The 115,343-nt window shown below is 31.5% G+C and carries 109 protein-coding genes, 2 tRNA genes and 1 other RNA gene (1 of these 112 only partly in view); 66 read left to right on the forward strand and 46 right to left on the reverse strand.

Annotated features, from left to right (window positions below):
• Nucleotides 1-212 precede the first annotated feature (212 nt).
• The 7 genes from IM532_RS09615 to IM532_RS09645 all read right to left on the reverse strand — a co-directional run bounded on the left by IM532_RS09615 (nucleotide 213) and on the right by IM532_RS09645 (nucleotide 6,603).
• Nucleotides 213-1,010 carry a glycosyltransferase gene (locus IM532_RS09615; protein WP_194183247.1) on the reverse strand — a complete coding sequence of 266 codons (798 nt, stop codon included), beginning with the start codon at nucleotides 1,008-1,010 and terminating at the stop codon, nucleotides 213-215.
• Nucleotides 976-2,400: an O-antigen ligase family protein gene (locus IM532_RS09620; RefSeq protein WP_194183248.1), complete on the reverse strand. Its 1,425-nt coding sequence runs from the start codon at nucleotides 2,398-2,400 to the stop codon at nucleotides 976-978. Before IM532_RS09620 ends, IM532_RS09615 begins: the two co-directional genes overlap by 35 nt.
• Nucleotides 2,390-3,490 carry a glycosyltransferase family 2 protein gene (locus tag IM532_RS09625; protein ID WP_194183249.1) on the reverse strand — a complete coding sequence of 367 codons (1,101 nt, stop codon included), beginning with the start codon at nucleotides 3,488-3,490 and terminating at the stop codon, nucleotides 2,390-2,392. The genes IM532_RS09620 and IM532_RS09625 overlap by 11 nt, the downstream gene beginning before the upstream one ends.
• Nucleotides 3,471-4,745, reverse strand: coding sequence for an oligosaccharide flippase family protein (locus tag IM532_RS09630; protein WP_228063703.1), 1,275 nt, complete (start codon nucleotides 4,743-4,745; stop codon nucleotides 3,471-3,473). The genes IM532_RS09625 and IM532_RS09630 overlap by 20 nt, the downstream gene beginning before the upstream one ends.
• A 54-nt stretch (nucleotides 4,746-4,799) precedes the next feature.
• Nucleotides 4,800-5,366 (reverse strand): hypothetical protein, encoded by a 567-nt coding sequence (locus tag IM532_RS09635; RefSeq protein WP_194183251.1) that lies wholly within the window; start codon nucleotides 5,364-5,366, stop codon nucleotides 4,800-4,802.
• A 9-nt stretch (nucleotides 5,367-5,375) separates the two neighbouring features.
• Nucleotides 5,376-6,263, reverse strand: a complete 888-nt coding sequence (locus tag IM532_RS09640; protein WP_194183252.1) for a hypothetical protein — start codon at nucleotides 6,261-6,263, stop codon at nucleotides 5,376-5,378.
• Between the two features lie 148 nt (nucleotides 6,264-6,411).
• Entirely contained in the window at nucleotides 6,412-6,603 is a 192-nt protein-coding gene (locus tag IM532_RS09645; RefSeq protein ID WP_194183253.1) for a hypothetical protein, read from the reverse strand.
• Nucleotides 6,604-6,642: 39 nt separating this feature from the next.
• Between IM532_RS09645 and IM532_RS09650 the strand changes: the two genes are divergently transcribed.
• Entirely contained in the window at nucleotides 6,643-7,587 is a 945-nt protein-coding gene (locus IM532_RS09650) for a DUF6427 family protein (protein ID WP_194183254.1), read from the forward strand.
• Here the strand turns inward: IM532_RS09650 and IM532_RS09655 are convergent.
• Nucleotides 7,522-8,349 carry a UDP-2,3-diacylglucosamine diphosphatase gene (locus IM532_RS09655; protein ID WP_194183255.1) on the reverse strand — a complete coding sequence of 276 codons (828 nt, stop codon included), beginning with the start codon at nucleotides 8,347-8,349 and terminating at the stop codon, nucleotides 7,522-7,524. The two genes, IM532_RS09650 and IM532_RS09655, sit on opposite strands and share 66 nt — an antisense overlap.
• Nucleotides 8,325-8,771 carry a 6-pyruvoyl trahydropterin synthase family protein gene (locus tag IM532_RS09660; protein ID WP_194183431.1) on the reverse strand — a complete coding sequence of 149 codons (447 nt, stop codon included), beginning with the start codon at nucleotides 8,769-8,771 and terminating at the stop codon, nucleotides 8,325-8,327. The genes IM532_RS09655 and IM532_RS09660 overlap by 25 nt, the downstream gene beginning before the upstream one ends.
• Before the next feature lie 41 nt (nucleotides 8,772-8,812).
• Between IM532_RS09660 and IM532_RS09665 the strand changes: the two genes are divergently transcribed.
• Together IM532_RS09665 and IM532_RS09670 are read left to right on the forward strand one after the other, a co-directional pair.
• Entirely contained in the window at nucleotides 8,813-9,478 is a 666-nt protein-coding gene (locus IM532_RS09665; RefSeq protein WP_194183256.1) for a ComF family protein, read from the forward strand.
• A 28-nt stretch (nucleotides 9,479-9,506) separates the two neighbouring features.
• Complete coding sequence (locus tag IM532_RS09670) at nucleotides 9,507-11,195, forward strand: Ig-like domain-containing protein (RefSeq protein WP_194183257.1); 1,689 nt, start codon at nucleotides 9,507-9,509, stop codon at nucleotides 11,193-11,195.
• 53 nt (nucleotides 11,196-11,248) lie between these two features.
• Here IM532_RS09670 and radA read toward each other — a convergent pair whose 3' ends face one another.
• Nucleotides 11,249-12,613: a DNA repair protein RadA gene (radA, locus tag IM532_RS09675; protein ID WP_194183258.1), complete on the reverse strand. Its 1,365-nt coding sequence runs from the start codon at nucleotides 12,611-12,613 to the stop codon at nucleotides 11,249-11,251.
• Nucleotides 12,614-12,832: 219 nt separating this feature from the next.
• Between radA and IM532_RS09680 the strand changes: the two genes are divergently transcribed.
• Together IM532_RS09680 and IM532_RS09685 are read left to right on the forward strand one after the other, a co-directional pair.
• Nucleotides 12,833-13,618, forward strand: coding sequence for a hypothetical protein (locus tag IM532_RS09680; protein ID WP_194183259.1), 786 nt, complete (start codon nucleotides 12,833-12,835; stop codon nucleotides 13,616-13,618).
• On the forward strand, nucleotides 13,615-14,391 hold the full coding sequence (locus IM532_RS09685) for a hypothetical protein (RefSeq protein WP_194183260.1): 777 nt from the start codon (nucleotides 13,615-13,617) through the stop codon (nucleotides 14,389-14,391). Before IM532_RS09680 ends, IM532_RS09685 begins: the two co-directional genes overlap by 4 nt.
• Here IM532_RS09685 and IM532_RS09690 read toward each other — a convergent pair.
• The 3 genes from IM532_RS09690 to panC form a co-directional block, all read right to left on the reverse strand.
• Nucleotides 14,388-15,410, reverse strand: a complete 1,023-nt coding sequence (locus IM532_RS09690) for a lysylphosphatidylglycerol synthase transmembrane domain-containing protein (RefSeq protein ID WP_194183261.1) — start codon at nucleotides 15,408-15,410, stop codon at nucleotides 14,388-14,390. The genes IM532_RS09685 and IM532_RS09690 overlap by 4 nt on opposite strands.
• An 18-nt stretch (nucleotides 15,411-15,428) precedes the next feature.
• Nucleotides 15,429-15,776 (reverse strand): aspartate 1-decarboxylase, encoded by a 348-nt coding sequence (gene panD, locus IM532_RS09695; RefSeq protein ID WP_194183262.1) that lies wholly within the window; start codon nucleotides 15,774-15,776, stop codon nucleotides 15,429-15,431.
• Between the two features lie 68 nt (nucleotides 15,777-15,844).
• Nucleotides 15,845-16,687: a pantoate--beta-alanine ligase gene (panC, locus tag IM532_RS09700; RefSeq protein ID WP_194183263.1), complete on the reverse strand. Its 843-nt coding sequence runs from the start codon at nucleotides 16,685-16,687 to the stop codon at nucleotides 15,845-15,847.
• A gap of 119 nt (nucleotides 16,688-16,806) precedes the next feature.
• Between panC and IM532_RS09705 the strand changes: the two genes are divergently transcribed.
• The 7 genes from IM532_RS09705 (at nucleotide 16,807) to IM532_RS09735 (ending at nucleotide 24,963) form a co-directional block, all read left to right on the forward strand.
• On the forward strand, nucleotides 16,807-17,622 hold the full coding sequence (locus IM532_RS09705) for a glycogen/starch synthase (RefSeq protein WP_194183264.1): 816 nt from the start codon (nucleotides 16,807-16,809) through the stop codon (nucleotides 17,620-17,622).
• Between the two features lie 20 nt (nucleotides 17,623-17,642).
• The gene (locus IM532_RS09710; RefSeq protein WP_194183265.1) at nucleotides 17,643-19,235 is read left to right on the forward strand and encodes a DUF4270 domain-containing protein; all 1,593 of its coding nucleotides are present in this window, start codon (nucleotides 17,643-17,645) and stop codon (nucleotides 19,233-19,235) included.
• A 13-nt stretch (nucleotides 19,236-19,248) separates the two neighbouring features.
• The gene (gene glmS / locus IM532_RS09715) at nucleotides 19,249-21,096 is read left to right on the forward strand and encodes a glutamine--fructose-6-phosphate transaminase (isomerizing) (RefSeq protein ID WP_194183266.1); all 1,848 of its coding nucleotides are present in this window, start codon (nucleotides 19,249-19,251) and stop codon (nucleotides 21,094-21,096) included.
• Nucleotides 21,097-21,200: 104 nt separating this feature from the next.
• Nucleotides 21,201-21,788 (forward strand): riboflavin synthase, encoded by a 588-nt coding sequence (locus tag IM532_RS09720; protein ID WP_194183267.1) that lies wholly within the window; start codon nucleotides 21,201-21,203, stop codon nucleotides 21,786-21,788.
• Between the two features lie 4 nt (nucleotides 21,789-21,792).
• Entirely contained in the window at nucleotides 21,793-23,265 is a 1,473-nt protein-coding gene (locus IM532_RS09725; RefSeq protein WP_228063705.1) for a sensor histidine kinase, read from the forward strand.
• Entirely contained in the window at nucleotides 23,246-23,953 is a 708-nt protein-coding gene (locus IM532_RS09730) for a tRNA1(Val) (adenine(37)-N6)-methyltransferase (protein WP_194183268.1), read from the forward strand. Before IM532_RS09725 ends, IM532_RS09730 begins: the two co-directional genes overlap by 20 nt.
• A gap of 2 nt (nucleotides 23,954-23,955) precedes the next feature.
• Nucleotides 23,956-24,963, forward strand: coding sequence for a class I SAM-dependent methyltransferase (locus IM532_RS09735; protein ID WP_194183269.1), 1,008 nt, complete (start codon nucleotides 23,956-23,958; stop codon nucleotides 24,961-24,963).
• A 59-nt stretch (nucleotides 24,964-25,022) separates the two neighbouring features.
• Here the strand turns inward: IM532_RS09735 and pckA are convergent, their stop codons facing one another.
• On the reverse strand, nucleotides 25,023-26,594 hold the full coding sequence (gene pckA / locus IM532_RS09740) for a phosphoenolpyruvate carboxykinase (ATP) (protein WP_194183270.1): 1,572 nt from the start codon (nucleotides 26,592-26,594) through the stop codon (nucleotides 25,023-25,025).
• A gap of 225 nt (nucleotides 26,595-26,819) precedes the next feature.
• Between pckA and IM532_RS09745 the strand changes: the two genes are divergently transcribed.
• From IM532_RS09745 to pheS, 6 genes are all read left to right on the forward strand, one after another.
• Nucleotides 26,820-27,056 carry an acyl carrier protein gene (locus IM532_RS09745; RefSeq protein ID WP_194183271.1) on the forward strand — a complete coding sequence of 79 codons (237 nt, stop codon included), beginning with the start codon at nucleotides 26,820-26,822 and terminating at the stop codon, nucleotides 27,054-27,056.
• Between the two features lie 16 nt (nucleotides 27,057-27,072).
• Entirely contained in the window at nucleotides 27,073-28,326 is a 1,254-nt protein-coding gene (gene fabF, locus IM532_RS09750; RefSeq protein WP_194183272.1) for a beta-ketoacyl-ACP synthase II, read from the forward strand.
• Entirely contained in the window at nucleotides 28,326-29,078 is a 753-nt protein-coding gene (gene rnc, locus IM532_RS09755) for a ribonuclease III (RefSeq protein WP_194183273.1), read from the forward strand. Before fabF ends, rnc begins: the two co-directional genes overlap by 1 nt.
• Before the next feature lie 4 nt (nucleotides 29,079-29,082).
• Entirely contained in the window at nucleotides 29,083-29,541 is a 459-nt protein-coding gene (locus tag IM532_RS09760; protein WP_194183274.1) for an IPExxxVDY family protein, read from the forward strand.
• Nucleotides 29,542-29,577: 36 nt separating this feature from the next.
• Nucleotides 29,578-31,020, forward strand: a complete 1,443-nt coding sequence (gene pyk, locus IM532_RS09765) for a pyruvate kinase (RefSeq protein ID WP_194183275.1) — start codon at nucleotides 29,578-29,580, stop codon at nucleotides 31,018-31,020.
• Nucleotides 31,021-31,157: 137 nt separating this feature from the next.
• On the forward strand, nucleotides 31,158-32,177 hold the full coding sequence (pheS, locus tag IM532_RS09770) for a phenylalanine--tRNA ligase subunit alpha (RefSeq protein ID WP_194183276.1): 1,020 nt from the start codon (nucleotides 31,158-31,160) through the stop codon (nucleotides 32,175-32,177).
• Nucleotides 32,178-32,225: 48 nt separating this feature from the next.
• Here pheS and IM532_RS09775 read toward each other — a convergent pair whose 3' ends face one another.
• Entirely contained in the window at nucleotides 32,226-33,284 is a 1,059-nt protein-coding gene (locus tag IM532_RS09775; protein ID WP_194183277.1) for an ABC transporter substrate-binding protein, read from the reverse strand.
• A gap of 192 nt (nucleotides 33,285-33,476) precedes the next feature.
• On the opposite strand from IM532_RS09775, the gene IM532_RS09780 reads away from it, so the two are divergent.
• Nucleotides 33,477-33,550 (forward strand) — tRNA-Arg (locus IM532_RS09780).
• A 55-nt stretch (nucleotides 33,551-33,605) separates the two neighbouring features.
• Here IM532_RS09780 and IM532_RS09785 read toward each other — a convergent pair.
• Entirely contained in the window at nucleotides 33,606-34,142 is a 537-nt protein-coding gene (locus tag IM532_RS09785) for a hypothetical protein (RefSeq protein ID WP_194183278.1), read from the reverse strand.
• 66 nt (nucleotides 34,143-34,208) lie between these two features.
• Nucleotides 34,209-35,516 (reverse strand): ribosome biogenesis GTPase Der, encoded by a 1,308-nt coding sequence (gene der / locus IM532_RS09790; RefSeq protein WP_194183279.1) that lies wholly within the window; start codon nucleotides 35,514-35,516, stop codon nucleotides 34,209-34,211.
• A gap of 128 nt (nucleotides 35,517-35,644) precedes the next feature.
• On the opposite strand from der, the gene IM532_RS09795 reads away from it, so the two are divergent.
• A complete protein-coding gene (locus IM532_RS09795) occupies nucleotides 35,645-36,562 on the forward strand; it encodes an AEC family transporter (RefSeq protein WP_194183280.1) in 918 nt (305 codons plus the stop codon).
• 57 nt (nucleotides 36,563-36,619) lie between these two features.
• Here IM532_RS09795 and IM532_RS09800 read toward each other — a convergent pair whose 3' ends face one another.
• The 3 genes from IM532_RS09800 to IM532_RS09810 form a co-directional block, all read right to left on the reverse strand.
• Nucleotides 36,620-37,054 (reverse strand): adenylyltransferase/cytidyltransferase family protein, encoded by a 435-nt coding sequence (locus tag IM532_RS09800; protein ID WP_194183281.1) that lies wholly within the window; start codon nucleotides 37,052-37,054, stop codon nucleotides 36,620-36,622.
• A gap of 41 nt (nucleotides 37,055-37,095) precedes the next feature.
• Nucleotides 37,096-37,443, reverse strand: coding sequence for a phosphomannose isomerase type II C-terminal cupin domain (locus IM532_RS09805; RefSeq protein ID WP_194183282.1), 348 nt, complete (start codon nucleotides 37,441-37,443; stop codon nucleotides 37,096-37,098).
• Nucleotides 37,444-37,580: 137 nt separating this feature from the next.
• Nucleotides 37,581-37,653: transfer RNA gene (locus IM532_RS09810), tRNA-Phe, on the reverse strand.
• Between the two features lie 289 nt (nucleotides 37,654-37,942).
• Between IM532_RS09810 and IM532_RS09815 the strand changes: the two genes are divergently transcribed.
• From IM532_RS09815 to IM532_RS09825, 3 genes are read left to right on the forward strand one after another with little or no spacing between them, the layout of a single operon-like run.
• Nucleotides 37,943-38,416, forward strand: coding sequence for a GNAT family N-acetyltransferase (locus IM532_RS09815; protein WP_194183283.1), 474 nt, complete (start codon nucleotides 37,943-37,945; stop codon nucleotides 38,414-38,416).
• The gene (locus IM532_RS09820) at nucleotides 38,413-38,583 is read left to right on the forward strand and encodes a hypothetical protein (RefSeq protein WP_194183284.1); all 171 of its coding nucleotides are present in this window, start codon (nucleotides 38,413-38,415) and stop codon (nucleotides 38,581-38,583) included. The genes IM532_RS09815 and IM532_RS09820 overlap by 4 nt, the downstream gene beginning before the upstream one ends.
• Nucleotides 38,580-38,723: a hypothetical protein gene (locus tag IM532_RS09825; RefSeq protein WP_194183285.1), complete on the forward strand. Its 144-nt coding sequence runs from the start codon at nucleotides 38,580-38,582 to the stop codon at nucleotides 38,721-38,723. The genes IM532_RS09820 and IM532_RS09825 overlap by 4 nt, the downstream gene beginning before the upstream one ends.
• A gap of 65 nt (nucleotides 38,724-38,788) precedes the next feature.
• Here the strand turns inward: IM532_RS09825 and metG are convergent, their stop codons facing one another.
• Nucleotides 38,789-40,825: a methionine--tRNA ligase gene (gene metG, locus IM532_RS09830; RefSeq protein ID WP_194183286.1), complete on the reverse strand. Its 2,037-nt coding sequence runs from the start codon at nucleotides 40,823-40,825 to the stop codon at nucleotides 38,789-38,791.
• An 88-nt stretch (nucleotides 40,826-40,913) separates the two neighbouring features.
• Between metG and IM532_RS09835 the strand changes: the two genes are divergently transcribed.
• The gene (locus tag IM532_RS09835; RefSeq protein ID WP_194183287.1) at nucleotides 40,914-41,189 is read left to right on the forward strand and encodes a hypothetical protein; all 276 of its coding nucleotides are present in this window, start codon (nucleotides 40,914-40,916) and stop codon (nucleotides 41,187-41,189) included.
• A 50-nt stretch (nucleotides 41,190-41,239) separates the two neighbouring features.
• Here the strand turns inward: IM532_RS09835 and IM532_RS09840 are convergent, their stop codons facing one another.
• From IM532_RS09840 to IM532_RS09855, 4 genes are all read right to left on the reverse strand, one after another.
• Nucleotides 41,240-43,564, reverse strand: a complete 2,325-nt coding sequence (locus IM532_RS09840; protein ID WP_194183288.1) for a transglycosylase domain-containing protein — start codon at nucleotides 43,562-43,564, stop codon at nucleotides 41,240-41,242.
• 7 nt (nucleotides 43,565-43,571) lie between these two features.
• Nucleotides 43,572-44,006 carry a gliding motility lipoprotein GldH gene (locus IM532_RS09845; RefSeq protein ID WP_228063706.1) on the reverse strand — a complete coding sequence of 145 codons (435 nt, stop codon included), beginning with the start codon at nucleotides 44,004-44,006 and terminating at the stop codon, nucleotides 43,572-43,574.
• A 13-nt stretch (nucleotides 44,007-44,019) separates the two neighbouring features.
• On the reverse strand, nucleotides 44,020-45,621 hold the full coding sequence (gene ricT, locus IM532_RS09850; RefSeq protein WP_228063707.1) for a regulatory iron-sulfur-containing complex subunit RicT: 1,602 nt from the start codon (nucleotides 45,619-45,621) through the stop codon (nucleotides 44,020-44,022).
• A gap of 91 nt (nucleotides 45,622-45,712) precedes the next feature.
• On the reverse strand, nucleotides 45,713-46,579 hold the full coding sequence (locus IM532_RS09855; RefSeq protein ID WP_194183290.1) for an MBL fold metallo-hydrolase: 867 nt from the start codon (nucleotides 46,577-46,579) through the stop codon (nucleotides 45,713-45,715).
• A 162-nt stretch (nucleotides 46,580-46,741) separates the two neighbouring features.
• Here IM532_RS09855 and gltX point away from each other — a divergent pair, with 162 nt between their 5' ends.
• Entirely contained in the window at nucleotides 46,742-48,253 is a 1,512-nt protein-coding gene (gene gltX / locus IM532_RS09860; RefSeq protein WP_194183291.1) for a glutamate--tRNA ligase, read from the forward strand.
• Between the two features lie 87 nt (nucleotides 48,254-48,340).
• Here the strand turns inward: gltX and IM532_RS09865 are convergent, their stop codons facing one another.
• Entirely contained in the window at nucleotides 48,341-48,715 is a 375-nt protein-coding gene (locus IM532_RS09865) for a DUF779 domain-containing protein (RefSeq protein ID WP_194183292.1), read from the reverse strand.
• 83 nt (nucleotides 48,716-48,798) lie between these two features.
• The gene (locus tag IM532_RS09870; RefSeq protein WP_194183293.1) at nucleotides 48,799-50,304 is read right to left on the reverse strand and encodes an aldehyde dehydrogenase family protein; all 1,506 of its coding nucleotides are present in this window, start codon (nucleotides 50,302-50,304) and stop codon (nucleotides 48,799-48,801) included.
• A 138-nt stretch (nucleotides 50,305-50,442) separates the two neighbouring features.
• On the opposite strand from IM532_RS09870, the gene ssrA reads away from it, so the two are divergent.
• The 4 genes from ssrA to IM532_RS09890 all read left to right on the forward strand — a co-directional run bounded on the left by ssrA (nucleotide 50,443) and on the right by IM532_RS09890 (nucleotide 53,925).
• Nucleotides 50,443-50,840: a transfer-messenger RNA gene (gene ssrA, locus IM532_RS09875) on the forward strand.
• A gap of 517 nt (nucleotides 50,841-51,357) precedes the next feature.
• Nucleotides 51,358-51,549 carry a cold-shock protein gene (locus tag IM532_RS09880; RefSeq protein ID WP_194183294.1) on the forward strand — a complete coding sequence of 64 codons (192 nt, stop codon included), beginning with the start codon at nucleotides 51,358-51,360 and terminating at the stop codon, nucleotides 51,547-51,549.
• A 283-nt stretch (nucleotides 51,550-51,832) separates the two neighbouring features.
• Nucleotides 51,833-52,708 (forward strand): helix-turn-helix domain-containing protein, encoded by an 876-nt coding sequence (locus tag IM532_RS09885; RefSeq protein ID WP_228063708.1) that lies wholly within the window; start codon nucleotides 51,833-51,835, stop codon nucleotides 52,706-52,708.
• A 65-nt stretch (nucleotides 52,709-52,773) separates the two neighbouring features.
• Nucleotides 52,774-53,925, forward strand: coding sequence for an iron-containing alcohol dehydrogenase (locus IM532_RS09890; protein ID WP_194183295.1), 1,152 nt, complete (start codon nucleotides 52,774-52,776; stop codon nucleotides 53,923-53,925).
• Nucleotides 53,926-54,014: 89 nt separating this feature from the next.
• Here the strand turns inward: IM532_RS09890 and IM532_RS09895 are convergent, their stop codons facing one another.
• Nucleotides 54,015-54,872, reverse strand: coding sequence for an HAEPLYID family protein (locus tag IM532_RS09895; RefSeq protein ID WP_194183296.1), 858 nt, complete (start codon nucleotides 54,870-54,872; stop codon nucleotides 54,015-54,017).
• A gap of 188 nt (nucleotides 54,873-55,060) precedes the next feature.
• Between IM532_RS09895 and IM532_RS09900 the strand changes: the two genes are divergently transcribed.
• Nucleotides 55,061-55,756 (forward strand): hypothetical protein, encoded by a 696-nt coding sequence (locus IM532_RS09900; RefSeq protein ID WP_194183297.1) that lies wholly within the window; start codon nucleotides 55,061-55,063, stop codon nucleotides 55,754-55,756.
• Between the two features lie 15 nt (nucleotides 55,757-55,771).
• Nucleotides 55,772-56,209, forward strand: coding sequence for a cytochrome c oxidase assembly factor Coa1 family protein (locus tag IM532_RS09905; RefSeq protein ID WP_194183298.1), 438 nt, complete (start codon nucleotides 55,772-55,774; stop codon nucleotides 56,207-56,209).
• 29 nt (nucleotides 56,210-56,238) lie between these two features.
• Here the strand turns inward: IM532_RS09905 and IM532_RS09910 are convergent, their stop codons facing one another.
• Nucleotides 56,239-57,189: a hypothetical protein gene (locus IM532_RS09910; RefSeq protein WP_194183299.1), complete on the reverse strand. Its 951-nt coding sequence runs from the start codon at nucleotides 57,187-57,189 to the stop codon at nucleotides 56,239-56,241.
• Between the two features lie 183 nt (nucleotides 57,190-57,372).
• On the opposite strand from IM532_RS09910, the gene IM532_RS09915 reads away from it, so the two are divergent.
• Nucleotides 57,373-58,449: a baeRF3 domain-containing protein gene (locus tag IM532_RS09915; protein ID WP_194183300.1), complete on the forward strand. Its 1,077-nt coding sequence runs from the start codon at nucleotides 57,373-57,375 to the stop codon at nucleotides 58,447-58,449.
• A gap of 70 nt (nucleotides 58,450-58,519) precedes the next feature.
• On the opposite strand, the gene IM532_RS09920 is transcribed toward IM532_RS09915, so the two are convergent.
• Together IM532_RS09920 and leuS are read right to left on the reverse strand one after the other, a co-directional pair.
• Nucleotides 58,520-59,053: a GNAT family N-acetyltransferase gene (locus IM532_RS09920; protein WP_194183301.1), complete on the reverse strand. Its 534-nt coding sequence runs from the start codon at nucleotides 59,051-59,053 to the stop codon at nucleotides 58,520-58,522.
• A gap of 418 nt (nucleotides 59,054-59,471) precedes the next feature.
• Nucleotides 59,472-62,327 carry a leucine--tRNA ligase gene (gene leuS, locus IM532_RS09925; RefSeq protein ID WP_194183302.1) on the reverse strand — a complete coding sequence of 952 codons (2,856 nt, stop codon included), beginning with the start codon at nucleotides 62,325-62,327 and terminating at the stop codon, nucleotides 59,472-59,474.
• A gap of 116 nt (nucleotides 62,328-62,443) precedes the next feature.
• Between leuS and IM532_RS09930 the strand changes: the two genes are divergently transcribed.
• A complete protein-coding gene (locus tag IM532_RS09930) occupies nucleotides 62,444-62,842 on the forward strand; it encodes a hypothetical protein (RefSeq protein WP_194183303.1) in 399 nt (132 codons plus the stop codon).
• On the opposite strand, the gene IM532_RS09935 is transcribed toward IM532_RS09930, so the two are convergent.
• The gene (locus IM532_RS09935; protein ID WP_194183304.1) at nucleotides 62,839-63,870 is read right to left on the reverse strand and encodes a sensor histidine kinase; all 1,032 of its coding nucleotides are present in this window, start codon (nucleotides 63,868-63,870) and stop codon (nucleotides 62,839-62,841) included. The two genes, IM532_RS09930 and IM532_RS09935, sit on opposite strands and share 4 nt — an antisense overlap.
• Nucleotides 63,871-63,878: 8 nt before the next feature.
• A complete protein-coding gene (locus IM532_RS09940; protein WP_194183305.1) occupies nucleotides 63,879-64,559 on the reverse strand; it encodes a response regulator transcription factor in 681 nt (226 codons plus the stop codon).
• A gap of 191 nt (nucleotides 64,560-64,750) precedes the next feature.
• On the opposite strand from IM532_RS09940, the gene IM532_RS09945 reads away from it, so the two are divergent.
• The 4 genes from IM532_RS09945 to IM532_RS09960 all read left to right on the forward strand — a co-directional run bounded on the left by IM532_RS09945 (nucleotide 64,751) and on the right by IM532_RS09960 (nucleotide 70,139).
• Nucleotides 64,751-67,489, forward strand: coding sequence for a TonB-dependent receptor domain-containing protein (locus IM532_RS09945; protein WP_194183306.1), 2,739 nt, complete (start codon nucleotides 64,751-64,753; stop codon nucleotides 67,487-67,489).
• Between the two features lie 25 nt (nucleotides 67,490-67,514).
• Nucleotides 67,515-68,678, forward strand: a complete 1,164-nt coding sequence (locus IM532_RS09950) for a hypothetical protein (protein WP_194183307.1) — start codon at nucleotides 67,515-67,517, stop codon at nucleotides 68,676-68,678.
• Between the two features lie 131 nt (nucleotides 68,679-68,809).
• Nucleotides 68,810-69,136, forward strand: coding sequence for an iron-sulfur cluster assembly protein (locus tag IM532_RS09955; RefSeq protein WP_194183308.1), 327 nt, complete (start codon nucleotides 68,810-68,812; stop codon nucleotides 69,134-69,136).
• Nucleotides 69,137-69,227: 91 nt separating this feature from the next.
• Nucleotides 69,228-70,139 carry an SPFH domain-containing protein gene (locus IM532_RS09960; RefSeq protein ID WP_194183434.1) on the forward strand — a complete coding sequence of 304 codons (912 nt, stop codon included), beginning with the start codon at nucleotides 69,228-69,230 and terminating at the stop codon, nucleotides 70,137-70,139.
• A 4-nt stretch (nucleotides 70,140-70,143) separates the two neighbouring features.
• Here the strand turns inward: IM532_RS09960 and IM532_RS09965 are convergent, their stop codons facing one another.
• A complete protein-coding gene (locus tag IM532_RS09965) occupies nucleotides 70,144-70,698 on the reverse strand; it encodes an HdeD family acid-resistance protein (RefSeq protein WP_194183309.1) in 555 nt (184 codons plus the stop codon).
• Nucleotides 70,699-70,845: 147 nt separating this feature from the next.
• Here IM532_RS09965 and IM532_RS09970 point away from each other — a divergent pair, with 147 nt between their 5' ends.
• The 3 genes from IM532_RS09970 to IM532_RS09980 all read left to right on the forward strand — a co-directional run bounded on the left by IM532_RS09970 (nucleotide 70,846) and on the right by IM532_RS09980 (nucleotide 75,406).
• Complete coding sequence (locus IM532_RS09970) at nucleotides 70,846-72,171, forward strand: hydroxymethylglutaryl-CoA synthase family protein (protein ID WP_194183310.1); 1,326 nt, start codon at nucleotides 70,846-70,848, stop codon at nucleotides 72,169-72,171.
• Between the two features lie 7 nt (nucleotides 72,172-72,178).
• Nucleotides 72,179-74,293: a prolyl oligopeptidase family serine peptidase gene (locus IM532_RS09975; RefSeq protein ID WP_194183311.1), complete on the forward strand. Its 2,115-nt coding sequence runs from the start codon at nucleotides 72,179-72,181 to the stop codon at nucleotides 74,291-74,293.
• A gap of 63 nt (nucleotides 74,294-74,356) precedes the next feature.
• The gene (locus tag IM532_RS09980) at nucleotides 74,357-75,406 is read left to right on the forward strand and encodes an NAD(P)-dependent alcohol dehydrogenase (protein ID WP_194183312.1); all 1,050 of its coding nucleotides are present in this window, start codon (nucleotides 74,357-74,359) and stop codon (nucleotides 75,404-75,406) included.
• A gap of 67 nt (nucleotides 75,407-75,473) precedes the next feature.
• Here the strand turns inward: IM532_RS09980 and IM532_RS09985 are convergent, their stop codons facing one another.
• Complete coding sequence (locus IM532_RS09985; RefSeq protein WP_194183313.1) at nucleotides 75,474-75,692, reverse strand: hypothetical protein; 219 nt, start codon at nucleotides 75,690-75,692, stop codon at nucleotides 75,474-75,476.
• Nucleotides 75,693-75,721: 29 nt separating this feature from the next.
• Entirely contained in the window at nucleotides 75,722-75,958 is a 237-nt protein-coding gene (locus IM532_RS09990; RefSeq protein ID WP_194183314.1) for a hypothetical protein, read from the reverse strand.
• A 285-nt stretch (nucleotides 75,959-76,243) separates the two neighbouring features.
• Here IM532_RS09990 and IM532_RS09995 point away from each other — a divergent pair, with 285 nt between their 5' ends.
• Together IM532_RS09995 and IM532_RS10000 are read left to right on the forward strand one after the other, a co-directional pair.
• Nucleotides 76,244-77,323 (forward strand): hypothetical protein, encoded by a 1,080-nt coding sequence (locus IM532_RS09995; RefSeq protein WP_194183315.1) that lies wholly within the window; start codon nucleotides 76,244-76,246, stop codon nucleotides 77,321-77,323.
• A complete protein-coding gene (locus IM532_RS10000; RefSeq protein WP_194183316.1) occupies nucleotides 77,307-77,915 on the forward strand; it encodes a hypothetical protein in 609 nt (202 codons plus the stop codon). Before IM532_RS09995 ends, IM532_RS10000 begins: the two co-directional genes overlap by 17 nt.
• On the opposite strand, the gene IM532_RS10005 is transcribed toward IM532_RS10000, so the two are convergent.
• The 3 genes from IM532_RS10005 to IM532_RS10015 form a co-directional block, all read right to left on the reverse strand.
• A complete protein-coding gene (locus IM532_RS10005; RefSeq protein WP_194183317.1) occupies nucleotides 77,879-78,436 on the reverse strand; it encodes a 5-formyltetrahydrofolate cyclo-ligase in 558 nt (185 codons plus the stop codon). The genes IM532_RS10000 and IM532_RS10005 overlap by 37 nt on opposite strands.
• 93 nt (nucleotides 78,437-78,529) lie before the next feature.
• Nucleotides 78,530-78,760, reverse strand: coding sequence for a ferredoxin (locus IM532_RS10010; protein ID WP_194183318.1), 231 nt, complete (start codon nucleotides 78,758-78,760; stop codon nucleotides 78,530-78,532).
• 12 nt (nucleotides 78,761-78,772) lie between these two features.
• Nucleotides 78,773-80,062 (reverse strand): peptidase U32 family protein, encoded by a 1,290-nt coding sequence (locus IM532_RS10015; protein ID WP_194183319.1) that lies wholly within the window; start codon nucleotides 80,060-80,062, stop codon nucleotides 78,773-78,775.
• A gap of 198 nt (nucleotides 80,063-80,260) precedes the next feature.
• On the opposite strand from IM532_RS10015, the gene IM532_RS10020 reads away from it, so the two are divergent.
• On the forward strand, nucleotides 80,261-81,034 hold the full coding sequence (locus tag IM532_RS10020; RefSeq protein WP_194183320.1) for a TrmH family RNA methyltransferase: 774 nt from the start codon (nucleotides 80,261-80,263) through the stop codon (nucleotides 81,032-81,034).
• A gap of 56 nt (nucleotides 81,035-81,090) precedes the next feature.
• Here the strand turns inward: IM532_RS10020 and IM532_RS10025 are convergent, their stop codons facing one another.
• The 3 genes from IM532_RS10025 to IM532_RS10035 are packed head-to-tail and all read right to left on the reverse strand — an operon-like array spanning nucleotide 81,091 to nucleotide 86,152.
• A complete protein-coding gene (locus IM532_RS10025) occupies nucleotides 81,091-83,487 on the reverse strand; it encodes a GumC family protein (RefSeq protein WP_194183321.1) in 2,397 nt (798 codons plus the stop codon).
• Between the two features lie 2 nt (nucleotides 83,488-83,489).
• The gene (locus IM532_RS10030) at nucleotides 83,490-84,239 is read right to left on the reverse strand and encodes a polysaccharide biosynthesis/export family protein (protein WP_194183322.1); all 750 of its coding nucleotides are present in this window, start codon (nucleotides 84,237-84,239) and stop codon (nucleotides 83,490-83,492) included.
• Nucleotides 84,236-86,152 carry a polysaccharide biosynthesis protein gene (locus tag IM532_RS10035; RefSeq protein ID WP_194183323.1) on the reverse strand — a complete coding sequence of 639 codons (1,917 nt, stop codon included), beginning with the start codon at nucleotides 86,150-86,152 and terminating at the stop codon, nucleotides 84,236-84,238. Before IM532_RS10035 ends, IM532_RS10030 begins: the two co-directional genes overlap by 4 nt.
• A 274-nt stretch (nucleotides 86,153-86,426) precedes the next feature.
• Between IM532_RS10035 and IM532_RS10040 the strand changes: the two genes are divergently transcribed.
• From IM532_RS10040 to IM532_RS10055, 4 genes are all read left to right on the forward strand, one after another.
• Nucleotides 86,427-87,362 carry a ribose-phosphate pyrophosphokinase gene (locus IM532_RS10040; RefSeq protein WP_194183324.1) on the forward strand — a complete coding sequence of 312 codons (936 nt, stop codon included), beginning with the start codon at nucleotides 86,427-86,429 and terminating at the stop codon, nucleotides 87,360-87,362.
• Between the two features lie 44 nt (nucleotides 87,363-87,406).
• Nucleotides 87,407-87,991 (forward strand): 50S ribosomal protein L25/general stress protein Ctc, encoded by a 585-nt coding sequence (locus IM532_RS10045; RefSeq protein WP_194183325.1) that lies wholly within the window; start codon nucleotides 87,407-87,409, stop codon nucleotides 87,989-87,991.
• A gap of 136 nt (nucleotides 87,992-88,127) precedes the next feature.
• Nucleotides 88,128-88,562: an RrF2 family transcriptional regulator gene (locus IM532_RS10050; protein ID WP_194183326.1), complete on the forward strand. Its 435-nt coding sequence runs from the start codon at nucleotides 88,128-88,130 to the stop codon at nucleotides 88,560-88,562.
• A gap of 62 nt (nucleotides 88,563-88,624) precedes the next feature.
• Nucleotides 88,625-89,122, forward strand: coding sequence for a hemerythrin domain-containing protein (locus tag IM532_RS10055; protein WP_194183327.1), 498 nt, complete (start codon nucleotides 88,625-88,627; stop codon nucleotides 89,120-89,122).
• Between the two features lie 119 nt (nucleotides 89,123-89,241).
• Here IM532_RS10055 and IM532_RS10060 read toward each other — a convergent pair whose 3' ends face one another.
• From IM532_RS10060 to IM532_RS10075, 4 genes are all read right to left on the reverse strand, one after another.
• Entirely contained in the window at nucleotides 89,242-90,264 is a 1,023-nt protein-coding gene (locus IM532_RS10060; protein ID WP_194183328.1) for a glutaminyl-peptide cyclotransferase, read from the reverse strand.
• A 55-nt stretch (nucleotides 90,265-90,319) separates the two neighbouring features.
• Entirely contained in the window at nucleotides 90,320-90,868 is a 549-nt protein-coding gene (gene ruvC, locus IM532_RS10065) for a crossover junction endodeoxyribonuclease RuvC (RefSeq protein ID WP_194183329.1), read from the reverse strand.
• Between the two features lie 22 nt (nucleotides 90,869-90,890).
• A complete protein-coding gene (locus tag IM532_RS10070; protein WP_228063709.1) occupies nucleotides 90,891-93,440 on the reverse strand; it encodes a phosphoenolpyruvate carboxylase in 2,550 nt (849 codons plus the stop codon).
• A gap of 86 nt (nucleotides 93,441-93,526) precedes the next feature.
• On the reverse strand, nucleotides 93,527-95,041 hold the full coding sequence (locus tag IM532_RS10075; RefSeq protein WP_228063710.1) for a GH3 auxin-responsive promoter family protein: 1,515 nt from the start codon (nucleotides 95,039-95,041) through the stop codon (nucleotides 93,527-93,529).
• Nucleotides 95,042-95,120: 79 nt separating this feature from the next.
• On the opposite strand from IM532_RS10075, the gene IM532_RS10080 reads away from it, so the two are divergent.
• From IM532_RS10080 to IM532_RS10170, 19 genes are all read left to right on the forward strand, one after another.
• Nucleotides 95,121-95,885, forward strand: a complete 765-nt coding sequence (locus IM532_RS10080) for a DUF2797 domain-containing protein (RefSeq protein ID WP_317173009.1) — start codon at nucleotides 95,121-95,123, stop codon at nucleotides 95,883-95,885.
• Between the two features lie 146 nt (nucleotides 95,886-96,031).
• Entirely contained in the window at nucleotides 96,032-96,457 is a 426-nt protein-coding gene (locus tag IM532_RS10085; RefSeq protein ID WP_194183331.1) for a hypothetical protein, read from the forward strand.
• Between the two features lie 104 nt (nucleotides 96,458-96,561).
• Nucleotides 96,562-99,927: a transcription-repair coupling factor gene (mfd, locus tag IM532_RS10090; protein ID WP_194183332.1), complete on the forward strand. Its 3,366-nt coding sequence runs from the start codon at nucleotides 96,562-96,564 to the stop codon at nucleotides 99,925-99,927.
• A gap of 222 nt (nucleotides 99,928-100,149) precedes the next feature.
• On the forward strand, nucleotides 100,150-100,515 hold the full coding sequence (locus IM532_RS10095) for an NADH-quinone oxidoreductase subunit A (protein WP_194183333.1): 366 nt from the start codon (nucleotides 100,150-100,152) through the stop codon (nucleotides 100,513-100,515).
• A 29-nt stretch (nucleotides 100,516-100,544) separates the two neighbouring features.
• Nucleotides 100,545-101,117 (forward strand): NADH-quinone oxidoreductase subunit B, encoded by a 573-nt coding sequence (locus IM532_RS10100; RefSeq protein ID WP_194183334.1) that lies wholly within the window; start codon nucleotides 100,545-100,547, stop codon nucleotides 101,115-101,117.
• A gap of 13 nt (nucleotides 101,118-101,130) precedes the next feature.
• Complete coding sequence (locus tag IM532_RS10105) at nucleotides 101,131-101,667, forward strand: NADH-quinone oxidoreductase subunit C (RefSeq protein ID WP_194183335.1); 537 nt, start codon at nucleotides 101,131-101,133, stop codon at nucleotides 101,665-101,667.
• Nucleotides 101,668-101,674: 7 nt separating this feature from the next.
• Nucleotides 101,675-102,922 carry an NADH-quinone oxidoreductase subunit D gene (locus IM532_RS10110; RefSeq protein WP_194183336.1) on the forward strand — a complete coding sequence of 416 codons (1,248 nt, stop codon included), beginning with the start codon at nucleotides 101,675-101,677 and terminating at the stop codon, nucleotides 102,920-102,922.
• 17 nt (nucleotides 102,923-102,939) lie between these two features.
• On the forward strand, nucleotides 102,940-103,431 hold the full coding sequence (locus IM532_RS10115) for an NADH-quinone oxidoreductase subunit NuoE family protein (RefSeq protein WP_194183337.1): 492 nt from the start codon (nucleotides 102,940-102,942) through the stop codon (nucleotides 103,429-103,431).
• Nucleotides 103,431-104,786 (forward strand): NADH-quinone oxidoreductase subunit NuoF, encoded by a 1,356-nt coding sequence (gene nuoF, locus IM532_RS10120; protein WP_194183338.1) that lies wholly within the window; start codon nucleotides 103,431-103,433, stop codon nucleotides 104,784-104,786. The genes IM532_RS10115 and nuoF overlap by 1 nt, the downstream gene beginning before the upstream one ends.
• Before the next feature lie 7 nt (nucleotides 104,787-104,793).
• The gene (locus IM532_RS10125) at nucleotides 104,794-105,876 is read left to right on the forward strand and encodes a 2Fe-2S iron-sulfur cluster-binding protein (protein WP_194183339.1); all 1,083 of its coding nucleotides are present in this window, start codon (nucleotides 104,794-104,796) and stop codon (nucleotides 105,874-105,876) included.
• A gap of 26 nt (nucleotides 105,877-105,902) precedes the next feature.
• Entirely contained in the window at nucleotides 105,903-106,952 is a 1,050-nt protein-coding gene (nuoH, locus tag IM532_RS10130) for an NADH-quinone oxidoreductase subunit NuoH (protein ID WP_194183340.1), read from the forward strand.
• 20 nt (nucleotides 106,953-106,972) lie between these two features.
• On the forward strand, nucleotides 106,973-107,476 hold the full coding sequence (nuoI, locus tag IM532_RS10135) for an NADH-quinone oxidoreductase subunit NuoI (RefSeq protein WP_194183341.1): 504 nt from the start codon (nucleotides 106,973-106,975) through the stop codon (nucleotides 107,474-107,476).
• The gene (locus tag IM532_RS10140) at nucleotides 107,476-107,994 is read left to right on the forward strand and encodes an NADH-quinone oxidoreductase subunit J family protein (RefSeq protein ID WP_194183342.1); all 519 of its coding nucleotides are present in this window, start codon (nucleotides 107,476-107,478) and stop codon (nucleotides 107,992-107,994) included. Before nuoI ends, IM532_RS10140 begins: the two co-directional genes overlap by 1 nt.
• Nucleotides 107,995-108,016: 22 nt before the next feature.
• Nucleotides 108,017-108,343, forward strand: a complete 327-nt coding sequence (nuoK, locus tag IM532_RS10145; RefSeq protein WP_194183343.1) for an NADH-quinone oxidoreductase subunit NuoK — start codon at nucleotides 108,017-108,019, stop codon at nucleotides 108,341-108,343.
• Nucleotides 108,344-108,347: 4 nt separating this feature from the next.
• A complete protein-coding gene (gene nuoL, locus IM532_RS10150; protein WP_194183344.1) occupies nucleotides 108,348-110,240 on the forward strand; it encodes an NADH-quinone oxidoreductase subunit L in 1,893 nt (630 codons plus the stop codon).
• 6 nt (nucleotides 110,241-110,246) lie between these two features.
• On the forward strand, nucleotides 110,247-111,659 hold the full coding sequence (locus tag IM532_RS10155) for a complex I subunit 4 family protein (protein WP_194183345.1): 1,413 nt from the start codon (nucleotides 110,247-110,249) through the stop codon (nucleotides 111,657-111,659).
• 20 nt (nucleotides 111,660-111,679) lie between these two features.
• Nucleotides 111,680-113,068, forward strand: a complete 1,389-nt coding sequence (locus IM532_RS10160; protein WP_194183346.1) for an NADH-quinone oxidoreductase subunit N — start codon at nucleotides 111,680-111,682, stop codon at nucleotides 113,066-113,068.
• 112 nt (nucleotides 113,069-113,180) lie between these two features.
• The gene (locus IM532_RS10165; RefSeq protein WP_194183347.1) at nucleotides 113,181-115,037 is read left to right on the forward strand and encodes a M1 family metallopeptidase; all 1,857 of its coding nucleotides are present in this window, start codon (nucleotides 113,181-113,183) and stop codon (nucleotides 115,035-115,037) included.
• A protein-coding gene (locus tag IM532_RS10170; RefSeq protein WP_194183348.1) for a type III pantothenate kinase crosses the window boundary here: on the forward strand, nucleotides 115,037-115,343 show its beginning. It continues 470 nt past the right edge of the window; the window shows 307 of its 777 coding nt (coding positions 1-307); the start codon lies at nucleotides 115,037-115,039; its stop codon lies beyond the right edge, outside the window. The genes IM532_RS10165 and IM532_RS10170 overlap by 1 nt, the downstream gene beginning before the upstream one ends.

Here is a 115,343-nt window from a genome sequence, read left to right on the forward strand (position 1 = left end):
CAACCCATTAACTAAGAGATAACCTATTAAAAGAAAGAATACATAAGAAACATATGTTGTCTTTATAGTATGAGATTGTTTTCTATTAATAATATATTCAGTAATTGACGAAACGCAAAATATAGCAAAAAAGATGTTAGATAATGCAGGTGAAAAAGGTAGTATTAGTGTAAAAAATATTAAAGAATAAGTATTAATATATTTCAAATTTATCATTTAAAAAAGATTTTCTTTAAAAAAATAACAAGGCTATTAGGTGTATATAAAAGTATGTAACTTTTTAATAATCCAATAATTGAATCTAATGAAAACGAAAAATTTTCTTTTAAAATTCTAATTTTACTATTTAATTGAGTCTTTCTATTCTGTATGGATATACCTTTCGTATTAATTTCTATAATTACTAATGGTTTCTCTATATTTCTACCTTTATATTTCTTTAGAATATTTACAAAAAAAGCAAAATCCTCAGCAGCTTTATAATTTGTTGGGTATTTTCCAACTACTGGAATAATATCACTTCTAAACATTACACTTGGATGAATGAACGCGCATCTTGATTTCATTACTTTTCTAATTTCTTCGTCTGTTAAAGGGTTATTAACATTGAAAAGAAACTTTTGGTTTTTATCTACAGCTTTTACTGCACTACCAACTAACGCATAATCACTGTTATTTTTAAGAAAATTCTCTTGAATTTCGAATCTGTTTGCTACACATAAATCTCCACAATCTAATCTTGAGATATATTTATATTTATTCTTTACAGCGTAATCTATACCATCATTAAGTACATATTCAATTCCACGGTTGATTTGGCAATATTTAAAAATAATCGATCCCTGGAAATGTTTGTTTTTCAAAACTAGTTCTTCATCAACTTTCTTTTCAGTGCTGCCATCGTCTACAATGATAATATCTAATTTCTCATTCTTACCAATAGAAGAAATAGATGCAGCTAAGCCTGTCGGATTGTTATAATGAGGAATTATTAATAAGTTGTTGTTCATTGTATTTATTTTTTTGTTGATAGTCTAATTTCATTAAAATGGCAAAAAAGATCCAAACCCCATACATTCTAAAAGTATCAGTTTGTAACCAATTTATATATAATCCGATAAGTGAGATTGAAATACTCACTAATAATACACGGGTAATTTCATCGTCTGAGTTTTTATAAATTTTATAAGCTAATCTTATGCTATATAATAAAATAGTAACCCATATTGTAAATCCAATTATTCCCAGTTCTGCTAATAATCTTGTGAAAATATTATAACCAGGAGGAAATGAAAGCTCTTTTTTATTTTTATAAAATTGATCAAATTCCCAGTTATTTACAGTAGCCCATCTAGGATAATGATGTTGGGAATGATAAGCTTGTTGACCGAAACCAACCCCAAATATGGCATTCTCTTTAAAAACTTGTAAAGAGGCATATTGCATTCCGAATCTTGTTTTATTAGAAACACTCGTTTTTAAATTTCCAGCAAAGTCTAAACTTTCAATTTTTTCTAAAACAGAATCTTTTAACTTTTCAGGGTTGGATAAGATTATTAATGATAATGCTAGTACAGAAAAAATTAACGTGTAATGAATTTGTTTACGGTAAAAATTCTGTTTGTACAAAAAGACCATAAATAAGAAAAAAATAAAAAATATAACTAATAAACCTGTTCTAGAACCTGAAAAAAATGTCCACATTAGGAGTACAATACTAGGTGTAAATTTATATATAATATTTTTTTCGGTAAGGATATAACTAAATATGAAACCTGATATAGTAATAAGATATATTGCAAAAAATGGAGGCTCATATGTTATCCCAGAAATTCTTCCGGTAGTGTACAAAATAGGATCCATAAAGGGAAATAATCCATAAATCTCTAAAATATATTTAGCAGGATAAAAACCAAAATAGGAAAATAATAATTCCCAAAAACAATAGAATGTAACGAATACTAGTGAGAGAGTAAATACTTTTCGAATAGTAAAAAATATCCTCCTATTATCCCAGTTTTGAATGGCTCTGAAAAAGAAAGGTAAGAATATAAAAATAGGAATAGTTAACGATATCATTTGTCTAATGAATCTCGAGATACCAGTCGTTCTTTTAAAATAATTTTCAATAATCGAAGGAATATTAACTATAGAACAACATATAGTAATTATATAAAATACTAATATTAATATGTATAGATTATTTTTATAAGGTAAGTTGATTCTTCCTGTTTTTAATACTTCTATCCCCATGAAAAAAAATCCGATAAAAAAGAAAATTGATCCAAATTCACGTACATATTCTCCCATGAAAGGCATGACTTCTACTTGATTAAATCCGAAGAAAAATAATCCTAGTAAAAATAGATAATTTATTGTTTTGTCTAAATTAATTTTCATTCTTAATCAATTCAACGTTTTTATTAGTACCATTTAAGCTTCTGAAAACTTCAGACAATTTTGGTGTATATACCATATGAATAATCCATATAATAGATTTTAATAACGTATAATTTTGCTGTTTAATTATGTATCTTAAAAGTGTATCGTATTTACCTTGTTTTAATAAGGGATTATTATAGGATGCATTAACGGCATCGATTAAAGTTTTATTTTTAATTATATTTATTATATAATTATACTTTAATGAAAATGTAGATTTATCATTAGAACATATAAATGTTAAATAAACAGCTCGATTTATTAAACGTATACTTTTATATTCTCTTTCTTCTTCTACAGTGAGTTGGAGTCCAAATTTATTTTTATAATCAAAATGAAATTTTTCTAACGCTTTAGAAAATAAATCTCTCTCAATAAACCTTCTCGATTCACTCGTTAGGACCTCTCTATAATTATATCCATAGTAATCTATAAACATTATTTTAGAAGCAATATTAAAGGCTTGCAAATTAAACATACAATCTTCTTCAATCTCTCTATTAGCTGGAAATCTAATTTGATGCTCCTCAATCATAGATCGTTTATACAACTTGTTCCACACGGCAAATAAAGATTCTTCCAACATAAGATTCTTAATGAAATTTTTTTTAGAAAACTCAGAATCATAAATTTTATTTGTTTTGAAGATTGGATTTTTGACTAATTTTTTTTCATCACGCTCTTCAATTGTTCGAGAAACTACAATATCAAGATTGTTTATTTTTACTGCATTGTATAGGTTTTCAAGAAAATCTAATTCATAATAATCATCATTATCCATAAAACCAATATAGTCACCACATGCACTTTGAAGCCCAGTATTACGGGCTATACTAATTCCCTGATTCTTTTGGGTTATGATCTTTATTCTTGCATATTTTGCTTGATATTCTTCTAATACATCAAGGACATTATCAGGAGATCCATCATTTACAAAAATGAATTCAGCTTCTTTAAAGGTTTGATTTATTAAAGAATTAATGCAATCGTGAATGTATTCTCCAGGTTTATATACTGGAATGATGATACTAATTTTTATTTTTTCCATAAACTACTTTTTGTGCAAAGTAAAACATATTAAACGCTAATATTCCTTGTCCGATTCCAATAGCAATTGCAGTTCCCTTGATGTCATATAAGTACGTTAGAATAAGACTTAATATTAGACAGATTATTGATGAAAAAAGGAATATTCTAAAAAATAATTTGTCTTTCTTTAGGTTTAAAAGTACTTGTTTGCCATACATATTATCAATAAAAGAGAATAAAGGAATCAATAATAATATTTTAAAGATCTCTACAGCTTCTATCATCTTATTACCAAATAATAAGACAATTAGATATTCAGCTAAATATCCTAATATAATTGATATTATACTTGTTATAATTACGCCTAATAATGTGATTTTATTAATTAATTTCAGGCCATCAATAGGATTTTGGTTGATTTTTTTCGTGAGAAAAGGGTATAATGCGTTAGATAAAGGTATCTGAATATTTCTTAAAGATCTACTTAACTTGTCTGCTGTTGTAAAATATGCAACATTTGTTAAAGTAGAAAATAAACCTAAAATTAAAACATTTGTATTCGTAAAGAGTGTAGCTTGCAATTCTGATAAGAAGAAATATTTTCCTTCATTTAGTTCACTTATTACTTTCTTCGGATTATTTAATTTAAATTGAAATTTATTGATACTAAACAATTGGTATGTTGTTATAAAAGCAATAAATATATAACTAATACTAAAAATCAAAGGAACTATCCAATATTCACTTTCATTAGAAATTATAAGAATGATTGCTATTAGGGCCAGGATTTTTGAAATTAAATTAATTAAAATATAATTTTTCATATTCTGCATACCTTGAAAAAACCAAGAAGGAGAAAAGGCATATCCAATTACTACTCCATAATAAAGTAAATAAATCAAAAAGTATTCTCTAAAACTTGGAATTAACAAAATTACTGCTAAATAAACAACAGTACTTAATCCGATTAAATATAGTTTAGCAGAAATTACTTTATTAACGATAATATTTAATCTCTTATTATGATGTTCATACAAAGAAATTTGTCTTGTAGCAGAGTTATTAAATCCATAATCAATAAGTATTTGAAAATAGATAATAAAAGCCATAACAAAATTTAATAACCCGAATTTTTCAATTCCAATAGTATCAATTAAAAATCTAAAAGTTATTAAAGGCACAAACATTTCTACGGCTTGGTTTATAGCTAGAAATATAAAATTCAGAATTAATTTTTTGTGCTCTTTATATTTTATTAAAATTTGCTGTATCAAAATTTGTTATAAATAAAACAAGGATATAAAAATATCCTTGTTTGTTATGTGTTACTAAAATTGAGTATTTAAAACTTTTTCTAACTCAAGAATAAAATCGTGAGTCGTATTCAGAAAAGGGTCGTAATCGTCGTTAACCTTTTTGAAAGTTAGTTTCCTACTTGATTTATCATAAGAAATAAAGTCATTCGGCTTAAAGTATTTGTCTATTTCATCACCGAACATATAAAACTCTCTAGGACCACTTTTTATTTTAATGAAATTAATCTTAATAGACTCTTGCTTATCATTACTACTAATATCAATTCTTAGGTCATTCGGAATAATTCCTTGAGGAAATTTAACTTCTACAGATTGATGTCCATCAATATCAGCTGCACCAGCGTAGATTACATTTTTATCATCAAACCAGCCAATAGATTTATCTTTCCAAAAAACAACAATTTCATCATTTGTATTGAAATCAGCATTAATTGTTAATTCTAAATCATTTGATAAATTCGCTGTATTATCATTTAAGGTTAATTGTCTTTTTTCTGTTTTTTCAACAGGTTTTTTGTCCTCACCACAACTTTGTAAAATAAAAATACTTACAAAAAGTAAAATAGATAGTTTTTTCATTTAATAATATTATTTTTTTAGAATCATTTTAATAATTAGGAAAATACTTAAGAATAAAAACGGGAAAACGATAACTAATAATTTAGTTTTACTCTCTTCTTGAATATTTAAGAAATGAGAAGTCTTTTTGATGATATTAGTAGAATTAATTTTTTCTAATATTAAAGACTCATTTTCTTTAATCAAATTGTTTTTAGTGTTAATTAAATCGTTTAATTGGTTATTATCATTAAAATAAACCAAATTAGGACTTTTATTATCGGTAACATCGGTATTAAATTTAGCTAAGACTGAATTAATTTGTTCAATTGTCTTACCATTAGAAATAATACGTGCTTCATTATTTTTAATTAAAACTTTTTTAACCTCATTGTAGTGTTTATTTTCATTTAAGAAGTGCATTAACTTATCAATATTACTTTCATTCAATGTTTGCTTTTTAGTTATAATATTGATTTGATGAACTCTATAGTTCTTACTAGTTTTTTCATCATCTGCAACCTTATTTATATCTCCATCTTCAGCAAATAACTTTATAAGGTCATAGTTTTTTTCACTCTCTTGTACAAATTGATAAACACTGTTGACTGGTTCTATACTAATTTTTGAAATTGGAGATGTTAAGCCAATTGAATTTAAGAAAACTGTGTCTTTATCTTTGATCTTTGAGTTTATTAAATCGATTTCATTGTATAGATAGTCTACAGTACCATAATTAGGAGAAACTAATATTCTACTTTCATATTTCTTTAGTACCGGAGAAACGAAATAACCTAAAATCGCACCAATGATTGTTAAAAAAAACATCATTAATAGATTGTCTTTAATAAATCGGAAGAATGAAGTAAATGTTTTATTAATTATTTTGAATAAATCAATTTCTTGATTAGAAGTCATATATTTTGTTTAGTAGTTAAATTAATTTTCCAAAGATACAAATCTTATGAAATGATCATTAGAAAGAAAACTTTAATTATTAATTATTTTTAAAAAACCTCAGAATTATAATCCTGAGGTTTTTATTTGATATTTTTTGAGTTGAATTTTACCAACCTGTATAATCTTTCTCGTTCTCGCTACCGAACTGCGTTAACCTATATAACCACCAGATGATTAAAGAAATTCCAACGATGGTAAAGAACCATCCAGCCCAATAACCAATTGGTAATAATAGAGTTTCAAACATCCATTTAAAAAGGCTACCAATTGCAAAAAATAAATCAGTTATTAATCCCATATCCTACTTTATTGCTTAATTTGCATCAAAGTTATAAAAATGTTAGTTAATCTACTTGCGAAAAGGAATTTTTTTATACAAATTTTTATCATCATTTTATTTTCTATACTCGGTGCTACGAATTTTAATAGCATTTATCTGAGTAATTTAGAAATTATAGGGCTATCATTATCTTTCCTAACGATAGGTTATGTAGTATATATAGATAGTGATAATGAATTAATTTCTAAGAGTTCCTATACTACATGGTTTTATATCCTTTGGATGATGCCATTTATGGTACAGCTATTGGATTATAAAATGGCGGGTAGTTTACTATTAGTTACATATATAACCAGTAAACTAATTTACTTTGAAACAGATCAATCCAAAACGTTTGAAGCTTTTGATATTGGAGTTTTTTTAGGCTTTACAATTCTATTAAATCCCCCTTTATTTATATTAGGTCTAGTAGTGTTTACTTATTTTTTAACCTTAAAAGGGATAGATTCATCTATTATAATATTAGCCATTTTAGGATTATTAGTTCCATTATTAGTCTTCGTACAAATAAGTTATTTATTAGATTTCAACTTCTTAATTGATTATTATCAAAAAGCTTTGAGTTTCAATTTTTTTGAATTTGATATTAAGCAAATCTTTCTTGTACCTATTGTTATTTTCGCAATAGTTGCATTTGCAAATTTTTTAATAAATGCGAATAAAGAATCTGTTCATGTAAAAAGAGTGTTTCTTTTGTTACACTTAATGTTGATTTCTTTAATATTAATTTGTGTATTATATGGAGGTGCTGAAATTAAATTTTTATGTTTTTTCGGAATTTTATTTATGATTATTTTTACAAAATACTTCGCAAATAAAAAACCCCATATGAATTGGTTAAAGGAAACCATCCTATGGAGCTATTTAGTTTGTATGCTATTTTACAATTTTTATGATCGAATTCCTCGTATCTATAGTTTGATCACCGAGGTAAGTTTTTAGTTCAAAATCATTACCATCGAAAACTCCGTATGTAAAATAATTGATCCAATCACCTAAATTAAAGTGTTTGGATTTTTTTATGGTAATTTCCATTGGTAAGTGGCGATGTCCATAGATTAAATAATCGTAATGTTTACGTTCCAATTGCCTTTCAGAATATTGGATTAACCATTCATTATCTACACCTAAAAAGTGAACATCTTCATCACCAGAAATCATTTTGTTTTTTCGTGATGCTGTAATTCCTAACCACATTGCAATATCTGGATGTAAAAGATAAAATAAGAATTGACAAATTTTATTCGTAAATACTTTCTTCATTCTTTTATAACCCATATCTCCTGGACCTTTACCATCACCATGTACGATAAAGAATTCTTTCCCATTGATAATAAAGTCTTGTTTGTCCCAGAATACAATCGCATTGATCTGTTCTTCCAAATAGTTTTTCATCCATAAATCATGGTTACCAACAAAAAAATAGATAGGGATACCACGATCTGCTATTTCGGCTAATTTTCCAAGTACTCTAATAAACCCTTTAGGAACTACATATTTATATTCGAACCAAAAATCAAATAAATCTCCAAGTAAAAACAGTGTTCCACAGTCATCTTTAATTTCATCTAACCATTTTACAAAATGTTTTTCACGTACAAGACTATCTTCTTCATTTGGTGCACCAAAATGATGATCTGAAGAAAAATAGACCTTTTTACCAGGAGCTAAATCTATATTTATTGGTTGTCTTCCGCTAACCATTCTCCGTAAGAATTTTCAGTTTCATGAAGTTTTAAGGCGACAAGTTCTATTCCTTCAGGCAGACGATTTTTTATTTTATCTACCATCCATAGCATCATATTTTCACAAGATGGTTGATAGTCCGTAAATATTACTTTATGTCCTTCTTTGATCAGATTTTCTCCCAATGATTTATGTGGAGAGTTTTGGTTTAATAAAATGACATGGTCAAATATATCAACAACTTCCTCGTTAACAATCTTTTTTAAATCTCCAAAATCCATCACCATTCCTAATTTCACGTCATTTACGTCTTCAGAAGGTTTACCTTTTATCGTTACGAATAATTTGTACGAGTGTCCGTGTATATTTTTACATTTTCCATCATAACCATGTAGAGCATGTGCTGTTTCAAAGTTAAATGTCTTTGTAAGTCTTACAATTTTCATTAAATTTATTATTAATGCTTTAATCTGCAAAGGTAATGGAAATCAAAACAATCCTAAATTCTTTGGTTGATTTATTTTTTCCCATGAGATGTATCCATTGTGATGATGTGATAATTACATCTCAAACGTTGTGTGCATATTGTGCAGGAAATTTATCTTACACACATTGGGAATTAGACCGTAAGAATAAAGCTTTTAAGCAATTGTATCAAAATTGTAGAGTAGAAGCAGCATATAGTCTTTTACATTTTGATAAAAGAAATGCTACACAATCAATTTTACATGAAATTAAATATAAAAATAGGCCAGAACTAGGAATTAGTTTGGCGGATAAAATTCAACTAGATTTAAGTAATTTTGATGGTATAATACCAATTCCACTTCATTCAAAAAGATTAAAATCTAGAGGATATAACCAAATAGAATTGTTTGCAAAACAACTGGCAATTAATAATCAGTTACCTTATCTTGATAAATTGTTAATCAGAAATAAATTTAATTCTTCCCAAGTTTTTAAATCAAAAAAAGAAAGAATTAATGATTTAAAAAATGCTTTTCTTCTTACAGATACAACAATTAAAGGTCATTATATTGTTGTGGATGATTTATTAACGACTGGAGCTACACTTAGCCAAGCTGTCTTACCTTTTAATGATTTAAACGATGTTAAAATAAGTGTAATTACAATAGCATGTGCTTAATACAATGCTTTTTTATTAACTTGCACGCATGAATAAAGCTGTTGTCCTAAGCCTATTTTTATTAGGTATTATTTCATTTAATTCTTGTGCGCGCCAAGGTACTCCAAGTGGTGGACCAAGGGACGAAACACCACCAAAATTAATTGGTTCTAATCCTGATACTTTGGCCGTTAATGTGGATCCAAATATCAAGGAAATAGAGATTAATTTTGATGAATATATTCAAATTAAAGAATATTCTAAAAATTCGGTTATTTCTCCACCCTTTGATCGTAATCCTATTGTTACGCCAATTAGTATGGCAGAGAAAAAAGTGAAGATTAAGTTACAAGAACCTTTACAACCCAATACTACGTACAGTTTTAATTTTGGAGATGCAATCCAAGATTACAACGAAAACAACAAATTGTCTAACTTTAATTACGTTTTTTCTACAGGTAGTTACATAGATTCCTTATCTATTAAAGGAAAAATATACTCTGGATATGATTTTGATTTACCTAAAAAAGTTTTAGTTGGATTATATAAGTACGACCAAAATTTTAATGACAGTATTATTATAAAACAAAAGCCATATTATATCGCAAGGGTAAATGAAAATGGAGAATTTAATTTAAAATACTTACGTGATGGTCAGTATAAAATTATTGCGTTTGAAGATGCCTTAGAGAATACAAAATTTGATTTTGGAAAGGAAAAAATAGCTTTTAATAATGAAGTAATAGAACTTAAGGAAAATCAAAATGTAGATTTAAAATTATTTCGTCAGAAACCATCATATCGCATTGTAAAATCTGAACAAAAAGGTTTTGGACAGTTGTTATTTAAAACTGAAGGAGCAGAGCAGCCAATAAAAATTACACCTATTGGACGTGATTTTAAAACCGCTAAAATTGATATTCATTTAGAAAAAGATTCGGTTAATTTTTGGTTTAATCCCGAAGTTGAAAAATTTGAGAATAAATCTGAAAGACTACGATTTGCTATTCAACATAAAGAGAAAATTGACACCGTTAGTTTATTATATACAACACCTATAAAAGAATATGAATTAACGTTTAAACCACTAAATGATTCAAAATTAGCTCCAAATCAGAATTTTAAAATTTTAGCTTCTGCGCCTATAAAATCTATTGATAAATCATTAATTAATGTTTTTAGAGATACTATTGAAATTCCATTTGATGTTAACATAGATTCTATTAATAAGCAAATTATACATTTTAATTTTAAAAAGGATTTAGCAGAAAAATTTGAAGTTAATGCTCTTCCTAAAGCATTTATTGATCATTTTGAAGCACCTAATGATACATTAGTTTATCAACCAAATACGGGAACTAGAGAAGACTTTGGAAGTTTAAAAGTTCGTGTTAATAACTTACAAGAAGGTTTTGTTATTCTTCAATTAATTAAGAAAAATCAAACTTACGATATCTATGAAGAAAGAAAAGGAGTAGGTAGAGAGTTTGATTTTATTAATCTTTTACCAGGAGAATATTATCTAAGATTATTGGTAGATAAAAATAACAATGGAATATGGGATACAGGAGATATTTTATCAGCCCGACAACCCGAGCCAGTATATATTTATCCTACGAAAATAAATGTAAGACCAATGTGGGATGCAGATGAAACATGGATAATTAATGAAGAAAGTGAAAAATTTGTTTTGCCAATTGAAAAAATTCCCGAAGAAGAAAAGAAAACTAATAAATAGATAAAATATAAAAGCGAGCTATTAGCTCGCTTTTATATTTTATCCATATTCAATTATTGGAATAATGTTCTATATATATCTTCAACCTTAGAAACCCGAACAATACGAATACCAAAATCTGTATCTTTAATTTTATTGTATTTAGAAATAAAAATCACATCAAACCCAAGTTTTTCCGCTTCCATAATACGTTGTTCTACACGATTTACCGCTCTAATTTCACCACTTAAACCTACTTCTCCCGCAAAGCAACAATTATCCGGAACCGCAGAATCTTCGTTCGAAGAAAGGATAGAGGCAATTATCGCTAAATCGATAGCAGGATCGTCTACTCGAATACCACCTGTAATGTTTAGAAAAACATCTTTCATATTCAATCGAAAACCGGCTCTTTTTTCTAACACAGCCAAAAGCATGTTTAATCGTTTTGCATCAAAACCAGTTGCAGTTCGCTGAGGTGTTCCATAAACTGCAGAAGAAACTAGAGCTTGTATTTCAATTAACATAGGTCGAACACCTTCTAAAGTGGCCGCAATTGCATTTCCGCTCAATAGTTCATCTTTTTTGGTAATCAAAACTTCCGACGGATTGGTTACCTCGCGTAATCCAGCGCCTTGCATTTCGTAAATCCCAATTTCGGCGGTAGATCCAAAACGATTTTTATTGGCACGAAGAATTCGGTAAATATGATTTCGATCCCCTTCAAATTGTAACACTACATCCACCATATGTTCCAAGATTTTAGGACCAGCGATTACACCTTCTTTAGTAATATGTCCAATCAAAATAATGGGCGTATTGGTTTCTTTGGCATACTGAATTAGCTCAAACGTTGTTTCACGAATTTGAGAAATACTTCCTGGAGAAGATTCCACATGTGGGGTTTGTAAAGTTTGTACCGAATCGACAACTATTAGTTGAGGTTGAATTTCTTTCGCATGTGTAAATATTTTTTGCGTATTAGTTTCTGGTAGAATAAAACATTGATCTGATTCAATTCCGATACGTTCAGCACGTAACTTAACTTGAGAAACCGATTCTTCACCAGAAACGTAAAGAATTTTTACAGTATCTAATTTCAAAGCTACTTGTAGCATTAATGTTGATTTTCCAACACCAGGTTCACCACCAACGAGAATAACAGATCCTGGAACGATTCCACCACCTAAAACACGATCTAATTCTTGATTTTTTGTAGAAATTCTAATTTCGCCTAAAGGATTAATTTCACGAATATTAAGGGCAAATGTTTTTTCTTGTTTCGAACCTTTTTCTTTCCAAGCTTTCTTGTCCTCGCCTTTATCTACAATTTCTTCTACAATGGTATTCCATTCGCCACAAGCTTTACATTGCCCCATCCACTGAGAGGTTTGTGTCCCGCAACTTTGGCAGAAGTATGTTGTTTTTGTTTTAGCCATTGTATTTTATTTTTTGATCAGTAACAAATTTAATCATTCACCGCGACAAATTGAGTCCTTTAAAAAATCATTTTTCTTAAAACTATTAACAACAATACAGGTTTTGGTTAAAAAAATATTATGTTTATTAACAATGTTTTATGTTTAGATAAAGTTGCGTTAAATGTTAAAAAATAGTCTGTAAGTAGATTATTTTTAACTCAAATTAAACACATTAATATGAGTAAAACTCTACATGCTATTATACTATTCTTATTGTCTTTTTTCGGTTACTCACAACAGGTGATGATAACAGGTAAAGTCGAAATTGATAATGTAGATGAACCAATGAATCTAAGTACAATTATCATTGAAAATCTATCTACATTTTCTAAAACAAAAGCGAATGATGGAGGCATCTTTTCGATAAAAGCGAGTGAAGGCGATATTCTACAATTTACCAGTGGGTTTACAACAGAAAGAAATATTAAAATCACATCACCTATCTTATCCAAAGGATTTATCCAAGTGCATCTCGATTTAGAAGTTATTGAGTTAGCAGAAGCTAATCTGAATACTTTAAAAAAGAATTTAAAAGATAATATTTCAAAAGAAGATACCAAGCAAACAAACTTTTATAAAAGCTTAGGTTTAGATCCAAATCTACAATATATAGAAGTTAATCCGAACGTAACTTCCTCTATCAATAACAATGGAATTGTAGATCCAACATTATGGATTTCTGCGCTGACAGGTCAACACAAAAAAGATATCCAAAAAGATGAATATTTTAAGAAGGAAAATCGTGTAAAAAAAGTAATTGAATTCTTTACTACCGATTATTTTATTGATCGATTAAAAATTCCAGCCCATAAAATCAATGAATTTATACACTTTTGTTATGCTCAAAAAAACATCAATTTAAAGCAGTTAATTGAAACGCATCGGATGGAAGAAGTGGAAGATCATTTACTCACACAAGCTGAGATTTATATAGAATTATTGAATAAAACAATCAATAAATGAGGACTTATTTTACTTTTTTGTTATTGTTAATAACGTGTTTAGTTAATGCACAAGTGGTTGATTTCGTTGGTAATGTAATTGTTGATAACGTGGAGAAAAATTATAATAAATCAGGAATTCATATTATCAATAAAAGAACAAAAGAACTTTATACAACGCAATCAGATGGAACTTTTAAAATGAAGGTTCAAGTGAATGATGAATTAGTATTTAAAAGTGATTTTACACAAACACGAATAATCAAAATTACTGAATCAATATTAAATAAAGGCTTCATCAATGTGCATTTGGATGTAGAAGTGATTGAATTAGCAGAAGCGAATCTGAATCCGTTGAAACCGAATTTAAAAGACAATATCAATACAGACCGAACGGCAGCTGAAAAATTACAAGATGAGGTGAATTATGTTTCGCCAGAATTTCGTCAAAAAATGCTTTTAGAACACGAAGATGCAGCTGCACGAAGAGCAATTGCACAAACTGGTGGTGTAAATTTGATGGGATTTGGAACAGCTATTTTCGGTGTAAAAAGTAAGACAAAGCCTAAAGTAAAATCCAATTTTGAAATCGCGGAAGCGATCAAGAAATATTTTACAATAGATTATTTTATCAACGATTTAAGAATTGAAGAGTATCAAATCAATCAATTCTTGAGTTTTTGCTTTAAAGAATCATCAGTTATTAAAACACTTTTTGAAAAAGGAAGGATTGAAGAAGTCATTCTCCTTTTTGAAGAATTAGCGCTAGAATTTAATCGAAAAATGAAAACTTAAGCTTTTATGTTCTTAGTACTAATTTGATTAATACGAACCATTGATATTAATCCAAAACTAATCATGGAGATGACTTGTGCAATGTAAAGTACTAAACCAAAATAATCGCCAATGGCTTTTCCTTCGTTTTGTTGCCCGCCAGTTGCCAAGTAAATTGCCGAAAAAGCGATCGACATAATATAAGGATAAGCTAATCCACCGGAAACGGGTAAAATCATTCCTAAAGAACCAGCAATCAATAAAAATAAGCCTTCAGGTATTCCGAAATGAGAAGTGTCTGGAAAAGCAAAGAAAACGACATACGTCATGAAGAAATAACAAATCCAGATGGCAAATGAATAAAAGACAAATAATCCTCTTTTTTGTAATTTTGAAATGGAAAGAATTCCTTCCCACAAACCTTTTAAAAATTCAATAACCTTTCGATATATCTTAGTCTGGATAATTTTATTCCAAAAAGAACATATTAAAATAGTACTTACACAAATAATTGCGGCAGCGATATAATATTTTAGATAAGATGTTTCTTGAGAAACAGAATTCGTATTTTCTTTATTACCTATCTCTATGAAATGAATAAATGTATCGTAATTAAAAAGAAGAGTTAGGCCAAATACTCCTCCAAGAAAAAATAAGTCAATTACACGTTCTAATACAATTGTTCCGAAAGATTTTTCGAAAGGAACATGTTCCATTTTATACATAGAAGTTGCACGAGCTACTTCACCACTTCTAGGAATAGTAAGGTTCATGAAATAAGCGAAAGAGATAGCCCAGAAGCCAGATGCGGTTTGAGTATTGTAGCCCATAGGATGAAGAAGAAGATTCCATCGAGCTGCACGTAGCCAATAAGAAAATATACTGAGAGCCATAGAAACAAAAATCCAAATGTAATTAGCTTCTTTTAATGCATTTTGAACTCTTCCAAAATCAATTTGCTTCACTGTTATTACGATAAAAAATACCGCTAACAATGAAGCAATGATAAGAAAGAGAGATTGTTGAATCTTACTCTTCATAAATTTTTATGTTCGTTTTTAGTCTAAACGATTGTTTTCATTTGGGAATACAATTGTAGGCTCAAAAGTTTTAGCTTCTTCATAATCCATCATTGCATAAGTGATTAGGATTACTGTATCGCCAACTTGAACACGACGTGCTGCAGGTCCATTTAAACAAATTTCACCACTTCCACGTTTACCTTTGATAATGTACGTTTCAAAACGCTCTCCATTTTCTTGAACAACGATTTGAATTTTTTGACCAACTACCATTTTTGCAGCATCAATCAAGTCTTCATCGATTGTGATACTTCCAATGTAGTTTAGTTTTGCATCTGTTACTTTAACTCTATGGATTTTAGAGTGAAAAACTTCTATCATCATAATTGCAAAATTGTGCGTATTAAGCGCTTTATAATTAAGTTGCTAATTTACGATTAATAATTGATTTTTTAGAATTGAATATTGTCTATCAATCTGATATCTCCTGCATATGCTACCACAAATCCTCTAGCTTTTTGATGCTCTCTAAACGACTCTAAAGTTTGTAAAGTTTCTTCATCAGTAATTTCAAAATATTCTAATTTGAAAGATGACTGATCAAAAGTTTGTTGTACAAATGCTTTAATCTCATCGGGAGTTTTTCCTTCATTTTTTAAAGAAACGGCATCTTGTAATACCTTGTAGATAAAAGGAGCAGCCTCAAGATTTTCTGCGGATAATCTCACATTACGAGAGCTTAATGCCAATCCATTTTCTGCACGTTTAATAGGAACAGGTACAATTTCAACAGGTAATTGTTCTTGTTTTACCATTTCTTGTACAATACGAACTTGCTGAAAATCTTTCTCTCCAAAGTATGCACGATCTGGGTTAACAGCTCTGATTAATTTGGAAACAATTGTAGCAACACCATCAAAGTGACCAGGACGAAATTCGCCTTCCATTACATTTTCTATTCCTCCAAAATTGTATTTTTTCGCAACTTCACCTTCTTCGTATAAATCTGATACTGAAGGTAAATAAACAAAATCAATACCATTTTGTGTTAATAATTCGATGTCTTTCTCTTCAGTTCGAGGATATTTTTCTAAATCTTCAGGATTATTAAATTGAGTTGGGTTTACGAAAATACTAACAATTGTATAGTCATTTTGAGCGATAGAAAGTTTGGCCAAAGATAAGTGACCTTCATGTAATGCGCCCATTGTTGGAAGAAAACCTATGGTTTTACCTTCCTTTTTTAAATTTTGAATAAAAGGAGTTAATTCGTCCTTTTTGTTAAATACAACCATATCAATGTTGTTAAAAAAAAACTAATATAAAGGCAAAGCTACTATAAGCAAATATAATATCAACAATTTTTTGTAATTTTGTGCCTTATTTATTCATTAGGAAAATAGTATATAGAATTATGGAAGGAAAACGCATATTGTATGTAACAACAGAAATGACTCCTTATTTTCCTGAAAATCCGATGTCGTCTCAAGCATTAGACTTACCTAAAGTTATGCAGAGTAATGGTGCTGATGTAAGAATTTTTATGCCTCGTTTTGGTGTAATTAATGAAAGAAGACATCAGTTACACGAAGTTATTCGTCTTTCAGGAATGAATATGATTGTGAATGATTTGGATCAACCTTTGATTATCAAAGTAGCGTCTGTTCCAGGGGAAAGATTACAAGTTTATTTTATAGACAACGAAGAGTACTTTAAGCGTAAAGATGTTTATACTACTACAGATGGTGATTTATGTTCAGATAATGACGAACGTGCTATTTTCTTCGCAAAAGGTGTTTTAGAAACAGTTAAAAAATTAAATTGGAAACCAGACGTTGTTCATGTAATGGGATGGATGTCTAGTTTAGTGCCACTTTATCTGAAAAAGTATTATGCAGATGATCCTTTTTTCCAAGATGCTAAAGTTGTTGTTTCTTTATTTGATAATGGATTCGAGGGAGAATTAGACAATAGATTATTAGAAAAGTTATCTTACGATAAAATTGAAGATGAACTTAAAGATTATTTAGCCAAACCAACACATTTAGGAATGATCCAATCATCTTTACATTTTGCAGATGCAGTTGCCAAAGGAGAAGAGGTTATCCCTCAAGATGTTAAAGAATATATTGAAACACAAAATATCCCTTTATTAGAATATTGTGAAAAAGGACAATCAAAAGAAGTCTATAACAATTTTTATATTGAAGAGGTGATGAACTCAAATTAATATAACTACTCTAAATTACAATGAAAAAAATATTTAATATCTTAATGACATCTGTCTTAACGTTAGCAATTGGTAGCACAATTGTAGCGTGTGAAGATGAAACATTAGGATTAGGAAGTGGGTTAGTTAGTGGAGATGCAGAAGGAAATGTAACTTCATTAGATGTAATCGCTTTTAATACATACTATGATTCGCTTAGAGCTGATCAAAAGGTTCTACAAAATGCAATTTTAGGAGCTTATGAGGAACCTATTTTTGGAAATACAAAAGCCAAATTAATCTCTCAATTTAGATTAACTTCTCTTAGTCCTAGTTTTGGAAATAATCCTCAAACAGATTCTGTTCATTTATTTATTCCTGTATATTATAATTCTACAAAAGATTCTGTAAAAACGGATACTTTAAATTTAAGTAAGCCAGGTGTTAAAGCAGAAGATTCTGATACAATTTTAATTCGAAAAACTTATAAAGTTGATTCTATTTACGGAAATCGTAATGCGTCATTACGTTTAAATGTAAGAGATATTAATACAGTTCTTTATTTAGATTCTGCTTATTATTCTAATCCAAAACTTAGACCTCAAGATCAGATCAATACAAATTCTACAGTGTTAGGATCAGCAAGTATTGGAGGTAAAGTACAGAATATTACAATTAAGCAGAAAGTAGCTACTACTAATATCTATGAAGAACCAGTAGGATACAAAATAGCTTTAGACAAAAATTACTTTCAAGATAAAATTATTAAAAACGAAAAAACAGGTAATTTAGATGATTATGCAAGTTTTATTCGTCGTGTAATTCAAGGTTTTGATTTATCTGTTGAAGAAAACAACGGTTTCTTATTTACATTTAATCCTAATCTAATGAAAATCAGAATGTATTATTCAAATGATAATACAACAGCTGATAACAAAGTAGAAAGAAAATCTAATAATTTAGAATTTAATTCTAATAATATTTGGGCAACTTCTGGAGGTTCTAACGTTCAGATTAATCAAATAGAAAATACGAATAAAAGTTCATTGGTAATGAACAATATTAATAATCCTGATCGTGTAAATGGTTCGTCAAGATTATTTTTAAATGGATCAGATGGAACAAGAGTTAATTTAAGATTTATAGAAGATCAAATTAATGATTTAAAATCTAAAAAAGCATCAGAAAATTGGACCATAATAGGTGCAAAACTTCAATTTCATATTGATGAAGCTTATAATTTTCCTAAACCTGATTATATTATGGGATGGAATAATTATAAGAAAGATGGAAAATATGTGAATGAATTATATTCTGATATGTTAGATTTTTATAATTCATATCCTCTAAATGTTCATTTTAACCCAATTATTGGTGATAATAAATATTATACATTAGATATTACCAAACATTTAAAGAAAATGGTAGAAAGTGGTGAAGTGTTTGAAGATCAAGAAATGATAGTAACGTTAGGTAACTTTTTAATGAGTCCTACAGATGCATCAACGATTTTCTCATCAAGTCCATTCTACACAAATAGAATAGCAAATCCGTACAGAATTGTTTTACATGGAAATGCTACTGAAAATGCAGATAAAAAACTTAAACTTTTAGTGTATTACACTAAGAAATAAAATACTTACTAACATGTGTGGAATAGTTGGATATATAGGTCATCGTGAGGCTTATCCCATAATTATTAACGGTTTAAAACGTTTAGAATATAGAGGTTACGATAGTGCTGGTTTAGTATTATCTACTCAAAACGGTTTTCAGTTAGCGAAAACAAAAGGTAAAGTTGTTGATCTAGAAGAAAAAGCTTCAGGTTTAGATAAAACACCTCATATTGGTATTGGACATACACGTTGGGCTACACATGGTATTCCTAATGATGTAAACTCACATCCACATATGTCTAATAACAATCGTTTGGTTTTAGTACATAATGGGATTATTGAAAATTATGAATCTATCAAACAATTATTGATTGATAAAGGTTATATTTTTCATAGTGATACAGATACGGAAGTTTTAGTAAACTTTATTCAACTATTTCAAGATGAAAAAGGATTAAACTTACAAGACGCAGTACGCACAGCTTTAAATGAAGTTATTGGGGCATATGCAATTGCAGTTTTAGATAACCAAGATCCTGATACTGTTGTAGTGGGACGTTTAGGTAGTCCTTTAGCTATTGGAATTGGTGAAAATGAATTCTTTGTAGCTTCTGATGCTTCACCTTTTATTGAGTTTACGAAAGATGCGATTTATTTAGAAGATGGAGACATGGCTACTATTCGTTTAGGTGAAGCTGTTGATGTCCGTACAATTCAAAGTAACGAAGTTGTCTCTTTAGATATTCAAGAATTACAATTAAATATTGAGGCTATTGAAAAAGGTGGTTATGATAATTTCATGTTAAAAGAAATTAACGAACAACCTCGTTCTATTCGCGATACAATGCGTGGTAGATTATTAGTAGATGAAGGTGTAATTAAAATGGCCGGAATTTGGGATAATCAAGAAAGATTTCTAAATGCTAAACGTATTATTATCGTTGCATGTGGAACTTCTTATCATGCTGGTTTAGTTGCAGAATATATGATTGAAGATTTTGCTCGTATTCCAGTAGAAGTAGAGTATGCTTCAGAATTCCGTTACCGTAATCCAATCATTAAGAAAAGTGATGTTGTGATTGCAATTTCTCAATCAGGAGAGACTGCTGATACTTTAGCTGCTTTAAAATTAGCGAAAGAAAAAGGTGCTTTTATTTTCGGGATTAATAATGTAGTTGGGTCTTCTATTGCACGTATTACAGATGCAGGAGCTTATACACATGCAGGTCCAGAAATTGGAGTTGCTTCTACAAAAGCTTTTACAGCACAATTAACAATCTTAGCTCTAATTGCATTAAAATTAGGAAAGCATAAAGGTGAATTAACTAACGAAAAATTCAACTTATTAACTCGTGAATTAGAGCGTATTCCTGATTTAGTACAACAAATATTAGATAGTTGTGAAGGTGTAGTAGATCAAATCGCTGAAAAATATAAAAATAATAGTAATGCAATTTACTTAGGACGTGGATACAACTATCCATCAGCCTTAGAAGGAGCATTAAAGTTAAAAGAGATTTCATACATCCATGCAGAAGGTTATCCTGCAGCAGAAATGAAACATGGTCCTATTGCATTATTAGATGAGAATATGCCTGTTATTGTTATTGCTACTAAGAAAGGATATTATGAGAAAGTAGTTTCTAATATACAAGAAATTAAATCTCGTTCAGCGAAAGTAATTGCAATTGTAAACGAAGGTGATCTTCAGGTAACTTCATTAGCAGACGATGTGATTATAGTGCCAGAAACTGCTGAAGAGTTCTCTCCAATTTTAACAGCTATTCCATTACAATTATTATCATATTGGATTGCAGTTAAATTAGGTAAAAATGTGGATCAACCACGTAATTTAGCTAAATCTGTTACCGTAGAATAAAATTTTAACAAATTTAAATATAAAAAAGGATAGCATTTTGCTATCCTTTTTTTAGCACTATTAATTAAAATTAAGATATATTTAAAAACTTATAAATTAAAATCATGTTCACAGGAATTGTAGAAGGATTGGGTAAAGTAGTTTCCATTGAAAAAGAGCAATCAAATGTTAATTATTGGATAGAAGCTGATTTTACAAATGAATTAAAGATAGATCAGAGTGTAGCGCATAATGGTGTTTGTTTGACTGTTGTAGATTTTAAAGACAATCAATATAAAGTAACTGCCATACAAGAGACCTTAGATAAAACAAACCTAGGGGATATTATAACAGGCGATGAGGTCAATCTAGAGCGTTGTATGCAATTTAATGGTAGAATAGACGGTCATATCGTACAAGGCCATGTAGACCAAACAGGAGTGGTAAAATCAATCGAAAATAAAGATGGGAGCTACGTAATTACAATTAATTATGACGAACAGTCTACTGGAAATGTAACAGTAGCTAAAGGTTCTATTTGTCTTAATGGAGTAAGTCTTACGGTAGTACACAGTACGATTGGAGAATTTTCTGTTGCTATAATTCCTTATACTTGGGAATTTACAAATTTGCACTCTTTTCATGAAGGTAAAAAGGTGAATTTAGAATTTGATATATTAGGAAAATATATTAAACGATTAATGATAAAATAAAAAAATGTCTTCACGTAATCGTATTAATTTCACTTCCATACCCATAAAAATTACATTGTATATGATTGCAGTGCTGTTAACCACTGCCATATTAATGTTAATTATTACCAATCGCCATTTTAACGAGCAAACAGGGCGATACCATGAGGATATATTAAAGCGAAAAGAAAATGCAGTACTAGCATCTATAGATTACTTATTGGATACCTACCCAGGTAAAGTTACCAAGGATAATGTGTACCAAATATTAGAAGGTAAAATTTTAGAAATATCAGATATTAATAAACTTAATATCATCATTTATGATCTAAGAGGTAATGTAATGTTGTCTACACAGATAGAAGAGCCTAGACATCCTGTTTTACCACAAAATATTCTAGATAGTTTAGCTAAAAATGAATATTATAATGAAACCTTAGATTCTAAGGATGAAAATAGATCATACTATGCATCTTACAATTATATAAAGGATGTAAGTGAGTTCGAAAATTTCGCAATTATCAATTTGCCTTATGAAACGAATGATGTCTTCTTACAAGAAGATATGTTTACACTTATGGGAAGTTATGGAGTCGCATTTCTATTTATTTTGCTCTTAGGAGCTATAATGATATATGTCGTAAGTAAGAATACTTTTAATAAATTAAGTTCTTTTGCTGACCGTATAAAAGAAACGCAAGTAATATCCAATAATAGACCTATTCAATATGAGAAGAATGATGAGATAGGAATTCTTGTGGACGCATATAATGAAATGCTAATAAAACTGAAAGAACAATCAGAAATGTTAGCAGAAGTTGAAAGACAAGAAACGTGGAGAGAATTTGCTCGACAAGTTGCTCATGAAATCAAAAATCCATTGACACCTATGAAGTTAATGATTCAAAGTTACATGAGGAAATTTGACTCGGAAGATGAGGTTTTAGTAGAACGCACCAACAGAACGTCAAATATATTGATGCAACAAATAGAAACTATTGAGTCTATTGCAAATGCCTTTTCTGATTTTGCTAAAATGCCTTCTAGACAAGATGAAATGATTGATATGGTACAAGTCATTCAAAATACTTTAGAGATTTTTTCAATAAAACACATCACATTTACTTTTTCAAACCCTAATATTCAAACAATGTTTGATAAACAATATTTGAATCGTATTGTTACAAATATTGTAAAAAACTCTTTCCAAGCAATTCCACCAAATCGTACACCTAAAGTATCCGTAGATATTAATCTAAAAGATGATATGATATTTATAACGATTGAAGACAACGGAAAGGGAATATCAGAAGAAGAAAAAAGTCAAATCTTTAAGCCTCGTTTTACTACAAAATCAAGCGGATCAGGAATAGGACTATCGATGGTTAAAAAAATTATAGAAGACTATAATGGAAAAATTACTTTTGAAAGTTTTGAAGATTTAGGAACGAAATTTATAATACAATTACCCTATACAAATGAGCATAAAACCATTTAGGTTTAAACAATTTGAGATTTATCAAGATAAAACCGCCATGAAAGTAGGTACAGACGGTGTACTACTCGGAGCTTGGTCAAATTTGCAGTCAGGAAATAAAATTCTTGATATTGGTACTGGTACAGGTCTTATTGCATTAATGCTAGCACAACGATTTCCTGAATCATATATTACAGCAATAGAATTAGATGATGATGCTTTTCATCAAGCAATAGAAAATTTTACTAACTCAAAATTTTCTAATCAAATATGTGGCGTAAATTCATCATTACAAAGCTTTTCTTCTGATCAAAAATTTGATTTAATAGTCAGTAATCCTCCTTTTTTTATTTTGAATGATAGGGTGGATTTTGACGCCCGAAAGCAAGCTAGGCAACAAGAAACCTTAACTTTTGAAGATTTATTGTTTCATACAGCAAATCTCTTAACGACTCAAGGAACTGCTTGTTTTATTATTCCATATGATTTAGAAGATAATTTCATCGCTCTTGCAGCTCAACATAATTTATACCCCAATGAGATTGTTCACGTTAAGGGAAATATAAATAGCTTAATAAAAAGAAGTTTAATAAATTTAAGTTTTACTGAAAAAGATAAATCAATATCAGAATTAATCATTGAAGTAGAACGTCATCAATATACTAACGAATACATTAACTTAACCAAAGATTTTTATCTTAAAATGTGATAATGAATACATACCAACTTTATAATTCTACCTATGCTTCCAAAGAAGTAATAAAACTTGATAAAAAATTAAAAACTATTGATTTTGATGCACTTAATATATTTGAATATAATCTGAGTTATATTAAGAACATGAAACCTACATTGTTCTATTTTCTTCAGATTTATGACTATACAACAAATCTACTGATAGGAAATCAAGATATAAAAGATCAATGGATAATAGATTTTGGTGGAGGTCATGGATTTTTAAGTATATATCTAAAAATGAGAGGTTTCAATGTTATTTATTGTGATTTTAACGCTAAATCTGTTGAAACTGCTCAAAAAATTAAAGCAGAGATTGGCTTTGGTCCAGATTATTTTATAGAGGGTTCTTATCAAGAAATAGTAGATTTTGTTCAAACAAAGCAATTAGATGTACATTATTTAATATCCACAGATACGATTGAGCATGTTTACGATTTGAATGAAATGATAGGTTGCTTTAGTCAACTAAACAAGCAGCTTAAAATGATATTTACGACAGCATCTAATCCTGAGAATGCAATCAAATCACGAAAATTGCGCCAATCCATGGTAAAGTATGAATTAGAAGAAAATTTGCCGTTAAGAAAAAGATTTCTAAAAGAAAACTATCCTGAATTTGATGAAGCTACTATTCAAGATTTAGCTAAAAACTCACGTGGTTACCGCTATATTGATTTGCCAGATTTTGTTAGTCATTACTTATCTACAAAACAATTTAAACAACTTTCTATTGATGGATATAATACCTGCGAGCCTAAATATGGTGAATGGTTGGAAAGGATTTTACCATTAGAGGATTATCAAAAATTAGCAAAAAAATATAGCTTTGATTTACAAATAAATAATGGGTTTTATTGTCAGATAGATAAGTTTGGAATGAAAGGAAAAGTGGTTCAAATGCTGAATAGATTTAACTTAAAAAATAATAAATCAGGTCAATTTTTAGCGCCATTTATTACGTTAAAATATAGTAGATCATAAAATAAAAAAACGCTCAATTACATCGTAATTGAGCGTTTTGTAATAATATATAAATCTGATTAGATTAATGGTCCTCCTGATAATAATTCTGGAGTTGCAAATTCTGCAAATTTTTCAAAATTCTTTTTGAATTTATCTGCTAAAATTTGTGCATTTTCTTCATAGGCTTCTTCAGAAGCAAAAGAAGTAGCTGGATTTAATTTTTCAGCATCCACACCTTCTATGGCAACTGGAACTTCAAATCCGAAGAATTTATCTTGCTTAAATTCAGCATTATCTAACTCTCCGTTTAATGCTGCATTAATAACTGCACGTGTATCTTTTAAAGACATACGTTTCTTTTGTCCATTCCATCCTGTATTAATTAACCAAACATTAACACCAGTTTCTTCAACTTTTGCGCTCAACATTTCAGCATATTTAGTTGGATGTAAAGGCATAAAAGGTGCACCAAAACAAGAAGAGAATGTTGTCTGAGGCTCCGTAATTCCAGCTTCAGTTCCAGCAACTTTTGAAGTATATCCTGAGATAAATAAATAAGCAGCTTGCTGTGGATTTAACTTAGCAATAGGAGGAAAAACACCATATGCATCAAAAGATAAGAAGAAAATATTTTTAGGATTTTTTCCTACTGATGGTTGAGCGATATTTTCAATATAATCAATAGGGTAAGAAACACGTGTATTTTCAGTTATATCTGTATTTGCAAAGTCAACTTCTTTAGTTCCCTCAACATATCCACAGTTTTCTAATAAAGCTCCTTCTTTAATTGCTCCATAAATTTCTGGTTCACCTTCTGCAGATAAGTTAATTACTTTTGCATAACATCCACCTTCAAAGTTAAAAACAGTATTATCTGCTGTCCATCCATGCTCATCATCACCGATTAATCGACGACTTTTATCTGCTGATAAAGTAGTTTTACCTGTACCCGATAAACCAAAGAACATCGCTGTATCTCCGTTTTCACCAGAGTTTGCTGAACAGTGCATTGGTAAAGTGTTTTTATCAACTGGCATAATAAAGTTTAAGGCAGAAAAAATTCCTTTTTTCATTTCTCCTGTATAACCAGTACCACCATTTAAAACAATTTTACGTTTAAAATTTAAAATTGAAAAGTTATGTTGTCTAGTTCCATCATTTTCAGAATCAGCAACAAAAGTTGGGGCATTAATAATAGTCCAATCAGAATCACCGAAATTAGCTAATTCTTCTTCACTTGGACGAATAAACATGTTATAGATAAATAAATTGGCTCCTGGAGTTTCAGTAATTGCTCTAATTTTAGTTTTGAAACGGTCATCAGCACAAGCAAAAGCATCACGAACATAAATGTCTTTTCCGCTTAAGTGTTTAACAACTTTATCGTATAATGCATCAAATTTTTCTGAGTCAAAAGGTATATTGATGTTTCCATCCCACCATACAGAATTTTCTGTTATATCATCTTTTACAATAAAGCGGTCTTTTGGTGAGCGTCCTGTAAATTCTCCTGTTAAGATATTAACTGCTCCCGATGAAGTAACTTCACCTTGTCCCGTCTCAACCATTTTCTTTGTTAACTCTTCTGGAGATAATTGATAATGTGTCGTGGAATTTAAAATTCCGTAATTTGCCAATTCTACACTCATTTTTGTGATTTTATATAGTTTTTTTAGAATTTAGATAGATTATCGCACAAATTTAAATAAAAAATAGCATACAATTTTTGATTTATGTCATTTACTTAAACGTTTTCGTAAAGCAAAAAATGTTATATATTTAATGCTTGCTATGCATGCATATAAAAAAAAACTTGGATATCATTTAAGTTTTCTATTTTTGCATTAGTTTACAACAATTAAAATTAGAATATTATGTCTGACATTACATCAAGAGTGAAAGCGATTATCGTAGATAAGTTAGGAGTTGATGAAAGCGAAGTAACTTTAGAAGCAAGCTTCACAAACGATTTAGGAGCTGATTCATTAGATACAGTTGAATTAATCATGGAATTCGAAAAAGAATTTGATATCCAAATTCCAGACGATCAAGCTGAGAAAATTGCTACTGTAGGTCAAGCTGTTAGATACATCGAAGACTTAAACAAGTAATAGTTCCCTATTCTATATGGAATTAAAAAGAGTAGTAGTAACAGGTTTAGGCGCCTTTACACCAATCGGAAATACTTACCAAGAATTTTGGGAAGCTTTAAAGAGTGGTGTAAGCGGCGCTGCGCCTATTACGCTATTTGATGCGAGTCTGTTTAAAACTCAATTTGCGTGCGAAGTTAAAAACTTTACTCTGACTGATCATTTTGATCGTAAAGAAGCGCGTAAATTAGACCGTTGCGCCCAATTAGGGATTATTGCAGCAAGAGAAGCAATTTTAAACAGTGGTATCCTTGAGGATTCTAACGTAAACAAAGAGCGTATTGGTGTAATTTGGGGTTCAGGTATTGGTGGTATCAAAACCTTTGAAGAAGAAGTTACTGCTTACGCAACAGGAAATGGAACTCCACGTTTCAATCCTTTCTTCATCCCAAAAATGATTGCAGATATTACTCCAGGTCATATCTCAATGGAATTTGGCCTTATGGGACCAAATTATACAACTGTTTCAGCTTGTGCTTCATCAACGAACGCTATTATCGATGCGTATATGCTATTACAATTAGGTAAAGCAGACGCAATCGTTACAGGTGGATCGGAAGCCGCAATTACTGAATCTAGTATTGGTGGATTCAATGCCTTACACGCTTTATCAACACGTAATGATGATCCTAAAACGGCTTCTCGTCCTTTCGACAAAGACCGTGATGGATTTATTATGGGTGAAGGTGGTGGATGTATTATTCTTGAAGAATATGAGCACGCAATTGCTCGTGGAGCCACTATCTATGCAGAACTAGTAGGTACAGGTCTGTCTGCCGATGCTCATCATTTAACAGCTCCACATCCAGAAGGGTTGGGTGCGTTTAATGTGATGAAAAATGCAGTAGAAGATGCTGGTATCCAATTAGCAGATATTGATCATATCAATATGCATGGAACATCAACTCCTTTGGGAGATATAGCAGAATCAAAAGCAATCACTAAATTATTTGGTGAACATGCATACAATATTCAAATTAACTCAACTAAATCTATGACAGGTCATCTTTTAGGTGCCGCAGGGATTGTAGAAGCTATTGCAGCGGTTAGTTCAGTACAAAATGATATTGTACCTCCAACAATTAATCATTTTACGGATGATGAAAATCTTGATCCAAAAATTGATTATACATTCAATGTAGCAAAAGAAAGAGTAGTTAACTACGCTTTGAGTAATACATTTGGATTTGGTGGACATAATGCATGTGTGATATTTAAGAAGTATAAGTAATGTTTTTCTTAAAAAATTTATTTTCTTTCAAAAAAAAACAAGTTGATTCGTCAACTGGAGATCCTTTTATTGATTTTTTATACTCAATATTAGGGTATTATCCATCGAATGTGAAAATATTCGAGGAAGCCTTTACCCATCGATCTGCTCAAAAGAAAGATGAGCAAGGAAATAGTATAAATTTTGAGAGATTAGAATTTTTAGGAGATGCATTACTTGGTGCTTCGGCTGCCACACACTTATATAAAGAAGCTCCAGATCAACAAGAGGGTTATCTAACGAAAATGCGCTCAAAAATTGTTTCTAGAAAACAATTAAATTCAATATCTAAACAGTTGGGGTTATTAGATCATTTAGAGCCTAAAAACAATCATTCTAATCTTGGAGAAGATGTAAATGGAGATTTGTTAGAAGCTTTAGTTGGTGCAATCTATGTGGATAATGGGATAAAAGCTGTAGAAACTTTTATTAAAACTAAAATTATCGAACCTTATGCGGATTTAGAAAGACTAGAGCATACTATTACTAGCCATAAATCTTTGGTGTTGGAATGGAGTCAAAAAACTAGAAATACGCTAAGATTCAATACTTTTGAAGAACAAAATGCAGAAGATCTACAAGTGTTTGTATCTGTTATACGCCTAAATGATAAAGTAATTTCAAAAGGCAGAGGAACATCAAAGAAAAAAGCTGAAGAAAGCGCTTCGAAAAGAGCCTATTATTCGCTTCAAAAGAAAATGGAAAATATATAATTGAATGGCTGAATACCTCTTATTGGATGATTTTATTGACTTTCAATTAGTAGGAGTTAATTCATCTTTTGAATCATCTTTTCAATTCATATATCATCTAAATCAACAGTTTGAAACAAGATTTCAGCGAATTAATGATTTAGATATCTTAATTAATCAACAAGAATTCTTTTTTTCGACCTTCTATTGGTACGATGTTTTTAATAAGATAGATTATCATATTATTAAAAATAGACCAACAGAGTCGATATCAAAAAATAAAGGGGTAAATTTATCTCAACTTTTTCCTGCAGATTTTCCTTTGGTATCAGAATATGATGAGTGTAATTATATTCTGAAAATTACAGGATGGGATGAGGATGTTACAGATTTGAAATTACCTTTCAAAACCACTAACTTTATTGATAAATTAAAAATTTATGATATTGAAGATATCCGCGATGCAGATAGATTGATATTTTAAATTTAAAATAAGAGTACAAAAAAAGGGAAAACTATTATGGTATACGATAAAAGCTATCTAAAAAAGACTAAAATTGTTGCTACACTTGGTCCAGCAACTGAGCGTCGTGAAGTAATTTTAGAAATGATGAAAAAAGGTACGGATGTATTTCGTGTTAATTTTTCTCATGCAGATTACGAAGACGTAAAAAATAAAATTGAAACTATTCATCAATTAAACGAAGAATTCGGGTATAATACAGCTGTGTTAGCTGACTTACAAGGTCCAAAATTACGTATTGGTAAAATGGAGCACGAAGACTTTGTGATAAATGATGGTGATATATTAACGTTTACAAACGAAAATGTAATCGGTACAAAGGAAAAAGTGTACATGACTTACAAAAAGTTTGCACAAGATGTACAAGTTGGGGAAAATATCTTAATTGATGATGGAAAATTAATTTTTGAGGTAATTGAAACTAACGGAACTGATATCGTTAAAGCAAGAACAATCCAAGGTGGACCATTACGTTCTAAAAAAGGGGTTAATCTTCCAAATACAAAGATTTCTTTACCTGCTTTAACAGAAAAAGATAAAGAAGACGCAATTTTTGCCATTCAAAATAAAGTAGATTGGTTTGCATTATCATTTGTTCGTACAGGACAAGATGTTGTTGATTTGCAAGAATTTATTAGTGAACATGCAGGTTTTAAAATTCCTATTATCTCTAAAATTGAAAAGCCAGAAGCTTTAGAAAATATTGATGATATCTTAGTTCATTCAGATGGATTAATGGTAGCTCGTGGAGATTTAGGAGTAGAAGTTCCTTTCGAAATTGTACCAAAAGCACAAAAGGAATTAATCGACAAAGCTAAATTAGCGCGTAAACCAGTTATCGTTGCTACGCAAATGATGGAGACAATGATTTCTAGTTTAACTCCTACTCGTGCAGAGGTTTCAGATGTTGCAAATGCAGTATTTGATGGAGCAGATGCAGTAATGCTATCAGGGGAAACTTCAGTTGGTTTATATCCAATTCAAGTGATTGAAAAGATGACGAAAATTCTTCAAACAGTTGAAGATGATAGCCATATCAATGTTCCTGAACATAAACCACAAAATAGAAATGAACGTTTCGTAACAGATATCGTTTGTTACAATGCAGCTAAAATGGTTTCACATACCGATGCAAAAGCAATTGCTACATTAACGTATTCTGGGTATACAGCTTTCCAAATTTCATCTCACCGTCCAAATGCTTTTATCTTGGTTTTCAACCCAAGTAAACGTATTAATCGTATGTTGAATTTACTATGGGGAGTAAAATCTATTAACTACGATCCACGCGATACATCTACGGACCAAACGGTAACGGAGGTTAATATCTTAGCAAAAAATCACGGTTATGTAGATTATGGTGATTATATGGTAAACTTAAATGCAATGCCAGCTTTCGAGAAAGGAATCACAAATACATTACGTATTTCGATGGTTTAATCTTTTTGATAAGAATAAAATATACAATCCTTTTAGGCTTCGGCTTGAAAGGATTTTTTTATTGATGAATATCCACGTTAAAACTTGTCTATTCAGTTGAATAATTGTTAAATTTGTATCCAAATCGGTTTAAAATTATGATTGACCAAATCAAACAATATATAGAAGAAGTGAAAAACTTCCATTCGACAAATGCTGCCGAAATTGAGGAGTTTAGAATTAAATTTTTAGGTAAAAAAGGAATTTTAAATGACTTGTTTGCACAATTCAAAGCAGTTCCTAACGAAGAGAAGAAAGAATTTGGTCAAGTTGTTAATGAATTAAAAACATTGGCGACAGAAAAATCAACAGTTCTTAAAAACGAAATCTCTAGCGAAGGTACAACGGATGCAGGTTTAGATTTAACTCGTCCAGGAGAGCCAATGCCTTTAGGATCTCGTCATCCAATCAACATTACAAAAAACAGAATTTTAGAAATTTTCAAACGTATTGGTTTTGGTGTTTCTGAAGGTCCAGAAATTGAGGATGATTGGCATAACTTTACAGCATTAAATTTACCAACATATCACCCAGCACGTGATATGCAAGATACATTCTTTATAGAGCAAGATCCAGATATCGTTTTACGTACACATACTTCGTCTGTACAAATTCGTCATATGGAAAACAACGAACCACCAATGCGTTTCTTAGCGCCAGGTCGTGTTTACCGTAACGAAGCGATTTCTTCTCGTTCTCATATGATGTTCCACCAAATAGAAGGTTTATACATCGATAAAGGAGTTTCTTTTGCAGATTTAAAGCAAACATTAAGCTACTTTACACAAGAGTTATTCGGAAAATCAGAAATTCGTTTACGTCCTTCTTACTTCCCGTTTACAGAACCATCTGCTGAAGTTGATGTGTATTGGGGATTAGAAACTGAAACAGATTACCGAATGACAAAAGGTACTGGATGGTTAGAAATTATGGGATGTGGTATGATTGATCCTAATGTATTGAAAAATGTAAATATCGATCCAGAAGTTTATTCTGGTTACGCATTCGGTATGGGAATCGAGCGTATTGCGTTGTTATTATACCAAATTGGTGATATCCGTTTATACACAGAAAATGATGTTCGTTTCTTAGAGCAATTCAAAGCTGAATTATTCTAATTATAGAACTAAATAATATTGAAAAAGGAACTCTTATGAGTTCCTTTTTTATTTTAATTGTTGATAGAAGTAGAGTTCATAGTTTGGGAATAAATTAGGATAAAATATCTTACCTAAGTCATTTAAAATAATATCTGGTCGAACAATTCCCGTTTCATAATAATCTTGCGCACCATTAGGTAAACTTCTTTTGTTAGAATTATATATTTCTCCATTTTTATACGCATCAAACCAAATATAATTTGGGTAAGCAGCCTTCATTTGTGCTAAATTTTCATAAGTGGGATTTATCCAATGCGTCGCATTTTTCCCGGCAGCATATACTTCTTCAAAAGTAAGATTTAATGCATTTTTGCCCGTTTCATCGTGATAAATATAATTCCCTTTCGCATCTTCAATCAATTTAGCTTGTAAAGCGTTTCCAGGAGGCAAATACCAAATATCTCCGTACATTGAATTCACTAAAGTTGAAACATTACCTGTTCCTTTGGATTGTATAATTGTTTTAATTGAGTCATATTTATTAGACGTATTTTCAAATTTTGATTTTGCTAATTGATCTTTTTTTAAAATTTTCCCAAACACTTTTATATATTCTAATCTTCCCAAAGGATCATTCTCTTTATATTCATCGATGTAAAGAATTTTTACTCCATTTTGTTCTAGTTGTTCATGATATTTTGCTAAAGTTGGATTTGAACTTGCAATAATTAATTGAGGTCGATGTTTTAAAATCGTTTCAACGTATAATTCATTTGAGTTACCAATTTCAAGAATACTTTTATGAGCTATTTTATCGCCTATTTTCGTATTATAAATATAATCTGCATCCACAACACCTCGAATTGTTGAGATAGCCTCTAATTCGTCTAAATACGCAATTGCAGCAGTTGTTTCTACCATTATTTTACTAATAGGCAGTTCTGCTTCTAGAAATACTGTTTTATTTCCGTTTGATTCTATGATTAATGAGTTATTAGTTTCTTGAATTGTTATATTCTTAGCGAAATTTAATTCGAATAAATCTGAAGATTTATTTTCATCTTTTGTGTTAGTACAAGCAAAAAATGAAAAAAGTATAGTAGTTACAAATAATTTTTTAGTCATATAAATAATACAATTTCGAGCGATGAAGTTAATAAATTAATAAAAAACAAATTATTTTATTTAATAAAGTTTTGATTAATAATTAATTAAGGTTTTTAACTAATTTTTTTGAATGAAAAGCTTGCATAATTGGATAATACTTGCGTATATTTGCAACCGAAATAAAGAACGAAACTGTTCAGTATTTTAAATGGCCGAGTGGCGCAACTGAATAGCGCACTTGATTACGGCTCAAGAGGTTACAGGTTTGAATCCTGTCTCGGTCACAAGCTATAACTCATCAAGTAATTGATGAGTTTTTTTATGGCTTTATTTTTTGCATTACCAAACCGTATCAAGTTTAAATGATTGTAATAATTGATTAAAATTTCGTGTATTAATCTTGTCATCGTCTTCATTAAATACTTCGATATTAAATGTGCTATCAGTTTTCAAAGCTGAAAAAGTTCTACCAGAATGTCCGATAAATCCTTCACTTAATTTACTATCAATTAGAGTTTTTAAATAAGTGTTTATTGCTTTTTTATGATTATCGATAAGTTGAATTGTATCATTTCTAATCCATTGATGAAATTCTGGTTCTCCATAAAATTTACCTATTTTATTACAATCTACTTCTGATTTTTTATAATTTAAATAAACATGATTGTCTTTTCCAAAGAATTCTAAAATTTCATCGTGACCGCCCCATTCTCCACATTCATCAAATGATGCAGTGATGTAAAATCGTAGTTTTTCATTTCGTTCACCTAATTGTAGGCTATTAAAAAAACTATTAGATTTATTATGATTCTTTGACTTGTCTTGAGAGCAACCTAATAAAGCGATGATAAAAAATGAGAATATTAGATGTTTCATAGAAAGCTGTTGTAATATTCTAAATATAATAAAAAAGCCATCCCGAAATGGAATGGCTTAAAGAAATTATTTTTTTCTGAAATAAATTTCAATTGGAACCCCTGTAAAGTCAAACTCACGTCTTAAATGGTTTTCAATAAAACGTTTGTAAGGCTCTTTTACATATTGCGGTAAATTCGCGAAAAATGCAAACTGAGGTGTTTTTGTTGGTAACTGTGTTACGTATTTAATCTTGATATACTTTCCTTTGATTGCTGGAGGAGGAGTAATCTCGATAATTGGCAACATAATTTCGTTTAACTTACTTGTACGGATGCGACGAGAACGATTTTCAAATACTTGAATAAAAGTTTCAACCGCTTTGTGTACACGTTGTTTAGTTAATGCAGAGATGAACAAGATTGGAACATCATTGAAAGGAGCTATTCTACGACGAATAGAATCTTCAAATTCTTTCATTGTGTTTGTTTCTTTCTCAACAAGATCCCATTTGTTAATTAAAATTACAACACCTTTTTTGTTTCTTTCTGCTAGGTATAAAATGTTTAAGTCTTGTGCTTCGATTCCTCGAGTTGCATCAATAACTAAAACACAAACATCACATTCTTCAATAGAGCGGATAGAGCGCATTACAGAGTAAAACTCTAAATCTTCACTAACTTTTCCTTTTTTACGCATTCCGGCAGTGTCAACTAAGACAAATTCCTGACCGAATTTATTGTAAAGAGTTTCTATAGAATCACGTGTTGTTCCGGCGATATCTGTAACAATGTTACGTTCTTCACCTAATAATGCGTTGATAAATGTAGATTTCCCTGCATTTGGGCGTCCAACGATAGTTACACGAGGTAATCCTTCGTAAGGATCTTCATATACCACATCTTCGAAACAATCAACAACATCATCTAATAATTCTCCTGTACCCGATCCTGTCATTGCAGAAATCGTGTGCATTTTCTCGATACCTAAGTTGTAAAACTCATATGTATCGTGAATGTTTTTGTTGGTATCGACCTTATTCACAACTAAGAATGTAGGCTTCTTAGTGCGTCTTAAAAGGTTGCCAACTTCCTTATCCATATCCGTTAAACCAGCTTGGTTATCAACCACAAACAAAATAACATTTGCTTCGTCGATTGCTAATTCTACTTGTTTACGAATTTCTTCTTCAAAGGTATCATCTGACCCTACGACATACCCTCCGGTATCGATTACAGTAAATTCTTTACCAACCCATTCTGATTTTCCATAGTGACGGTCGCGTGTAACACCAGAAGTGTCGTCCACGATTGCTTGTCTTTTTTGGATTAAACGGTTGAAGAAAGTAGATTTACCTACGTTTGGTCTTCCTACAATTGCAACTAAATTTGACATTTGGCAAAGGTACATATTTTGATAATTATATTTTATCAAAATATTAAATCCTTTAAATAAATATTTTAAGTGCTATTATATACGCTATCAGCTGATTGAATGGTATATTTGAGTTTAAATTTCTGAAGGTGTCGAATATTATATTATTATTTCTTTGCTTATTTATTGGTGTAGGTATCAGAAGATTACCCAATTTTCCGAAAAATACATATGTAGTTCTTAATCAATTTGTTCTATATATATCACTCCCTGCAATGGCGTTGTTTTATTTACCTGAGATTAAATTGAACTTAGATTTATTGTTTCCTTTATCTGTATCTTATATAGGATTTATTGGTGCAGCAATATTTTTTATAACACTAGGAAAGATATTTAATTGGTCAAAAAAGTTGATTGGATGTTTATTATTAACTGCAGGTTTAGGGAATACTTCTTTTGTTGGAATTCCTATGATACAAGCGCTTTTTGGAGATGAAGGGATTAAAACTTTAATTATTGTGGATATTCCGGGTACAGTAGTAGTGTTATCGAGTTTTGGAATGTTAACCGCGATATCGTGTTCTAGAGGAACAACTAGTTTTAAATCTATCTTATTAAATTTAATAAAATTTCCACCTTTTATAGCGTTTGTAATCGGAGCTTGTATGGTTATAACTGGTTTACATTTTCCTATTGCAATAAAAGATGTTTTATCAAAATTAATGCTTACTGTAAGCCCATTAGCATTGGTTTCAGTAGGTTTTCAGCTACAAATAGAAAAAAGAAGTAAACATTGGAAGTTTTTATTAATTGGGTTATTATATAGTTTAATAATTTGGCCAATAGTATGTTTCTGTCTTTATTGTCTAATTTTTAATCAAAGTGGTTTACCAATTAAGGTTTCTATTATGGAAGCAGCAATGCCGCCTATGATAACAGGCGCTATTATTGCCGTTCAATATGGTTTGAAACCTAAACTGGCAAATATGATGATAGGTATAGGAATTCCAATTTCTTTTATCACAATTGGAATTTGGTATATTTTCTTAGAATGGTATCTAAATTAAATAGAGTTTTTAATACAAAAAAAAGGATTACTTATTAAAGTAATCCTTTTTTTTGTATTAAGCTTTTTTAAGAAGTTTTAGTTGTTCTTTTTCTGCAACAACTTTTCTTAATCCTGAGCTCGAAAAACGGTGATCTCTAGAATTATAATATAACTCAATACCTTTTTCTTCACAGTATGTACGTCCTGTAAAATTCTGATCTTTATATTCAATCCCGATAATACGAACATCAATATCGAATGATTTTAATATATCTTCTAAATCTTGTTCAGTAGCGTAAGGAACAATTTCATCTACGAATCTACATCCTTTAAGTTGAATATATCTTTCTACAACAGTTTGTGTCGGTCTATTTTTTTCAGGACGATCAAGTGTAGGATCAGTTTGTAATCCAACAATTAGATAGTCACATTGTTTTTTTGCATCTTCTAACATTTTTATATGTCCCGCATGGAGTAAATCAAATGCGCTGAAAGTGATACCAATTTTCATAGTTTATTGTAAATAGTTATTTAGTCTTTTAGGTGGTTGGGCTAGTCATTCCCACGGTTATAATCATCTTCAATTCGGAAAATATCATCTTCTCCAAAATAAGTCCCAAATTGAACTTCAATAAATAGTAGAGTTTCATCTCCAATATTTTGAATTCTATGTTTAGCTTGTAAAGGAATATTAACAACTTCTCCAGAAGTATATACAGTGTCAATACCATCTAAAGTTACTTTAGCAGTACCTTTTATAATTGTCCAAACTTCAGCTCTATGCTGATGATATTGATAAGAAAGACGTCCGCCAATATTTACTTCAATACGCTTCACTTTATGTGTGCTTTCATCTTCTAATACATAGTATTTACCCCACGGTCTATTGCCTATCTCCATTGTTATTACAATTTAATATAAGATTTCTTAAAAATCTTCTTATATGCAAGTTAAAGAAAAAAATCCAAAGAAAACTTTTGTATTTAATTTAAAGTTAAAATAAAAAAACCCCAAACTTACGTTTGAGGTTTAAAAGGTGGTGCCTCCAGGAATCGAACCAGGGACACAAGGATTTTCAGTCCTTTGCTCTACCAACTGAGCTAAGGCACCTTCTTATTTGGGACTGCAAATATAAGATATGTTAATTGAATTTTCCTAATTTATTATTAATATTATTTATTTTTTATTTTGTTTTAATTCATATTCTATTGATTTTTAAAGTTATAATTTAAATTATTATATAATTTTTTTTGAATAATAGATAAAATCAAATAGATTTATTGATAAAGTTTTGTATTAATTAAAGATAGAACAGGGAATCAATTAAAGTGTTATAATACATCATTTCAATAAAAAGTGTTTTCTTCGCTTTATAGATTATTAGCACCAATATTATAAAATGAAAATACGATTTATTCAACCTAATGAGAAACAAGAAATAAAAGCATTATTTATCCGAGAATGGAATTCTAATATGATGGTTTCGCGCAGTCATCAACACTTTGTAGAAAATTTAGAATGTGTGATTGCAACTACTGAGGATAAGATAAGTGGAGTTTTAACGTTTAATATCCGGAATAATCAAGCAGAAATTGTATCCTTAGATAGTTTTGAAGAAGGGAAGGGAATCGGAACAAAATTATTAGATTTTGCTTTGAATCACTTTAAAATGCTAGATTTAGAGCGAATTTGGTTGATTACTTCCAATGATAATTGCCATGCGATGCGTTTTTATCAAAAAAGAGATTGGATAATGGTAAATATTCATCTCAATGCAATTGAAGAAGCTCGAAAAATGAAACCTGAAATTCCGTTGATTGGATATGACAATATTCCGATCTTACACGAAATCGAATTTGAATATAATTTATGAAAAATATAATTTTTAAAAAGATTTTCATTACAATCATAATTTTACTAGTTGTGTATATAATGATTGATGCCGTACTCAATTGGGACGAAGCTGTAGCAGCATTTGACCGAGGATATAATAATATGAATCAGATTAATGAACAACGAAGTAAAGAACACTTAAAATGATAAAATCCAATCTTTTGAATCCTAAATCGATTCTAAAAATTATTATTACAGCTCTTTTAGTATATGGAGCAATTTATTTATTTGATCATTATAATGAGTTTATTATTGGTTTTATAGAAGGTTTTAATAAAAAAGATTAAGATGAGAAAAGCCACTTTATAGAAGTGGCTTTATACTTAATACATTTTACTTTTTACAAAGAAAACTATCCAACTTGAACACCATTTGGCGTTTCAGCTTCTGGATTAACGAATGTTAATTTTCCGTCTTCTTTATCCGCGAATAATAACATTCCGTGCGATTCGATTCCACGAATTTTACGAGGCGCTAAGTTTGCTAAAACCATCGCTTGTTTACCAACAACTTCTTCTAATGTAAAGTGTTCTGCAATTCCTGAAACGATTGTACGAACGTCCATTCCTGTATCCACTTTTAATTCGAATAATTTATCAGCTTTTTCTACTTTTTTCGCTTCTAAAATTGTTCCGATACGGATATCCATTTTTTGGAAATCATCAAAAGAAATTAATTCTTTTTGAGGTTCAGCGTTTGGATTCGTCATATTATTTTTTGTTTTACTTTCTTGTAATTTATTGATTTGTGCTTCTACAGCATCATCTTCGATTTTGGCGAAAATTAATTCAGAAGCTCCTAATTGGTGACCTTCAGCCACAAATTCATTCGTTGATTCTAACGTATTCCAGTCGATTTTATCCACTTTCATCATATTTAAAATCTTCTCTGAAGCAAATGGTAAGAATGGCTCAGCTAACTGACCTAATGCAACTGCAATTTGAGTCGCCGCATTCATAATTCCTTTTACTTCTTCAGGATTGTCACCTTTTTTCCAAGGCTCTTGTGCTTGTAAGAATTGGTTTCCTAAACGTGCTAAGTTCATATATTCTGTTAAAGCTGCACGGAATTCGTATTTCTCGATGTGTTCACCAATACGCGTAGCAAATCCTTTGATTTGAGCTACTTCTTCAAATTCAACAGTTTTTGCAGGAACAATTCCTTCATAATATTTGTGCGATAAAACCATCACACGGTTGATGAAGTTTCCTAAAATTCCAACTAACTCAGAGTTATTCTTCGTTTGGAAATCTTTCCATGTAAAGTTATTATCTTTATTTTCAGGCATATTTGCTGCTAATACATAACGCAAAGTATCGGCTTGTCCTGGGAAGTCTTGTAAATATTCGTGTGCCCAAACCGCCCAATTTCTTGAAGTTGAAATCTTATCATCTTCTAAGTTTAAGAACTCGTTTGCAGGTACATTATCTGGCATAATGTAATCTCCATGCGCTTTCATCATCGTTGGGAAAATGATACAGTGGAAAACGATGTTGTCTTTACCGATGAAGTGCACTAATTTTGTATCTTCATTTTGCCAGTAATCTTTCCAATCTTTTCCATTTTTTTCAGCCCATTCTTGAGTGAAAGAGATATATCCAATTGGTGCATCAAACCAAACATACATTACTTTTCCTTCGGCACCTTCTACTGGAACTGGAATTCCCCAGTTTAAATCACGTGTCATTGCACGAGGTTTTAAACCATCGTCTAACCATGATTTTACTTGTCCGTAAACATTCGATTTCCAATCATTTTTATGTCCGTCAATAATCCATTCTTTTAAGAAATCTTGGTATTGATCTAATGGTAAATACCAGTTCTTCGTTTCCTTACGAATTGGCGTATTTCCAGATAAAGCAGAACGAGGATTAACTAATTCTTCTGGGCTTAAAGTTGATCCACATTTTTCACATTGATCACCATAAGCATCAGGATTTTGACATTTAGGACATTCACCACGGATGTATCTATCTGCTAAGAATTCTTTAGCTTCTTCGTCGTAATATTGTTCAGTAACGTCTTCAGTAAATTTTCCGTTTTCGTATAAAGTTTTGAAGAAATCTTGAGCAACTTCTTTATGCTTAACTGAAGTTGTTCGAGAGTAAATATCGAAAGTAACACCAAAATTTTCTAGTGTTGATTTGATATTTTCATGGTAACGGTCTACGATATCTTGTGGAGTAACTCCTTCATTTTTTGCACGAATTGTAATTGGAATACCATGTTCGTCTGATCCACCGATAAAGGCTACATCTTTACCTTTTCTTCTTAAGTAACGCGCAAAGATGTCAGAAGGTACATAAACTCCTGCCATATGCCCGATATGTAATGGTCCGTTTGCGTATGGTAACGCAGCCGTGATTGTATATCTATTTGTCTTACACATTATCTTTATACTTTATCCAACAAAGATACAATTTGCATTTTGTTTGATAGATGGTTTTTTATAAATTTAAAACTGAATAACTATCCCTATGATAAATACCCAAACAGAAGAAGAGATTATAACTAAAGAGTCTATTGACAAAGAATTGCTCGAGAAAGCTATGATTGATGATAAAATACTTGCAATTTTAGATAATATACAATTGATATTAATTGTGATTTTAGTAGGTGTAATGATTTACATTACAATTACCAAGATTAAGCAGTATTTAAAAAATAAAAAACTACAGCAAGAAATGGAAATGGACCAGCAAAAACGTGATTTGATGCGTGATTATAACGAGAAAGAAAATAAAGAAGAATAAAAAAGGCGAACTAAATTTTAGTTCGCCTTTTTATATATGTTTATAATTAATTATTGTTCAATAATTTCTTCTTGAGAATTATCGGGAGCATCTTGATTAATAGATTCTCCAGTACCTTCAATAATATCATTATTATGCGTTTGATTATATTGATGGAATCCCATTAATGAGGAGCAATCCCATCTAGAATCTATATCGCTAGGTTTTTCAAATTTATCACTTGCTAAGACACCAAATGTATTTCCTTTTGCATACACAGATTGCATGTAGTATGCCCATATAGGTAATGCTGTAGCTGCACCTTGTCCCATTGCTGTACCTCCAAAGTGAGCAAATCGATCTTCGGCACCAACCCAAACACCAGTAACTAAGTTAGGTGTTAATCCCATATACCATCCATCAGAGTTTTCATTTGTTGTACCTGTTTTACCAGCAACTTCCGATGTAATTCCATATTTTGTTCTGATCCATGAACCTGTACCACCATCAGAAACACCTTTCATTAAATCAATCATGGTATAAGCAACATATTCGTTTACAACCTCACGTGTAGTAGGTGTATAATCACGAATAACTTTTCCTTGCTTATCCTCAATTCTTAAAATTAACTGTGGTTTGATGTAAATTCCACCATTAGCAAAAGCACTTAATGCTCCAACCATTTCATAAACTGTTAAGTCAGCAGAACCTAATGCAATCGTAGGATCTTTTGTAATTGGAGATTCAACTCCTAAATCACGACACATTTGTATAACAGCATCTTCACCAGTTTGCATGATTAGACGAGCTGCTACAACGTTTGTAGATTGAGCTAAAGCTGTTCTTAAAGATTGAGATCCTCCATATCGTCCATTTGCATTTCTTGGAGACCATTTACCAGGAATACGGTCATTAGATATCGTATGACAAGGTGTTAATCCCAATTGGTTAATTGCTGTAGCATACACAAATGGTTTAAATGTAGATCCAACTTGACGACGTGCTTGTTTTACATGGTCAAATTTGAAATAATCCCAATTAATACCTCCAACCCAAGCTTTAATTGTTCCATCTTTTGGATCCATAGACATTAAACCAGCTTGTAAAATGTGCTTATGATATTCAATAGAATCCATTAAAGATTGATTCTTCATGTATTTAATTCCTTCCCATGTAAAGAATTTTACTGAATCTCGAGGTTTATTAAATTCATCTCTGATTACTTCATCAGATTTGCCTTCTTCTTTCATTTTTTTGTACAAATCTGTTCTACGCATAGATTGTTCAAAAATAGATTGACGCTTCTGAGCAGTTACGTTATAGAATGGTGCTAAACTTCTTCCGCGTTGTTCAGCAAAGAATTTTTCTTGTGTACCTTTCAAATGCTTTTTAACAGCCTCTTCAGCTAATAATTGCATACGAGAATCTAGCGTAACATAAATTTTTAAACCATCTTTATCAAGGTTGTAAGTTTTACCTGTTTCTTTTTCATAATCCACAAGCCAAGTTTCAATTTCCTTTCTAAGAGCTGTTTTAAAATAAGCAGAATAAGTTTCATCTTGTTGAGAAATATACTGTCTATCAGTAACCAAAGGCATATTCTTTAATTGATCTGCTTCTCCTTTAGAAATTTTATTGTACTTAACCATTTGGTCAATTACTAAATTTCTTTTTTGCTTAGAGACTTCAGGGTATTTTAAAGGATTAAAAGCAACTGGATTTTGGAACATAGATACTAACGTGGCTGATTCTAGCACATCAAGATCTTTCGTCGTTTTATTAAAGTAAACTTTTGCCGCAGATTCAATTCCTTTAGCTCCATAGATGAAGTCAAATTTATTAAAATACATCGCAATGATTTCTTCTTTTGTGTATAGTTTTTCTAACTGTACAGAAGTAACCCATTCTTTAATTTTTTGAAAACCACGCATCATTACATTAGATGAAGGATCTTTTGTGTACAGCTGTTTTGCTAACTGTTGGGTAATAGTTGATCCACCACCAGCTTCACCAGCAGAAGTTACTGCACGCATTGCTGCTTTTGCATCTACACCAGCATGTTCAAAGAAACGAATATCTTCCTTAGCGAGTAAAGCATCTACCAAATGAGGAGGTAAATCTTTATAGTCTACAGGTGTTCGTCGTTCAGTTTCAAAACGATCTAATAAAACTCCATCTGAAGATATAATTTCAGATGAAACATAAATATCAGGATTTTCTAAATCACGAACGTTAGGTATTTCACCTAGCCAACCATTAGAAGCAGCCCAAAATGTTCCTGTAATTCCTAAAATTACAGCAAAAAATCCTAACCAAAGAAGAGTAATAACACTTCTAAACAAAGTCTTATTTTTTCTTGGTGTAGTTACTTTTTTTGAATTTTTTTTATTCTCCATGTTATAATTAATCAGCGGTTTGATCAACAATCAAACTGATATCTTCTATTCCTATAAGTTTATCAGATCTCATACCGTGCCATACTTTTAATTTATATGTACCAGTATCTTTAACCTGTAGATTCTCCCTAAAAACAAGTAACATTTCTTTTGTATTCATTCCTTTGCCAATCCAAGTTCCATCAGGATTTGCAATGTAATACTGTAAAGTATCAACCATTTCATTTCCTTTAGGATCAGTAAATTTTGTAAACAAATAAATATTACTGTATTCGTAATCCATATTATTTCTAAAAACAAACCCAAGATTAACCTTAGCTAAAGTAGAATCTTTAACATCAAAAGAATATTCTAAAGGTTTGTTACTTAACCATTTTCCTTTAATATCCTTAGTTTCTTGATGAAAATGTTTAGACTCACAAGATGAGAATAATAATATCAAGATGATAAAAAAACTACTGTTTCGGATTATCTGGCTTTGGTCCACGATTAAATCTTTTTTTGTTTTTGCTTTTAGGTTTTGTTCCTTCTGTTTGAGCTTGATCACCGGCTTGATCAGTGTTCTTAGGTTCAGCATTTTTATTAGGCTGATTTTTCTGAACGGTAGGTTTCTTAGCTAGTGCAGCAGGATTGGTATTTTTAGCTTCAGCATTTTGGTTTTGACCTTGCTGAGGTTTTTGTTGATTCGGATTCTTACGCTGATTCGGATTCTTCTTCTTCGCAGGTAATGGATTTTGTCCTTCAGTCAACGTTTGTGTTTTAACCTCTTGGTTTTGAGGTTTAGCATTTGGATTCTGATTCGGATTTTTCTTTTTGCGTTGATTTGGATTCTGTTTTTTAGGTTGTTGATTCGGATTTCTATCTTTCTCTACAACTTCAACGTTAGTTTGCTTAGCTGCATTAACAGCTGTATTATTATTTGCTTTTGGTTTAGCTTTTACCCTTTTACGTTTGATTTTCTCTTTACGTTCAAAGCGTTCTAAAGAATTTTCTTCAATTACATCTGAAAAATCTGGTATATTTTCGATGATATTTTTAGCTAAATCTTCTAAAGGTTCAGTTTTCTTTCCGTTTTTATTCATTAATAAAAACTCTTGTACATCTTCTATTGGAAATTTGTACCAAACTACACTTCCTCTTTCATATGAAAACCACATTTCTTTTTTGAAAACATCAATTTTCACACATTGAGCAAAACCTTTCTCAGTCTCAAATTTGCTTTCGATTGAAGGGAAATGATTTAATGCATCTAAATATGAATCAAGTTCATAATTTAAACAACATTTTAATTTTCCACATTGTCCAGCTAACTTTTGTGAGTTAATTGATAACTGTTGATAGCGTGCTGCCGCAGTACTTACTGAACGGAAATCTGTTAACCATGTTGAACAGCAAAGTTCTCGTCCACAAGAACCAATTCCTCCAATTTTGGCCGCTTCTTGGCGGAAACCAATTTGTTTCATTTCAATTCTTACGCTAAATTTACTCGCGTATTCCTTGATAAGTTGACGGAAATCAACACGTCCTTCTGCGGTATAGTAAAATGTTACTTTAGCCCCATCACCTTGGTATTCTACATCACAAATCTTCATTTCCAAATCAAGCTTTTTAGCCATGATTCGGGCATCAATCATTGTTTGTTTTTCTTTTTCTCGAAACTCTTGCCAAGTTTCTACATCTTTTTGGTTGGCTTTACGATATACCTTTTTTATATCTTCACCTTCCCAAGAAAGATTTTTCTTTTTCATTTGGATTCTAACCAGTTCTCCGGTAAGTGTAACAATTCCAATATCATGTCCAGGAGTTCCCTCTACAGCGATAATTTCACCGACATTAAGAGAGATCCCATTTTCGTTTTTATAATAGAATTTTCGATCATTTTTAAATCGAACTTCAACGAAATTGAATGGCTCTTGGCCATTTGGTAGTTTCATGTTCGATAACCAATCGAAAACGGATAATTTACCGCATCCATCAGCACCAGTTCCACAGGCACCGTTATTGTTACATCCTTTCGGAAGGCCACTAGTAGAAGTCCCACAAGATCCACATCCCATAGCTTCTTTATTTTTTAAATTGACAACACAAAGGTAAAAAAAAAAAGTTCTGCTTTATGATTTATGTTACGTTAGCAGAACTTCAATCAATTTATCCAAAAACTTCAGTAAATGAGAAGGTTTCAGCTAAACGAATTCCTTTTTCGGTACGCTTTAATGTTGCAAGTTCAAATTCAAAATCATGCTCAAAAAAGAGGATATATTCATTTTCTATAGCTTCATCAAGAAATTTTCCTTTTTCGTCCACTGTAAGTAATGGTCTTGTATCGAATCCTATAACATAAATAAGAGGAATGTTTCCTGTAGTAGGTATAAGATCAGCGATATAGACTATTTTTTTCCCTTTATAAGTAATTATAGGAAGCATTTGTTTTTCTGTGTGTCCGTCTACAAACATTACGTCAAAACCTAAAGGTGTATTTATAATTCTATTTTCACCTTCTTTTGGAAGTGACAACATTTTAAGCTGCCCGCTATCTTGAATAGGTAAAATATTTTCTTTTAAAAATGAAGCTTTTTCGCGTGGATTAGGTTCAGTAGCCCAATTCCAATGTCCCTCATTCGACCAAAATGTTGCATTTTTAAAAGCTGGTTCTAAGAATTCCTTAGAATTATTCCATTGGATTGCTCCTCCACAATGATCAAAATGTAAATGCGTTAAAAATACATCTGTAATATCATCTCTGTGAAAGCCATGTTTAGCCAAAGATTGGTCTAAAGTGACATCTCCAAATAGATAATAAAAAGAAAAGAATTTTTCGTTCTGTTTATTTCCAATCCCCGTATCAATCAAAATCAATCGATCGCCATCTTCAATTAATAAGCAACGCATCGCTAGGTTGATTAAATTGTTTGCATCTGCAGGATTTGTTTTATTCCAAATTGTTTTCGGTACTATTCCAAACATTGCACCTCCATCTAGTTTAAAATAGCCAGTTTCTATTGGGTATAATTTCATTTTTGTGGTTTTAATAGTTTTATTTTAGAAATGATTTTTAAATGGAATCATTTAAAATCATATTATCCAATACAGCGAAGATAAAAAAATAGAATATTTTAAAATAAACATTCATTATTGTATTGAACGACTTAAATTTGTATAAAATTTATATATAAGCAAATGGCTAAAGAAGTTCGTGTAAGATTTGCGCCGAGTCCAACAGGTGCATTACATATTGGAGGAGTACGTACGGCGTTATACAATTATCTTTTCGCAAAGCATCATAATGGTAAATTCTTATTAAGAATTGAGGATACAGATCAAACTCGCTTTGTAGAGGCTGCTGAACAATATATTATTGATTCGTTAAAATGGTTGGGATTAACTCCAGACGAAGGAGTAGGATTTGGAGGAGAATTAGGACCTTACCGTCAGTCTGAACGTAAAGAAATTTATAAAGGTTACGTTGAAGAATTATTAGCGAACGGAAAAGCATATTATGCATTTGATACAGCTGAAGAATTAGATACAGCTCGTGCTAAAGCCGAAGAAAATAAAGAAACATTTATCTACAATTGGTCTACTCGTGGACAATTAAAAAACTCATTATCGCTATCTAAAGAGGAAACGCAAGCTTTGTTGGATGCAAACACACCATACGTAGTTCGATTTATGATTGAAGATACACGTACTGTGTTATTAGATGACATGATTCGTGGTAAAATTTCGATTGATGCATCTACTTTAGATGATAAGGTATTATTTAAATCGGATGGAATGCCAACTTACCACTTAGCAAATATTGTGGATGATCATTTAATGGAAATTACACACGTTATTCGTGGTGAAGAGTGGTTACCATCTATGGCTTTACACGAATTATTATATGATGCATTTGGATGGGAAGCGCCTCGTTTCGCTCACTTACCATTAATCCTTAAGCCAGAAGGTAAGGGAAAATTAAGTAAGCGTGATGGTGATAAACACGGTTTCCCGGTATTCCCAATGGAGTGGAAGACTGAAGAAGGAATTGCAAAAGGATATAAACAAGAAGGCTATTTCCCCGATGCAGTTTTAAATATGTTAGCATTATTAGGATGGAGCTCAGGAACTGATCAAGAAATCTATACGATGGATGAATTGATTGAACAATTTTCTTTAGAAAAAGTTTCTAAATCAGGTGCACGTTTTTCACCAGATAAAGCCGTATGGTTTAATAATCAATATTTACAGCAAAAATCTGCAGAAGAATTATTACCAGCTTTTCAAGAGGTTTTAAAAACTGAAGGGGTTGAACTAAATAATACATTAGATATTCAAGTAATTGAATTATTAAAAGAGCGAGCAAATTTCGTAAAAGATATTTTTGAACAAGGAAAATTCTTTTATACAGCACCAACATCATACGATGAAAAAGCTGCAAAAAAAGCTTGGAAAGATGATTCAAAAGAAATCTTAACGAAATTTATTGAAGTTCTAAATTCAACTGAATTTAATGCTGAAATATTGCACGATGCAATGGCTAATTTTGTAACAGCACAAGAAATAGGTTTTGGTAAAATTGGAATGCCTTTACGTTTAAGTTTAGTAGGAGCATTACAAGGTCCAGATGTCCCAGTAATTATGGCAATGTTAGGAAAAGATGAAACGATAGCTCGTATCAATAAAATTATTGAAACATTAGAAGCTTAATATTTCTCTTTTAATTTAAATAACAAAAGCCCTTGAATATTTCTATTCAAGGGCTTTTTTATAAACTAAAAATAAATAATGAAAAAATTATAAATTGAATTTTAGGGGTTTTAAATTTTCTAATTCATCTGGACTAAAAATTCGATAGTTAATTTTAAAAGTTTTTCCTAACGGAACTTCTAACGAAAATCCTCCAGCACCAATCGCATCACTCACATCAATTTCAAAATGTGCGTGTTTCCAATATTCAAAAAGATCTTTATCTACCCAAAATTCGTAGCCATTAATCGTTCCTATGCATACGTCTTTATAGCGCAAATAATACTCATCTTTCTTGAAACATTGGGGTTGTGTTCCTTCACAGCATCCTCCTGCTTGATAGAACATTAAATCACCGTGTTGTTTTGCAAGTTTATCTATTAAATCTTTTGCTTTTTCTGTAGCATCAATTCTTGAAATCATTTAAATTATATTTTTTCGTGGTTCTGCTACATTTATATAAGATAGCGTAATATTATACGCTATCAAACCTTTATTTTTTTAGACTAAAAGAAGCCCATTTTATTCTTATTGTAAGATACTAACATGTTCTTAGCTTGTCTGTAATGATCTAACATCATTTTATGATTTTCTCGACCAATACCAGATAGTTTGTACCCACCAAATGGTGCTCCTGCAGGATAATTATGATAATTATTTACCCAAACACGACCTGCTTGAATAGCTCTTGGAACTTGGTATAATTGATGAGCATCTCTCGTCCAAACGCCAGCACCTAAACCATAAATTGTATCATTCGCAATTTCAATTGCTTCTGCTTCATCTTTGAAAGTAGTAACAGCCAATACAGGACCAAAAATTTCTTCTTGGAAAACACGCATCTTATTATGACCTTTTAATAAAGTAGGTTTGATGTAATAACCTGATTCGCATTCACCTTGTAATTGATTTGCACCACCACCAGTTAAAACTTCAGCACCTTCTTCTTTCCCTAAATTGATATAACTTAATATTTTATCATATTGAATTTGTGAAGCTTGTGCACCAATCATAGTTTCAGGATCTAATGGATTTCCAGCTTTAATAGCATTTACACGTTCTACGACTCTTTCTAAAAATTTATCAGCTATAGATTCTTGAATTAACAAACGAGAAGGACAAGTACAAATTTCTCCTTGATTTAAGGCGAACAATACAGCACCTTCAATTGCTTTATCCAAGAACTCATCATCATGATCCATTACTGATTCAAAGAATACGTTCGGAGATTTTCCTCCTAATTCTAGTGTAACAGGAATAATATTTTCTGTAGCATATTGCATTACATAACGTCCAGTTGCTGTAGATCCAGTAAAAGCAGCTTTAGAAATTTTAGGATTAGTAACTAATGGTCGACCTAATTCAGAACCAAAACCATTAACGATATTTACCACTCCTGGAGGTAATAAATCTCCAATAATTTCGAATAAATAAAGAATAGAAATTGGCGTAGACTCTGCAGGTTTAAGAACGACACAATTTCCTGCAGCCAAAGCAGGGGCTAATTTCCATATAGCCATTAAAATTGGGAAATTCCAAGGTATAATCTGTGCAATGACTCCCATCGGTTCATATACAATAATAGATACGGTATCTTTATCTAATTCGTTTAGCGAACCCTCTTCAGCACGTATAACTGAAGCAAAATATCTAAAATGATCAATTGCTAAGGGAATATCAGCATTAAGCGTTTCACGAACGGGTTTCCCATTATCATAAGTTTCTACTGCAGCAATATCTTGAAGGGTCTGTTCCATACGATCAGCAATTTTATTTAATAAAATGCTTCTTTCTGTTGGAGAAGTTTTACTCCAAGTCTGGAAAGCTTCATATGCAGCATCAACAGCAAGGGTTAAGTCTTCTTCTGATGAATGAGCAGCTTTTGAAAATACTTTTCCTGTTAAAGGTGTTACAACATCAAAATAATTTCCATTAACTGGTGGCGTAAATTTTCCGTTGATATAATTATCATACTTATCTTTTAGTTGAGGTAAGTTTATTAAGTTTCCCATAATTGTTTAAAGTTGAATTGATTACTTTGTTTCTAAATTAATATTTATTCTTTAAAAAATATGTTTATAAAAAGTTAATTAACATTGGTATTAAATTTGTAAGTTTGTCATCCATCTTAAATGATGAACTTATTACATGGGGCTGACTGGTTTTGACAGCAAGGCCAATGTGTAAGTAAGCATGCAGTGAAATGTTGTGTACTCACTTTAATCAGGCACTTCAACTTTTTAACTGGCAACGAAGAGTACGCTTTAGCTGCATAATTCTGAATCAAGTAGGAATTTGCCCAGTCTGTATTAGATACAGAAGCTGAATGTCCCTCAAAAGCCTTGACTTACGGCGTTTGATTAAGGGACACGGGAAAGTAAGAATAGGAATCCTAGTGCATCGGATGGGTTCCGAGATTTTAAGATGATAAGCGGTTGACAGAGTGTTTGTTCTCAGTTAATCGTCGAAAATTAAGAATAAACTAAGCATGTAGAAAGCTTATGTGTTGCTTGTTTGGACGCGGGTTCGAATCCCGCCAGCTCCACTTTTTTAACAACATTTGTTTCAAAAACCTCTATTTTAACAGAAATAGGGGTTTTTTTGTGTCCATAATATACTAATTATTAATTTTTCATGCAATTTGTAAAATGAAAGTGGGGAGCATCATATTTTAAATATCCGTATTCAAATTTTATGGATTTAAAAATAAATTAATATAATTTTTAATAAATTCATATTTATCCAATTTATTGTTGTACATTTGTACCGATATCAGAGATAAGATATTATAAGTTACAAACTAAATCGTTTTACATACCATTTTTTATATTTTTGGCAAGTAGCCAAACACTTCTTAGACTATTGTATTATTTTACCTTTAATTTTTACTTTTCAATATACTCAATTCTAAATTGATTTTCAATCTCGAATATTAAACGTGATATTATCACACGTTAAGATGATAATAAGTTAGGAGAATAAAGTTAACAACTTTTATTAAAGTTAGTTCCTTTAAGATATTATATTGAAGTTTTCAATATTCTCCTTTTTTTAAAGTAATTATTATGCAAGAAGGTACAGTAAAATTTTTCAATGAAGCTAAAGGTTTTGGATTCATTACAGTTCAATCAACAGGGAATGAAATCTTTGTTCACACATCTAATTTAATTGATGATATTAGAGAAAACGATAAAGTTTCTTTTAATGTTGAGCAAGGTCAAAAAGGTATGATGGCAACTAACGTAAAAAGAATCTAATAATTCTTAATTATAAGTTTGTAAGGTAGTTTAACTATGTTATAAATAATATAATTCAACATACATGGGCTAAGTCTTTATTGAAAGAACTTAGCCTTTTTTTTGTGAATAATTTTTACACAATTATTCCTATTAAGTATATCTATCACTTCATATATCTCCATATTTTCCCATTATTTTTTATAGTCTAATAATTACTCTATTATGTAAATTCTTGTCTATTTTATAAGAAATATTCAAATATTAAAGTATTAATTTTGTAAGAAGTTAGATTGGAATAATAATGCTGCAATACAGATTAAAACAATATAAAGAAAAAATAGAAGACGAAAATTTATCTTTTCGTGTTTTTGATTTTTCTGAGGAAAGAATAAATACATATTTGAAACCTCATCAAAATGATCATTTTTGTATATTCATCGTAGAGGAAGGGAAAATTGAATTACAAGTTGAGGAAAAAACCTATGTTTTGAATAATGGTAAAGTTGCTGTAATATTTCCGAATCAATTAAATTATATTAAAACCACTTCTATAAATCTTCTAGGAAAAATCATTCTATTTGACGAAGTTTTATTTTGCTCAGATATTTTAAAAAATGAACTTAGCGTTTACAATGTTAATTTATCTACTCAATTAAATTGTACGGTGTTAGGAAAAGATGCATTTGATGAAGGATTGCGTACAATTAATATTGTGCAAGAAATTTATAACTTTCCAAGTTTAATAAAAAAAGAACAGGCCAGATTTTTTATTAAAACATTTCTTTTAGCATTAATAGAATCTGTGCATGGACAGCATATAATTTTAGGTCAAAACTCTACCGATCAACCATTATACGTGCAGTTCAAAAAATTGTTGAATGAGCAATATAAGCATGAAAGAACAGTGCAATATTATGCCGATCAATTACATATTACTTCAAAAAAATTAAACTCAATCACCAAAAAACATTGTGGAGAAACGGCTATTAATACTATCCACGATAGAATTTTAATAGAAATAAAACGACAGTTGATGTTTGCAGACCGTACACATAAGGAAATTGCATTTGATTTAGGATTTAATTCCCCAGCAGCACTTAATAAATTTGTAAAAGCAAAATTAAACGAAACACCTACACAATTACAAGAAGAATTGGCACAAATGTATAACACGTAGGCTTATTTGTATAATGTATAACACGTAGTACAGAGGTATTTTTGTGGTACAAAATTTAAATATTAATGAGCAAATTATTTGTTGCAGGAGAAGTTTTTCATGGCGCTGGAAGTTTAGAAGAATTAAAAAATATAAAAGGTAAAAAAGCATTTATTGTAACTGGAGGAAGTTCTATGCGTAAAAGTGGAACATTAGACAGAGCAATTGCATTTTTGCAAGAAGCAGGATTAGAAACAATCGTTTTTGATGGGGTAGAAGAAGATCCATCATCAGCTACTAGTTTTAAAGGAGCAGAACAAATGTTAGCTTTTCAACCTGATTGGATTGTAGGTCTTGGAGGATGTTCAGCTATTGATGCTGCTAAAATGATGTGGGTATTCTACGAACACCCAGAAGCTGATTTTGATGCTATGATTACACCTTTTACAGTTCCTACATTAAGAAATAAAGCTAAATTTATTGCTATTCCATCTACAAGTGGGACAGGGACTGAGACTACAGGTTTAGCTGTTATTACAGATAGAGAAAAAGGGGTTAAATATCCTATTGTTTCTTACGAACTAACACCAGATATTGCTATTGTAGACGGAGAAGTTTGTGCTTCTATGCCAGCACATATTACAGCTAATACTGGACTTGATGCTTTAACGCATTGTGTGGAAGCGTATGTATCTAATATTGAGAATAACTACGCAGATGTTTTAGCTAAAGGAGGTTTAGAGATTGTTTTTGATAATTTAAAAGAAGCAGTAAAAAACCCAACAAATATCAAAGCCCGTCAAAATATGCATGATGCATCATTTATGGCTGGATTAGCATTTAATAATGCATGGTTAGGAATTGTTCATTCACTTTCTCACCAAGTTGGTGCTTTATACGGTATTCCACACGGAATGTCTAATGCTATCTTTTTACCAAATGTAATTCGTTACAACGCAAAAGTTTCTACTCGTTTCCCAGATTTAGCTAAAGTAATTGGTAAAGAAACTGCGGAGGAATTGGCACAAGCAATCGAGACTTTAAGAGGTGAAGTTAATAACATTAGTTCTATAAAAGAATTTGGAATTTCTAGAGAAGATTGGGATAAAAACATTGATTACATTACGCAAAATGCTTTAGTAGATCCATGTACAGGTTTTAATCCTCGTGTACCAACTTTACAAGAATTAAAAGATATTTATAATGCTTGTTATGATGGATTAGTTTTTAACGACTAATTATTCATAATTAAATCATTGTAATATTAAAATACCTAGCTAATATTAGCTAGGTATTTCTATTTTATATTTTAAAACGTTTGCACTGACTAAGGCTCCCAGATAATACGAGTCATCACATCCAATTTACTATTCTCATGCTTTGTTAAAGGAATACCTGTAACAAGACCAATTAGTAAATTATGTTTAAGAGCTAATCTAACCTGAGGTCTTACATAATAATGGAAACCATCTTTGTCAATATCCATATTATTTTCAACACCAATAAAGTTTTTAGAGTTTGGTATTACATACATCATACTGGCATTAATTGTTGCTCCAACTTCTACTTCACGTTCTTTATAATTATGTTCTATAACAGGACCAGTATATAACATTGTATTAATGTTTCCGAAGTTCTTTGCTCCTATAAATACAGGATTCATACGCATTCCTGTAAAAACACTTCCTTGGTGTCCTAAACTTTTAAATGTATTAAATTCAAATTCATGAACATAGGCTACAGCTAAAGACATTTTTCTTTTTTCATTTACTAAGAAAGTATATTGAGTAGCTAATTTTAATCCTTCAACTTTATTATTAGGAACAGCTGTAGGAACTTTAGTATCTCCATTTGATTTGTTAAAAGAAAATGGAACTTCTACTTCCAAACCTAAACGATCTGCTACTGCCCATTCATATTCTACAAAACCATAATATTCATTATAATTTCTGTGACTTCCAACACCAAATCCTACATTTATTTCAGCTTCACCTTTTCGTGCACCTAAATCACGCATTAAGTCAACATACAATGGTTCTGCATGACTAACTTTAGCTGGTAATATTCTAGTCTCAGTAGGTGTAGTTGTTACAGAATCTATTGGTACAATGCTGTCATTCTGTATTTGCGCATACGACAAGACTGAAAGTAGTATAGTTGTGAATAGTGTTAAATGAGTTTTCATTTTTTGATCTAATTTGCTTGCAAAGCTATTAGTAGAATTAGGAAGGAATTAGGAATTTTAGTCTGATTTGAATAAAAATATAAAATACAGTCAATATATTTTTGATGCTTATCATTTTATGATTTTTAAAAGTACCTTATCTTAGTCGATGAATTAACATTTCCTAAAATGGATAATAGCAAATAATAATGAGCTCGTACGAATATTATAACTTTCCGATTCAATTAATTAAAGGATTTTTACATGATCATAAAAAAGTATTGATTGATATTTCTCATTACTGTATCTACCGAATTTTCTTTGATAACTTTGAAAAATACTCTGGTTCTTTCTCTGGATATCAACAAGCATGTAATGATTTTGGAGTAGAGTTTAAAAATGTAGCTATGGCTTACCAGAACGGTAAAAATTTATATGAGGCTACTATAGAAAAGAGTCCAATGGTCGGTATGACGTCAGCAATGTATTGGGATTACTTTACAAATGAAAAATCTGAATTTGAAAAAATTTGTTTATTAGGAGATTTAGCTTTTAAAAGTATCTTAGGTTCTAAATCTTATATTAAATTAGATAATAAATATTGGTTTAGCAGAATTGATGGAAATGTAAAATCAATAGATAAAGATTTGCTTGATGAGAAAGTGAAACGATATTATAATGAATATCAGACCAAAAAAATCAAAAACAATCTTATCGCTAATTGGGGATTGGCTTCCTATTCTCGTTATAATAGAGGTTTTTATATTAGTTATAAAATGTCCCTAGAAGATTTAGCTTATCATGCAGAAAAAATAAGAAAATCTACCCAAGACAAAAAGATTAAAGCGGACGTGCAAAATGCACATGAAAAAGCTATGGCAAGATTATCACAAGAAAATAATTAACCATATATTATATGTATGAATAATTTTGATAACCAATTAGTAAAACCAGAGAGTTGGTTTACAAGAAATTGGAAGTGGGCTTTGCCACTAGGTTGTTTATCAACAATTGGATTATTTGTAGTAGGAATTATACTTTTCGGAATAATAGGATTTTCTAAAATTTTTAATGGGAATAATGATGTTAAAAGTAAAGCAATTGATCTTATCAATAATGAACAAGTTATTGTACAACAATTGGGGTCTCCTATAGATTCTAATGGAATGATGCAAGGTGCTATTTCCACTACGAATGATGGAGGAAATGCTGATATTTCTGTACCTTTAAAAGGACCTAATGGAACAGGTACTACGTTTATAAAAGCTGTAAAAGTAAATGATGAATGGAATTATGAAAGAATTGCTGTTCAGATTGATAAAACAAATGAAATTATAGAAATACGAAAAAAATATTAGCAACTAAATTTTGAAATATAACTCAAAATTTAGTTGTTATAATAAGTAATATTTCTTGTGATTATATAAACTGGCTTTTCATTTTCTACTACTTTACAAGTTGTCCAATTTTTATAATTATCAAACTCATAGCTAAAAGTATATGTTTTTAATATAGATTTTCCACCTATAAAAGATTGTGCCTTAGCTTCAATAACATTTTTTTGATTATTATAAACTAACTCAAGTTTTAAGTTCTGATTTTGATCAAATTGTTGAAACTTTGTTGTTCCTGTATCAATATTTATAAATGTAATATTTCTACGATTATTTATATTTTCTTCTGTATATATTGGTGTTTTATCATCATAAATATAATATTTGGTCAAACCTTTTTTTCCATCAAAAGAAATATTTTCAATTTTAATTATTTGCCCTTTTTTATTATAACAAAACTGATTTTTACTAAATATAGTTCCATCTACTTTGGTGGTAATATTTTCTAAACGATGTGAGTAGATAAAATCAGTTTGATAAGAAGATGCCGACGATTTACCTTTTACAATTTCTTTTAATACACTTATATTCCCTTTATTATTATATCCGTATTCTTTTAAGGAAGATACGCGTAGTGGATCCTCGCCATTATTTACTATAGTTGTCTTATGTGTAGTAAGAAGGTAAGAAGTATTATAGGTATAATCTACAAAGCTATAAGTTCCTATTTTTCCATTATAATCTAAATAATTAGTTCTTTTTGTAAGTTGCCCTCTTTGATTAAATTCTAACTGAAATTGGTTATAATATTCATTTTCTAAAAAAGGTAAAGTAGTAAAGTGTCCATTTGCATCTTTGGCAGTAGATACTAATTTTTGTATTTTCCCATTCAAACTAAAGTCTTTTAAATTAGTTTTTATTTCATACTCATTTGGAGATAATTCTTGGGCAATACAAATTTGTACTGCAAAAATATATAATGAAATTGAGAGGAATATTTTCATAACGGGAAAAGATTATATATATGAAATAATATAAGTTCTCAAAGTTATAACAACTGAAATATAAAATTAAAAATCTATTATAAAATTTGTTTACAAAAAGTTAATTTATTTGATTTGTAATTAGTTATGTTTTTTAATTCATATCTTAAATAAAATTTAAACAACCTAAAATTCTATTTTTTTATGAGTATTAAAGATCAGTTAACAAAATTAGCGAACGAGAAAAATAATCCTTCAATTACAATAGCTTTTAACACGCATCGTACTTCACCAAATAATCAGCAGGATGCTATACAATTAAAAAACTTAGTAAAGCAAGCGGAAGAACGTTTATTGAGCGAATATGATAAAAGAGAAATTGCTGAAATATTAGAGAAACTAAATCAACTACCAGATGAATTAGAAATTAATAAAAACCTTGAAAGTATACATATTTATTTGTCCAAAGATACTTTTGAATTTATACGTACAACTTGGCCTGTAAGCAATGAAGGAGTGTGGATTGATGATACATTTGCTATTCGTCCATTAATCAAGGCAATGAATAGAAATAAAGAATATTTTGTTCTTTATCTTACGCAAAAAGGTGTTCATTTATATCAAGCTTTAAATGATTCGATTGTTAGAGAAATTGAAAATGAAGATTTCCCTTATACAGAGTCAGCTTATAACTTAACTCATTTATTTACTGATACAGATAATCAGTCTAATAAACTTAAGGAATTTTATAATCAAGTAGATAAGGCTATACAACGTGCAAACCCAGAAAATACTCTTCCTTGTCTAGTTGTTGCTACAGAAGAAAATTATAGTTTATTACAACAAGTAGCTGATATTCCATCAATGTATGTAGGAAGTATTTCTACTGATTTTAATTCTCCCACTCAGAAGAATGAGTTTATGAAATCAGCATGGGAATTTATGAAAAATTCTCAGCATGAAGATAGGGCCAAAGCAATAGAAGAAATGCAAGAAGCGGTAGGTAAAGGTCAGGTTTTAACCGATATACAAGAAATTTACCAAGCTGCCATAGATGGACGTGGAGAACTGCTTATTGTTCATCAAGATTTTCAGCAACCAGTTCGTATGGTTGATGATCGTACGTTTGAATTGGTAAGTGATGCCACAGAGCAAGGTGTAGTAGATGATATTACCAGCAATATAGCATGGGAAGTGTTATCTAAAAAAGGTAGAGCTATCTTTACAAATCAAGAAGAAATTAAAGATTTAGGAAATATTGTGTTAAAAACGCGTTATTAACTAAATGATTAATAAAACTATAAAATAGTAAAAGCGATAATTGAAAATCAATTATCGCTTTTATATATTGTTATTTTAGTTCATACCAATAGCAATCAATATTAGCATAGTCTAAATGAAAAGTATCAGTAATAGTAAATCCTACTTTTTCTAATATATGTTTAGAAACTTGGTTATCAACATGTGTAATGGCATTAATTTTAAAATCGTTTAGTTTCTCTTTAAAGAATTCTAAGCATGCTTCTGCCGCTTCTGTAGCATAGCCTTTTCCCCAAGATTCTTTTCTTAATCGATAGCCAAAATCCAAATAATCATATTGATTATTTATAGCATCTTCTTCAGGAATATATTTAAATCCTGTCCAACCAATAAATTCATATGTTTCTTTATCAATTACTGCAATACGTCCTATACCAAATTTATTATATTGTACATGTAAAGAGTTGATTAAGTTAATAGCATCATCCAAAGATTCTAAAGGTTTATCGCGTAGAAATGTATGTACTTCTGGTTGCGAATCCATTTCATAATACTCTGCAGCATCTTCTAAAGTTATTGGTCTAAGAATTAACCTCTCGGTTTCTAGAAAAGGTAAGTGTTTCATCTATTTGCTTTTTATAAAGATAGAATAAAATGCTTTTTACATTTGTTCAAAAAAAGTTAAATAAGTAATAATTTGTTGATGTAAAAATAGTTAGAACTTTATGATTTGTTAAAAACCTTTGTAAGTATTATTAAAAGTAACCTAATATTGCTTAAGATGTAAACCATTTCTAATGAGTATAAATTCAGGAATTATATATCCAAAAATGAGTAGAATTGAATGGATAAGATGCGAAAGATTTGCTTAAAAACAGTACAGTTTCATGGGAAAAATATAATCTGGGTTAAATTGCATGTGTATGATTCGGAATATTAATAATGCTGCTTTTCACCACGAAAAAGGAGAATTTTCATTAAAAAAAGCCTCGCAATCGCGAGGCTTTTTTTATAGTATACAGTGTAATAAATGTATTATTTTTTTATCCTACGATATTAATAATTTTTCCAGGAACAATAATTATATTTTTTGGTGTACGATCGCCTAATTGTTTGATTGTACGCTCATCTTTCATAACTATTTCCTGAATTTCATCTTTAGATAAAGATAATGGTAACTCTAATAAGAATTTCATTTTACCGTTAAAAGAAACAGGATATTCCTTTGCATCTGCTAGTAACCATTTTTCTTCGAAAGTAGGGAATTCAGCAGTAGCAATAGATGTTTCGTAACCTAATTTTGACCATAATTCTTCTGCGATATGAGGAGCATATGGAGAAATGATAATTGCTAAAGGCTCTAAAATAGCACGTTTAGTTGTTTTTAATTTACCTAATTCGTTAGCAGCAATCATGAAAGTAGATACTGAAGTATTGAATGAGAAATTGTTAACATCTTCATCAACTTTTTTGATTGTTTGATGTAATACTTTCATTTCTTCTTTTGTTGCTTCTTCATCGGTTACAAAGAAAGTTTCTTCAGCTCCCGAATGATATAAACGCCAAAATTTCTTTAAAAATGAATAAACTCCTGATAAACCTTGTGTATTCCATGGTTTAGATTGCTCCACAGGTCCTAAAAACATTTCGTATAATCGCAATGTATCTGCACCATATTGATTACAAATATCATCTGGACTTAAGACATTATATTTAGATTTTGACATCTTTTCAACCTCGCGACCTGTGATAAGTTTACCGTCTTCTAAAATGAATTCAGCATTAGCATAATCTTCACGCCATGCTTTGAATTGATCTGTATCTAATTCATCACCTCCATCTTTTAACATATTCACGTCAACATGGATAGGTGTTGTTTCGTATTGATCTTTTAATCCCTTAGATACAAATGTATTTCTTCCGATGATGCGGTAAGCAAATGCACTCATTCCTAAAATCATACCTTGGTTGATTAATTTCTTAGCATATTCGTCTGTTGGAACTAAGCCTTTATCGAATAAGAATTTTTGCCAGAAACGAGAATATAATAAATGACCTGTTGCATGCTCAGACCCACCCATATATAAATCAACATTTTGCCAATAATTTACGGCATCTTGAGATACAAATTCTTCACTATTATTCGCATCCATATATCTTAACCAATACCAAGAAGATCCTGCCCAACCAGGCATCGTATTCAACTCAATCGGGAAAATAGTTTCATTATTGATTAAAGTATTCTCTACAACTTTATTCGTCGTTGTATCAAATGCCCAATGTGTCGCGCGTCCTAATGGAGGCTCACCTTCAGCAGTTGGTAAATATTCGTCTACTTCCGGTAAGATAATTGGTAATGCTTTTGTAGGAATTGTGTAAGGCATTCCGTCTTTGAAATAAACCGGAACTGGCTCTCCCCAGTAACGTTGACGTGAGAAAACAGCTTCGCGTAAACGGAAGTTTGTTTTTCCTTTTCCAAAACCTTTTTCTTCTAAAGCAGCAATAATTTTTTCTACTGCTTCTTTGTAAACTAATCCATTTAAGAAATCAGAATCTTGTAATTCAAATCCACCTTTTTCAGTAAAAGCAGCTTCCGAAATATCTTGTCCTTTGAAGATGTTGATAATTGGTAAATTAAAGTGGTTTGCAAATGCAAAATCACGCTCATCACCAGCAGGAACAGCCATCACAGCTCCTGTTCCGTAAGAAGCTAATACATAATCCCCAATCCAAATAGGAACTTGTTTTCCTGTGAATGGGTGAATTGCATAAGCACCTGTGAACTCTCCTGTAATATTTTTAGCATCGGCTAAACGATCTCGCTCCGAACGTTTAGAAGTATAGTCTACGTAAGCATCAACTTTAGCTTTGTATTCTTCTGTTGTAATTTCAGCAACTAATGGGTGCTCTGGTGCTAATGTCACATAAGAAACACCGAAAACAGTATCAGGGCGAGTAGTGAAAACTTCAATTTTTTGATCGTTTCCAACAACATCAAAGAAAATAGACGCTCCTTTAGATTTTCCAATCCAGTTACGTTGTGCTTCTTTAATTGCATCTGACCAATCTAATCCATCTAAACCCGTTAATAAACGATCAGCATACGCAGTGATACGCATCATCCATTGTGTCATTTTTTTACGAACAACAGGGAATCCACCACGTTCAGATAAACCGTTGATAACTTCGTCATTTGCTAATACAGTTCCTAAATCTGCACACCAATTTACTTCTGCTTCAGCAAGGAATGTTAGACGATATTTTAATAGAATTGTTTGTTGCTCTTTCTCAGAATAAGCATTCCATTCTTCAGCCGTAAAGATCTCAATATCTTCGTCCGCAACAGCATTTATATTTGCATTTCCTTCGGAAGAGAATTTCTCTACTAAACTTGAAATAGATTCTGCTTTATCTGTATCAACATTATAATAAGAATCAAATAATTGATTGAAAATCCATTGTGTCCATTTGTAATATTCCGGATTTGATGTACGGATTTCACGATCCCAATCGTATCCTAAACCAATTTTCTTTAATTGATTTTCATATCCTGCAATAACATTCCCTTGCTTATCAATTCCACCTTCGATATTTACTTTTGTCGTAACAGAAGGGTGTTGACCAGTTTGTATAGCATATTGTTCTGCTGGTAATCCAAAAGAATCATAACCCATAGGATGTAAAACGTTGAAACCTTTTAATCTTTTGAAACGAGAATAAATGTCTGAGGCGATGTATCCAAGTGGATGACCTACGTGTAATCCTGCTCCAGATGGATAAGGAAACATATCTAAAACAAAGAATTTAGGTTTATCTGATTTGTTTTCAGCTTTAAACGTTTTATTATCAAGCCAAAACTTTTGCCATTTTGATTCGATATCTTGTGGGCTATATTGCATTATTGATACGTATATTAAAATTAAATTACTGCAAATTTACATTTTTTACTTATCATTTAAGGAAGATTGCTGATATTTGTAGTTAGAAGAAAACCTAATTCTTTTAAACCTACCTTATGAAAAATGAACGTGTTGCATATTATAGTATTGTAGCTATTTTCTTTTTAGTTATACTCTTCTCTGTTAGATATATTGTAAATACTACCCGCATATTAGTGGATTATGAACAACAAATTACTCCAACAGAAATATTTTGGGAAATAAACAAAAGTGATTCTACTTTAAGGATTAAAGAACCAGTTTATTTAACTAAATCTTATTATTTGTCTGAACTACAAAGAGAAGCATTTAAAGATAATAATGAAATTTATCAAGAACTGTATCATGATTCAGTTCCTAATAAAGGTTCGATTCTTAATCTGAAACCGCCTTTTATATTATGGAAGAATAATAAAAATGATACGATAAGGGTTTTTAAAAATTTGAAAACATTAAAATTTATCAAAGCATATTAATTAGCTTTTCTAAGATAGAAATAGAAAGTAGAACCTTTACCAAATTTACTTTGTACATAAATTTTTTGTTGATGTGCCTCAAGAATATGCTTTACAATCGCTAAACCTAGACCAGAGCCTCCTTGATTTCTATTTCGGGATTTATCTATGCGATAGAATCGTTCAAAAATGCGCTCTATATCTTCTGGTTTTATTCCTATCCCTTGATCTTTTATAGAAAATTTAATACGCTCTTCCATAACCTGAAAATCAATATTAATTTCCTTTCCTTCATCCGAATAATTGATTGAGTTAACGATAAGGTTTATCAATACTTGCTGTATTTTTTCTATATCTCCAATTACTTTTAAAGGGAAATTTTGAGGATGATTAAGATTAATTTTAATATTGTTCTTTTCAGCTTTAATTTCCAATAAATCAATTACATCTTGGGTTAATGCAACCAGATTAAAGGTGTTTTTTTGAATATTTATTCTTCCCTTTTCTAACTCAGAAATCATGTCTAAATCTTTGACTAAATAGATTAATCGATCTACAGATTTATTAATTCGATTTAAGTATTTATCACGTATATTTTCATCATCTATTCCTCCCTCTATTAAGGTTAATAAATAGCCTTGTACAGAAAATAAAGGTGTTTTTAATTCATGAGAGATATTTCCTAAAAATTCTCGGCGATAATTCTCGCGTTCATTCAAAAAATCAATCTCCTTAGACTGAACTTCTGTAATGTTAGAAATCTGTTGAGATAATTCCTCAAAATCAACAGTTTCAGAAGAATAAAGAGGTATGTTTTTAGAAACTTCTGAAAAATCTTTTCGGCGCTGATTTTTTACAACTAAAAAAATAAAAATATTTAAACCTGTTAAAATTAAAACAATTAGCGAAGTAAAATAATAGATATTATCGCTAACGAAATCAATGTTTCCAAACCATAAATAGGTAAGAATAATTATACCACCTGTAATAATGGAAGTAGTTATTAACGCATATATAAACAGATTATAGAATTTAAAATTTGAAGCCATTACACGTTTTAATCATTGATTTTATAACCAATCCCTTTTATAGTCGTAAAACGGTCATTCCCAAATTTTTCTCTTAGTTTTCGCATATGTACATCAATAGTTCGCCCTCCTACAATCACTTCATTTCCCCATACTTTTTCTAAAATTTCTTCTCTTTTAAATACACGTTCTGGATTTGAGGCTAATAAGGCAATCAGTTCAAACTCTTTACGTGGCAACAAAAATATTTCATCTTTAAAAGTCACTTTATACGTTTCACGATTAATTTCGAATTCCTTAAGTTTAATAAATTCATCTGGTTGGACTTCGTTCGTATTTCTAAGTTTTAATAAAGCATTTAGTTTACTAATGAGAACTTTAGGTTTAATGGGTTTTAAGATATAATCATTTGCTCCTGCATCATATCCTGCTAATTGCGAAAAATCTTCTGCACGCGCAGAAAGAAAAACGATAAGAGTGTCTTTGAAAGAATCTAGTTTTCGTAATTCTGCACACATTTCCATTCCATCCATTTGTGGCATCATAACATCTAGTAGAATTAAATCAGGTTTAAAAATTTTGGCTTTTTTTAAACCATCTAATCCATTGGAAGCGGTGTCAACTTCAAAACCTTCTTTCTTTAAATTATATCCAATAAATTCTAAGATATCTGGTTCGTCGTCTACTAAAAGTATTTTGATGTTCTTCATAAATTGGGATTAACATTGAATTAATGTTCAAGTAAAATTAAGATAATATTCGGGAATAAAAACGCGTCACTAACTTCTTAACATTGATTTAAAGTTAGCCAATTTTGATAACATATACGTAACAAAATCTTTACATTTTAAAAAACTGTTTGTGGTTGATAGTGAAGAAATTTGCTCGAAACAAACATAGAATGAAAAAGAATTTTACTTTACTTTTTGCACTTGTTAGTGCAGGAGTTTTTGCCCAAAACCATATTGAGGTTAAAGGAGTTCTTTACAATGAACAAACAAAAGAGAAATTATGTGATACTAAATTTTCAGTTAATGATATAGAATTAGAAGCGACTACAGATCACAATGGAAATTTTAAAATTGCACTACCGGAAGATGCATATGAATTAGAAATTTCAGTTGATGGGTATCAAAAAATCAGGAAAACTTTAGACGAAGAAAATACAATTAATTTATTCTTACAACCACAAGATATAAAGATTGAAGGTGTAGATCTTTCAACAGCGGTGATTACCGTTCAGCGAAATAAAGCGGCCGAAGCGAATCTATTGAATTTGCAAAAAAAATCCACTCAAATAATGGAAAATATTGGAGAAGTGGAGATGAACCGCAAAGGAATTAGTGATGCCGCAGGTGCAGTGGCAAAAATGTCTGGTGTAACAAAACAAGAGGGAACAGGAAATGTTTTTGTAAGAGGGTTAGGGGATCGTTATAATTCAACATCGTTAAACGGTTTACCGATCCCTTCAGAAAATCCAGGAAATAAAAATATCAAGTTGGATCTATTTTCAACAGATATCATCGAATATATCTCGATGTACAAAACCTACAATAGTACAATCAATGCTGATTTTGGGGGAGCAAATGTAGATATTACTTCAAAGAAATACGATGGTAAAGGTTTTTTTCAAATTGGTTTAGGAACATCTGTAAATTCAAATGCCATTGATAATGCAGCTTATCAATTACAAAACGGTCCAAATTATTGGGGATTTAAAACAACATCTATTCCAACAAATGTTTTAGGAGGATATCATTTCCAAAATAGTTTGAATCCCGTTTCAAGACCTTCTCTTGGAGGATCGATGAATGTAAAAGGAGGTAAAAGTTATCGTTTAAATAATGGCTCAAAATTCGGATTTTTTGCTTCGGCTTCATTCGATAGTAAGGGTGAACGTTTGGACCAAGGCGTAGCACGAACAGTGGATGCACACGGAAATGGAATTAAAGATTTTCATCAATTCACAAGCAATCAATTCAATACCAATACTACTGGATTAGTTAATCTTTTCTACGATATTAATCCGCATCATCAACTTCGAGCAAACAGCATTTTCATCAATAATTCTTCTCAATCGTTCAATGAATACCGCGGTAATGTGCGTGATATCAATGAGAATGAAAATGGTCTGGTTCGTCGTGCTACGTTTGAACGAAATACTTTATTCATCAATCAATTATTAGGAGATCATAAAATCAGTGAACGATCGGATTTCAATTGGGGAATCTCATTTAATACGATAAAAAGTGAAATGCCCGATCGTATTCAAAATACGATGCGATTTACCAAGGGGAAATATTTCTTAGCAAGTCAGGATGCTTCGTTGAGTCATCGTTATTTCCAAGAATTAACGGAAAATGAATGGGCAGCAAATTTGGCGTACAGCTTAAAATTTGGCGTAGATGGATCAGATTACAAAGCGAAATTATCGGTTGGTTATCAAGGAAGATTAAAACAACGCGAATTAGAAGCGAATCAATTCAATTTAAAAATTAATCGAGGAGATGTCGCTGTAAATCCAAATCAATTGGATGATTTCTTTAATCAAAATAATTATGGTTCTTATTTCTTGATTTCTACTTTCGACAGTTACAATGGAACCTATCGTCCACAAGAATATACAGGAGAACAAACTATTCAGGCAGGATTCGCTGAATTCGAATATCATTTTTCAGATCGATTAATGGCAATTGGTGGTTTACGAGGAGAGTACATCAATCAATTGGTGGATTGGCGAACGGCTTTATCGGAAGGTAAAAACGAATTCGATCAGTTTGAAGTCTTACCAAGTTTAGCGGTACGTTATAAAATGAACGAAAAAAATAATCTACGTTTTGCTGCATCTAAAACATATACATTACCACAATTTAAGGAACGTGCCATGTTTGTTTATGAAGATGTAACAGAAATTGAACGAGGAAATCCAATGCTATATGCGTCGACGAATTACAATGCCGATTTAAAATGGGAGTGGTTTCCCAAGCAAGGTGAAATTTTATCGGTAGCTGCTTTTGGAAAATATATTTTAGATCCGATCAATAAAGTCACAATTGCTTCATCAGCCAACGATCAATCCTATGCCAATACGGGAGATTGGGGATATGCCATCGGAGTTGAGGTCGAAGCAAGGAAAGCAATTATAGATCATAAAGGAGATCATCCAGAGCAATTAACGCTTGGGCTGAATGCGGCTTATATGCACACTAAACAAGAATTAAACGATAACAAAGTCTTCGAAGAAACCTATTTCAATGGCGGTCGAATCAATACCAACTTCACGTTTACCGAAGATAGTTTTACAGGTGCTTCTGATTTAGTTTTAAATGCAGATGTTTCTTATTCAAAGAAATGGGAAAAAGGAAGCAGCTTATTAGCAACAGTAGCCTACAACTATTTCTCAGATCGTTTGTATTCACTTGGGACAGAAACGAGAGGAAATCAAGTAGATAAAGGATTTGGAACTTTAGATTTCATTTTAAGAACAACGGTTAATGAAAATATCGGAATTAATTTAGCTGCGAAAAACCTATTGAATCCGGATATCCGTCGTGTTCAAGAAAACTTGAATGGAGCAGTAGATATTTTGAGCTATAAGCGAGGAATGAACTTCAGTTTAGGGATCAACTACAAATTTTAAAATCAAACAACAAACATAAAAAACAATGAAAAAATCAGTATTTAAAGTTTTAGCACTTTTAGCCGTATCATCCGTAACCTTTATAAGCTGTTCTAGTGATGACGATTCTAATGATGGAGGAACAAATCCTTCGGGATTTGTGGCGAACCCAGCCGATTTTAAAGGTGAATTAAAAGCGGGCGATGAGGTAACCTTAGATCCTTCAAAAGTATATTACTTGACAGGAAAATTACAAGTGAATGATGGAGCCAAATTAACGATACCAGCAGGTACTAAAATTGTAGCAAACGGTGGAACATCATCATTTGTAGCAGTAGCACAAGGGGGACAAATCTTTGTGAATGGAACAGCGACAAATCCCGTAGTGTTTACTTCAGAAAATCGCACACCAGGCGCTTGGGGAGGAGTTGTACTTTGTGGGAAAGCTCCAATCAATAAAGCTCCAACTGCATCAGCAGAAGTATCTGAATTAACGTATGGTGGATCGGTTTCAAATGACAATTCAGGAGTGATCCAATATGCACGTATCGAATATGCTGGAGCAGCCTATAATTCTGAAAAAGAATTTAATGGATTGTCGTTATTTGGTGTTGGATCAGGAACAAAGATTGAATATGTACAATTGCACGAAGGTGCAGATGATGGGATTGAATTTTTTGGTGGAACGGTTAACACAAAATACATTGTTTCGACAGGAAATGAAGATGATCAATTCGATTGGACTGAAGGATGGAATGGACAAAATGAATTTTGGTTTGCCAAAGCTGGTTTAGGTAGAGGAAACCGAGGTATAGAAGCGGATAATAATTCCAATAACCATTCATTAGGACCAATTTCAAATCCAACGATTAAAAATATGACTTTAATTGGTTTAGGTGGCGATTATAATGCGGCGGAAAATCAAGCTTTAAAATTACGTGTCGGGACGAAAGGAAAATTAGAAAATGTCGTATTGGCGAATTGGGCAAAAGGAATCGATATTGAACACGATGCGACTTTAGCTGGAATTCCTTCGGATTTGTATGTAAAAAATGTGCATTTTATCAATGTAACGACGACAGCGTCGGGAAAAAAATCGGATGGAACTGTTGCAGATGTAACAGCTGCATTTACTTTACAAGAAAATAATGGTGCAGGAAATGGAGTAAATGCACCAACTTGGACTCAAGGTTGGACAATAGATTTATAAATGGATTTGTGGAAAGAGTGTTTATAAATCGTTAAATATATTTAATCATTAAAAATAAGCTATTTAGAAAAAGTCCAAATTGACTAAAGAATTGTACATTTGCAATAGCAAATAGAAATTCATTCATCAAAATGGCACTTACAGAAGATCAAATCGAATCTATAGGAGAAAAATTGGTAGCAAAATTTAAAACAATTTTCGACCCTGAAATTCCAGTAGATATTTATGAATTAGGATTAATATACGACGCGGAAGTTAACATAGACGGAGAAGTGAAAATTACAATGACTTTAACTTCACCAAACTGTCCGGTAGCTGAATCGTTACCTTTAGAAGTTGAACAAAAAGTAGAAGAAATTGAAGGCGTTACGAAAGCTTTTGTAGAAATTACTTTTGAACCAACTTGGGATAGAGATATGATGAGCGAAGAAGCAAAATTTGAATTAGGAATGTTATAAGTAACATTCCTATTTTTTTTTATAATATACAATTATATAAGTACTTAGTTTAATTTATTGTATTTTAATGAAAATTTTAAAACACAATAATATGACTTTCTTATATCTCATTATTTTAGTTTCAATTACACTTATTTTTTTAAGTTTCTTTACCATTAAACAGCAAACAGCAGCTGCATTAGAGCGTTTTGGTAAATTTCATAGCATAAGAAATGCTGGACTTCATTTTAAAATTCCGATTGTAGATAAAATAGCAGGAAAAATATCTTTAAAAATTCAACAACTTGATGTAATAGTAGAAACTAAGACAAAAGATGATGTTTTTGTGAGGTTAAAAATTTCTGTTCAATACCAAGTAATATACGATCAGGTTTATGATGCTTTCTATAAATTAGATAATCCATATGCTCAGATAACTTCGTATGTTTTTGATGTTGTACGTGCTGAAGTGCCTAAACTACGTTTAGACGATGTTTTTGAAAAGAAAGATGACATCGCTGTAGCTGTAAAAAGCGAATTACAAGAAGCAATGAATACCTATGGATATGATATTATAAAAACTTTGGTAACTGATATTGATCCTGATGAGCAAGTAAAACACGCTATGAATAGAATTAATGCTTCTGAGCGTGAAAAGATCGCGGCACAATATGAAGGTGATGCACAACGAATTCTTATTGTAGAAAAGGCCCGTGCAGAAGCTGAATCTAAACGTTTACAAGGTCAGGGAATTGCAGATCAAAGACGTGAAATTGCAAAAGGATTATTAGAATCAGTTGATGTTTTGAATGGTGTAGGAATTTCTTCTCAAGAAGCATCAGCATTGATTGTTGTAACACAACATTATGATACTTTACAAGCCATCGGAGAAAAAGCAGGAAGTAAATTAGTTTTATTACCTAACTCTCCAACAGCAGCTTCAGATATGTTAAATACAATGGTTACTTCATTTACTGCATCCCATGAACTGAATGCAGAGAACAATCAACACAAAAAGGATTAAAAAATTATTTCTCTTTCAATGAAGTGTAATAATAGTAATTATATAAGCCAGTAATTAGAAAGGAAATACCTATTAATAGATTAAAATAATTTATAATAGAATGAGATCCTAACAGAAGAAGCGTTCCTAATACAAATAATATTATTCCTGCTAAAAATACGAAATAGGTAGATTTAGAATATTTGCTAAAAAGTTCAAAACTAAAGCTAAATATCGTAACTGCTCTGAAAATAAAGAACAAGGAAATATAGAAAGTGATGAAGAAAATATCTAGAAAGGGTTCAATAAGTATGATAAGACCTATTAAAAAAGTTATAATCCCAATAGATATATTCCAATTCCAATTATAAAATAGATTTTTATTTTTATAAGTATAATACGCTTCATAACCACCAATAATTAGTAAGGAAATACTATAAAAAAGAAGTAATGTTTCAATAGAATTAAATAAATTAATTAAAGTTAAAATTCCGCTTAAAATTAATGTAATCCCAATAAATAAAGGTGCAAATCGATAACTTATTAGTTTTTCTTGTTTTTCAAAAATAGAAGTTTGCATAGGCTTATGTATTGATTAGGTTTATGTTAAGATACAGTAAAATATTTAATTAACAAACATTTAATTAATTGTTTATTAAAGTTAGATTATCAGTATATTTTTTTAAGATTAAATAAATTAATTTTGAAAAGCTTAAAAAAAATTATAATGAAAGTAGGAATTGAAGCCGCATCTATATATATACCAAATATTTATTTACCAATAAGAGAACTAGCAAATCAAAGAAAAATTGATGCTGATAAACTTGAATTGGGATTAGGGCTTAAAAAAATGGCAATTTTAGATGCTGATGAAGATACTGCTACTATTGCTGCAGAAGCTTTGTTAAAATTATTTCAAGATTTTTCTATTGATCCTAATACCATCGGACGTATTTACTTAGGAACAGAAAGTGCTTTGGACGGTGCTAAACCTACTGCGACTTACGCTGTACAATTAGTAGAAAATGTTTTAGCAGAAAAATTTGGAGAGCGTATTTTTAAACATATTGATGTAGTGGATATGACTTTTGCTTGTATTGGAGGAGTGGATGCCTTACATAATTCGCTTGATTTTGTACGTGTAAATCCTGAGCAAAAAGCGATTGTAATCGCTTCAGATTATGCAAAATATGGCTTAGAATCTACAGGAGAATATACGCAAGGTGCAGGTGCAGTTGCTATATTAATTTCTAATGAACCAAATTTAGTAGCCATCGAAAATAAATGGGGTATTGGAATGGAATCAGTTTTTGATTTCTTTAAACCTCGTCAAACTTCTACAGAGGTTGCATTATTAGATACTTTAAATACTACTAAAAAAGAAATTGAAATCTTTTCAGATGAACCTATTTTTGATGGTCAATATTCAAACGAATGTTACAAAGCTCGTGTACGAGAAGCTTATTTCAATTTCAAAGAAAAATATAAGATTACAACGAAATTATATGAAGATTGGCGTTATATCGCTTTCCATTTACCATATGCTTTTCAAGGAAAACGAATGTTTTCAGAAGTTTTTGCGTTAGAAAATTCGCAAGAAAATACAGTAGAAAATTTAAAAATAGTTTCAAAATCAGAAGAGTATAAACAATTTGTTAAAGATAAATTAGAACCTACACAACGTGCTTCCTCTGAGATTGGGAATATGTACACAGCATCTATTTTTACTGCGTTATTGTCAGCATTACAAGTCAGCGCAACAGAAAACGAAGATTTGGCTGGACAAAAAATTGGATTTATTGGTTATGGATCAGGTTCAAAATCGAAGGTTTTTGAAGGAATTGTAGGAAAGAATTGGAAACAAGTAATGGAAAAAATTAATTTATTTGATTACCTAAACCAACGCAAAGAAATCAATTTTACTGACTACGAAAATTTACATAATAAAGCTGTAAAACAGCCAATTTCACCTAGAAAAGGATTTGCATTAGAAAAAATTGAAAAAGAAATTACTAATTTAGAAGGCGCAAGATATTACACATTCAAATCATAATTCGTAAATGAAGAAATCGGCCTTAATATTATTTAATTTTGCATTAATGACTGGATTAAATGCTCAGAGCTTTAAAAAAAGCTATCCTGAAACAAAGAAAATAAACCATATTGATAAATACTTTGATGCAGAAGTAAAAGATCCTTACCGTTGGTTAGAAGATGATTTATCTTCAGAAACCAAGAAATGGGTTATTGAACAAAATAAAACAACATATGCTTATCTAAATGAGATTCCATTAAGAGCTCAATTAAAAGAATCATTAACTAAAATTTATAATTATGAGAAAATTTCTACTCCATTTAAAGAGGGAGATTTTACATATTATTATAAAAATGATGGTTTACAACAGCATTCTGTCCTTTACCGCAAGTTAGGAGATAATGGAAAAGAGGAAGTTTTCTTAGACCCTAATAAATTTTCTAAAGATGGATCAACTTCGTTAGCAGATGTTTCCTTTTCTAAGGACGGATCACTCGTAGCTTATTCTATCTCTGAAGGAGGATCAGATTGGCGTAAAGTAGTTGTTTTAAATACAAAAGATAAGACAGTAGTTGGACAAACTTTAGTTGATATTAAGTTTTCTGGAATTGCTTGGAAAGGAAACGAAGGATTTTATTATTCATCATACGATAAACCAGTAGGATCTGAGCTATCTCAGAAAACAGATCAGCACAAAGTATACTTCCATCAATTAGGTACAGCTCAGAAGAAAGATAAGCTAATTTTTGGTGGTGATCTTACACGTCGTTATGTAGGAGCTTATTTAACAGATGATGAAAATTTTTTAATTCTTTCGGCAGCCAATACAACAACTGGAAATGAATTATATTATCAAGATTTAACAGATTCAAACAGTACAATTCAACCTATTTTAAAAGATTTCGATTCAAGTACAAATATTATTGATAATGATGGAACAACATTCTATTTACTTACCAATAGAAATGCTCCAAATAATAAATTAGTAAAAGCTAATATTCAAGATATTGCAGACGAATCGAAATGGGAAACTGTAATTCCAGAAACAAAGGATGTATTATCTGTATCAACAGCAGGAGGATATATTTTCGCAAAATATATTAAAGATGCAATTTCTGTTGTTGAACAATATAAATATGATGGGACAAAAGTTCGTCAAATAGAACTACCAGGTGTAGGAACTGCTTCTGGATTTGGAGGAAAGAAAGAAGATAAAGAAATTTATTTCGGATTTTCTAATTACATTACGCCATCTGCAAGTTATAAATTAGGTGTTGAAAATGGAACTTCTAAAGTTTACATTAAGCCAGATGTAAAGTTTAATTCGGAGGATTATATTTCTGAACAAGTTTTTTATACGTCTAAAGATGGGACAAAAGTACCAATGATTATTACGTATAAAAAAGGATTAAAGAAAAATGCAAAAAACCCTACCATAATTTATGGATATGGAGGATTCAATATTTCTTTAACACCTTCATTTAGTGCTACTACTGCAGCGTGGTTAGAAAATGGAGGAATCTATGCGGTGGCTAATTTGCGTGGAGGAGGAGAATACGGTAAAGAATGGCACGATGGAGGTCGTCAGTTCAATAAATTAAACGTATTCAACGACTTTATTGCTGCTGCTGAATATTTACAAAACAATAAATATACTTCTCCTGATTTCACTGCTTTATCTGGTGGATCAAATGGAGGTTTGTTAGTTGGAGCGACAATGACAATTAATCCTAAAATTGCAAAAGTTGCTTTACCAGCAGTAGGAGTTTTAGATATGTTACGTTACCACACATTTACTGCAGGTGCAGGTTGGGGATATGATTATGGAACAGTAAACGATTCGAAAGAAATGTTTGAGTACTTAAAAGGTTATTCACCGGTACACAATGTAAAAGAAGGGTTGTGTTATCCTGCAACGTTAGTAACAACAGGAGATCATGACGATCGCGTTGTTCCAGCACATTCTTATAAATTTGCAGCAGAATTACAAGCCAAACAAGAATGTGATAATCCTGTAATGATACGTATTGAAACAAAAGCGGGACATGGAGCAGGACGATCAACAGAAGTAATTATCAACGAAACTGTAGATAAATATGCTTTCACACTTTGGAATATGGGAATTAAAAAATTGAAATAATATTAACTTAATCCATCTGAATTAATCGGATGGATTTTTTTAATTTTATAGAAATAAAAAATAATGAATACAAAAACATACGCTGCTTTTAATGAAGTAGATCCTTTAGTTCCACATACTATAGAACGTCGTCATTTACATCCAAAAGATGTATTTATTGATATTAATTATTGTGGAGTTTGTCATAGTGATATTCATACAGTTAAAGGAGATTGGGGGAAGCCAAATTATCCTGTGGTTCCTGGACATGAGATTATTGGACGTGTAAAAGAAGTAGGAAATGAAGTAACTAAATTTAAAGTTGGAGATTTAGTAGGAGTAGGATGTTTGGTAGAATCTTGTCAACATTGTCATCCTTGCGATGAAGGTTTAGAACAATATTGTGAAAATGGTTCAACTGGAACGTATAATTCTAAGAACTCTAAATATGGTGGAATTACATATGGTGGTTATTCAGAAAATATTGTAGTAGAAGAAGGATTCGTATTAAGTGTTCCAGAAAATATCAATGCAGCAGCAGCAGCACCATTATTATGTGCTGGTATTACAACTTGGTCGCCATTACGTCATTGGAACGTACAAGCTGGAGATAAAGTTGGGATAGTTGGTCTTGGTGGATTAGGACATATGGGAGTTAAATTTGCGAAAGCAATGGGTGCTCATGTTGTAATGATTACAACTTCGGAAGCAAAAGGAGAAGATGCAAAGAAACTAGGAGCAGATGAGGTTTTAATCTCAAAAGATGCTGAGCAAATGCAAAAACACCGCAATACATTTGATTTCTTATTGAATACCATTCCGGTAAAACACGATGTTAATCCTTATTTACAATTATTAAAATTGGATAAAACAATGTGTATGGTTGGTGCAATAGAACCATTAGATGCAATTCACGGAGGTTTATTAATTATGAAACGTCGTAATTTAGCTGGATCATTAATTGGTGGAATTAAAGAAACACAAGAAATGTTAGATTTCTGTGGAGAACATAATATTGTATCCGATGTAGAATTAATTGATATCCAAAATATAAATCAAGCATACGAACGTATGATGAAATCTGATGTAAAGTATCGATTTGTGATTGATATTAAATCACTAAAAGAAGGATAGAGATATAAAATCTATAAATACAAAAAGCCACTCCTTAGAGTGGCTTCTTCATATTTAAGAATAAGAATTATTTAACTTCTTCAGTAGTTGTAGCAGCAGAATCTACTGTTACATTTTCTACAGAATCTGCTGCAGTTTCAGGAACTTCAGTAATTACTGTATCAACTTCAGCGTTTAATGAATCAACTGTAACTTCAGTTTCAGTAGTTTCAACTTTAGTTTCTTCTTTACAAGAAATAACTGAGAATGATAATGCAGCGATAGCTAATAATGCGAATTTTTTCATTTGACTAATCTTATATATTTACGTATTTATTATTTTGTTGTTTCAGTAGTAGTTGTAGTAGTTTCAACTTGTACTGGAGTTTCTGTAACTACTGTAGAATCAGTAATTATATTGTTTACAGTATCTACAACCGTAGTTGTTTCTGCAGTTGTTAATGTATCTACATTTTCAACAGAAGTTTCAGTAGTTTCAACTTTAGCTTCTTCTTTACAAGAAATAACTGAGAATGATAATGCAACGATAGCTAATAATGCAAATTTTTTCATAATTATAATTTTTTATTTTTTTAAAACTAATAACAAACCATTTGTTTGATTTGATGAGTCAAAGTTATTGTAGTTCAGTAGTTTTATGAAGTATAATACTTGTAATGGCTTTGTATTTATTTTAACCTTATTTTACAAAAATCAAATTTCTGGCATTTCTCTATTTTCCTTGATTTTGTTAGAAATATTACTATTTTTGTTTTAATTGTATAACTAAATTTAAAACTTTTGTAAATCGGAAAATATTTTACAAAAAGCTATAAACTAGATAAATAACCATTTATATTGAGCAAATTTACAGACATAGAAATTTTTGAAATTCTGAAAAAATCAATTAGCAATCGATTTTTAGAAGAAAATTCTGCTCAATCACCAGATATATCTCATTGGAAAGGACAAGAAATTGCCGTTTTTCAGGAAGATTTATTTAATAAGACAAAATCTACAGTAAGCGAGAAATGGTTTTATACGTATTTTAAAACTGATTTTAAAAAATTGCCTCGTATTGATATGCTTAATTTATTATCACAATATTGTGGATACAAAAGTTGGGCGCATTTTTTAAATGAGAAGGAAGTAGAAGTCTTTGGTAAGGTTGAGAAAATAAAAGAACCTATTGTTATTACAAGGCCAGAAGAAGATGATACTGACACTGCTCAACTTCAAAAAGATTCTATTGAAGCTATTCCTGAAAAGATACAAGGAAATTTATCCGATGATATTAAAGAATTTCCAAAAAAAGATATTAACTCTTCTACTAAAAAAATTGCTCTTATTACATCCATTGTAAGTCTAGTTCTGTTGGCAGCTATTGCTGCTTATATGTTTTTTTTCCAAACCAAGAATTATCAATTTTGTTTTGTGGATTCTGATCGCCAAACACTAGTTAAAAATTCGGTTGAGGTAACTATTTTAAGACAAGGATTTACCCCACTTTATTTAACTTCTAAAACGGGATGTATAGACTTTGAATCAAAGAGTGATACTATAAAGATGGTTGTTTCTACGCCTTATCATAAATTAGATACTTTTAGAGTTAATTTACATCAATATAGAGAACCAGAAAAAATCATTTTAGAGCCAGATGATTATAAAGTTATGCTTTATTATTATTCAAATTCTGCAAAGGATTTAAAGCAGCGTATTTCAAAACTAAATCAGATGATAGATGATAATGCTTTAATTTATCAGGTGTATGATAATGATTATTTTGGTGTAGAAATTTTAACTAAACAACAGTACATAAATCTAGTCTCTTTACCGACTACTTCGCTTAAGAATTATAACTTAATTGAGTCGGAAAGTAAAAATGGTAAAATCGTTAAACTAAAATTCAAAATTCAGCAAGATGAAGAAGATAATTAAAATGATAAACCTATGCTTGTGCATTATTTTATCGATTTGCCTCATTAATTCTTGTAAAAATGATACGACTTATGATGGAGATTACAATCCAGAAGTAATCAAAGGATATAAAAATGATGCTTCGACTTTGAATACAAAGATGGATTCTATCGAAGCTGTAAATTATATTTCCAAAAAGAAATTAAAAGAGTTTTACGAACTTTCAGCATTAGCTTCTAGTAATAATGATAGCGTACTCCAAGAACACTTAGTTGCACAATTAAGAAGTTTTTTCTCCATCAATCAATTGGATGAAGTAGATACATTATTAGTACAATTAAAACGAAAAAATGTGCATTTTGCTTCTATTGCAAAATTTAATATCATTCCTAATGATAGTTTGACACCAGATACTATTAAAAGAGCTGATTATACGTTGAATTTATTTAATAAAAATAAGAAACTTGTAGAGACAGTAAATAGAACTTCAGTCTTTGTACTAAAGCAGGAGCCAATCAAATTTAAAAGAGAATTTAAATTTTATTTCAAAACGTTGAATTATATAAATGATTCGATTCAGAATGATACCATTTCTTCAGGAGTTATAAGATAATCCAATGCAATATCGCCTTTATAGGCATCATCAATACTATCAATAGGTCTAAAATATGTTAGGCCTATTTTTTTTGTTTCTGGTCTACATCTGGCTAAAAATTTATCGTAATAACCACCCCCATAGCCTACTCGGTTTCCTTGTCTATCTGTTACAAACATTGGTACAAATACCACATCTATTTTATCAGAAGTAATTTCCATATAATCTGTAGGTTCAGGAATTTGTAGCGGACTTAGTCGAGTTGTAAATCCTGGTTCTACCTTACAGTTTATCATATCATTTTCAATAACTAAAGGTAATACAATAGTTTTTCCATTTTCCTGTAACCATTGAATAATAGGATAAGTAATAATTTCATTATTTTTATCTATCGGTAAAAAAATATGAAAAGTTTGATCTTCAGAAAAATTGAATTGTTTTATTTTTTCGAAAATTTGATTACTCATTTTTGCAACCTCATCTTTAGAAAATTGTTTTCTTAGATTTCTGTAATATTTTCTAGCATCAGATTTTAGCATTGGTATGGGATTAAAGCTCTAATTTATTTTAAATATTAGAATAAAAAAAGTCATCAATTGCTTGATGACTTTTAATTTTTATATTGAAATGTATTAAATCTCTTTTACGGATATAATATTTACAGGACAAGCTTTCGCAGCACGATCGCAATTATCAGCAATACTATGATCAGGATCTTTTAAAGTATGAAACCCCTTTTTATCTGTTGATTTTAAAAGCACAGATTTCCCATCTTTTTTAGACATACGGAAACGTTCTGGTGCTAATTCGTAACAATAGTTACAACCAATACATTTGTCGCGTTGTAGCGTTATAATTACCATTTATGTAAATTATTAATGAGAATATGTTTCTTCTTCTACATTATCTTTCGCTCCAATTGGCTCTTCTTTAACTAATTTATATAATTTATCTGAAGGACGAATTCTAAATTCCATCGGAATTGTAATACTATCACCTTTTGTTGCAATCTCAGATTTTACATCTTCAACCATCATCTCAGTTACAATCATTTCTTTTGCACCAGTTGTAGGACCAGTAACTAAGATTAGATCACCAACTTTTAAATCATACGCATCAATAACGAATTGACCAATATTAGCTTTAGGGAAAAAGTGAACTCCTTTACCTATATAAACTTTTTTCTGTGTTGCCATAGAACCTGGAACTGCAGACCATTCTCCTAATTTTTGCCCTAAATAATATCCAGACCAGAAACCACGATTATATACTGTTTGTAATAATCCCATCCAGTAATCGATTTTCTCTTGAGAGAATGTACCATCAGCCAAAGCGTCGATTGCCTCGCGGTAACAACGAATAACTGTTGCAACATATTCAGGAGAACGTCCACGACCTTCAATTTTTAATACTTTAATTCCAGCATCTGTTACCTGATCTAAGAATTCCATAGTACAAAGATCCTTAGGCGACATCATATATTCGTTATCTAATTCGATTTCGAAACCTGTTTCCTGGTCGATAACAGTATATTTTTTACGACAATTCTGTTTACAAGCACCACGATTTGCAGAAGAATTGTGAGAGTGTAAGCTTAGGTAACATTTACCTGATACAGCCATACATAATGCACCATGTCCGAAAATTTCAATTTCTACTAAATTTCCACTTGGTCCACGTACTTCTTCTTTTTCAATCTGTTCTGCAATCTTTTTAACTTGTTTCAAGCTTAACTCACGAGACAATACCATTGTATCTGCAAACATCGCGTAGAATTTTACAGTTTCAATATTAGTAACGTTAATTTGAGTTGAGATATGAACTTCCATCCCGATTTGTCTCGCATAAGCAATAACAGATTGATCCATAGCAATAACAGCTGTAATGTTAGCTTGTTTTGCTTGATCTAATAATGTTTTGATTAAAGATAAATCGTGATCGTATATAATTGTATTTAATGTAAGGTAAGAACGCACACCTTTTTCTTCACAACGTCTAACGATTTCTGGTAAATCATCCATTGTAAAGTTGATTGATGCTCTCGCACGCATATTCAACTGATCAACACCGAAGTATACAGAATCAGCCCCGTTGTCTAATGCAGCCTGTAATGATTCGAAGTTCCCAGCGGGAGCCATCAATTCTATTTTTCCATCTTTGGTCATACGAAAATTCTGATTTTAAGGTGCAAAGGTATAAAAAAATGAAGGAATTATATAATGAATTAAAATTGAGAATGTTAATTTAAATCTAAGGTTTATAAAGTTTTAACCAATTATGAGTGATTGTTTTAAATATTAAGGAATAATAACTAGATGAGATATTATATGATTTGCGAAGAAATTTTATCTTAATTTTGCATTATGCAAATAGAAAGTCTTCAGAATCCAAAAATAAAAAACTTGCTGAAATTGCAAGAGAAATCAAGGGAACGTAAAAATCAAGGGTTGTTTATTGTTGAGGGAACTCAAGAAAATCAATTAGCAATAAATGGTGGTTACGAGGCTGTTGAAATTTATATTTGTGAGGAAATTTACGATGCGAATATTAAGTTTGGTAATCCTAGACGTTTCGAAATATCAAAACAGATTTTTGAAAAATTAGCTTATCGTAAATCTACTGGTGGAATTATCGGTGTGTATAAAACAAAATCATCGGATTTAACAGAATTAAATCTACCAGAAAATGCATTAGTTGTTGTTTTAGAAGCTGTAGAAAAACCAGGAAATCTTGGTGCAGTTTTGCGTACTGGTGATGGAGCAAAAGTAGATGCTGTAATAGTTTGTGATGAAACTGTGGACTTCTTTAATCCAAATGTGATTCGCTCATCAGTAGGAACTTTATTTACAAATCAAATTGCATCTGCATCAAAAGAAGATGTTTTAGCTTATCTACAAGGCAGAAATATTCAAGTTGTTTCTACTTTCCTACGTGATGAAACAATTAGTTTATATGAAGCAGATTTCACCTCTAGTTCAGCGATTATTTTAGGAACAGAAGCAACAGGTTTATCAGACTTTTGGGCAGATAACTCAGCTGCTTTAATTAAGATTCCAATGCTTGGATTTGTGGATTCTTTAAATGTAAGTAATGCTGCAGCAATATGTGTATACGAAGCAGTAAGACAGAGAAGTTAATCAGAATGAAATATATTAAAAAAGCCTTCAATTATATTGAAGGCTTTTTTTTAAGTTTATTTTTTAATTCTTTTTAATAACTTCTTATACCAAGGTAATTCTTTATTAGAATTATACCCATATCCATATCCGTACCCATATCCATACCCGTAGCGATATCCATATCCGCGTTGTGCATCAACATCGTTAATGATTAACTTCATGTTATTTAAAATATTTTCAGTATACATCTGTTTAGGAATTTCCATCACATTTTTATCAGTATAATTTGCACGAGAGATATATAAAGTTAAATCAGCATTATCAGCAATTAGTACGGTGTCTGTAACTAGATTTACAGGCGCAGTATCTACGATGATATAATCATAATGTTGCTTTGCGTTAGCAATCATTTCTGAAAAACGACCATTCATTAATAATTCCGCAGGATTAGGTGGAATTGCCCCAGCATTTATAAAGTCGAAATTAAAATTATTAGGTTGATTAATAATAATATCATTAAACTGTACTTCGTTATCAGCTAAGAAATTAGTTAATCCTAAAGATTTTTTTGTAACACCTTCTAGATCTAAATATTCTAAAATTTTAGGATTTCGGATGTCAGCTCCAATCAATAAAACGCGTTCTTTAGTAAAGGTAAATATTTGGCTTAAATTTGTTGCTATAAAAGTTTTTCCTTCTCCAGATATAGAGGATGTAACGAAAATAACATTTCCTTCCTTCTTATTTTTATTAATAAAGAAATTGATATTAGTTCTCAGCATACGGAAAGATTCCGCAGTTACTGAGGTATCATTATTTTCGATTAGTTTAACTTTAGTATTTGGAATTTGACCAGCAATAGGTGCACCAACCAATTTTTCCAGATCTTCTTTGTTGTGGATTTTATTATTTAATAATTGGCGTAAGAAAATAAATCCAAACGGAATTGCTAATCCTAGAGCGAATGCTGCCATATAAATCATTTTTGAATTTGGAGATACAGGCGTTTTATTGCCGTAAGCACTATCTACAATTTTTATATGCTCAGGAGTAGATGCAGCTTTTATTTCAGATTCCTCTCTTTTTTGTAAAAGGAATAGGTATAATGCCTCTACAATTTGTTGTTGACGAGATATATCCTTAAAAACACGTTCTTGTGTAGGAATTTTAGAAATTCTATTATTTAATTCTGATTGTTTAGATTGTAATGATCCTACAGAAGTTTGAATATTGTTTCTGTATAATTTAAAACTATATTTTAAATTATTTTTTACATCGTTTATCTGCTTTTGGATTGTTTTTACATCATCATGATGTTCAGTAACATTTTTTAATTTCTCTTCTTTAGAAAGAATTAAATTATTGTATTGGGCAATACTACTTGTAATGGTAGCATCAGTAAGTCCTATATTCGTAGGCAATAGATTATCACGATTACTTTGTAAGGCATTATTCATGAAATCTACTAAAGAAAGCTGTGTGTTGTAGTCTAAAATCTTTTTGTCAGTATCAGATGCATTATTTAAGAATAATCCTGCTTCTGAATCTAAATTAGTAATTTTATTAGAAACTTTATAACTTTCTAAACTACGGTCTACACCTTGTAACTCTGCTGTTACAATCCCTAATCTCTCATTAATAAATTTAGATGTTGCTTGTGTAATTTTAGCATCGTCTGTTTTTAAATCATTATTAAATTCATTTACTAATTCATCAATAAAAAGGACAGCGCGATGAGGAACGTTATCTACAAGAGAAAGGTTAAGAATACGTGATCCATCACTAGAACCTGAAATCTGAATTTTATTCTTATATGAATTTACAACTGATATAAAAGGAGAGAAGCGAATAAGAAATTCTGACCCTATTTCATATTTTAGATCTTTAGAAGGATTAGGTAAAAGAATAAAATCACCTTCTGGGTGGTTTATCTTTTGTCCAAAATTATAAGTTTTTTCTTCTCCCTTTAAGGCATCAGAAAGAGTGTATTGTGTAGGGGAATTTATACGGATGTGATACTGTCCATATAATTTATCGCTGTTAGATGTTGCAGGGTTTATAAACTTAACCTCTATCGGAGATTCTTTTCCAAAAACTTCAATTTCTTTAATTCGTCCAATACGAGTGTAAGAAATATTAAGGTTATGATGATCTACAACTTTGGAGATGATTCTCCTAGATTTTATAATTTCTATTAAATCGGATAAATCCGCATCTACATCTCGCTTAAGGATATTATTATCTAACGCAGCTAATTCAATATTTTTAGTGCTCTTGTCATTTACTAAAACCTTTGCAGAAGCAGCATATGTTCTAATCGCATATTTTAGATACGTATGCGCACATCCAATTGTTATTAGTAATCCAATCGCAAATAAATACCAATATTTAATGTATGGAAAAATGATTTCTCGAATATTGAATGATTCATTCGAATTTATTCCGAAATCAATTTCTTTATTATTTTCCATTTTTATAATCTTGTAATAATAGTTGTTAAAGAAAGTAGTACGCCTATAATACTTGCTACAATTGTTATAGTTTTGGTACTTGATGCGTTCTGAATAGCAGATTTATTTGGCTCTACGTAAATAACATCATTTTGAGCTAAGTAGTATACAGGAGAATTAAAAATTTCTTTAGAAGTTAGATCTACACGATGAGACTCAATTTGTCCTTCTGTATTTCTAATTACCATAATGTTGTTTCTAACTCCATTAATTTTTAGATCTCCCGCTAATCCGATAGCATCAATAATTGAAATTTTCTCTGAAGATAAAACTTTTGTTCCTGGAGTATTTACTTCTCCTAAAACCGTAATTTTAAAATCAGCAAATGCTACATTTACAGAAGTATTTTTTATATAAAAAGATACTTTTTCTTGTATTAGTTTTTGAGATTCTATACGAGTTAATCCTTTTACAAATATTTTCCCCAAAATAGGCATATCAATTTCCCCATTTTCATCTACTATATAAGTACGGCCTTCTGTATCATTTGTAGATGAACTTTGTAGGTTAAAAGGAGTAGTTGTAGTTGCATCTGATGCATATACACTTACTTTTAGTTTGTCGTTTATCTGAATCTTAGGTGTGTTTTCTTGAACAAATGTACTTATGTTCTGAGAGTCATTAAAATACACAACATCTTCTCTTTTTGCACAAGAAAAAATGATGAATGAAAATAGGATGAGGTATAACTTATTTTTTAAATTGATTTTCATGCTTTATGATCTAAAATTTCGAATTTTGAATTTTGTGATTTAAATTCAGGTACTATATGCTTAATTTGTTGAACTAGTTCATTATTTTTTCGACTAATCTCTGTTAAGAGAGCAAAATCGCATAAATCATTTATTTTTTTAAATGTGTTTTCACATTTTGAATAATTAACTTTTGCAATCATTATTTTCTCGTGATGAGTTTTTATAGTATTTTCTCCATCGGCTAATAATTCTTCATATATTTTTTCGCCAGGTCGTAGACCCACCACTTTTATATCCATTTCCTCGGGATATTTGTATCCACTTAGTCTAATCATTCGTTTTGCTAAATCAAATATCTTCATCGATTCTCCCATATCAAAAACAAAAATTTCTCCATTTTTACCCATAGTTCCTGCTTCCAATACTAATTGGCATGCTTCCGGAATTGTCATAAAATAACGAGTTATTTCAGGATGTGTCACAGTTAAAGGTCCTCCTTCTTCCATTTGTCTTTTAAATAAAGGAATAACAGATCCGTTGGATCCTAGTACATTACCAAATCGCGTTACAATATAAATAGTATCAGACAAAGCATTAAGACAATTGACATATATTTCAGCGCAACGTTTAGTCGCTCCCATAACATTTGTCGGATTTACTGCTTTGTCCGTTGAAATCATTACAAATTTTTGTACACCATATTCATGAGCTAAATCTGCTATAATTTTTGTCCCTCTAACATTAGTATTTACAGCTTCGTAAGGAAATTTTTCCATCAAAGGAACATGTTTATAAGCGGCAGCATGATAAATATATTCAGGTCTGTAACGATTAAAAACGATTCTCATTCTTTCACAATCTCTTACATTACCAATAATATATTCAATATCATCTTTTTTAACCGATTTCATGCTTTGCTGTAGATCATATAACGCAGATTCAGCTGTGTCAACTAAAATAAGTTTCTTAAAATTTTTACAGGCTACTTGTCTTGCTATTTCACTTCCAATAGAGCCGGCAGCACCAGTTATTAATATTGTTTTACCTTCTAGCTCTTGGTCTACAATAGGATTATTCAATTTAATAGCATCTCTCCCTAGTAAATCATCAATTTTTAGAGTTTTGATTTGTTTAGTAGAATAATTACCATTTAACCAGTCTTTTATTGGGGGAACAATCTTAACTTTTATCGGATATTCAGTAAGTTTTTCTGAAATTTTAAGAAGCTGAGATTTATTGATTTTTTGGATAGAAATAATAACTTCATTAATATCATTTTCTTCAATAAATTCTTTTGTTAACGTAGATGAATGTCTTACTAAAATACCATTTATTTTTTTTCCAGCTAGCTTATAATCATCATCTATAAAAGAAAAAATATTAGAACTTGAACTTGGATCGTTATGTATCGCATTAAATGTTATGATACCAGAATTACCCGCTCCATAAATAATTGTTCTTTTTGCCTTCTTATTGTTAACTAAATAATGTGAGTATAAAGATTTATAAGTTGTTCTAGCAAAAACCATACTTACAGTAGTTACAAAAGAATGTATAAAAAGTACAGAATATGACAATCTATAATTGATAAATATAATATTCTCTGTATCAACTAAGTTTCTGATAAAAAGATTGATAGTTAATAAAATAAAAAAAGCAATAGAATTCACTAAAAAAAGCGTTTGAGCATCTTTTAGTCCTGTTTGCCTAATAATACCTTTATATGTTCCATATTTAAGGTAAAGTAAAAGATATATAAATATAATTAAAGGTAGCCTTTTAATAACATTTGAAAATTCAAAACTATCGGTAAAGCTATTAATTATAAAATTACTACAAATATATGCACTGCTTACAATGCATAGGTCAATGACTAAAATTACCCATCGAGGTAAATTTTTTAGTAATCCTCTTTTAGTGTTAGTGTTCATTAATTGTATTGATCGAAGTAGCAATTGTTGGTGTAATTGAACTTCAAAATCTTAATTGGTTAGTATGTTTAGGAAATTCTTTAAAAGAACGTTACAAATATCATAAAATTATGGTTACGTATTATATATTAATAATTTTTTATTTTAAATCAATTAATAAATTGACAAGATACATGCGTTAAATTAAAATCAAATTATCCTACTTTTTTTGATAGTTTTAACTAGATAAATTCTTTAAAAATAGTATTTTTGCACAAATATTCCCAAAACAAACATGGAACAACCAGCATTTCTTTTTTCTACACGTGGTTCAAGTGAATTATCAAAAAAAATCGCGGAACAATACGGCCAAGATTTAGGTAAATTAAACATCGTTGAGTTTAGCGATGGCGAATTTACTCCAGCATTCGAACAGCCAATACGTGGAGGTCGTGTTTTCTTAATTGGATCTACACACCAACCCACAGACAATTTAATGGAGTTACTATTAATGTGTGATGCAGCTAAGCGTGCTTCAGCAAAGAGCATTACAGCTGTAATTCCTTATTATGGTTTTGCTCGTCAAGATCGTAAAGATGCACCTCGTGTACCAATTGGTGCAAAATTGGTAGCAAAAATGTTAATGTCTGCAGGTGCAACTCGCGTAATGACAATGGATTTACACGCAGACCAAATTCAAGGTTTCTTCGAAATCCCTGTGGATCATTTATTTGCTTCTACTATTTTCGTAGAATATATTCAAAATTTAGGTTTAGACAATATTTGTATCGCTTCACCAGATATGGGAGGGGCAAAAAGAGCAAATACTTATGCTAAACATTTAAACGCTGATATTGTAATTTGTCATAAAGAACGTAAAGTCGCAAATCAAGTAGAGAATATGATGTTAATAGGTGAGGTAGAAGGTAAGAATGTAATCTTAGTAGATGATATGATTGATACAGCCGGAACTTTAGCCAAAGCTGCAGAATTAATAATGTCTAAAGGGGCAAACTCTGTACGTGCTATTGCTACTCACGGTGTACTTTCAGGGCCTGCTTACGAGCGCTTAGAAAATTCATTGTTAACAGAAATTGCTGTAACTGATAGTATTCCTTTAAAAAATACTTCTACAACTAAAATAAAAGTGTTATCTTGCGCATCGCTTTTCGCGGATGTTATGCATTTAGTGCATGATAATAAATCAATTAGCCAACGCTTTGTTATCTAGTTGATTACAGAAAAGAATTTTTAATTTTTATATAAAATAGTATTATGAAATCTATTACAATTCAAGGTGTAAAAAGAGAAAACGTAGGAAAAGTTGCTACACGCGAACTACGTAATGCTGAACAAGTACCTTGCGTAATCTACGGAGGAGCAGCACCAATTCATTTCTCAGCTGATGAGAAAGCATTCAAAGGATTAGTTTATACTCCAGAAGCTCACACAGTTTCTATCGAGTTAGCTGACGGATCTAAATTTGACGCTATCTTACAAGATATCCAATTCCACCCAGTTACAGATCGTATTATCCACGCTGATTTCTACCAAATGGACGAAAACAAACCAGTTACTATCGAAGTTCCTGTACGTTTAGTAGGTCGTGCTCGTGGTTTAGTAGCAGGAGGGGTTTTACGTTTTAACATGCGTAAAGTAAAAGTTCGCGCTATTCCAGCTAACTTACCAGATCAAATCGAGATTGACATTACTCCAATGAGAATTGGTCACAAAATGTATATCGAGTCTTTAAAGAACGAAAAATATACTTTCGCTCACCCAGACAATGCAGTAGTTGTAGCTATCCGTACTTCTCGTAATGCTATTAAAGATGCAGATTTAGATGAAGATGAAGCTTAATTAGCATCATAAAATATATCAAAAACCACCTCCTTAAAGAGGTGGTTTTTTTATTCTTAAATTTTAATAAGATAAATTTGTCCGAGATTAAAATATTTATATATTTGTACCATTAATAATAGAAGATAAAGAGATAATGTTTTCAAAAGCATGCGAGTACGGAATAAAATCGAGTATATACATTGCTCGTGAATCTATAAGTGGTAATCGCGTTAATTTAAAACAAATAGCTGCTTCTGTTAGTTCTCCCGAAGCGTATACAGCCAAGATATTACAACAACTTGTAAAAAGTGGAATAATAACTTCTGTTAAAGGAAAAATGGGTGGTTTTGAAATGAATCCAGATACTTTAAAAGACATTAAGTTAGTTGATATTATTAAGTCTATTGATGGAGATGGGCTTTATCATAGCTGTATTTTAGGACTTAATGAGTGTGACGCTAAGAAACCTTGCGCTCTGCATAGCAGAGTATTTACAATCAGAAAAAATCTTCAAAGAATGTTAGAAATTACAACAATGAATGATTTGATTGATGATATAGATAATGGTTTAGCTTTCCTTAAACACTAAAAAAAGGGAGAAAAAAATTTAAAATAAAATAAGACAAATTTATCCGAATAATAATTGTAAAAATGAAGTTACTTGCCGAAATCCAGAATTTAAATCAATTAGGTTATAAACCTAAGGCTAATTTAACTATTTATGATGCGTGTAAAAAACACCATAAAACATTATTTTTTTGTTTTAATATAAGAATGGGAATAGATTTTAATATTGAAATGAATAGAATAGTGGAATATGTGAATTGGTATGGCGAGAACATTCTTTTTCCTAAAATGAAGATAGAAGAAGAGCTTTTATTTACTGTATTAAATGAGGAACACTATTTAGTAAAACGTGCTTTGAAAGAGCATAGACGTATTCGTAGATTATTTAAAATAGGAACAAATCCTATGAAAAATTTAATCTATATAGAAGAAGAGCTAGACTTACATATTCGTTTCGAAGAAAAAAATATTTTAAATGAAGTTGAAAAAATTATATCTCCAAAGCAATTAAAAGATATAAAAGAAGCTTTAGATCTTTTACCTACAAATGCAATGTGGAAAGATCAATTCTGGATCAAGTAAGAACATATGCAATCCTATAATTTTTTAGATGATTTTTTGAGTAAATAAAAATTCTATTTGCAGTAAGAATTTTTATGTGTGGTAAAAAAATAGCCTTGCTAATTGCAAGGCTATTTTTATTATTTTATTATATTTATTTCGTAAATATAATCCCACTTTTTACCTGTAACTAACATGTTTTCCCCTTTAAAAGCAATTCCGTTTAGTACATCTGCTTGTGGATTAGTCTGTTTTGGTTTTAACTCACTTAGATCAATGATTCCTTTAACTTGCCCTGTTGAATAATCAATAGCAATAATAGAGTTTGTTTCGTATATATTAGCATATATCAAATCATCTTTAAATTCTAACTCATTCAAACGAGAATAAGCGTTTTTATCATCTACAGCTTGTATAGTTCTTTTGTAATTAAAGTCTTTATCAAAAAAGTGAATACGTTGAGTTCCTTCAGAAATGGCTAAATCTTTGCCAATCGTAGTTATTCCCCAACCTTCCATTACAATTCCTGGCATATTAAACTGAGCTTGCTTATTAAAATTTTGATCATATTTAAATCCTATACGATCTTGCCATGATAATTGATAAATAGTGCCGTCCAATTCCGTGATACCTTCTCCAAAAATATCATCAACTACTTTATATTCATTCTCTGTAGTTGTAGCTCCAAGTTGATATTTCGCTAAATAAGTCTCATTTCTAAGACCAGTTCCTTCGTATATATAGCCATCTTTATAATAAAAACCTTGCGTAAAATATTTGTTATTATGTGGATAGGTATTTACTATTTCATATTTCCATGGAGTAGCTGGAGCATCACCTAAAACTAAAAAAGTAAATTCTCTAGAATTTAATACTTCCGTGCCTTTTAAAAAATTGATTGTTATAGAATGATTTCCAAGACCAATTAAATCCTTAGTGATAGTAGATCCATTTGGAATTTCTTTTCCATCTACTACAACATTTATCTGATCAATATTTTCTAAATTAGAATAATTAATATCTAATTTATCTCCTAATTTAAATTGTTTAACACTTAATTCTTCAACAATTTCAGTGATAGCTGTATTATTTTTAGAGCCATCATCTTTACAAGAATACAGTAATGCTGAGGCTACAAGAGCCATCATAAATATTTTTTTCATTCAATAATTTTCTAAAGTCTAATAGAATAGTTTTTTAAATTCCTTTACAAATATATTATTTTGTACGGGTTGGATTAGCTTTTATAAATGAATCCCAACCTGTGTAAGCTTTTTGTTTGGTAGTTGTATTTCCTGAATTTAGAAAATGGCATACAGCTGCGGCTAATCCATCGGTAGAATCCAAACGTTTAGGCAACTCTTTTAGTCCAACCAAATGTTGTAGCATACCCGCTACTTGCTCCTTTGATGCATTTCCATTACCTGTAATTGCCATTTTAATTTTCTTTGGCGCATATTCTGTAATTGGAATTTCACGTGATAAACAAGCTGCTATACACACTCCTTGTGCACGTCCTAGTTTTAGCATAGATTGTGCATTCTGTCCCAAGAAAGGTGCTTCAATAGCTAATTCATCTGGATGATATTGATCAATTAAAGCAATGGTTTTTTCAAAAATGCGTTTCAATTTCATTTCATGATTCGGAAGTTTATTCAATAACAATTCATCAAGCGTAATTAACGAAATTTTATTTCCTACAACTTTTATCAATCCAAATCCCATCACATTTGTACCAGGGTCAACACCTAAAATGATTCTTTCCATCAGTACAAAAATACAATATTTTTTATGCTGAATTTCGACTTGCGTTAATGTTTCCGAATAATGAACGTGTAACCATCTGCTCGTATTTTTCTTTTAATTCACTTTCATGATGAATCTTGTCTAATGCATACTGCTGAATAGCTAATAAAGGCAATACAATTTTTTCGCGCATTAAGACAGATGCTTTATTGAGAGGTTCATCTTGCATTAATGTATCATATCCAGAAACTTCTAAAGTCATCGCCTTGGAAAGTTCAAACTCATCGTGTAAAATATTCCAAAATGGACCAAATTCTTTATCATTTTGCATATATGCAGTTAGCGGAAAATACGTTTTTTGCATGGCCATCATACTATTTTGAATTAACGTTCTAAAAAAAGCTGAACTATTAAATAAGTCTTTAACTTCATTTATTCTTCCCTGATTTTTTAAATCAAAAATTGCTGTTCCAACGCCAAAATATCCCGGAATGTTTTGTTTTAATTGGCTCCATGAACCAACAAATGGAATAGCACGAAGATCTTCAAATTCAAGTTCCTTATCGCCACCACGTTTACTAGGCCTACTTCCTATATTCGTTTTGCCATAATAATTTAACGTACTCATATTAATTAGATAAGGCATAAATGAAGGATGTGCTTTTAAATCTTCATATTTTTGATAAGAGATTTTAGCCAATTCTTCAATCAATGTACGCTCTTTTTCATCAATTATACTTTGGCTTGAAGAAAAAACTTCAGAATAAATCCCAGCTGAAAACAGCTGTTCAAAATTATGTTTTGCTTGTGGAATTGCTCCGTAATTCGAGGTAATGGTTTGGCCTTGTATTGTTAATTGGATTTGATGGTTTGCAATCGTTTTCCCTTGTGCAGCATAAAATTCATGGGTTTTTCCACCTCCACGTGCCGGAGGTCCACCACGGCCATCAAAGAAAATAACTTTTATATTATTCTCGTTAGACACATTGGTCAATATTTCTTTGGTACGATAAATTTCCCAATTAGCTTTTATGTAACCTCCATCTTTAGTTCCGTCTGAAAAGCCTAACATAATAGATTGGTTTTGATTTCTACGAGACAAATGATCTGCATATATAGGCAAATTATACAATTTATTCATAGTGTTTTCAGCTTCATCCAATCCATGAATTGTTTCAAACAATGGCATGATATCAAATTTGATTTCATCATGTTGATAACCACAAAATCTAAACAATGCATATACATTTAGTACATCGAAAATTGATTCTGAATTTGAAATAATGTATCGATTAACCCCTCGTTCACCGTTTTGTTTTTGGATTTGTTTTAACTGATAAATATTGCGAATTGTATCTACTACAATTTCATCCTCAAAATCGGTTGCATTTACGGTAAAAGATGGATTTATTAATATTTCAATGCGTTCTTCATCATTCAGTTCATTACAACTAATACCAGTATAAAATTCAATGATTGTATCAATAACTTTTTGATGAATTCTAGAATCTTGACGAATATCTAAAGATGCAAAATGTAATCCGAACAGTTTAATTCGACCAACAAAATCGTCCAAAGTATCTATAAAAATGGAGTTATGCTCATTGATTAAAGTTTGTCGGATTGTATATAATGGATTTAATAAATCATCCACTGTAATGCTACCTTTATCAGCAAACATTTCATGGTAAATAACTTTACTCAGATCCTCTAAAGGCTCAGCAATGTGTTTAAAAGTTAGGCGTCTACGAACAATTTTTAGATGATTATAATAGTTTTTTAAAATTGTAGTTCGTAATTCATTCGCCACTTTATATGTAATATCTGCTGTGACAAATGGATTACCATCACGATCGCCACCTGGCCAAAATCCTAACTCAATAAAAGATTTATATTTGTCTTGATTAGTACCAAAAAAAGTTTGATTAATATCGTTATTTAGTCGTCCAACCGTTTGGTAATAGACATTTCTTAAATAGTAAATAATTGATTGAGCTTCATCATATGGCGTTGGTTTTACTTCATTGATAAAAGGAGTTTTACCTAATTGTTGTAATAAAGAATCGATTGTAGAAATAGAATCCTGTTGAATGGCGTCTCTTAAATCTTGTATAATTTGTTGTACGTGTGTTGGATAAAATTGAGTTGGATGCGCTGTAAATACAATTCGAGTAGCAAAGTCTTGAAGTTTAGCTTTTACATCATCTAAGTTTCCTTGTTGTTGTGCTAATTGATACAAATTTGCAATGCTTCCTTTTCCATTTTCTGGATGTAAAGACGTAAATGCAGCATCTTCTATGGAATCAAATAATACGACTTGTCGCTCGATGTACTGAATGATTCGAAACATTAAGTCTATTCGTTCATCTTCACTTTTTAAAGAAGTATATTTTTCAAAAAAACCTTCGATAATCTCGTTGGGTGTTTTGCCTTCAGGAAATCCTTTTTGACTTTCAGAAAATAGAAATGGAATTAATGTACCAATGTTTTCCATCTTTTCGTAAGGTAAACTCATAAACAGACTATTATAAATCTGAAATTTGTTTTCTACAATTTGATGAAATTTATGCAGATATGGATTAGTATGTGTCATCGTGTTTGTTTAATACATACTAAAGTTAAAAGAAAAAAAGTACAGAAAAGAGAAAAGGTTAGAAGAATTTCTAACCTTTTAATATTTTAAAATTGATATTGATTTAATTCCAGAATTGGATTAATATATTCTCTCGTATTTGCTAAGCGTGGAACCTTATTTTGACCACCTAGTTTACCTTTCAGTTTAAGCCATTCAAAGAATAAACCTTTTTTGGCTTTGTGTACAATAGGTGAATTTAGTGTAATATTCTTATAACGTTTAGCTTCATAATCAGAATTGATTTCTTGTAGTTTTTTATCTAACGTCTCAATAAATAAGTCAAAATTATCAGGATCTTTACTAAACTCAATAATCCATTCATGTCGACCTTTCTCTTTTTCAGTCATAAAAATTGGTGCAGCAGTATATTCAGAAACTATAGCATTAGTGGCATCACAAGCAGCTTTTAAGCCTATTTCTGCATTATCAATGATCAATTCTTCACCAAATGCATTGATGTAATGTTTTGTTCGACCTGAAACCACAATTCGATGAGGATTAGTCGAGGTAAAACGAACAGTGTCGCCAATTATATATCTCCAAAGACCGCCATTAGTTGTAATAACCATGGCATAATTTTTTCCTACTTCAACCTGAGCGATGTTTAAATAAGATTGATTTTCAGACCCAAACTCGTCCATTGGAATAAATTCATAGAAAATTCCATTATCTAATAGTAAGAGTAAATCTTTGCAATTTCTTTGGTCTTGTATTCCAAAAAAGCCTTCTGATGCATTATATATTTCAAAATAATTTAATGTTTTGGTTGTAATGGCTTTATAATTCTCTGCATAAGGTGTATAACTAATTCCGCCATGGAAGAAAACTTCTAAATTTGGCCATAATTCGTCTACATAATTTTTTCCTGTTTTATCTAAAATGTAATTTAACATTACAAGCATCCATGAGGGAACTCCTGTTAACGAACCAACATCTTCATGAATAACAGATTTATAAATTGCTTCTATTTTTGCTTCCCACTCCGTCATCAAAGAAATTTCTTTGTTTGGAATGTTTTTCATCTCTGCATAAAAGGGAAGATTATCAATTAAAATTGCAGATAAATCTCCAAAACGTGTATCATATTTTTGGTATAATTCACTACTTCCACCAATTCTTAAATTTTTGTGTATAAAAATATTAGTGTCAGGTACCGCGTTTAGATAAAGTGCAAACATCATTTTACCAGCTGAATAGTGGCAATCTTCTAATGATTCTTGACTTATTGGGATAAATTTACTTTTAGCATTAGTTGTTCCAGAAGATTTGGCAAACCATTTAATTTTGCCAGGCCATGTTACATCGCCTTCTCCTTTACGAGCTAGTTCTATATAAGGTTCAAAATCTTCATAAAACACACTTGGGACACGTTCAGTAAACTGCAGGATTGATTTTATTTCATTAAAGTTAAATTCTTTCCCATAAATTGTAGATTTTGCATGATTAATATTATTAAACAATACATTTTCTTGTGTTCTTAATGGATTTTTAATGCTCTCTTCTATAGCTTTCATTTTGCTACGCATCATAATCTCCATAATCTTATTAACTAATCCCATTCGTTAAAATTTTGTAGATTTACTCACAAATTTAATTAAACTTTGAAAAGATATGCAGTTTGAGGGACAAATTCGTAAAATGATTACTGAAATTGGGAATCCAGTAAAATATTATTGGGATTTTAAACACGATTTTGTGACAATGAATCGTCTGTTAGGCAAGCGAATCAAGGTTTCTTTTGATCATTACGAATGTTTAGGATGCAATCAAGATAAAGAAATTTATCAAATGGGATATTGTAAAAATTGTTTTTTCACACTTCCACAAGCTAATCCTAGTATCATTAGTCCTGAGAAGTCAACTGCGCATTTAGGAATTGAACAGCGTGATTTAGAGTGGGAAAAGAAGTTTGAGTTACAGCCACATGTTGTTTATTTAGCAAATTCTTCAGGAATTAAGGTGGGTGTAACAAGAGAAACACAAATCCCAACTCGTTGGATAGATCAAGGAGCTTCCTCAGCAATTGTAATTGCTCGTACTACTAATCGTTTCGAGGCAGGGATGATAGAGGTAGCTTTAAAAAATGCTGTAGCTGATAAAACAAATTGGCAACGGATGTTAAAGAACGAGGTTCCTGATGTAAATCTGTATGAGCAATTTGAATTAATTAAAGAATTGGTTGAACTAGATCAGAAACAATTCTTAGTAGAAGAACCCGAAATTTACACAATTGACTATCCGGTACTTGAATATCCAACTAAAGTTAAATCTGTTAATTTAAAGAAAATGCCAAATATGGAAGGTGTCTTAAAAGGTATAAAAGGACAATATCTAATTTTTGAAGATAATTCTGTATTTAATGTACGTAGCCACGAAGGTTTTTATGTAAAATTAGATATCTAATCATCAAAATATTTATTTACAATAGCAAGCGCATCAGTAACGATGCGCTTTTTTAATGTGTTGAATTTTAGTTAAATAAATTAGTAAATGTTAATTTTTTTGTTAACTTAGTTACAGTCAAAACAAAATCACAAAAAAATAACACTATGAGTTTAAATAAGTTATTATTAGGAGTGGCAGCACTTTCTGCTGTAGCGCTTACTTCATGCGGCGGTAAAAAAGGTCAATTACAAAAATATCAAATAGAGCGTCCAGCTTTAGATGTTTTTAAATATAGAGATACTGTAAAAGATTCTTTACAATTTGTAATAGAAGGCGTAACTGAAGCTCAAGTTAAAGAACCAGTTGAGAAATATGGTAAAATTGATATTTTCAATTTAAAAGATGTAAAAGAAGAAGACGATAACGGACAGGTAATTTATGTATCTACTTATGATGTAGAATATGCAAATGCGGTGGGTACAGAGACTTTTAAGATTAAATCGATTAAAAAACGTCCAAAAGTTGTTGGATATTCATACGATTTAAAAGATAAAGCACCAGTTGCTGACACGACAGTTATGGCTCAATAAAAATATAAATAGAGGAAGTTATTGTTAACTTCCTCTATTTATTTAACAAACTTCTATAATTCAGACTTTTCCCAAAAAATAAGAATCTTTATCTTTGTTCTACTTTGGAACATAAAACTATTCATAACGTCCTTAGCTTATACGATTCATCAGAATTCGTACAGAAGCTTATTGCTAATTATAAAGAAAATCCAAATCAGAAAATTAATATTAAAGGATATTTAGGTTCTGGATTAAGCATACTTACAGCTCAACTTTTTCAACGTTTGCCACGTACGATTATTTTATTGTTAGATGACAAAGAAGAGGCTGCATATTATTTGAATGATTTAGAATCACTTTTCTCCAAAGAGGAAGTCTTATTCTTTCCCAGTTCATACCGTAGACCATACGAGATCGAGGAAGTACAAAATGCCAATGTAGTTATCAGAACAGAGGTTTTGAGTTCGTTAGCAGCTAAAAAACCAAAAATTATTGTAACCTATGGTGATGCTCTTTTAGAAAAAGTAGTGACAAAATCGGCTTTATCAGCCAATACATTAAAGGTAAAAGTAGGATCAGAATTAGGTATTGAGTTTATTTCAGATATGTTATTTGAATATAATTTCAATAAAGTTGACTTTGTTTCCGAACCAGGCGAATTTTCAATTCGTGGAGGAATCATTGATGTTTTTTCATATTCAGGAGAACATCCTTATCGTATTTCATTATTTGGTGATGAAGTTGAAACGATTCGCACATTTGATATTGATACGCAATTGTCTATTGCAACTTCCAAAGAAATTACGATTATTCCTAATCTGGAAAATAAAACTATCGATGAAAAACGCGAAAGTTTTTTACAATATATTCCGAAAGACACTTTAATTATTTCAAAAAATATTGAGGTAATTTCTACTCAAATAAAGAATAATTTCGAGAAAGCAGAAGAAATTTATGTTGGTTTAAAATCTGAAATAAAAAGAGCAGAACCAAAGGATTTATTTTTGGATGAAAATGGTTTTTTACATCAATTAGTGAATTTTGGTTTAATAGAACTTTCTAATAAATCCTATTTTGAAGTTGTAGATTCTTTGACCTCTCCTTTCAAGCCTCAACCTTCATTTAATAAACAGTTCGAAATTTTAATTGATGATTTAAATGATCGAAAAATAGATGGATATAAAAATGCTTTATTGTGTTCCAATGAAACGCAAATAAAACGTTTTGAAGAAATTTTTGAGGACATTGGGAAAGATGTTTCTTACACACCAGTATTGGGTTCATTGTATCAGGGTTTTATTGATGAAGAATTGCATTTAACATGTTATACAGATCATCAAATTTTTGAACGTTATTACAAATACAATGTTCGTTCTTCCTTTGCCAAAAAAGAATCAATTACTTTAAAGGAAATTAACACTCTACAGGTCGGAGATTATGTAACACATATAGATTATGGTGTAGGAAAATTTGCAGGATTGGTAACGGTTGATAATAATGGAACCAAACAAGAATCAATCAAACTAATTTATCAAAACAATGATATCTTATATGTAAATATCCATTCTTTACACAAGATTGCCAAGTTTCGTGGAAAAGATGGAGCAGAGCCAAAAATCTCAAAATTAGGTTCACCAGCTTGGAAAAACTTAAAGAATAAGACTAAAGCGAAAGTGAAAGAAATAGCTTTCGACTTAATTAAATTATACGCAAAACGTCGTACGCGAAAAGGTTTTGCTTATTCACCAGATACGTATTTACAAACCGAATTAGAAGCCTCTTTCTTATATGAAGACACGCCAGATCAGTACAAAGCTACCCAGGATGTAAAGGCGGATATGGAATCAGATCGTCCAATGGATCGCTTAGTTTGTGGAGATGTTGGATTTGGAAAAACTGAGGTTGCAATTCGTGCGGCTTTCAAAGCTGCAGTTGATGGAAAACAAGTTGCTATTTTAGTTCCAACAACAATTCTAGCGTTTCAGCATTTTAAAACTTTCTCAGAACGGTTGAAAGATTTACCAGTTAAGGTAGCTTACTTAAATCGTTTTGTAACAGGAAAAAAGAAAAAAGAAACTTTAGATGGTTTGAAATCAGGTCAAGTAGATATTGTGATTGGTACGCACCAATTAGTGAATTCAAAACTAGAATATAAAGATTTAGGGCTTTTAATCATTGATGAGGAACATAAATTTGGTGTAGCTGTAAAGGATAAGTTGAAAACATTACGCGAAAACATTGATACACTGACGTTAACAGCAACACCAATTCCACGTACACTTCAATTCTCGTTGATGGCTGCACGTGATTTATCAGTGATTAAAACACCACCACCAAATCGACAACCAGTCGAAACGCAATTGGTAGGGTTTAATGAAGAGGTTTTCCGTGATGCCATTATGTACGAAATGCAACGCGGTGGACAAGTGTATATCATCCATAACCGTGTTCAATCGTTAAAAGATATCGCAGGGATGGTTCAGCGTTTAGTACCTGATGCAAAGGTAGCAACTGGGCATGGACAAATGGAAGGTAAACAGTTAGAAGCTGTCCTGTTGGATTTCATCGATGGGCGATACGATGTATTTGTATCAACAACTATTATTGAGTCTGGATTAGATGTGCCAAATGCAAATACCATCATCATTAATGATGCACAAAATTTTGGGTTAGCCGATTTACACCAAATGCGTGGTCGTGTAGGTCGTAGTAACCGTAAAGCTTTTTGTTATTTGGTAGCACCTCCAATTTCTGCTCTTACGGATGAAGCTCGTAAGCGTTTACAAGCTATTGAACAGTTTTCAGATTTGGGTGCAGGATTTAATATTGCAATGAAAGATCTAGAAATTCGTGGAGCTGGTAACTTATTAGGTGGAGAGCAAACTGGATTTATGATGGATATTGGTTTTGAAACGTACCAAAAAATCTTAAATGAGGCCATTGAAGAGTTAAAAGATACCGATTTTAAAGACTTATTTGAGCATGAGCGAGATGAGAATAATACAGATTATGTGAAAGAAGTACAAATTGATACAGATTTACAAGTTCAGTTGCCTGATGAATACATTGAAAGTTCAGAAGAGCGTTTAATCTTATATAAAGAATTAGCTGATATTGAAGATTATGAAACATTAGAAACATTTAAAACTAATTTGATTGATAGATTTGGAGCTCTTCCAGCAGAAGCGCAAAATTTACTCCTATCTATAGAATTGAAATGGATTTCTAAGAAATTAGGTTTCGAAAAGGTAGTATTGAAAAAAGGAGTGATGCTAGGTTATTTCATTAGTAAACCACAATCGGAATTTTACCAATCTGAAGAATTTAGAACGGTTTTAAATAATGTTCAATCTAATCCTAAAAATGTAAGTTTTAAAGAAAAAGCACCTAAAAATGGAGAAGAATTTCCTACTTTATTTTTAAGGTTTGAAAATGTTAAAAATGTCAAACAAGCCCTCGAATACTTGATTAACTTAACAATAAGTTAAAAAAATATAATAAAAATTAAAATATAAATAATCATGTAAAGGATAATCCAAATAGGATTATCCTTTTTTTTACGTTAAAATTATATTGTCTGTAAAAGATAAATGTAGTTATTTATTATCAATAATAGAAGTGTAACTTATTGTTATAAAATGTCTTAATGTTATGTGTTCTGATAAATATTATTATTTTTAGCATTCAAAACCGCAAAAATTAGTTCTATTATGGAAACATCATATAATTATCTTCCAATTTTAATCTTGTTCATTTGTGCCTTTGCATTTGTCGCCATAACTATTGTGGCAACACATTTCTTAGGACCATCTCGTAAAACAGATGAGAAGTTAGAAAACTTCGAGTCAGGGATTGAGCAACAAGGAAATGCCCGTCAACCATTTGCAATTAAATACTTCTTAGTTGCAATTCTATTTGTTTTATTCGATGTTGAGGTGATTTTCTTTTATCCGTACGCAGCTAATTTCAAAGAATTAGGCTGGGAAGGATTTGCAGCAGTGGTTACGTTCGTTGGTTTATTCTTCGTAATGTATGCATATGCACGTAAAAAAGGTGCATTAAACTGGGAAAAATAATTATCCATTCACTTCTAAAAAATCATAAAATGATACATAACAAAAGACCTGTAACGCATAATACAAATGTGAAAGTTGTGGATGCGCCAGAAGGACATCAAGGCGAAGGTTTTATGGCAATGCAACTATCTAAAGTAGTTGGCTTAGCGCGTAAAAACTCGATTTGGCCATTACCTTTTGCGACAAGTTGTTGTGGGATCGAATTCATGGCAACCATGGGTTCTACATACGATTTAGCTCGTTTTGGATCAGAGCGTTTAGCATTTACACCTCGTCAATGCGACTTGTTAATGGTAATGGGAACAATCTCTAAGAAAATGGCGCCAGTACTTAAACAAGTTTATATTCAAATGGCAGAACCTCGTTGGGTAATTGCCGTTGGAGCTTGTGCAAGTTCGGGAGGAGTTTTCGATACATATTCCGTTTTACAAGGAATCGATGAAGTGATCCCAGTAGATGTTTATGTTCCAGGATGTCCGCCTCGCCCTGAAGCAATTATCGATGGAATAATGCGTATTCAAGATTTAGTAGAAACAGAAAGTGTAAGACGTCGTAGTAGTGCAGAATACCAAGCATTATTAACAAGTTACGGAATCAAATAAGAATATAAACGAGATGGAAAATAGCTTTATTAAAGACCGTTTAGTTCATAAATTCCAAGAACATATTTACGGTTGGGAAGAGCAGCACGGAACTTTAATTATCCATGCCGATAAAGAATTTAACCTTAGAATCATTCAGTATTTAGTGGATGATGAACAATTAGGATTTAAATTTTTAACAGATCTAACAGCAATTCATTACCCAAACAATACAGATGAAGAATTAGTCGTGACTTACTTATTATATAATATGTATAAGAATGTTTATGTACGATTAAAATTTGCTTTGCCAATTTCAGCGCCAAAAATCTTTACAGCAACAAAGATTTTCGAAACAGCCAATTGGTTAGAACGTGAATGTTACGATTTCTATGGAGTTGACTTTGTTGGTCACCCAAATCTAATTCGAATTATGAATGTAGATGAAATGGATTATCACCCATTACGTAAAGAGTTTCCATTGGAAGATCAGACGCGTAAAGACAAAGATGATGAAATGTTTGGTCGTGGTGGAGATTTCAATTTCGGACATTTTAACGTTAAATCTTAATTGAATCATGGGAAAATTGAAACAAGCAAAGGAAAAAGGAGGAACAATTGAGCTTCCAGATGGTTCATTAGAAAAAAGCACAATTACGCTGAATCTTGGACCAACTCACCCATCAACACACGGAGTTTTCCAAAATATATTAGAGATTGATGGTGAAATTATCAAATCAGCAGTTCCAACTGTAGGTTACATTCACCGTGCATTCGAAAAAATTGCAGAACGTCGTCCATTATATCAAATTACACCATTAACAGACCGATTAAATTATTGTTCAGCGCCGCTAAATAATTTAGGGTGGCACTTAACGGTTGAAAAATTCCTTGGAATTGAAATTCCAAAACGTGTGTCTTATATGCGTGTTATCGTGATGGAATTGGCGCGAATTGCCGATCATATCGTTTGTAATTCAATTATGGGAGTGGATTCAGGAGCCTTCACAGGTTTCCTTTATATGATGAAATACCGTGAGTTGATTTATGAAATTTACGAAGAAATAGGAGGTTCTCGCTTAACAACAAATATTGGGCGTATCGGTGGATTTGAGCGTGACTTCTCAGAAGTTGCTTGGCAAAAAATTGACCGTTTTCTGAAAGAATTTCCAGATGTTTTACGCGAGTTCGAAAACTTATTTGTACGTAATCGAATATTTATGGATCGTACACAAGGAGTTGGAGGAATTACAGCAGAACGTGCATTAAGTTATGGATTTACAGGTCCAAATTTACGTGCAGCTGGTGTAGATTATGATGTTCGTGTCGCAAAACCATACTGCCGTTACGAGGAATTTGAGTTTGATATTCCTGTAGGAAAAACGGGAGATTGTTATGATCGTTTTATGGTTCGTGACCAAGAAATGTGGCAATCGTTACATATCATCGAACAAGCTTTAGAAAAAATTAATGCATTAGAAGGTGAAGAGGCAACTGTTCATCATGCTGATGCACCAGAATATTATTTACCACTGAAAAAGGACGTTTATACTAAAATGGAAGCCTTAATCTATCACTTCAAGATAATCATGGGAGAGGTAGAAATGCCAGTTGGCGAAATTTATCATTCCATCGAAGCTGCGAATGGTGAATTAGGGTTCTATTTAATTTCTGACGGAGGTCGTTCACCTTATCGTTTACATTTCCGCCGTCCTTGTTTCATCTATTATCAAGCGTATCCAGAATTAATTACAGGTTCAATGATTTCAGATGCCATCATCACGATGAGTAGTTTGAACTTGATTGCTGGAGAACTTGATGCGTAACTAAAACTACTAAGAAAATGAGTATTCAGTTTTCAGAGAAAACACAACGAAAAGTTGATGAGATTATCGCGCGTTATCCTGAGGGAAAACAAAAAAGTGCGTTGCTTCCTATTTTACACGTTGCACAAGAAGAGTTTGGAGGTTGGTTAGATACGCCTCATTTAGATTATGTCGCTCAGATTTTACAAATTTTACCAGTTGAGGTGTACGAAGTAGCATCTTTCTATACGATGTTTAATTTAAAACCAGTTGGGAAATTTGTTTTAGAAGTTTGTCAAACAGGACCTTGTATGTTACGTGGTTCGGACAAAATTATCGAGCACATCAAAACCAAACTTGATATTACCGAAGGTGGAACTTCTGCCGACGGATTATTCACATTAAAGCCAGCTGAATGTTTAGGCGCTTGTGGATATGCACCAATGTTGCAATTGGGTAAAACCTATCGTGAGAATTTAACGATAGAAAAGGTGGATGAATTAATTGAAGAATTGAAAAAATTAGCCTAATGGGACAAAAATTATTATTGAAAAATATTGATGTTCCGGGGATTCGATATTTTAAAACATACTTCGAAAATGGCGGTTATGCTAATGCTGCTAAAGCATTAAAAATGACAACGGACGAAATCTTAGAAGAAGTAAAAACTTCGGGATTACGTGGTCGTGGAGGAGCCGGATTCCCAACGGGAATGAAATGGAGTTTCTTAGCAAAACCAGAAGGTGTTCCAAGACACTTGGTAGTAAATGCCGACGAATCTGAACCAGGAACATTCAAAGACCGTTTCTTGATGGAATATATTCCTCATTTATTACTTGAAGGAATTTTAATTTCATCGTATTGTTTAGGTTCAAATACTTCTTTTATCTACATCCGTGGCGAATACGCTTGGGTTGCTGAGATTTTAGAAGAAGCCATTGCAGAAGCAAAAGAAGCAGGTTGGTTAGGACAAAACATCCAAGGTTCTGGTTACGATTTAGAAATCGTGGTTCAACGTGGAGGTGGAGCTTACATCTGTGGAGAAGAAACTGCATTATTAGAATCTTTGGAAGGTAAGCGTGGAAATCCTCGTCTTAAACCACCTTTCCCAGCTGTTAAAGGATTATGGGGAAGACCAACAGTGGTTAATAACGTTGAAACGATCGCTGCAGTTGTGCCAATTATCGAAATTGGAGGGCAAGCGTATGCTGAAAGAGGTGTTGGACGTTCAACTGGAACAAAATTAATTTCAGCTTGTGGAAACATTAACAAACCAGGAGTTTACGAAATTGATTTTGATTTATCGGTTGAGGAATTCATCTTTTCAGAAGAATATTGTGGCGGAATTGCCAATGGAAAACGTTTAAAAGCGTGTATTCCTGGAGGAAGTTCTGTGCCGATTGTTCCAGCAACTTTATTGTTAACAACTTCAGATGGTTCACCTCGATTAATGAACTACGAAAGTTTATCAGAAGGTGGATTCCAAACCGGAACAATGTTAGGTTCTGGAGGATTTATAGTCTTAGATGAAGATCAAGATATCGTTTATCATACTTATACATTGGCTCGTTTCTATCGTCACGAATCGTGTGGACAATGTTCGCCTTGTCGTGAAGGAACAGGTTGGATGGAAAAAATCTTAAAACGTATTCACGAAGGAAACGGAAAAATGTCTGACATCGATTTGTTATGGGATGTACAGCGTAAAATCGAAGGAAATACGATTTGTCCATTGGGTGATGCAGCGGCATGGCCAGTTGCAGCAGCAATTCGTCATTTCCGTGATGAATTCGAATGGCACATTGACAATCCCGAATGTTTAGTTCGTAATTATGGTTTAGCGGATTATGGTAAACCAAGAGAAATAGTTCAAACCACAAATTAATACGAAGATGGCAGAAGAAACACCATTATTTAAAGTAACCATTGATGACCATACGGTAGAAGTGCCGGCTGGTACAACTATACTTCAAGCCGCTCGTATGCTTGGTAAAGAAATTGCGCCACCAGCGATGTGTTATTACGAGAAGTTAGAAAACACAGGTGGAAATTGTAGAACGTGTTTGGTTGAGGTTTCGAAAGGAAGTGAAGCTGATCCTCGTCCAATGCCAAAATTAGTTCCATCGTGTCGTACGACAGTAATGGACGGAATGGTTGTCGGAAACAAAACCTCGGGAAGAGTTGTGGAAGCACGTAAAGGTATCGTTGAAATGTTGTTGATTAATCACCCATTAGATTGTCCAGTTTGTGATCAAGCAGGTGAATGTAAATTACAAGATTTAAGTTACGAACATGGTGCAGAGGCAACACGTTACGAATTTGATCGACGTACGTTTCCAAAAGAGGATTTAGGTCCGAACATCGAGTTGAATATGAATCGTTGTATTCTTTGTTACCGTTGTGTAAAAACAGCCGACCAAATTACAGGTTGTCGTGAGCACGGTGTGATGAACAGAGGAGATCACGCAGAAATTTCAACGCATATTCATAAAGCATTAGACAACGAATTTATTGGAAATGTAATTGATGTTTGTCCAGTTGGGGCATTAACGGATAAAACATTCCGATTTAAGAATCGTGTATGGTTCCTAAAACCAGTTGATGCACACCGCGATTGTCCTACGTGTTCGGGTAAAGCGCAGATTTGGTTCCGTGGAAATGAAGTTTTCCGTGTAACGGCTCGTAAAAACCAATGGAATGAGGTGGAAGATTGGATCTGTAATTCATGTCGTTTCGATAAGAAAGATATCAACGATTGGACATTAGAAAAACCAGCGGAAGTATCGAAAACATCAGTGATTCGACAAGGACATTATACAGCGAATAAGATTCAACCAGAAGAAACATTCCCAAAAGTGGTCAAAAGAGATCCAAAAATCTTGTTAGACATTCATAATGTTTCAGAAGTGAATGAGCCAAATCGTGACATTTCACAAATTCATGGTCCTGCAACAAGTAACGATTATAACGATTAAATCATACGTAAATTAAATTAACACAAATGACGGAAGAACAAATTGCTTTTGTTTTAGAAAAGTTTGCTTTAGTTGGCGTTATGATTGGATTCTCGCTGGCTGTTGCTGCTTATTCTACTTGGGCAGAACGTAAAGTTGCTGCTTTCTTACAGGATCGTTTAGGTCCAAACCGTGCAGGTATTTTTGGGTTATTACAGCCCTTAGCCGACGGATTAAAATTATTCTCGAAAGAGGAAATCACACCAAAAGATGCGAATAAATTCTTATTCATCTTAGGTCCAGCTTTGGCCATGATTGTCGCTTGTATGACAGGAGCTGTAATTCCTTGGTCGACTGCTTTCGAAATTGGAGATCGTATTGTGGTTCCTCAAATTGCTGACATCAACATTGGATTCTTATACATCTTAGGTGTATTAAGTTTAGGAGTGTATGGAATTATGTTAGGAGCTTGGGCATCGAACAATAAATACTCATTAATGGGAGGATTACGTGCAGCGTCACAAATTATCTCTTACGAATTACCGATGGGATTAGTCCTAATTACTATCTTGATGTTAACAGGATCCTTAAAATTAAGTGATATCGTAACGCAACAACAAGATAACTTTTGGTTTGTCGTATTACAACCTTTAGGATTTTTAATCTTCTTAATTTGTTCGTTCGCGGAAACTAATCGTACACCATTTGATTTACCAGAAGCAGAGAACGAATTAATCGGAGGTTATCACTCAGAATACTCATCAATGAAAATGGGATTCTTCCTATTTGCAGAGTATATCAACATGTTTATCAGTTCAACAATTATTGCAACAATTTACTTTGGTGGATACGATATTCCTTTTGTAAATGATACAAAGTTAGCTGAGTCTATTGGTGCCAATTGGATGGCAATTCTACATTTCGCTACATTATTCGGAAAAGCTTGTTTCTTCATCTTTTTCTATATGTGGGTAAGATGGACAATTCCTCGTTTCCGTTACGATCAGTTAATGGATTTAGGGTGGAAAAAATTATTGCCTTTGGCTTTGATTAATATGTTGATCACTGGATTAGTAATTTTATTAATGAATAATTAATCATCAAAACCTCAACAAAAATGGAAAAACTTACAAATAGAGCGAAAGAGATAGATCGCAAACCCATGAATTTTTGGGAAAGTATCTATTTAGTCGCAATCGTAAAAGGATTGATGATTACGTTGCGCCACTTCTTTATGAAGAAAGCAACAATCAGTTATCCAGAAGAGAAAAGACCGTTTAGTCCTGTGTTTAGAGGATTACACGTTTTAAATAGAGATGAAGAAGGTCGTGAAAACTGTACAGCTTGTGGACTTTGTGCCTTAGCGTGTCCTGCGGAAGCGATTACGATGGAAGCGGCTGAACGTTTACCTGGTGAAGAAAATAAATACCGTGAGGAAAAGTACGCAGCAAAATACGAAATCAATATGTTGAGATGTATTTTCTGTGGGTTCTGTGAAGAAGCTTGTCCGAAAGATGCGGTTTACTTATCTCAAACGGTAGCACCAGCAAGTTACGACCGTAAGAACTTTATCTATACGAAAGAAGATTTATTAATTCCTCATCCAAAAGCATCGAAATAATGGAAATAACAGAAATCTTATTTTACGTTTTATCGGGCTTAACAGTGTTGAGTGCGTTATTAATGGTGTTCAGTAAAAGTGCTGTACATTCTATTTTATACTTAATCATTACTTTTTTCTGCATCAGCGGACATTACATTTTATTGAATGCGCAGTTCCTTGCCATCGTTAATATAATTGTTTATGCCGGTGCGATTATGGTTCTGTTCTTATTCGTGGTGATGTTAATGAACTTGAATCACGAAAAGAAAACGTTCGGGAAAGCAACCAAATTATTGGCTGCAAGTTTAACGTGTATCTTATTTGTTGCATTAACGGTTGGTATTTTAATCGGTCAACCAGCTGCAGGTAATCAAGGTGTGCAATTATTCGAAGGAGAAATTGGTTTAATCAATAACCTTGGGCAATTGTTATACTCGGAGTATGTTTTACCATTCGAATTAAGTAGTATCCTTTTTATTTCAGCGATGATTGGAGCAGTCATCTTGTCGAAAAAAGACGATGAATTAGTGAATTAATAATTAAAAAACGAAGTACAAAATGTTACCAATTAGTTATTATATAATATTATCATTAGTTCTTTTCGCGATAGGAATGACAGGTGTTGCGATTCGTCGTAACGCAATCATCATTTTTATGTGTATCGAATTAATGCTAAACTCAGTGAACTTATTGTTAGTTGCATTCTCTAAAATGCATTATATGAAAAATCCTGAGTTACAAAACGGAACAGATGCGCAACTTTTAGTATTCTTTATTATGGTTGTTGCCGCGGCAGAAGTTGCCGTTGGTTTATCGGTAATTATCTTATTATTCCGTAAAGTTTACAGTGTAGATATTAATGTGTTAAATCGTTTAAAAGGATAATAGAATGGAAAGTTATTTATGGTTAATCCCGTTAATTCCATTCATTGGATTTTTAATTAACGGTTTAGGACGAAAAGTTTTATCTAACGCCTTAGTTGGATTTATAGGAAGCGCAGCAGTTTTAACAAGTTTTATCTTGTCTGTTGTTGTTTTTATGAACGTTCCTTCTGGAGCAGATGCAGCACCAATTATTGTAAAGTATTTTGATATCATCAACTTACCAACAATCAAAGTGCCATTTGCTTTTCAGATTGATGCATTAACAAGTTTATTCTTATTGATTATTACTGGAGTTGGATTTTTAATCCACCTTTACAGTACAGCGTATATGAGTGAAGACAAAGGATTCGGGAAATTCTTTGCTTACTTAAACTTGTTCATCTTCTTTATGTTGTTATTAGTAATGGGGAACAACTTCTTCATTATGTTTATCGGATGGGAAGGTGTAGGTTTATGTTCATTCTTATTGATTGGATTTTGGTACACAAATCCAGATTATGTAAAAGCAGCGAAGAAAGCCTTCATTATGAACCGTATTGGTGATGTTGGTTTCTTATTAGCGATGTTTTGGATTTTTAACCAATTCGGAACGTTAGAATACGAAGTTGTTTTTGCGCAATTAGGCGAAAATTCTAAAGCCATTGCTTCAGGAACAATCGTAGGAATTACCTTATTATTGTTCTTAGCAGCAACAGGAAAATCAGCACAGTTACCATTATTCACATGGTTACCAGATGCGATGGCTGGACCAACACCAGTTTCTGCGTTAATTCACGCGGCAACGATGGTTACAGCAGGTATCTTTATGATTACACGTTGCAATGAGTTATTTGCATTAGCACCATTGACATTAGAAATCATTCAGTATGTCGGAATGGCAACTGCTTTAATCACAGCTTCAATTGCGATGCAACAAAACGACATCAAGAAAGTGTTGGCTTATTCAACAGTTTCTCAGTTAGGTTTAATGTTCGCAGCAATTGGTTCTGGTGCTTATATCGCAGCCGTTTTCCACGTAATGACACACGCTTTCTTCAAAGCATTATTATTCTTAGGTGCAGGTTCTGTAATTCACGGAATGCATCATGAACAAGATATGACGAAGATGGGTGGACTGAAAAAATACATGCCAATCACTCACATTACGATGTTAATTGGATGTTTAGCGATTGCAGGTATTCCAGGTTTATCAGGATTCTTCTCAAAGGACGAAATGTTATTAGGAATGTTTATTTCTAACCCTTTGATTTACGGTTTAGGATTTATCGTTTCGGTAATGACAGCTTTCTATATGTTCCGTTTATATGCAATGACATTCTTAGGTGAGTTAAGAAACAAAGATGCTCATCCACACGAAAGTCCAGCTCCAATGACAATTCCATTAATCATCTTAGCAGTTTTATCTGTGTTTGCAGGTTACATAGGAATTCCAGCATTGTTTATGCAAGACGGACACAAATTACAAACCTTCTTAAGTGGAGTGGTAAATGTTGGGGAAGCGCATCATGTAGCACATTCAACAGAATGGATCATGATGATTGCATTATTTGTATGTGTTATCGCAGCAATTTTATTTGCCGTGAAAAAATTCAGCAGCAATGTTGAGGAAGGTGAAGCGACAGGTTTGGCGAAATTCTTTGCGAACAAATGGTATATCGATGAGGTATACGATGGCGCAATTGTAAAGCCGATCACTGAAATCGGTGATGTTTTAAAGAAATATGTAGAGAAAGCAGGTTTAGTTGCTTTAGTAGGTGGAGTTGGAACTTTTTCAGCTCGTGCTTCGCAACGTGTTCGTGCGCTACAAAACGGAAATGTAGGTTTCTATATCTTGATGATTATCGTTGGTGTAACATTAGGTATCGGAATATTTTTCATTGATTATTTTATAAAATAGACAGAAATGCTTTTACCTTTATTTATCATATTCCCATTCATCGTAGGTGTTTTTATGCTCCTTATGAATGGACAAAAACCACAAAAGTGGTTAGGAGCATTAGTGAGCGGTGCATTGGTGGCTTTATTCTTTTATTTGTCTTGTAACGGAAAAGAAATGGCGTACCAAGCTGATTGGTTTTCGTTTAATAATGTAAAAACATACATCGCCTTAGACGGAACAGGTTTAGGTGGTCTGATGTTGTTATTATCAAATCTAGTTTACGCGGCTTTATTCATTTACATTGGTTCATCAGATCAAAAATATTCAAACAGTTTTTACGGATTATTATTAATCGCATTAGCTGGATTGAATGGTGTATTCTTAGCAAACGATTTAATCTTATTCTATTTCTTCTGGGAAATCGTCTTGATTCCAATCTATTTCTTAATCGGAATTTGGGGGAAAGGTGCAGATAAGATTAAAGCGAATATGACATTTTTCCTTTACACGGTTTTAGGTTCAATGTTTATGTTAGCGGGAATCATCTATATCGGATTTAACTTGAAACCAGTTTCATTTTTAATTACAGATGTACAACAAGTAACAACGCCATATTTCTCAACGAATACATTCTTAGCGTTATTATTCTTGATTGCTTTTGTGATTAAAATTCCAATTTTTCCATTCCACACGTGGCAACCAACAGCGTACAAAACTTCGCCAACTCCGGTGACAGTTGTTTTAAGTGCGTTAATGGCAAAAATGGGATTATTTGCAGTGGTACATTGGTTTTTAGGATTATTTCCTTCGATTTCTGAGTTGTTTAACTACTTCTTATATGTAGCAATTTTTGGATTAGTGTATGCGTCTTTAATCGCTTTAAGTTCAAAGAACATCAAGAAGATTATCGCCTACAGTTCGATTGCACACTTAGCGTTGATTTTTGTGGCTTTATTTACACAAAATGAAATCGGAACACAAGGCGCTTACTTCCAAATGTTCTCTCACGGTTTAGTGGTTTTAGGACTTTGGTTAATTGTAGATGTGTTAGAGCGTCAGTACAATGTAAAAGATATCAATTCGATCAAAGGTTTAGCAACAGCGAATCCAACATTAGCGATTTTGTTGATGATTTTTGGTTTAGCGAATGTAGCTTTACCGTTAACAAGTTCGTTTATTGGTGAATTTATGATGTTGAATTCGTTATTCAGTTATCAACCAATCTTAGCGGTACTTGCATGTTTAGGAGTTATCCTTTCAGCAGTTTATACGCTTCGATTAGCAGGAGCAATCATGTTCGGTGAAGTAACAAATATCGACTTGAACGACCGTACAAAAGATACGTCTGGAGTAATCGTGGTTTTAGCTGTTGTAGCTATCATCGTGATTTTCTTAGGAGTTTATCCAACGCCAATCTTTGAAATCATCGCACGTTAAACATTTTTGAATTAAACAGTATGAATACGATTATAATCTCAGCACTTTCAGGAATCATTTTAATGTTTAGTGGTTTCTACATCAAAAACAGTCGTGCGTTAACTTTTATTTCAGCTTTAATGTTTATCGCAATCATTATTGGTGGAGTATTCGAATTGAATGGATGCAAGATGTTGGATGGTAGATTCCCAAATATGATTGGAGAGTCGCTTTACGGAGTATCATTTATCATAGGATTAGCTGCGTTGGCAGTGTTCTATTTATTAATCAATAAAGACCAATTTGGAAAAGTTGGAAATCACGTCGGCGAATATTTTGCACTGATTTTCTTCTCTTTCACAGGAGTTGCTGTTTTAGGGCAATTCAATAATTTGGTTTTAATGTTCTTAGGGATTGAATTAATGTCGATTCCGATGTACATCATTGCGGGAACAAACAAAGAAAGTTTAAAAAGTACAGAAGCTTCAGTAAAATATTTCTTGATGGGAGCATTCTCAACAGGAATCTTATTATTAGGAATCACATTCTTATACGGAGCGACGGGAACATTCTTAGTGGATAACATCGACAAGTTTGATCAAAACTTTGAAATGATTTATTATTTAGGATGGATTTTGATTATCTTCTCGTTCTGTTTTAAAGTAGGAGCTGCACCTTTCCATATGTGGACGCCAGATGTCTATGCAGGTACGCCAACGGTTTTCACCTCGTATATGTCGACAATTGTGAAAGGAGGTTCATTCTTAGGATTTATCTTAGTGATGCAACATTTCCCAGCAGATGCTGAATATAGTGGCTACTTAAGAGTTTTATTAGGTGCCATTATCGTCTTGACGTTAGTGTTAGGAAACTTTGGAGCGGTAACGCAAAAATCAGTAAAGAAAATGATGGCGTATTCGTCAATCGCTCAAGCTGGTTTTATGTTGTTCGTTTTATTCCAAGTCAATTCAGTTTCTAAAGAAGCGTTATTCTTCTATACCATTGTTTATTCGGTAGCGAACTTCATTATTTTCTATACGATTCAACAAACAAAAGCAGAGAAATACGAAGATTTAATTGGATTAGGAAAAGCCAATCCTTTCTTAGCTGCTGCAACTTCAGTAGCCTTAATTTCGCTAGCCGGAATTCCATTAACGGGAGGTTTCATTGCGAAATTTATGGCATTAAGTATTGGTGGAGCAAATGCTGAAAACTTAGTGATTATCGTAATTGCTTTGGTAATGGCAGTTTTATCGATGTATTACTATTTTAAAGTGATTATCCATATGTACTTTAAAGAAGGTCATTCAAATATTAAAACGCAAGATGGGTTAACAACTGCTTTATTAGTGGTTGGAATCGTGATATTGATTGTGATGGGAATTTTCCCAGGAATCTTACCCTCATTTTTAGCAACGCCAATGTGGTAAAATAGAAAACAACTAAATTCTCACCCATAAAGTGAAAAAGCTCGGTAGAATCGAAAGAGGATACCGGGCTTTTTTTGTAAGTTTGAAATACTAAAGTTTATAAAAAAATAACATGAGAAAATTTACACTAATTCTGTGTTTATTCTTAGTGCAATTTGTGTTCGCACAGCGCAAAGGATATTGGCAACAAAAAGTGGATTACAAAATGACGATTGATGTAAAAGACGATTTATATCAATACGATGGTAAAATGAAGTTAAAGTACACAAACAATTCAGGTCAAAGTTTGAACAAAGTGTATTTCCATTTATACTTCAATGCCTTCCAACCACAATCGATGATGGATTATCGTTTAGCAAATATTGCAGATCCGGATCGTCGTATGGTTTCTAACATTGGAACAAAAGAAAATCCTAAAATGCAATCACGTATTGCGACTTTAGGTCCAGATAATATGGGTTATCAAAAGATTAAATCGTTAACACAAAACGGTAAGGCAACTTCTTACAAAGTGGACGGTACAATCTTAGAAGTAACATTAGCAACTCCAGTTAAACCAGGAAAATCAACAACATTTGATATGGTTTGGGAAGCACAAGTTCCAGATCAAATTCGTCGTTCAGGACGTAATTCAAAAGAAGGAGTTGCGTACTCAATGACACAATGGTATCCAAAAATGGCTCAATTTGACGATTTCGGATGGCATTTAGATGAATATGTTGGTCGTGAATTTATCGCACCTTTTGGAAACTTTGATGTAACAATTAATATAGGAAAAGATTATGTAATTGGATCATCTGGAGTTTTACTAAATCCAAAAGAAGTGAAAGGCTACGATGCAAATGCGAAAGTTGTTGAGAAGAACGGGAAAGCATCTTGGAACTTTAAAGCAACAAACATTCACGATTTTGCTTGGGCAGCAGATAAAGATTTCGTTGTTGATGAAGCAACATCAAAAGGTGGAGTAAAAGTGTATTTAGTGTATAAGCCAGGAGAAAAAACAACGAAAGTTTGGAAAGAAGCAATGCCTTATACAACAGAATTCTTTGATTATTCGGCAAAGAAATTCGGAGCTTATCCTTGGCCAACTTACACAGTAGTGCAAGGTGGTGACGGTGGTATGGAATACGGAACGGCTACATTAGTTACTGGAGAGAGAAATTTAGAGTCGTTAGTAGGCGTAATTTTTCACGAAGCTGCACACTCTTGGTACCAACATTTATTTGGAATTAATGAAACAGTTGATGAATGGTTTGATGAAGGATTTACTTCTTACGTAGAGAATTTTGCTAATTTACAAGTATTACAAAAGAAAGAAGTTATTCCTTCAAACCCTAATTTATCGGCTACAAAATCTTATATTAATTTAGCTTTATCAGGAAAAGAAGAACCTGCAAGTTTATTAGCAGATTACTATAATACGAACTATGCCTATTCTGTAGAAGCTTATTCAAAAGGTCAAGTATTAGCAATTCAATTAGATTATATTATTGGGAAACAAAACTTAGAAAAGACTTTCTTAGAATTTTATAACCAATGGAAATTTAAACATCCTACAGCGAATGATTTCAAACGTGTAGCAGAAGAAGTTTCAGGAGTTAATTTAAAATGGTTTTTCAACTTATTCTTAAATACAACACGTAAAATTGATTATGCAGTTGAAAATGTACAAGGAAATGCTTTCCAAGTCGTAAACAAGTCAGATTTTGCAATGCCTTTAGATGTTTTAGTAGAATACACAGACGGAACTAAAGAGTTATTTTACATTCCATTACGTGAAATGCGTGGAGAAAAACCAGCAGAGAACTTAGTTGAATACCAAGGCGTTAAACGTACAGTTTTAACAGATGCTTTCTGGACAAATCCTGTTTACGAAGTAAAAACTTCTAAAGCGGTAAAAACAATTGTTATTGATCCTACAAAGCGTTTAGCTGATGTAGATTACACAAACAACGTATACAAAAACTAATGTTATTAGCAGTTAATATCGGCAATTCGAATATTCGTTTTGCCGTTTTTAAAAACGATTCGGAAGTCATTACGTGGACGATTAATTCGAAACCCGCACGTACAGAATACGAGTTTTTCGCGAAATTCAGTAATATGTACAAACCTTTCGGAATCAATAAAGAGGATATTACAGATATTGTGATTGGTTCGGTTGTGCCACCTTTAACAATGAATGTGAAAATCGCCTTGAAAAAGATTCACGGTTTCAAACCAATGATTGTCGATCGCGATACGCCTGGAGGAATCATTCAGTATTCGAAACAGA

It is taken from the genome of Faecalibacter rhinopitheci (genome assembly GCF_015234135.1).
Taxonomy (GTDB): Bacteria; Bacteroidota; Bacteroidia; order Flavobacteriales; family Weeksellaceae; genus Empedobacter; species Empedobacter rhinopitheci.

Excerpts from the sequence above, each read along its gene's own strand:
- IM532_RS09730 (WP_194183268.1), top strand. The coding sequence starts at position 23,246 with ATGAGCATAAAACCATTTAGGTTTAAACAATTTGAGATTTATCAAGAT.
- IM532_RS09680 (WP_194183259.1), top strand. The coding sequence starts at position 12,833 with ATGAGTAAAACTCTACATGCTATTATACTATTCTTATTGTCTTTTTTC.
- IM532_RS10160 (WP_194183346.1), top strand. The coding sequence starts at position 111,680 with ATGAATACGATTATAATCTCAGCACTTTCAGGAATCATTTTAATGTTT.
- radA (WP_194183258.1), bottom strand. The coding sequence starts at position 12,613 with ATGGCTAAAACAAAAACAACATACTTCTGCCAAAGTTGCGGGACACAA.
- IM532_RS09745 (WP_194183271.1), top strand. The coding sequence starts at position 26,820 with ATGTCTGACATTACATCAAGAGTGAAAGCGATTATCGTAGATAAGTTA.
- IM532_RS09665 (WP_194183256.1), top strand. The coding sequence starts at position 8,813 with ATGGAAATCAAAACAATCCTAAATTCTTTGGTTGATTTATTTTTTCCC.
- IM532_RS10015 (WP_194183319.1), bottom strand. The coding sequence starts at position 80,062 with ATGACCAAAGATGGAAAAATAGAATTGATGGCTCCCGCTGGGAACTTC.
- IM532_RS10005 (WP_194183317.1), bottom strand. The coding sequence starts at position 78,436 with ATGCTAAAATCTGATGCTAGAAAATATTACAGAAATCTAAGAAAACAA.
- IM532_RS09625 (WP_194183249.1), bottom strand. The coding sequence starts at position 3,490 with ATGGAAAAAATAAAAATTAGTATCATCATTCCAGTATATAAACCTGGA.
- IM532_RS09980 (WP_194183312.1), top strand. The coding sequence starts at position 74,357 with ATGAATACAAAAACATACGCTGCTTTTAATGAAGTAGATCCTTTAGTT.
- ruvC (WP_194183329.1), bottom strand. The coding sequence starts at position 90,868 with ATGGAAAGAATCATTTTAGGTGTTGACCCTGGTACAAATGTGATGGGA.
- IM532_RS09710 (WP_194183265.1), top strand. The coding sequence starts at position 17,643 with ATGAAAAAAATATTTAATATCTTAATGACATCTGTCTTAACGTTAGCA.
- IM532_RS10060 (WP_194183328.1), bottom strand. The coding sequence starts at position 90,264 with ATGAAAAAAATATTTATGATGGCTCTTGTAGCCTCAGCATTACTGTAT.
- metG (WP_194183286.1), bottom strand. The coding sequence starts at position 40,825 with ATGTGTAAGACAAATAGATATACAATCACGGCTGCGTTACCATACGCA.
- IM532_RS10050 (WP_194183326.1), top strand. The coding sequence starts at position 88,128 with ATGTTTTCAAAAGCATGCGAGTACGGAATAAAATCGAGTATATACATT.
- IM532_RS10115 (WP_194183337.1), top strand. The coding sequence starts at position 102,940 with ATGAGTATTCAGTTTTCAGAGAAAACACAACGAAAAGTTGATGAGATT.
- IM532_RS10100 (WP_194183334.1), top strand. The coding sequence starts at position 100,545 with ATGATACATAACAAAAGACCTGTAACGCATAATACAAATGTGAAAGTT.
- IM532_RS09705 (WP_194183264.1), top strand. The coding sequence starts at position 16,807 with ATGGAAGGAAAACGCATATTGTATGTAACAACAGAAATGACTCCTTAT.
- IM532_RS10080 (WP_317173009.1), top strand. The coding sequence starts at position 95,121 with ATGATTACTGAAATTGGGAATCCAGTAAAATATTATTGGGATTTTAAA.
- IM532_RS09650 (WP_194183254.1), top strand. The coding sequence starts at position 6,643 with ATGTTAGTTAATCTACTTGCGAAAAGGAATTTTTTTATACAAATTTTT.
- IM532_RS09615 (WP_194183247.1), bottom strand. The coding sequence starts at position 1,010 with ATGAACAACAACTTATTAATAATTCCTCATTATAACAATCCGACAGGC.
- IM532_RS09885 (WP_228063708.1), top strand. The coding sequence starts at position 51,833 with ATGCTGCAATACAGATTAAAACAATATAAAGAAAAAATAGAAGACGAA.
- der (WP_194183279.1), bottom strand. The coding sequence starts at position 35,516 with ATGTCAAATTTAGTTGCAATTGTAGGAAGACCAAACGTAGGTAAATCT.
- IM532_RS09620 (WP_194183248.1), bottom strand. The coding sequence starts at position 2,400 with ATGAAAATTAATTTAGACAAAACAATAAATTATCTATTTTTACTAGGA.
- pheS (WP_194183276.1), top strand. The coding sequence starts at position 31,158 with ATGATTGACCAAATCAAACAATATATAGAAGAAGTGAAAAACTTCCAT.
- IM532_RS09955 (WP_194183308.1), top strand. The coding sequence starts at position 68,810 with ATGGCACTTACAGAAGATCAAATCGAATCTATAGGAGAAAAATTGGTA.
- IM532_RS09960 (WP_194183434.1), top strand. The coding sequence starts at position 69,228 with ATGACTTTCTTATATCTCATTATTTTAGTTTCAATTACACTTATTTTT.
- IM532_RS09735 (WP_194183269.1), top strand. The coding sequence starts at position 23,956 with ATGAATACATACCAACTTTATAATTCTACCTATGCTTCCAAAGAAGTA.
- IM532_RS09840 (WP_194183288.1), bottom strand. The coding sequence starts at position 43,564 with ATGGAGAATAAAAAAAATTCAAAAAAAGTAACTACACCAAGAAAAAAT.
- IM532_RS09800 (WP_194183281.1), bottom strand. The coding sequence starts at position 37,054 with ATGAAAATTGGTATCACTTTCAGCGCATTTGATTTACTCCATGCGGGA.
- IM532_RS09805 (WP_194183282.1), bottom strand. The coding sequence starts at position 37,443 with ATGGAGATAGGCAATAGACCGTGGGGTAAATACTATGTATTAGAAGAT.
- nuoH (WP_194183340.1), top strand. The coding sequence starts at position 105,903 with ATGACGGAAGAACAAATTGCTTTTGTTTTAGAAAAGTTTGCTTTAGTT.
- IM532_RS09985 (WP_194183313.1), bottom strand. The coding sequence starts at position 75,692 with ATGAAAAAATTCGCATTATTAGCTATCGCTGCATTATCATTCTCAGTT.
- IM532_RS10000 (WP_194183316.1), top strand. The coding sequence starts at position 77,307 with ATGAAGAAGATAATTAAAATGATAAACCTATGCTTGTGCATTATTTTA.
- IM532_RS09815 (WP_194183283.1), top strand. The coding sequence starts at position 37,943 with ATGAAAATACGATTTATTCAACCTAATGAGAAACAAGAAATAAAAGCA.
- ricT (WP_228063707.1), bottom strand. The coding sequence starts at position 45,621 with ATGGGATGTGGATCTTGTGGGACTTCTACTAGTGGCCTTCCGAAAGGA.
- IM532_RS09895 (WP_194183296.1), bottom strand. The coding sequence starts at position 54,872 with ATGAAAACTCATTTAACACTATTCACAACTATACTACTTTCAGTCTTG.
- IM532_RS09865 (WP_194183292.1), bottom strand. The coding sequence starts at position 48,715 with ATGATTTCAAGAATTGATGCTACAGAAAAAGCAAAAGATTTAATAGAT.
- IM532_RS09935 (WP_194183304.1), bottom strand. The coding sequence starts at position 63,870 with ATGGCTTCAAATTTTAAATTCTATAATCTGTTTATATATGCGTTAATA.
- IM532_RS09870 (WP_194183293.1), bottom strand. The coding sequence starts at position 50,304 with ATGGGAAACTTAATAAACTTACCTCAACTAAAAGATAAGTATGATAAT.
- IM532_RS09670 (WP_194183257.1), top strand. The coding sequence starts at position 9,507 with ATGAATAAAGCTGTTGTCCTAAGCCTATTTTTATTAGGTATTATTTCA.
- IM532_RS10165 (WP_194183347.1), top strand. The coding sequence starts at position 113,181 with ATGAGAAAATTTACACTAATTCTGTGTTTATTCTTAGTGCAATTTGTG.
- IM532_RS10010 (WP_194183318.1), bottom strand. The coding sequence starts at position 78,760 with ATGGTAATTATAACGCTACAACGCGACAAATGTATTGGTTGTAACTAT.
- IM532_RS09775 (WP_194183277.1), bottom strand. The coding sequence starts at position 33,284 with ATGACTAAAAAATTATTTGTAACTACTATACTTTTTTCATTTTTTGCT.
- nuoL (WP_194183344.1), top strand. The coding sequence starts at position 108,348 with ATGGAAAGTTATTTATGGTTAATCCCGTTAATTCCATTCATTGGATTT.
- IM532_RS09970 (WP_194183310.1), top strand. The coding sequence starts at position 70,846 with ATGAAAGTAGGAATTGAAGCCGCATCTATATATATACCAAATATTTAT.
- IM532_RS09855 (WP_194183290.1), bottom strand. The coding sequence starts at position 46,579 with ATGAAATTATACCCAATAGAAACTGGCTATTTTAAACTAGATGGAGGT.
- IM532_RS09910 (WP_194183299.1), bottom strand. The coding sequence starts at position 57,189 with ATGAAAATATTCCTCTCAATTTCATTATATATTTTTGCAGTACAAATT.
- IM532_RS10055 (WP_194183327.1), top strand. The coding sequence starts at position 88,625 with ATGAAGTTACTTGCCGAAATCCAGAATTTAAATCAATTAGGTTATAAA.
- IM532_RS09890 (WP_194183295.1), top strand. The coding sequence starts at position 52,774 with ATGAGCAAATTATTTGTTGCAGGAGAAGTTTTTCATGGCGCTGGAAGT.
- IM532_RS09690 (WP_194183261.1), bottom strand. The coding sequence starts at position 15,410 with ATGAAGAGTAAGATTCAACAATCTCTCTTTCTTATCATTGCTTCATTG.
- IM532_RS10105 (WP_194183335.1), top strand. The coding sequence starts at position 101,131 with ATGGAAAATAGCTTTATTAAAGACCGTTTAGTTCATAAATTCCAAGAA.
- IM532_RS09640 (WP_194183252.1), bottom strand. The coding sequence starts at position 6,263 with ATGACTTCTAATCAAGAAATTGATTTATTCAAAATAATTAATAAAACA.
- IM532_RS10030 (WP_194183322.1), bottom strand. The coding sequence starts at position 84,239 with ATGAAAATCAATTTAAAAAATAAGTTATACCTCATCCTATTTTCATTC.
- IM532_RS09645 (WP_194183253.1), bottom strand. The coding sequence starts at position 6,603 with ATGGGATTAATAACTGATTTATTTTTTGCAATTGGTAGCCTTTTTAAA.
- fabF (WP_194183272.1), top strand. The coding sequence starts at position 27,073 with ATGGAATTAAAAAGAGTAGTAGTAACAGGTTTAGGCGCCTTTACACCA.
- IM532_RS09930 (WP_194183303.1), top strand. The coding sequence starts at position 62,444 with ATGAAAAATGAACGTGTTGCATATTATAGTATTGTAGCTATTTTCTTT.
- IM532_RS10040 (WP_194183324.1), top strand. The coding sequence starts at position 86,427 with ATGGAACAACCAGCATTTCTTTTTTCTACACGTGGTTCAAGTGAATTA.
- nuoF (WP_194183338.1), top strand. The coding sequence starts at position 103,431 with ATGGGACAAAAATTATTATTGAAAAATATTGATGTTCCGGGGATTCGA.
- IM532_RS09820 (WP_194183284.1), top strand. The coding sequence starts at position 38,413 with ATGAAAAATATAATTTTTAAAAAGATTTTCATTACAATCATAATTTTA.
- IM532_RS10140 (WP_194183342.1), top strand. The coding sequence starts at position 107,476 with ATGGAAATAACAGAAATCTTATTTTACGTTTTATCGGGCTTAACAGTG.
- nuoK (WP_194183343.1), top strand. The coding sequence starts at position 108,017 with ATGTTACCAATTAGTTATTATATAATATTATCATTAGTTCTTTTCGCG.
- IM532_RS09975 (WP_194183311.1), top strand. The coding sequence starts at position 72,179 with ATGAAGAAATCGGCCTTAATATTATTTAATTTTGCATTAATGACTGGA.
- gltX (WP_194183291.1), top strand. The coding sequence starts at position 46,742 with ATGGCTAAAGAAGTTCGTGTAAGATTTGCGCCGAGTCCAACAGGTGCA.
- IM532_RS09940 (WP_194183305.1), bottom strand. The coding sequence starts at position 64,559 with ATGAAGAACATCAAAATACTTTTAGTAGACGACGAACCAGATATCTTA.
- IM532_RS10070 (WP_228063709.1), bottom strand. The coding sequence starts at position 93,440 with ATGACACATACTAATCCATATCTGCATAAATTTCATCAAATTGTAGAA.
- IM532_RS09825 (WP_194183285.1), top strand. The coding sequence starts at position 38,580 with ATGATAAAATCCAATCTTTTGAATCCTAAATCGATTCTAAAAATTATT.
- IM532_RS09880 (WP_194183294.1), top strand. The coding sequence starts at position 51,358 with ATGCAAGAAGGTACAGTAAAATTTTTCAATGAAGCTAAAGGTTTTGGA.
- IM532_RS10095 (WP_194183333.1), top strand. The coding sequence starts at position 100,150 with ATGGAAACATCATATAATTATCTTCCAATTTTAATCTTGTTCATTTGT.
- IM532_RS09920 (WP_194183301.1), bottom strand. The coding sequence starts at position 59,053 with ATGAAACACTTACCTTTTCTAGAAACCGAGAGGTTAATTCTTAGACCA.
- IM532_RS09760 (WP_194183274.1), top strand. The coding sequence starts at position 29,083 with ATGGCTGAATACCTCTTATTGGATGATTTTATTGACTTTCAATTAGTA.
- IM532_RS10125 (WP_194183339.1), top strand. The coding sequence starts at position 104,794 with ATGGCAGAAGAAACACCATTATTTAAAGTAACCATTGATGACCATACG.
- IM532_RS10035 (WP_194183323.1), bottom strand. The coding sequence starts at position 86,152 with ATGAACACTAACACTAAAAGAGGATTACTAAAAAATTTACCTCGATGG.
- IM532_RS09965 (WP_194183309.1), bottom strand. The coding sequence starts at position 70,698 with ATGCAAACTTCTATTTTTGAAAAACAAGAAAAACTAATAAGTTATCGA.
- IM532_RS09900 (WP_194183297.1), top strand. The coding sequence starts at position 55,061 with ATGAGCTCGTACGAATATTATAACTTTCCGATTCAATTAATTAAAGGA.
- pckA (WP_194183270.1), bottom strand. The coding sequence starts at position 26,594 with ATGAGTGTAGAATTGGCAAATTACGGAATTTTAAATTCCACGACACAT.
- IM532_RS09720 (WP_194183267.1), top strand. The coding sequence starts at position 21,201 with ATGTTCACAGGAATTGTAGAAGGATTGGGTAAAGTAGTTTCCATTGAA.
- IM532_RS10025 (WP_194183321.1), bottom strand. The coding sequence starts at position 83,487 with ATGGAAAATAATAAAGAAATTGATTTCGGAATAAATTCGAATGAATCA.
- leuS (WP_194183302.1), bottom strand. The coding sequence starts at position 62,327 with ATGCAATATAGCCCACAAGATATCGAATCAAAATGGCAAAAGTTTTGG.
- IM532_RS10045 (WP_194183325.1), top strand. The coding sequence starts at position 87,407 with ATGAAATCTATTACAATTCAAGGTGTAAAAAGAGAAAACGTAGGAAAA.
- IM532_RS10020 (WP_194183320.1), top strand. The coding sequence starts at position 80,261 with ATGCAAATAGAAAGTCTTCAGAATCCAAAAATAAAAAACTTGCTGAAA.
- IM532_RS09905 (WP_194183298.1), top strand. The coding sequence starts at position 55,772 with ATGAATAATTTTGATAACCAATTAGTAAAACCAGAGAGTTGGTTTACA.
- panC (WP_194183263.1), bottom strand. The coding sequence starts at position 16,687 with ATGGTTGTATTTAACAAAAAGGACGAATTAACTCCTTTTATTCAAAAT.
- IM532_RS09725 (WP_228063705.1), top strand. The coding sequence starts at position 21,793 with ATGTCTTCACGTAATCGTATTAATTTCACTTCCATACCCATAAAAATT.
- IM532_RS09990 (WP_194183314.1), bottom strand. The coding sequence starts at position 75,958 with ATGAAAAAATTTGCATTATTAGCTATCGTTGCATTATCATTCTCAGTT.
- glmS (WP_194183266.1), top strand. The coding sequence starts at position 19,249 with ATGTGTGGAATAGTTGGATATATAGGTCATCGTGAGGCTTATCCCATA.
- nuoI (WP_194183341.1), top strand. The coding sequence starts at position 106,973 with ATGGAAAAACTTACAAATAGAGCGAAAGAGATAGATCGCAAACCCATG.
- IM532_RS09835 (WP_194183287.1), top strand. The coding sequence starts at position 40,914 with ATGATAAATACCCAAACAGAAGAAGAGATTATAACTAAAGAGTCTATT.
- IM532_RS09685 (WP_194183260.1), top strand. The coding sequence starts at position 13,615 with ATGAGGACTTATTTTACTTTTTTGTTATTGTTAATAACGTGTTTAGTT.
- IM532_RS10110 (WP_194183336.1), top strand. The coding sequence starts at position 101,675 with ATGGGAAAATTGAAACAAGCAAAGGAAAAAGGAGGAACAATTGAGCTT.
- IM532_RS10155 (WP_194183345.1), top strand. The coding sequence starts at position 110,247 with ATGCTTTTACCTTTATTTATCATATTCCCATTCATCGTAGGTGTTTTT.
- IM532_RS09915 (WP_194183300.1), top strand. The coding sequence starts at position 57,373 with ATGAGTATTAAAGATCAGTTAACAAAATTAGCGAACGAGAAAAATAAT.
- IM532_RS10085 (WP_194183331.1), top strand. The coding sequence starts at position 96,032 with ATGAGTTTAAATAAGTTATTATTAGGAGTGGCAGCACTTTCTGCTGTA.
- pyk (WP_194183275.1), top strand. The coding sequence starts at position 29,578 with ATGGTATACGATAAAAGCTATCTAAAAAAGACTAAAATTGTTGCTACA.
- IM532_RS10075 (WP_228063710.1), bottom strand. The coding sequence starts at position 95,041 with ATGGGATTAGTTAATAAGATTATGGAGATTATGATGCGTAGCAAAATG.
- IM532_RS09945 (WP_194183306.1), top strand. The coding sequence starts at position 64,751 with ATGAAAAAGAATTTTACTTTACTTTTTGCACTTGTTAGTGCAGGAGTT.
- rnc (WP_194183273.1), top strand. The coding sequence starts at position 28,326 with ATGTTTTTCTTAAAAAATTTATTTTCTTTCAAAAAAAAACAAGTTGAT.
- IM532_RS09785 (WP_194183278.1), bottom strand. The coding sequence starts at position 34,142 with ATGAAACATCTAATATTCTCATTTTTTATCATCGCTTTATTAGGTTGC.
- IM532_RS09950 (WP_194183307.1), top strand. The coding sequence starts at position 67,515 with ATGAAAAAATCAGTATTTAAAGTTTTAGCACTTTTAGCCGTATCATCC.
- panD (WP_194183262.1), bottom strand. The coding sequence starts at position 15,776 with ATGATGATAGAAGTTTTTCACTCTAAAATCCATAGAGTTAAAGTAACA.
- IM532_RS09635 (WP_194183251.1), bottom strand. The coding sequence starts at position 5,366 with ATGAAAAAACTATCTATTTTACTTTTTGTAAGTATTTTTATTTTACAA.
- IM532_RS09655 (WP_194183255.1), bottom strand. The coding sequence starts at position 8,349 with ATGGTTAGCGGAAGACAACCAATAAATATAGATTTAGCTCCTGGTAAA.